The sequence below is a fragment of the Pseudoalteromonas sp. GABNS16E genome (assembly GCF_028598715.1).
Classification (GTDB): domain Bacteria; phylum Pseudomonadota; class Gammaproteobacteria; order Enterobacterales; family Alteromonadaceae; genus Pseudoalteromonas; species Pseudoalteromonas atlantica.
In genome coordinates this window covers 1-115,343 of the sequence record NZ_JAQREZ010000004.1, presented here as the reverse complement: position 1 = coordinate 115,343, position 115,343 = coordinate 1, and the positions used below count along the sequence as shown (strand labels likewise).

Sequence of the window (115,343 nt, the reverse complement as noted above, 5' to 3'; positions counted from 1 at the left end):
TTTACTTTCCAACGCAATAAAATATAACAAAGTGCGAGGTAAAATAGATATACGCTGCGAGATTGCTGATTCAAGCCGCTGTAATATTGATATTGAAGATACAGGGTGCGGTTTTTCAGAAGATGATATTTTAAGGCTTTTTAAGCCCTTTGATAGACTAGGGGCAGAGACCAGTAAAACACATGGTACGGGCATAGGTTTAGTTATTACTAAAGAGCTTGTAGAGCGTATGCAAGGGCAGCTACAAGTAAATAGTCAAATAAATAAAGGCGCGTGTTTTACCATTAGCTTTAATAGTTTTAAAGAAAGCGCTTTAACCACTATACAAGCTGATGAGCCGATAAGTCACCCCAGCAGTGAGTCCGCAGGCTCTGCCACAGGTAAGCTCCCAGTATTAAATGTGCTGGTGGCAGAAGATCAACTGACTAATCAGCAGGTTTTAAAGCAGCAACTGACCATGCTTGGCGTTAACTCAACGTTTGCAAATAATGGCGAACAGGCCTGGCAAATGCTCCAAGATAAGTCCTTCGATATGCTACTTACCGATATTCAAATGCCGTTGCTAAATGGCCTTGAATTGGCTAAAAAAATCCGAAAAAACACACAATTCAATGAGCTAATAATTATTGCTGTTACAGCCAATATAATGGAAAAAACATACAGGATTGTTACAGCGCTGGGATGAACGGTTTTTTAACTAAACCGATAGAGCTTGAAAGCCTAAAAGCACTGTTAATGAAACACTCGCAAGGCATTGTTCCTTCGCATACACAGCCGCTGCAAATTACAGCGCAAGCAAGCTCTATGTACAGTCAATTAGATATGCCTTTATTGTTTTCGATGTTAGGAAAAGATACGCATGTACATTGTTTAGTCTTTCAGGCGTTTTTACAGACCGCTTATGAGCAAGTTAAATTAATTGAAGCATATACACATAGTTTAAATTATGCCGATTTATCTTTTCAGGCGCATGGTTTAAAGTCATCTGCTAAATCGGTTGCAGCGTTAAAGTTAAGTGACATTTGCCAGCAAATAGAAAGCTTAGCCGCGCAAAATAAGGTCGATGAAGCGTTATTATTTGCACTACAAACAGGGTTTAATGAAGTGGTTACACAGTTAAAAGTGTACTGTAATAAACATGAGGCATCTTCTTAATGCCTCATGTAATGGCCCTTTTAATTAATATTTAGCGGCCTGCCCTTTAGCGGGTAGGGAGCTTAAAATGAAGTCGCGTAAGTCGTTATTAGAAAGCTTAAGATCTTCATGTCTTAGGTACATCATATGGCCGCTGCGGTACCCTTTAAAGCTTAACCTGTCTTTCATTTTTCCACTAGGGTCAAGCTGCCATAACGTGTATTTAGCATCAAAGTAATTTGTTGCGCCATCGTAGTAACCCGCTTGAATCATGACGTTTAAATACGGGTTTTGCGCCATCGCTAAACGTAAGTTTTCGCCGGTATTATTTTTACTGCGATCCCATGGGTGAACATTGCCAAATAAGTTGTATTTTACATCCGTTTTATAGTTGAGCTCTTCACGCAGGTAATAGTTAATTGCAGGCGTAAATGAGTGCAGCCAAGAGGTAAGCTCAGCCCAGTAATCAGGTGATTCGCCAGCATCGCGTTTATCAATACCTAAATAGCGCGAATCTAGACGTCCGACAGTTTGTCCGCGCTTACGTAAAAGTTCTTTCCAAAAAAATCGAGTGGGAATATCTAAGTTGTTTTGCGCTACAAACAGCTCTGAAAGGCCTGCATATTCGGCCATTTTCTTTATTATTTGGCGTTTTTTATCGGCATCGATAAAGCCACCTTTAGCGAGGGCAGGAATAAGCTCATTAATAGTGAACTGTTCTACTTCGGGTAAAAGTTCATTGAGATCTTTTTCTTGCAAGTTTTTATTCAGTGCTTTGTGATACCACGCAGTTGCAGCAAAATAAGGTAAGCGATTAGCCGCTTTTATAGGGCCGTCGCGTTTTATACCAATATCAGTCGGCGATACTAATACCACCCCATTGATGTACATCCATTGACTGTTTTGTAGTTCATGGGCAAGGCCTGATACACGAGTAGTGCCGTAGCTTTCTCCAATTAAAAACTTAGGTGAGCGCCAGCGCTCGTTTCGGTTAACAAAGGTATTTAGCCATTCAGCTAAGTATTTTATGTCGGCATTCACACCAAAAAAGTGCTCTTTTTGTTGCTCTTTCGAAAGCATTTCACCTTTGGCGTTTTCTACTACGCGTGAATAACCTGTATTTACCGGATTTACATAAACAATATCTGCTACATCTAACACAGAGTAGGGGTTATCTTTTACGCCATAAGGCTGAATGGGGTAGCCTTCGTCATCAATTTTTAATACGCGTGGGCCAGTATAAGCTAAGTGCATCCATACAGATGCAGAGCCTGGGCCGCCATTAAACGATATCAGTAATGGGCGAGCTGCGGTGTCATCGACTTTATCTCGTGTGTAATAGGTATATTGTAAAGTGGCAATGGCATCGCCATTATCATTCCACACCGGCTGAGTGCCTGTTTTAACTGTGTAGCTAAAGCGTTCACCATTAATTTTTGCTTTATGTTTAGTGACTACGTGGCTATCAATGTCTATTTTTCGTTGGTTTTCTGCTGTTGCAGTACTGCTAAGTAATACGATGGCAAGCGCTAAGGTGTAACGAGTTAATTGGACAAGCTTCATTGTCGTTCCTTATTTTTGTTTAGATGCTATTTAAAATAAAAAACACACAAATAACAAAAGTATTGAGATTAATGGTCGATAATACTGGTTAAGTCTAAACTTATACACGGCGTGTTTGTTTATTTAGGGTTAATTTATCCTAGCGTGTTTAGCTTAGCTAAAAAATCAAGTATATTTGGTCGACTTTGTATTTAAATTAAATACAAGCCTTGCGCTTACATTAATGGGCCTAGCCTACTTACTGGCTATATAAACAGCACTTTACTGGATGTTTTTCATAGATTGTCGCTTCAGTGCAAGTTTAAGTACGTAAAATAACAAGATTAAAGAGAAGTTTATGCAAAGAGTATTAGTGGTTGAAGACAGTAAAGTAGTGCAGCAGGTGCTACGCCACTTAACGGCTCAATATTTAGATGTCGCTGTCGATTTCGCATGGTCATTAAATGAATGCCAAGACTATATTGAGAAACATAAATACTCGCTGGCTTTAGTTGATTTAACTTTGCCTGATGCACCTAATGGCGAGGTCGCTAAATTTACACTTTCACACGCCATTCCTACTGTGGTACTTACCTCAAAAATTGATGAATATAAGCGCCAACAAATGCTAGAGCTTGGTGTTATTGATTACGTAATTAAAGACAATCGCGATTCATACCATTACGCTATCAAGTTAGTGGCTCAGCTTCTGAGAAATCAAGGCTGTAAGGCGTTGGTTGCTGATGATTCGGTGTTAAGCCGCTCTTTAATGAAGCAAATGCTAGAAAAGCAATTATTTGATGTAACCGATGCGCAAGATGGTCAGCAAGCACTCGAAATAATAAAAAGTAATCCTAATATAAAATTGCTCATGACCGATTATGCGATGCCATTAATGGATGGCTTTGAACTGGTTAAAGCGGTGCGTAATTTTAGAGGGCGCGATGATTTGGCTATCATTGGACTTTCGGGTGCCGGTAAGCATGGGTTATCGGCTCGGTTTATTAAATACGGTGCCAACGACTTTTTAACAAAGCCATTTATGAATGAAGAGTTTCATTGTCGTGTTATGCAAACAATGGAGCAGTTGTCACTGATTGCGGATATTAAAGAAAGTGCTTACAGAGACTATTTAACGGGTATGTATAACCGCCGTTATTTTTACCAATATGCAGAGCAACTATTAAAAAAACAACAGCAAAATACGCTTGCATTACTCGATATAGATTTTTTCAAAAATATTAATGACACCTTAGGCCACGAAGCGGGCGATCAGGCACTAAAGCAGGTAGCCACGTTAATTAAAACTACGTTTTCTAAGTTTACCGTTGCGCGGGTGGGCGGCGAAGAGTTTGCCATTATATTAGATGATATAGACACGGCGCGTGGGCGAGAGTACTTAGAAGGCTTTAGAAAAAAACTCGCTAAACATGAGTTTTTAATCGATGAAAAACCGTTTTCTATCACCATCAGTATTGGTATTGCTGATTTTCAAAACACTGATTTAACTCAGGCCATGCGCATCGCTGATGCAGCCCTTTACGAAGCCAAAAACAATGGCCGAAACTGTGTTGTGTAAAAATAAAAAATAACACTAATTACAAGCTAGTAGGGCGTCACTTTTGATGATGCACCAATGTAGCTAAGTTGTTAAAAAAGCGCACCTTGATGGTGCGTTTTTTTTGTTTTAAATTTACTATTCATGCTTATCTTATTGATATTAAGTGTTTTTTAATAGTGGCACAAAGGTTGGATTATGTAAGCCAACAGGATAACAATAAAGCGTCCGAGGGGGCCACTATGAAAATGATTAGTGCAATCATAAAACCATTTAAATTAGATGATGTGCGTGAAGCGCTCGCTGATTTAGGTATTGAAGGGATGACCGTAGTTGATGTTAAAGGTTTTGGACGTCAACGAGGCCATACAGAGCTGTATCGTGGAGCAGAGTATCAGGTAGATTTTATTCCTAAGATCAAACTTGAAATTGCTACTCGTACTGAAAATTGCCAACGCGTAGTTGAAGCAATTACCAAAATTGCATCAACAGGCAAAATTGGTGACGGTAAAATTTTCGTGTACGACTTAGATCAAATTGTGCGTATTCGTACGGGCGAACTTGATGAAGAAGCAATTTAAGGGGGCTGATTAATGGAAAACACAATTGTAGAACTCAAATTTTCACTCGACACCTTTTATTTTCTGGTGTCGGGTATATTAGTAATGTGGATGGCAGCAGGTTTTGCCATGTTAGAAGCGGGTTTAGTGCGGTCTAAAAACACCACTGAAATTTTAACTAAAAACGTGGCGCTGTACTCTATCGCATGTACCATGTTTTTATTAGTTGGCTACAACATTATGTATGTAGACAACGCTGAAGGCGGCATCATCCCTTCAATTGGCGCATTAATTGGCACGCAAGCGGCCGATGCTGACCACTCTTTAGAATCTGACTTTTTCTTCCAAGTAGTATTTGTTGCAACGGCTATGTCGATTGTATCGGGTGCGGTTGCTGAACGAATGAAGTTATTTGCTTTCTTAGCATTTGCAGTTGTTTTAACTGGTTTTATTTACCCAATGGAAGGTTATTGGACATGGGGCGGCGGTTTCTTATCAGAAATGGGCTTTGTTGATTTTGCAGGCTCTGCAATTGTTCATGGTGCCGGTGCTGCAGCTGCTTTAGCGGGTGTAATTCTGTTAGGTGCTCGTAAAGGTAAATACGGTAAAAACGGTGAAATTTACCCAATTCCAGGTTCTAACCTACCACTTGCTACATTAGGTACGTTCATTTTATGGATGGGTTGGTTTGGTTTTAACGGTGGTTCGCAATTACTTCTTTCAGACAAAGAAAATGCAACAGCTGTAGGTCAAATTTTACTTAACACCAATGCCGCAGCGGCAATGGGTGCAATTGCTGCACTGTTTGTATGTAAAGTGTTGTGGGGTAAAGCTGATTTAACTATGGTACTAAACGGCGCATTAGCAGGTTTAGTTGTTATTACAGCAGACCCACTTTCACCATCTCCATTAATGGCCTGTTTACTAGGTATTTTAGGTGGCTCACTGGTTGTATTTAGCATTGTAGCTCTAGATAAAGCGAAGATTGATGACCCAGTAGGTGCTATCTCTGTTCACGGTGTATGTGGCGCGCTAGGTATTATGTTAGTGCCTGTATCTAACGGCGATGCAAACTTTGTAACACAGCTTATTGGTTTAGTGATTATTTTAGCCTTTGTTTTTGTAGCTTCATTTATTGTGTGGGCTATTTTAAAGCAAACTATGGGTATTCGCGTAACCGAAGAAGAAGAGCTAAGCGGTATGGACCAACACGATTGTGGTGTTGATGCTTACCCTGAGTTTGTATCTGTTCGCAGTAACTAATATTAAATAGATTAATCATTGTGTTCACAAAGCCCTACCTTGGTAGGGCTTTTTTTCGTTTCAGGGAAGGTTAACTTTTCAGGTGTTAGGCTATAGCCAATATGCTAAGCTCACACTCGTGAATAAACCTTGGAATAAATTACACTTAAATGGCTGACAACAAAAAAACACCCAGTAGTAAAACCACTCCTAAGCGTGCACCTAAAGCTACCAGCTCGCCACGTAAAGCTAAATCAAAAACGACTAAAAAAACGTCAAGCACTGTTGTTAAACGCACATTTATGCGAAAAACATGGTCTGTTTTTTGGAAATTGAGCTTAGCTGTTTTTATTGCTATGGCCATGTATCTTATTTATTTAGATTCAAAAACAACACGTATATTTGAAGGTAATAAATGGCAGTTACCTGCCCAAGTATACGCACGTTCAATGGAGTTTTACCCAGGGCAGTTTTTATCTAGTCAAGAGGTTGTGTGGGAGCTTGAGCGCCTAAATTATTCATCAGTTAATAGGCTAAGCCGCACGGGGCAGTTTGTAAAAACAGCCGATAGCATAAAAATTTACCGACGCGACTTTGAGTTTTATGATGGCCTTGAAGAATCGCACATTATTGAGCTACGTTTTGCGGGGCAAAAGGTAGCAACCATTAAAGATAAATTTGGCAGGCGCCTAAACAGCGCTCGCCTAGAGCCTGTGCAAATAGCCCGTATTGGAAATGATTCAAAGCAAGATAGAGAGTTTGTACCGCTTGATAAGTTTCCGCCTATGTTGAAAGACACGTTATTAGTAGTAGAAGATCGGGATTTTTATCAGCACCATGGTGTGTCGGTATTTTCTATTTTGCGTGCGCTTTATTCAAACATTAAAGCAGGGCGTACCGTTCAAGGTGGTAGCACCTTAACGCAGCAGCTTGCAAAAAATATATACCTAACGCGTGAGCGTTCTTTAGTGCGTAAAATAAATGAGGCATTTATTGCGCTTATTCTAGATTACCGTTATTCAAAAGATCAGATTTTAGAAGCCTATTTAAATGAAGTTTACCTAGGTCAATCTTATAACCAAGGCGTGCATGGCATGGGCTTGGCCTCTGAGTTTTATTTTTCAAAGCCTGTTGATGAGCTGGAATATGACCAAATAGCGCTGCTGGTGGCTATGGTCAAAGGGCCTTCGTATTACAATCCTCGTCGCTATAAAGAACGCACTATGGAGCGTCGCGACCTAGTACTGCGCTTAATGGTTGAAAACAAGCTACTAACTACAAAAGAATACCGTGCATCACTTAAACGCCCAATTGATATAGCGCCCATGAAAGCAAGTTTACAAAAGTCATACCCTGGCTTTTTAGAACTTGTAAACCGTGAGCTTAAGCAGTTATTACCTGATCAAAAAACACTAGATGCCGGTGTGCGTGTATTTACTTACTTTGATTTGCAAAAACAAACGGCGATGGAAGAGTCCATTCAAAAAAGTTTACCGTATTTAGAAAAACGTCCTAACACCGATAAACTCGAAGCAGCCATGATCTCAGTTAATGTAGAAAAAGGCGGTGTGTCGGCATTAGTGTCGGGGCGCGATGTTCGCTACTCAGGTTTTAACCGAGTGCTCGATACTAAACGAAATATTGGCTCTTTAGTTAAACCCGCGGTGTACTTAACAGCCCTGCAGTTACCACATTATAACTTAGCCACATTACTTGATGACTCCCCTGTGCAGGTAACAAATGAGCAAGGTAAAGTGTGGCAACCTGAGAACTTTGATCACCAATACCGAGGTGCATTGCCACTTTATAAAGCCTTTAGTAACAGTATTAATATTCCTGCAGTAAATTTAGGCCTAGATGTAGGTGTTGATAAGGTAGCAAATACGCTCAAAGGGTTAGGAGCAAAAGGTAATATAGATGAATACCCCTCGCTGCTACTTGGTGCTGTAGAAATGTCGAGCTTTGAGGTTGCCCAGCTTTATACCACTATCGCAGCAGATGGCGAGTATAGAGAGCTTACCTCTGTATCTGCCCTAACAGACTCGGTAGGTAACGTTTTGTATAAGCATAAAGTTAAGTCTGAGCCGCGCTTTGCAAAAGACGCTGTATATATGACTAAATATGCCATGAAGCGAGTAACAAAGGACGGCACCGCTAAGCGTTTAAATTTACACTTTCCATCAATTCAGCTTGCCGGTAAAACAGGCACTAGTAATGATTTACGTGATAGTTGGTTTGCAGGGTTTGATCAAAACACAGTGACCGTTGCATGGCTTGGTAGAGACGATAATAGAAGCACCGGTTTAACAGGGAGTGTGGGCGCGTTAGAAGCTTATATTCGTTACTTAAAACCGCTCAACCCTGAAGCAATAGCAGATACACGCCCGCCATCAATAAGATGGGCTTTCGTCAATGAAAGAACGGGTTTACAAGCACCGCCCGGATGCGGAAAAGTCATTCAGTTACCACTAAGAGCCAGTGAGTTTGAACCTAGGCCGCAGTGTATACGCTAATAAAATAAAACCTTAATAATAAAACCGCTAACTCAGCGGTTTTATTATATTTAGCTTACCTATCAAGATTTAAAAAACTGCATTGATTTAGTTAAGTCATCAGAGAGCTGACTAAGTTGCTGTGCGTCTTGCAGTGTAGATTGTGCAGAGAGAAGAGTTTGATCTGCTAAGTTACTGACTTCTTGTGCATCACTTAATGCTTGGGTGGTTGCGTTAGATTGCTCTTTAACCCGCAGTGCTATCTCTTCGCCTTGGTGTTTTATATCGCCCATGCTTTGCTCTGCACTTTGTAAAATATCGTTTGTTTCGGTGGCGGCGTTTACCGATTGTTCCATCTTTTCTACACTGGTGCGCATTTTTTGTTGTGTATCGTCAGAAGCTTGTTGGAGTGAGCTAATTATTTGGTGAATTTCTTGCGTTTGAGTTTGTGTACGCTGGGCAAGGGTTCTTACTTCATCAGCTACCACGGCAAAACCACGGCCATGTTCTCCGGCTCGTGCGGCTTCTATTGCTGCGTTTAGGGCTAATAAATTAGTTTGATCGGCTATTTCGCTAATGCCTTTGCTTACTTTACTAATTTCTTGGCTATCTTGGGCTAAGCGATTGAGGGCTTGTTGGCTTTCGGTAAATTCAACTTGAAGGTCTTGCATGTATTTGGCAAGTTCCATGGTGTTGTTAGAGCCTTGCTTTACATGCTGCGCGGCATCTTGTGCTGTTAACATCGCTTGATTAGCAGACTCTTCTACACTCACTGCACTTTGCTCCATATTACTTAGTGCATCATGAATAGCGTTTACCCGTATTTGCTGTTTTTCAACATCGTTACTCGTTTGGCTGCTTGCCTGTGAAAGCGATTTAGTGGCGCCACACAGCTCCACAGTGCTTGCTTTTACATTCTCTAAAAGTTTTGAAAAGGCATTAAGAAGTGCGTTATATCGCGCTGCAATAATATCCATTTCATCATTAGTACTTGAGTTGATAACCGCATTTAAGTCGCCACTTGCTGCTCTTTGTGCTGCTTCGGCAAAGCGATTAATGGTATCAACTACCGCAAAATAAAAACCAACCATTAAGTAAAATGCAATCAATAAACTAATTAATGATGCAGCTAATACAGTGTTTCTTGTCAAGCGTTGCGTGGTCAGTTTTTCATTTATTAGCGATTCAAGGGTAGGGATGCTTTTATCAATTAGTTGGCTAATACGACTTAGCACTTGGCTGGTAAGCCCTGCAAATTCGTTTTGTGTAAGCTGTATATCATCTGGTTCAAGCAGCTTTTTATCAATGGCTGTTTTAAAAGAGGCTATGGCGTTATGTAAATTAGTGAGAGAGGGCGTCAGTGCTTTATTTACAGATGCATCGGCCGAAGTGGCAATTGTAAGTATTTTATCGAGTTGCTGCTGGTACAAAGGTAGCGACTTACTTAAGTTTGAAAGCGCAATAAAAGTCTCTGGTGTAAAACGCTGGTTAGTAAGAACAGTATTAGCGCTTTGCGCTGTCGCATTTATCTGCATGATAAGCGCAGGTATAGGCGTAACTAATGCGCGATTAACATAAGCACTCGCAAGTTGGTTATCTAAGGCTAAATTAGACTGTATTGAAACCAGCTCAAGTACGTCATTTATTTGCTCATCTTTTACATTAAAACCACGTGCTTTAGCTACTTTTACATTTTTATAGGTTTCACCTTGCATTTGATTTGCAAGAATGTCTCTGTAGCTCAGTAAACCTTGTTTTTGCATTTGAGAGACGCTGATACTCTCGCTTAATAAAGAGACTAAAAAAAACAAACTAAGCGCAAGAGGTAATAATAAAATACCAAAAACTAAACCAATTTTAGTTTTATACTTTAAGTTGCCCATTAATGATATAGCAGGTGCTGCTAAGTGCCTTAAGCTCGTCATACGTTTCTCTTGTGGGGTAAAAGTGAGTCTAAAAAGTGAGACCGTATAAAGGCTAAAAACCATTCAATTATCAATACGCACAAATAAAAAAAGCCCGTAAGGGCTTTTTTTAACTACAGAGTTAATAACGCACATTATTAACACATGTATTAGATGCTTATAGCTTAGCGAAGGCGCGCTCAGCAGCTTCTATAGTCGCTTGTACTTCTTGCTCTGTATGCGCTGCACACACAAAGCCTGCTTCAAATGCAGAAGGTGCTAGGTATACGCCTTCTTCAAGCATTAAGTGGAAAAAGCATTTAAAGCGTTCTAAATCACATTCTGTAGCTTGTTTATAAGTGGTTACTTTTTCTGCTTCAGTGAAGAAAAAGCCATACATACCGCCTGCGTAGTTAGTGGTTAAAGGTATGCCTGCTTTTTTAGCGCCTGCTTCAAAGCCTTTACAAATAGCTTTAGAAATAGCTTCTAACTTATCGTGCAAACCTGGCTCACTTAATAGCTCAAGCGATTTTAAACCCGCAGCCATTGCAATAGGGTTACCAGAAAGAGTACCAGCTTGGTAAACCGGACCTACTGGCGCAATGTAATCCATAATTTCGGTTTTGCCGCCAAAGGCACCAACAGGCATGCCGCCGCCAATGACTTTACCTAAACATGTTAAGTCAGGTTTTATGTTGTAATACGCCTGAGCGCCACCTAAAGCAACACGAAAGCCGGTCATTACTTCGTCAAAAATAAGCACTGATTTGTACTCATCACATACTGCACGCAAGCCTTCTAAAAAGCCTTCTACAGGAGGAATACAGTTCATGTTACCCGCTACTGGCTCAACGATGATACAGGCAATGTCGTCTGCGTATTTTTCAAATACAGCTTTTACTTCATCAAGGTTATTAAACGATACGGTAAGTGTGTGCTTTGCAAAATCCTCAGGGATACCAGGTGAATTTGGCACACCCATGGTTAATGCGCCAGAACCTGCTTTTACTAATAATGAGTCGGCATGGCCGTGGTAACAACCTTCAAACTTAAGGATTTTATCACGCCCTGTATAGCCACGAGCTAAGCGAATGGCACTCATTGTTGCTTCGGTACCAGAGCTTACCATGCGTACTTTTTCGATTGATGGGACAAGCGCTTTTACTTTTTCGGCCATTAAAATTTCGGCTTCAGTGGGCGCCCCATAACTTAAACCGTTTTCTACCGCTTCGTGAACAGCTTGCTTTATAGCTGGGTGGTTATGGCCCATGATCATCGGACCCCACGAACCTACGTAATCAATATAACGGTTGCCATCGGCATCAAAGGTAAATGCACCCTCGGCTTTGGTAATAAATAGTGGCGTGCCACCTACACCGTTAAATGCACGTACAGGTGAATTTACGCCACCAGGAATTGAAGTTTGTGCACGATTAAATAAATCTTGGCTAATTGTCATGAAAAATCCTATTAGTTGTCGCTTGGTAAAAGTGTTTAGCTGTCGCGTTTGCGGCTAAACCAAGGTACGTCTACTTCATATTGCTCGACTTTGTTTTCTACGCCGAGGGTTAAAGCAAACAGTGCCATACGAATTAACACGCCATTTTGTACTTGGCGGAATATAGCTAAATTGTCGTTACTGTTTAAGTCGTTATCAAGCTCATTAGCTTCTAAACGGCTATCACGTGGGAGCGGGTGCATAAGCACGGAGTTTGGCTTACAGTGCGCGTTATAAATTGATTGGCTAATTCTAAAGCCGCCACGGTATTTATTAGCTTCTTCTTGTGAAGGGAAGCGCTCTTCTTGAATACGTGTCTGGTACACAATATCGGCTGCTAAGTTCCCTTCCATTTTGTTGACTAATTGTATTTTATGGCCTGCATTTTCTACCGCATCTAAAATACTCGTTGGCATTTGCAGGCCATCGGGCGCCACCATCGAAAATTTTACGTTTTTGTAATGGCACAATAATTTAGATAATGAATGTACTGTGCGGCCATATTTTAAATCGCCAACTAAGGCGATATGCATGCCATCAATGTTTTGATCAAATCGGTTGAGTTCACGCTCAATAGTTAGCAAGTCAAGTAATGCTTGAGTAGGGTGCTCGTTTGGGCCATCACCACCGTTAATTACCGGTACGGTACAACCGTCTGCAAATTCGCTTACCGAGCCTGCATCAGGGTGGCGCATAGCGACGGCATCAGCGTAAGCCGAAATAACACGCGCAGTGTCGTAAAGCGATTCGCCTTTAGCAAGGGCAGAGCTTTGCATGCCGGTTGTTTCGCGCACGCCACCGCCTAGTAAATTAAAGGCAGTACCAAAGCTTACACGCGTACGCGTGCTTGGTTCAAAAAACAAATTAGCTAAAATAGCGCCTTCTAGCACTGTTGTTTGCTTTTGTTTTTTAGCATAAGGCTCCATTTTTTTCGCTATTGCAAAAATACGCTCAATGCAGTCTCTGTCGAGTTGATTTACCGACAGTATATGTTCACCTTGGAAACTTAACATGGGGTTATTCCTAATCAATCAAAGGGGCGCGATAATCCATTAAAATGGGGCACGCAATCGCGCGTGTTATAGCAAGTATTGTAAATTGCAGCGCAGTTTAACATGCGCTACACAGCTTATAAATTAGGTTTTATTACCGCAAGCGCAACAATAATTAGCAGCGCAATAACCGGGAGCTCGTTAAAAATACGATAAAAGCGGTCCGTTTTGGTATTTCTGTCGTGTTTAAAGTCGCTCAGTAATTTAAAGCAGTAGCCGTGGTATAGATATAAAATAATGACCAGTACCAGTTTGTAGTGCAGCCACATGCTATATCTAAACCACTCACGGCCATATTCTACAATAGTGAGTACACCAAAAACGGCCGTTAAAATAGCAAACGGGGTAACAAAAAAGAGTAGCCGGCGTTCCATCACTTTAAGCATAGAGTTACAGGCTTTTTCTTCGCTCATTGCGTGGTATACAAATAACCGTGGTAAATAAAAAATACCGGCAAACCAAGCTATCATAAAAAAAATGTGCAGTGTTTTATAAATTAGTAAAGCGCTCATAAGAATCCTAAAGTAGGCTGTTACGAATAGTTAAAATATTATTTATTTGATCCCAGCGTAATAGCCCCATTATTTGCTGATCATCTAGCAAGTTGTATACATACAGGGCGCCGCTGCGTTTATCTTTTAAAATATCAAAGGCATCTGCTAAGGTCGACTGGCTGCTAATGCCTTGTAAACTAATGTAGTTTATATTTATGTTTTCGCCCGACATCAGGGTAAGGTCGTACTCTGCTAGGCGATAGCCGTTTTCTTCATCGTAAACTATTAAAGGGGTTTGGCTGTCCATGGCGTCTAAGGTGTTTTTAATTTGCTCTTTATCGTCTGAATAAAGCAGTTTAAAGTCCTCATCCATATCATCCATTATGCCCACTTTTTGTAGCGCCTCCGTTGCGGGCGATACATGATAGGGTAGCCCCTGAAAATCGAGCTGTTGCAAAAATATAGACCGATTGCCAAATACTTGCAGCGCCGTTACATAGGCGGTTGTTATCACTAACATGGCCGGTACAATAATCTCTGGCGAGGACGTAAGCTCCATCACAGTTGTTAATGCTGCTAACGGCGCATGTAATGTAGCTGCGAGTAATCCTGCCATTCCTAATACGCCGTATGTGCCTGCAATGTCAGCACCTGGGCTTATAAATTGGGCAAAAAAGGCCATTAAAGTACCTGTTAATACACCTAGCCCAATAACGGGACCTATTAAGCCGCCCGGTATTCCTAGGCCAATGGCAAAAAGGGTCGCCAGCAGTTTAGCTATTAAAATAGTGGTAAGTAGTTGCGCGTTTTCAGGCGATTCAACCGCAATAGTAATCGCGCTCATACCCGAACCCATTGCTTGTGGCACTGCATAGGCAATAATACTCGCAATACAACCTGCAATGAGTAAACGAGGAAACATGCTTAAAGGTTTAAATGTTTTTATGATCAGCATTAAATTTTGATTAAAGCTATAGGCAATTGCCCCTAGGGCCATGCCACATAAAATTAAATATGGGTAATGCCAACCACTCAATGGCGTAATGCTAATAAGTGCAAGCTCTGAGCCTTCACCAAACACAAATTGGGTTGCTAATGCACCAGTTAGTGCGGCAAGCATAATTGGTACAAAAATATGCACTTTGTACTCACGTAGCACCACTTCCATTACAAAAATAACCGCAGCCAGTGGGGTATTAAACGAGGCCGCAATACCCGCGGCGACACCACAGCCACTTAATGTACGCATGGCGTTATGCGGTAAATGAAGCTTATCGGCTAATATACTTGCGCCAGTGGCGCCCATATGAACAGATGGCCCTTCGCGGCCCACCGAAAAACCACTAATAAGTGCCAGTGCACCACCAACAAATTGGTTTACGGTGTTGTAAAGCGGCATTTGCCCGTAGTGGCGTTTAATGCGATGAATAACAAAAGGAATGCCTAACCGGTAGTGCTTAAAGCCAGTAAATGCAGCAAATGTAGCAATCAGTAGCGCAGCAATCAACGGCATTAAAACTCGTTCAAGAGTGGGGATAGTAGTAAAATTATCGGGAGTGTCTAAAAATAAGCTTTGAAAAAACAGAATCGTTAAGCGAAATAAAATAATAAAAAATGCAGCAATTAAACCAGCACTTACGCCTAATAAGCATAATTGCACAGAGGTTTTTGGTTTTGCTAATCGACGCCTGAGTTGCTCAAGCCACATGCTGTATTCTCCACCACATTTTTTCAGCGAGCAGTTTAACAAAAGTGTGCAGGTAAGTCCTTGTGATTTTGCAATTTTAAACACTTATATTAACAAATATTACAGCAATCACTGAAAACACATTTTGCTATCGTATCGGCTAAAGCAATAGTTAAAAGCCTAAGATAGCACAAGAGATGTTTGACTATACTTGATTAAAACACTCGGGTATTAGATAATCACGCCATTGCGATATTGAGGGTTTTAAAATGTCTGAAGAATTACCAATAAAGTTCAGCGATGCAGCTGCTGTTCGTGTTAAACAGTTAATCGACGAAGAAGAAAATCCAGATTTAAAACTGCGTGTTTACGTAACAGGTGGTGGTTGTTCTGGTTTTCAATATGGTTTTACTTTTGATGAAAAAGCAAATCCTGGCGATTTAGAAATAGTTAAAAATGGTGTAACCCTGGTTATTGACCCAATGAGTATTCAGTACTTAGTTGATGGCGAAGTGGATTACACAGAAGGGTTAGAAGGTGCACGCTTTTTTGTATCTAATCCTAATGCAACGACTACCTGTGGGTGTGGTGCAAGTTTTAGCGTTTAAGCAATTTACGCTTAGCTATTAAAGCCGCGTTAGCGGCTTTTTTAATGCCTAAAATTCAATTGGGCTGTAATGGGTAAGCTGCATTATTAATACAAAAAAGCCTAATACAAAAGCAGAAAAGGCAAGTATGTATAAAAAGCCTTTTTTACCTTGTTTAATGGGTACTCCGTAGTGACGTAAAAACAAAAACCATAAAAAGCATAGTAAAATAGGCAACAAAAATAAGACTCTAAACATACTTCCTCTTTAGTCCCTTACTTAGGGAAAAACGTTATTTATGGGAACTTTTTTACCCTTACTGTTGTTTAAACATCAATACAGCAAGGATATTCGCACGTTAATTTGTAACAAAGTGCTTTTATCTTACAATTAATTTTTTAGGAAAAAACCTAATATTTTTGGTACGTTAACTTAAATATTCAGCATAAGTAAAGGTTAGTGGTTGGGTAAGTTTATGCAAACTATGTAATTAATTATTTAACCGAACTGTTAATAGTATATAATGTATCCAAGAGTGAGACGGGCAAAATTTCACTCTTAATAAAAATAAACCTATATCCTATTTTTGCGGGTTAGCACTGAATAGATTGGTAGGTTGAATAAGTAGCAATACCTTTGCTTATTTAAGCAATAGCTTGCTATTGAATAATGTAGTGGGTATCTGCTTATATGCCTCCAATCATTGTGTGACTACTGCTTTGACGGGTATGTCATATCATCTAGTAGGAGATGTAAAATGATGGGCAAGACTGTTTCTTCTGAAGAAAACGAAAAGCTAACTAAATGGCTTAAAACAAAACGCCATGAAAAGGGTCATACAATGCGTAGCCTGGCACAAGTGCTAGGAACACCTCACTCATTTATCGGTAAGATTGAAAATCAAGAACGCCGCTTAGATGTTATTGAGTTTGTACGCTACTGTAATGCACTTGAAGTTGATCCGCATGAAGCGCTAGGCTTAATTAAAGCGGATTAATATTGTTTTGCTTAGGGTGTTATAAGGGGCACTTGAACGGCCTAAGCAAATCACGTTAATGCAGGGATGCATTACATATTTTTATGGTAATTTTGCTCTAACTGATAGAGCTTATGCCTAATCAAATATAAAAACACCAGCGAAGGTATTACCATTAGTGCCGTTAACACAAAAAATAATGCCCAATTTCCCATTAGCCAATCATCAATAACCACACCACTGTAACTTGAAAGCAATGTACGCCCTAAATTCCCAAGCGAAGCCAGTAATGCATAATGTGTTGCACTAAATGCTCGGTCACATAACATCGATATAAATGCCACCATAGCCACTAACGACCAAGCCTGAGTAAAGCCGTCAATTACAATAGCAAAAGCGTATAAGCCCAAATTAGGGCCAACCAGCGCAATAGCCGAAAATGCTAAATTAGACACCGCCATAGCAACACCACTTATAAATAGCCCTTTTACAATGCCGTACTTTTGATTGAACAAGCTGCCCACAAAGGTAAAAGCAATGGTGAGTACTGCAGTGCCTACTTTTGAAAAAGTAGCTATGTCGCTGTTGCTAAAGCCTATTTCTTTATAAAAAACAATCGACATACGCCCTAAAAAAGCTTCGCCTATTTTAAATAAGAAAATAAATGCTAATAAGGCAAGGGCTGTTTTAACCCCATTTTTAGCAAAAAAGGTTTTAAAGGGATCAACCACTGTAACGCCAAGCCAAGCAATCACTTTAGTAAAGGGCGTTTTCTTAATGCTGGCTAGTTTTTCAAGGTATACGCGCTCAAGCTCTGCGTGAACAGCTTCTCGGTTTGATTTAGGCTCTTTGGCAAACAACACGCCGCTCATTAGTATCAACATAACAGCGGCTAAAAAGTAATACACTTGTGGCCAATCTAAAGAGGGGATATCGGCCATGTAAAAAGGAATAGCGCCCAGTAATGCGTAACCTGTCCACCAACCCGATGTGGCCATAGCAGCAGCTGCAGTGGCTTTATGAGATTCGTTTTCGCTTAACGTGTCTATTCTAAAAGCATCAATTGCTATGTCTTGTGTGGCAGAGGCGACTGCGATGAGTAAACATAAGCCGGCGGCAATCGCTAAGTTTGCTTTTAAATCAAGCCCCGCTAAAAGCAGGGTGCCAATAAACATAAAGCTTTGGCAAAATAAAATCCAGCTGCGACGTTGCCCAAACCATTTGTACAATAACGGCAGTTTGGTTCTATCAATAAGCGGCGACCACATAAAGTTAATGCTATATGCGCCAAATACAATACCAAATAAGCCAATCATACTGCGGCTTAGGCCTTCGTCTTTTAGCCAAGCCGACATCACAGAGCCAATCAGTACCCATGGAAAACCACTGCTCATACCAAATATAAAAATATTGATTAAACGTTTATCTTTAAAATACGAGAAATATTCGCTTACTGAGAGGGTTTTGCTCATAGGGCCTTCATTGGCGTTGGGTGCAACTTAGTTGCACCTCAGTGATTTATAATGGGGTTTGCTCAAGTACTTTAATATTTAAAATAACAACGGGCGTTTTTGGTACAAAGTCGTAGCCAATTTTTTCATTAAAGCCGGTTTCTACAGCCATAATTTTATCTAGAGTGTCGTAACCGTCCATTACATTGCCAAACACGGCGAAGCCCCAATCTCTACCTGGGTTTAAATGATCGTTATCATCCATATTAAAAAAGAACTGGCGAGTTCCTGAATGCGGTTCACGGTCTTGATACGCCATAGCGATGCTGTACATATCATTTTTTAAACCATTGCCACTTTCGTTAAATATAGGGTCGTTTTCGTGTAAGCCATCAAGGTCTTTATCGTAGCCACCACCTTGTATTACAAAGTCACGGTCGTTTTCAACATCACGTTCTACACGGTGGAATATACTGCCTTGGTAACTTTTATCCATTACGTAGGTTAAAAAGTTATTTACCGTAATAGGGGCTTTTGAGCGGTCTAGCTCAACCACAATGCTACCCAATGACGTGACTATTTCTACACGCGGAAAAATATTGTCTTTTTGAACAAAACGGCCTTCTTGCGCGGCAAAGGTGCTTACACTAAATAGTAGGCTTAAGCAGATTAAAAATCGTTTCATTGTTAACCTTCTAAAAATTCAATTAATTCTGGGTCCGATACAATGCGGGTTATAATTTGTTCCGTCAACTTATTGAGTTGACCTTCAATTTTGGCGCGATCATGGCTCAGCGGCCCTTCTAAATTAGCACTGCCACGATACACTTTACTAAAATTGCTGGTAGAGCGAATGACCCGTACGCCTAGCTCAATGTGCGCTTCGCTGGTATGGCTCATGAGCTTTTCAGTCACCTGTGCTTGCAAGGCATGAATGTCTAGTTCAAAGCGGGTTGTTGCTAGGTTAGAAATACTTGCTCCGTTACGGTTTAGCGCGCTATCTAATACGCTTTTAACAGAGGTTACAATATCTTGGCTGGCAAAGGTTTTGGTTTTGTCCGACTCAACAAGCTTAAGGGTTGCGCTATCACCACGTAAATCAATAACGCTGGTACTTAAACTGGCTGAAATAACGCTAATTTGGCCACTTTTATAAACCGGGTTTAATATCACTTGGTTTGGCTGGTTACTGCATGCGCTAAACACCAGCATGGAGCAACAGGCTAAAATAAATTTAGTTAATTTCATTTTATAGCATCCCACTATTTTTAGTTGCGCTGAGCACTACAAACTTTTTGTTTGAACCTAATAGCTTACAGTTACCAAACATACGATTTAATTTATCGTGATAATCTAAATGACGATTACCAATAATACGCAGCTCGCCACCTTCTTTTAATGTATCTTTTGCTTGTTTAAACATTTGCCACGCAATGTGGTCGGTAACAGCTTGGGCTTGGTGAAATGGAGGGTTACACAACACCATATCCACACTGTCTCTTGTAAAGCCGGTTAAGCAATCATTTTCTATAAATTGGCAATCATCAAATTTATTTGCTTGGTTAAGTTCTACATTTAAACGTGCAGATTCGACCGCCATGTACGACTCATCAACAAAGGTTACCGACGCATTTGGACAGCGTGATAACGTCATTAAACCCACCACGCCATTACCACAACCTAAGTCGATAATACTTTTTGCTTTTGAGGTTTGCGGCAAGTAATTAAAAAAGAACCGTGCACCTATATCTAACGAATCGCGCGAAAACACATTGGCATGGTTCGTTATATTAAAATCAGTGCCTTCAAGCTGCCAACTTACCGGGAAGTTAGCTTCTTTATAACCGCCTTTAGCTGTACTTAATATTAAACGCGACTTTTTAACGGCCAAGCTTGTTTTGGTCTCGCCAATAAATTGCTCAAACGCTTTTATAGTTGAGTTATGAATTTCCTTTGTTTTACCCGCGGCAATAACCGGTGTGCCAGGGGCAAGTACTTCACTCAACTCGCTTAATTGAAACTGTAAAAACCCGACGTTACGCGGTATTTTTATAAGTACTAAATCAACCTCTTCAGGCAGCGCAGATAAGCTATCTAACTGTGTAAATTGGGCTGTTGATAGTTTATTTTCTTTTAAATTATAGGCTGCAGCTTGGTGGCTAATATAAGAATCGTTAACTGAACAAACCGTTAATTCACTAAAATAACAGGCAAGGGCACCAAACGCGTCGTTTAAAATTAGTAATGAGCGACAATCAGGGTGATGTTCGTTAACATAATTGATAAGGTACTCGTCGGCCGAATCCCACGCTTGTAAACTGCGGTTTTTTTGATCCAAAGGGAAACGTTCAAGAGTAAATGTTTTATCGCCTAGCTGGGCTTGCGTCGTCATAATGGTTTGTTGATCAGTAATCTAATGTAGGTAAATTCTAACATGCAACGGCAAAACGCCAACCCCCAACAGTTACCAAACGGCTTTTCTTATCAAAGTAAGGCGCTTAGTGCGCAAAAAAGCCTCGATTTATTTTATTATTTACAAAAAAATCTTAATTGGCAGCAGCCTAATGTCACTGTGTATGGCAGAACAGGGCCCATTCCACGTTTGCAATGTTTTATGAGCGACTTAAATATTGAATATGGTTACTCACACAGTAAACAAATAGTAGAGCCGTGGGATGAGGTGCTTTTAGCAATGCGAAAACGTTTAGAGCGACATTTAAATAAGCCGCTTAATTCGTTATTAGTTAATTATTACCGTGATGGTAACGACACCATGGGCTGGCACAGTGATGATGAAATAGAGCTAGGCCCTGAGCCTACCATTGTATGTATATCACTTGGTGCTGAGCGCGTACTCAAATTAAAACAAAAAGCCACTAATAAAGTCACCGACTTAAAATTACAAAGCGGTAGTTGCTTAGTGATGAGTGGGCATAGTCAGCGCGACTACCAGCACGCAATCCCCAAACAAACTACGCTTGCTCACCCACGGATCAGCTTGACGTACCGCTTTATTGAGCACATTAAACAAAAGCAATTTAGTTAGTTAAATTAACTTGTTATAGTAGCTGCACAAATCAGTGACTAAATATGGTGTTTTAATGTCAATGCAACAACAAATTCAAGACAAGCTTAGTAGCGCGATTGCCTGTAAGCATTTAAACGTAATTAACGAAAGCCATATGCACAGCGCCGGTACTGAGTCGCATTTTAAAGTAATTGTGGTAAGTGAAGAGTTTGCGGGTAAACGATTACTACAGCGCCACCGCCAAATTAACGAAGTACTAAAAGATGAGCTAGCAAATCACATTCATGCCTTAGCAATTCATACGTACACGCCAGATGAATTTTCAGAGCAGGGTGGCGAAGCACCTGACTCTCCAAATTGTATGGGCGGCTCAAAGCTAAATTAACCACAATTTACGTTAGCCAATATAATAGGGGTATTTGATCAGGTTTAACTGATCAGATCAGTGTTTTTAGTATTAGCCTTTAAACTAGCGCTAATTTTTATTGTAAAAGATATAGGATGATCAATGGTCATTAAGCCTAAAATTCGTGGATTTATTTGTACTAACGCACACCCTGTAGGATGTGCAGAGCATGTTCAAGAGCAAATTAACTATGTAAAACAACAAGGCGAATTAAAAGATGCGCCTAAAAATGTACTCGTAATTGGGGCATCTACTGGTTACGGCTTAGCGTCTCGTATTACGGCGGCATTTGGCGGTGGGGCTAAAACACTGGGTATTTTCTTTGAAAAAGAAGGTACAGAGCGTAAAACAGGTTCTGCTGGTTGGTACAATACAGCAGCATTTCAAGACGCTGCAGATGAAGCTGGGCTTTGGTCAAAAAATATTAATGGCGATGCGTTTTCTAACGAAATTAAGCAAAAAGCAATCGAGACAATCAAAGCAGATTTAGGCAAAGTAGACTGTATTATTTACAGCTTAGCATCGCCTCGTCGTACCGATCCAAATACAGGTGAGGTGTATTCATCTACACTTAAACCTATTGGCAGTGCTGTAACTACAAAAAACTTAAATACGTCAAAGCGCGAAATTGACGAAGTAACAGTAGAAGCCGCAAGCCAAGATGACATCGACAACACCATTAAAGTGATGGGCGGTGAAGATTGGGAAATGTGGATTGATGCATTAAAAGAAGCAGACGTACTAGCCGATAACTTTAAAACCACGGCTTATACTTATATAGGTAAAGAGTTAACGTGGCCAATCTACGGGCACGCAACTATAGGTAAAGCAAAAGAAGATTTAGACCGAGCAACTGCTGCAATTAAAGAATCGACAAAAGATTTAAATGGTCAAGCCTATGTGTCGTCGTTAAATGCTGTTGTTACTCAGGCAAGCTCTGCCATTCCTATTATGCCGCTATATATCTCTGCTTTATTTAAAGTAATGAAAGCCGATGGCACTTATGAAGGCACCATTGAGCAAATTCATGCTTTATTTAGCGAAAACCTATACGGTGAAAACCCACGCTTTGACGAGGGCGGCCACTTATTCCAAAACTACAAAGAGCTAGAAGACGATGTACAAGCACGTGTGCAAGCTGTTTGGGATAAAGTAGATACGAGCTCAATTGATGAGCTAACCGATTATGTAGGCTACCATAACGAATTTTTACGTTTATTTGGTTTTGGCATTGACGCTGTTGACTATGAGCAAGATGTAGATGCAGTGAAGCCAATTGCAAACATGATTGACTAATCATACTTTGTAATTATAAAAAGTCGCTTATTGCGGCTTTTTTGCTTTTAGTGTTTTAGATATTTTGTGGCAGTTAGGTGCTTAGGCTACCACTTTGGTCTACCTTGATTTTTATTTAAAACACTTAACAAAACTAAATAAGTGTTTCTGTCGTATAATTTTCATAAATACACTCGCATAGTCGTACATAATGATGTTAAAATCGAAGCAATATGTGAGGAGTTTTACTGCGTTGCTTGTTTGATATTCCTAGCAAGTTGTTCTTTTGTACCTTGATATATCTTGGATAACTCAAGTGGCGACGTGGTTGATACGATTTTTCAGTTTCTTTCCGTTAATTAATGCAAGTGCGTATGATCAACATAAAAAAAGGTCTGGATTTACCCATAGAGGGCGCGCCTCAGCAAGTTATTCATGATGGTTCTGCCATCAAACGTGTAGCTGTGCTAGGTGAAGAGTTTATCGGTATGCGTCCAACCATGCATGTTCGTGTGGATGACCAAGTCAAAAAAGGCCAGGTACTTTTTGAAGACAAAAAGAACCCAGGCGTCCTATTTACTGCACCAGCTTCTGGTACAGTAAAAGAAATTAATCGTGGTGCTAAACGTGTGCTGCAATCTGTTGTTATTGAAGTAAACGGCAGTGAGCAAATCACCTTTGACTCTTTCAATGCAGATGAGCTTGCAAGCTTATCGCGTGAAAAAGCCAAAGAAGTACTTGTTCAGTCAGGTCAATGGACAGCACTTCGTGCTCGCCCATTTAGCAAAATAGCTGCGTTGGATGCAAATCCTAGCTCTATATTTGTAACCGCTATCGACACAAACCCTCTTGCTGCAGATCCTGCAGTAATTATTGCCGAAAATGCAGCTGCATTTGAAGCGGGTCTTGCTGTTGTTTCGCGTTTGACCGATGGCAAAGTATTTGTATGTAAGCAAGCTGGCAGTCAAGTTCCTAGCTCGTCTATCGCTCAAGTAGAAGTACATGAGTTCGGTGGCGTGCATCCAGCAGGCTTAGTTGGTACTCATATTCATCACCTTGATGCAGTATCTGTTAATAAACAAGTTTGGCATATTGGTTACCAAGACGTTATCGCGTATGGTCACTTATTCCTTACTGGTGAAATCAACACAGACCGTGTTATTTCGCTTGCAGGTCCTCGCGTTAAAAACCCTCGTTTAGTGAAAACACAACTAGGTGCTTCATTAGATGATTTAGTGGCAGGCGAATTAGAAGACGGTGATAACCGTGTTATTTCTGGTTCTGTTTTATCTGGCGCTATTTCTTCAGGTCCTCATGCATTCTTAGGCCGCTACCACGTTCAAGTATCTGTTTTACTTGAAGGTCGCGAAAAAGAGCTGTTTGGTTGGATTGCACCAGGTAGTGATAAATTCTCTGTAACGCGTACATTCCTTTCTCACCTTGCACCGAGTCGTTTATTTAAAATGACAACGTCTACAGGTGGTTCAAAACGTGCCATGGTACCAATTGGTAGCTACGAGCGCGTAATGCCGCTAGATATTTTGCCAACCCTATTATTACGTGACTTAATTTCACGTGACTTAGACAGTGCAATTTCATTAGGTGCGCTTGAACTTGATGAAGAAGATTTAGCGTTATGTACCTTCGTTTGTCCGGGCAAATACGAGTATGGTTCTATCCTACGCGATTGCTTAACAACGATCGAGAAGGAAGGCTAAGAGATGGGTTTAAAGAAATTTTTAGAAGACATTGAGCCGCATTTTGAACCAGGTGGTAAACACGAAAAATGGTACGCCCTGTATGAAGCAGCCGCGACTATTTTTTACACGCCAGGTTATGTAAATAAAGGCGCAACTCACGTTCGCGATAATATCGACCTAAAACGCATGATGATTTTAGTGTGGATGGCGACGTTCCCAGCTATGTTTTTTGGTATGTTCAACATCGGTCATCAGGCCGCAGGTGCTTTAGCACAAGGTTTTGAACTAGCAAACTCTTGGCAGGTTGGCTTGTTCCAGTTATTTGGTGGTGAATTAACCGCTGAGTCGGGCTGGGGCGCTAAAATGTTCTACGGGGCATGTTTCTTCTTACCAATATACGCCGTTACTTTTGCAGTAGGTGGTTTTTGGGAAGTACTATTTGCTTCTGTGCGTAAGCATGAAGTTAACGAAGGTTTCTTCGTAACCTCTGTATTATTTGCACTTATTTTGCCTGCGACTATTCCTTTATGGCAAGTGGCGTTAGGTATTACGTTTGGTGTTGTTATTGCTAAAGAAATCTTTGGTGGTACAGGCCGTAACTTCTTAAACCCTGCATTAGCGGGCCGTGCGTTCTTATTCTTCGCATACCCTGCACAAATTTCAGGTGACACAGTATGGACTGCAGTAGACTCGTTCTCTGGTGCAACTATGCTAGGTCAAGCGTTTGTAGGCACTCTTGATTACAGCAACATGGAGCTATGGTGGAATGCGTTTTACGGTTTCATTCAAGGTTCTGTAGGTGAGACATCTACGCTTGCTGTGCTTATTGGTGGCTTATTCTTAATTTACGTTCGCATCGCTTCTTGGCGCATTGTACTAGGTGTATTCCTAGGTATGGTGGCAACTGCATTCTTATTAAATGCGGTTGGCTCTGAGAGCAACCCTGTATTTGCAATGCCTTGGCATTGGCATTTAGTACTGGGTGGTTTTGCGTTTGGTATGTTCTTTATGGCTACTGACCCTGTATCAGCTGCATTTACCGATAAAGGTAAGTTCGCATACGGCGCGCTTATTGGCTTTATGGTTGTTATGATCCGTGTAGTAAACCCTGCTTTCCCAGAAGGCATGATGCTAGCAATCTTATTTGCTAACTTATTTGCTCCACTGTTCGATCACTTTGTAGTGCAAGCTAATATCAAGCGGAGGTTGGCACGTAATGTCTAGTAATAACGAATCAATCGGCAAAACGTTAACGGTTGTTGTAGCACTATGTTTAGTGTGTGCAATTATTGTATCGTTTGCTTCTGTACAGCTTCGTCCTTTACAGCAAGCTAATAAAACTCAAGATATTCAACGTAATATCTTAGCAGCAGCTGATATTGAAATCGCAAACTCTGTATCTGACACATTCGATGGCAAAATCGAAGCACGTGTTGTTGATATGGACACTGGCGAATTTGTTGAAGATGCTGATCCAAACTCATTTGATTTCGAAAAATCGAAATTCGACCAACAAAGAAGTTTTGCACTTAAAGCAGAAGGGATTAAGGACATCGCTGGTATTCAGCGTATGACTAAAAACTCACCTGTTTACATCTCTAAAAAAGAAGATGGCTCTACAGATGCAATCATTTTACCTATCCAAGGTTACGGCCTTTGGGGTGTAATGTATGGTTTCTTAGCGCTTGAAAGCGATGGCGAAACAGTTAAAAACATCAACTTTTACAAGCATAGCGAAACACCAGGCCTGGGTGGCGAAATTCAAAACCCACAATGGACAGCTAAATGGCAAGGTAAAGAGTTACCTATTAACATTATGAAAAGCGGTGCTAGCAACGAACATCAAATTGATGGTTTATCAGGTGCTACACTAACTTCTAATGGTGTTGATCACACAGTTGACTTTTGGACTGGTGAAAACGGCTTTGGTCCTTTCCTTGCGAAGGTACGTGAAGGAGCGTTGAAATAATGGCTGATACTAAAGAAATGAAGTCGGTCCTATTTGGTCCGGTTTTAGCTAACAACCCAATCGCATTACAAGTACTTGGTATTTGTTCTGCTCTGGCGGTAACGTCTAGCTTAAAAAATGCCTTAATCATGTCAATTGCTTTGACATTAGTAACGGCGTTTTCTAGCTTGTTCATTTCAAGCATTCGTAACCACATACCTTCATCAGTACGTATTATCGTACAGATGACGATCATTGCTTCACTAGTAATTGTTGTAGACCAAGTATTACAAGCATTCTCTTACGCTACGGCGAAAGAGCTTTCTGTATTCGTTGGCCTAATCATTACTAACTGTATTGTAATGGGTCGTGCTGAAGCGTACGCAATGAAGTCGCCGCCACTTATGTCATTTTTAGATGGTATTGGTAATGGCTTAGGCTACTCAGTGGTATTACTTACTGTTGGTTTCATTCGTGAGCTATTTGGTAAGGGAACACTATTCGGTGTTGATATTATCCCATTAGTACAAGATGGTGGTTGGTATCAACCTATGGGTCTATTGATTTTACCACCGAGTGCATTCTTCATCATTGGTTTATTCATATGGGTACTTCGTACTTATAAGAAAGACCAAGTAGAAGCTAAAGCGTAAGGGGCAAGCAGTGGAACATTATATTAGTTTATTTGTAAAAGCGGTTTTTATTGAAAACTTAGCTTTAGCTTTCTTCCTAGGTATGTGTACTTTCTTAGCAGTATCTAAAAAAGTAACTACATCAATTGGCCTAGGTGTAGCCGTTATTGTGGTACTGGGTATTTCTGTACCAGTAAATAACTTGGTTTACCATGCCGTACTTGCACCGGGTGCATTAGAGTGGCTTGGTTACCCTGAAGCAGACCTTAGCTTTTTACGTTTCTTAACGTTCATTGGTGTTATTGCAGCACTCGTGCAAATTTTGGAAATGGCATTAGATAAGTTTTTCCCTGCACTTTACAACGCATTAGGTATCTTCTTACCACTAATCACAGTTAACTGTGCGATTTTTGGTGCGGTATCATTCATGGTTGAGCGTAACTATAACTTCGGCGAGTCTGTTGTTTATGGTGTTGGCGCTGGTGTTGGTTGGGCGCTTGCAATTACATTACTTGCAGGTATCCGTGAGAAAATGAAATATTCAGACGTGCCAGATGGCCTACGTGGTTTAGGTATTACCTTCATCACTGTTGGTTTAATGGGTCTTGGCTTTATGTCATTCTCTGGTATTTCACTGTAAAGGTAGCGAGGATAAATCATGAGTTATGAGATTTTCTTAGGCGTTGGTGTTTTCATCGCTATCGTTGTACTACTAGTTTTAGTTATCATTGGTGCTAAATCTAAGTTAGTTGCAAGCGGTGACATAATCATCGGTATTAATGGCGATCCAGACAAAGCCATTAAAACATCAGCAGGTAGCAAGCTTTTAGGCGCGCTATCTGAGTCAGGTATTTTCGTATCATCTGCGTGTGGTGGCGGTGGCTCTTGTGGTCAGTGTCGTGTACACATTAAAGAAGGTGGTGGCGATATCTTACCAACAGAACTTGATCACATTTCTAAAGGTGAAGCCCGTGAAGGCTGTCGTTTAGCGTGTCAGGTAAATGTTAAAAACGACATGGAAATTGAACTTGAAGAGTCAATTTTCGGTGTTAAAAAATGGGATTGTGAAGTTATCTCTAACGATAACAAAGCAACGTTCATTAAAGAGCTTAAGCTACAAATTCCAGATGGCGAATCAGTGCCTTTCCGTGCGGGTGGTTACATCCAAATCGAAGCGCCTGCTCACCATGTTAAATACGCAGATTTCGATATTCCTGAAGAGTATCGTGGCGACTGGAATCACTTTGGTTTCTTCGACCTGGAGTCAAAAGTAGACGACGAAACAATTCGTGCATACTCAATGGCTAACTACCCAGAAGAAGAAGGCATTATCATGCTTAACGTGCGTATTGCTACGCCGCCGCCAAGAAACCTGAGCCTACCATGTGGTAAAATGTCATCGTACATTTGGTCACTTAAAGCAGGCGACAAGGTAACTATTTCAGGTCCATTTGGTGAGTTCTTCGCTAAAGACACCGACGCTGAAATGGTATTCGTAGGTGGTGGTGCAGGTATGGCACCAATGCGTTCACATATCTTTGACCAACTTAAGCGTTTAAACTCTAAGCGTAAGATTAGTTTCTGGTATGGTGCACGTTCTGAGCGTGAAATGTTCTATGTTGAAGATTTCGATGGCTTAGCAGCTGAAAACGATAACTTTGTATGGCATACCGCATTGTCTGACCCACAACCAGAAGATAACTGGGAAGGTTACACAGGCTTTATCCATAACGTACTTTATGAAAACTACTTGAAAGATCATGAAGCGCCAGAAGATTGTGAGTTCTACATGTGTGGTCCTCCAATGATGAACGCGGCTGTTATCGGCATGCTTAAAGACCTAGGTGTAGAAGACGAAAACATCTTACTAGATGACTTCGGTGGCTAACACCCATATCAAAACAGCTTAGTTTTGGTTAAAATACGGGCCTCGTCGCACTTTGTGCTACGGGGCTTTTTTTATTTTATTTTACATGGGCTAATTTAATGAACAGAGTAAGCAGTTCTCAAGGCGCTATCAGTATTTTTTTATTAACTATAATGCTATTTATCTCTGGCTGTGGGGCTGATAAAACACCTCAGGAGGTATTTTTAGAAGGCAAAACGATGGGCACCACCTATCATATTAAATACTTTGCCGACGATAAAAGCGTTGATGCCACTAAATTACAGCAGCAAATAGATACGCAATTGAAAGCGGTTAATCAGTCTATGTCTACGTATATCCCCGATTCCGAAATTAACACATTTAATAAATTACCCGCCAACCAAGTTATGCCAATTAGTGAAGACTTTAGGGCTGTGGTGAGTGAATCGATTCGTTTAGGTAAGTCGACCAAAACGCTCGATGTTACGATGGGCCCGTTAATAGATTTATGGGGCTTTGGACCTGATAAAAAACCAACTAAGCGCCCAAGTGATGAAGCACTTGCTGCAATGATTGAAAAAATTGGTGTAGATAAACTTAATCTTACTGAGCAGGGCCTTGCTAAAACAGTTGATGGTTTAGAGCTGTCGTTTTCGGCCACAGCGAAAGGGTATGGCATTGATAAAGTAGCGCAATTACTTGAAAGCCAAAATATTAGTAACTACATGGTAGAAATAGGTGGGGAGCTGCGCATTGGCGGTGAAAAGCCAAATAACCAAGATTGGAAAATCGCGATAGAGCAGCCAGATGCGCCACCAGGCGAGCGAAAAGTTCACCGTGTATTAGCGCCCGGTACGAATGGCATTGCAACATCAGGTGACTACCGTATTTTTTATAAAATGGATGGCGAAACTTACACTCATTTAATTGACCCAGTAACAGGCATGCCAATCAAACATGACTTAGTGTCGGTTACTGTATTACATCCTAGTGCAATGACCGCAGATGGCTTAGCAACCGCATTAACGGTTATGGGAATGGACGATGCTAAAGCATACGCTGAAAAGCACGATTTACCTGTGTACTTAATGGCTAAATCAGACAAAGGCATTGTGACTTACGCGAGCACTGCTTTTAAACCTTATTTGTAATATAATGGCGTTTAGCTAAAGCTTTATTCGTGCTAAACGCATATTACAACCGATTTTTTGAAATAGACTTCTCTCGCATCTATGTGGGTTTTGGGTGTATAATTTAGCGGTCGCTCAACAGTGTTTGAGCATAATTTATTGCTGATCAATAGGGGCTAAGCAATGTCACTTTTTCTTCTTACATTTGGTTTATTAATTTTAATCGTGATAGCTATGGCTGTTGGTATGATCGTGCAAAGAAAATCTATGGCAAGTAGTTGCGGTGGATTAGGCTCGGTAGGTATTGATAAAGCCTGTGATTGTGACGATCCATGTGATAAGCGTAAAAAGCGTATGGCTAAAGAGCAAGCTTGGAAAGAAAACCAAATTATTTAAGCAGTAGCTTAATGACAAAAAGCGCCATATGGCGCTTTTTTTGTACCTGTATATTTAGTGCTCATATCTTCTTTTAATTAAACACAACCTTAATGTATTAGACCAAGGTCTATAGTTTAGTTTTTTTCACCTATTAGGTTTATTTTTCTCGTTTGTCAAATTGGAGCTAACACTCTAAAGTTTAACCATAGACACAGAGCAAGGCTCCAGTCATAAGTTTGAGGCATAAAGTTAGCCTCGCTTAAAAGAATCTTTATATTGTGTGTGAAGATGTTGTCAGTGTGAAAGGCAACTCAAGGTCGGTGGTGACCGGTTTTGAGTTGTTTTTATTCTCTACAATTGCCACGCAGTGTAAACCAAGAATCTTTATATTGTGTGTGAAGATGTTGTCAGTGTGAAAGGCAACTCAAGGTCGGTGGTGACTGGTTTTGAGTTGTTTTTATTCTCTACAATTGCCGCGCAGTGTAAACCAAGAATCTTTATATTGTGTGTGAAGATGTTGTCAGTGTGAAAGGCAACTCAAGTTCGGTGGTGACTTAGCTTGAGTTGTTTTTATTCCCTACAATTGCCACGCAGTGTAAACCAAGAATCTTTATATTGTGTGTGAAGATGTTGTCAGTGTGAAAGGCAACTCAAGGTCGGTGGTGACCGGTTTTGAGTTGTTTTTATTCCCTATAATTGCCACGCAGTGTAAACCAAGAATCTTTATATGTGTGTGAAGATGTTGTCAGTGTGAAAGGCGGCTCAAGTTCGGTGGTGACTGAATTTGGGCTGTTTTTGTTTGTGCGGCTTTATTTTTAACTTCATTAATCCCCCTTATCTCTACTCCTCAACCTACCTAAATATAAAATATTTATAAACTAAGTCTTTATTTTTATTATGTTATTTTTTATTAACAAAATAGCTGCGAAAGCTTAACGCAAAACTTTATATTTTTTGTTGAACCGAAAACTGTCTTTGTTATACTCAGCATCGAACTTTCAGTAAGTTTTGAAAGTTTGTTTGATACGGATCAATTCTCACTAGGTAAATGTGTGCTAGCCGGTTTGATTGTATTTAGCACCTCGTTTTAGGGCTTACAGCAGCAATGTTTTTTAATTTTTCCATTGCGCGCTTTATTACTCTAATTTTGTTATTAGTCATTTAGTAGGTTAATGTCTTTGAACACACTTTCTTTGCATCATACAAATACGGCTTTTGCTTCTAGCAAACCGCACACGTGTGAGCGCTTGAATAAAGCGGGCAAGGGCGTGTGTGTCGCTATAACATTATTAGTGTTTAATACGGTAATGCTGCTAAGTGGTGCATTAGAGGATGCCTTTCAGCTTGAAGCGTTGTTTAGCAATGGCTCTATTGTTGAGCCTGTTTTGCTGCACATTACGCAATTTTTAGCTCATCCGATCATATCTAGTCAGTTACTCATTGGCCTTTGCTGGTTATTGTTCCATATTTTTCCGGCGCGTCGTGCTGGAATTATCCTTCGTAAAGCCGCTTTCGCTTTTCGCGAGGCAAAAGTACACCAACCTGTGTCCGCTGCACATGGTTGTCGTGCTCCACCTAGCTTTACAGGTTGTCTGTAAGGCTTCACTTGTTGCTGGTTTTAATTATTTTTTCTTGCTGTAAATAATTAAAGTTTGCATTAGCAATGTAGCCGCGTGTTTTAATCACGTCAGCCAACCAACACTCACCCAAGTTAACTTTTATTACGTTATATAAATGCGTTTAGAAGCTGGGTTTGTTGCTAGGTATTTTTTGCATCCACTTGCAGCGGGTTCAGTCCCCTTTATTTTTATAATTTAGTTCTAGTTAACTTGGGTTTTTATTGAAAAATCGTTGCTTAATTTTTATTTAAAGCAGCAAATTAAAACTCTAGGTTTGTAGGATACTCCCTTGTTAATTCGTAACCTTTGTAATATTGCTTTAGCTAGTACGGTGCTGGCGTTGTCAGGCTGTAAAGGCGGGATACTCGATCCAAAAGGTCAAATAGGTATTGATGAGAAAAACTTAATCATCATTGCTACTGTCCTTATGCTGCTCGTAGTAATCCCCGTTATTGTGATGACTTTGTATTTCGCATGGAAATACCGAGACACACAAGATCATGAAATTTATGCACCAAAATGGGCTCATTCAAATAAGATTGAAGCCGTTGTTTGGGCTGTTCCTATTGTTATCGTTATTATTTTAGGTGTTATTACCTGGCAGTCTACCCAAGACTTAGACCCCTATAAACCTATTGAAGGTAAAGGCGAGCACCTCACTGTAGAGGTGGTTTCATTAAACTGGAAGTGGCTATTTATTTACCCAGAGCAAGGTATTGCAACGGTAAATGAATTGGTATTTCCGGCAAATGTGCCGGTGGAATACAAAATCACTTCAGAAAGCACAATGAACTCGTTTTTTATTCCTCAGCTAGGTAGTCAAATTTATTCTATGGCAGGCATGGAAACCAAGCTTCATTTAATCGCAAACGAGCCGGGCACATTTAAAGGCTTTTCTGCTAATTACAGTGGCGCAGGTTTTACCGGTATGAAGTTCAATGCCATTGCCACCCCAACACAAGCTGATTTTGACACGTGGGTAACAAGCGTTAAAGCCAATGCTAATAACCTCACGCATGCCAATTATGTTGAACTTGCAAAAGCCAGTGAAAACAATCCTGTTGCCTATTATGGCAAGGTCGACGACGGCCTATTTCATACCATTGTTATGAAGTATATGCAGGCACATGGCGATATGAACAAAAAACATCAAGCAATGAGCGAACATGGGCAAATGAGCAAAAAGCACCATGAAATGAATGAACACGCAATGCCTTCATCTCACAGCCAGGGCGAGGAATAATAATGTCGTTTTTAGGTAAACTTTCACTCGACGCAATTCCGTTTCATGAGCCAATTATAATGGTTACCATGACGGTGATAGCGATTGCCGGGCTTATTATTGCCGGGCTTATTACTAAATATAAAAAGTGGGGCGTGCTTTGGCACGACTGGATCACCTCTGTTGATCATAAACGCTTAGGCGTAATGTACATCTTTTTAGCATTAATAATGCTGTTTCGTGGTTTTTCTGATGCCATTATGATGCGTGCGCAGTTAGCACTTGCTACTAGCGGTGCACCAGGTTATTTGCCTCCTGAGCATTACGACCAAATATTTACAGCGCACGGCGTTATCATGATCATATTTATGGCTATGCCATTTATGATTGGCCTAATGAACATTGTATTGCCACTACAAATTGGCGCACGCGATGTCGCTTTTCCATTTTTAAATAACCTAAGTTTTTGGTTTACTGCCAGCGGTGCCATTTTAATTAACTTGTCGCTTGTATTTGGTGAGTTTGCAAAAACAGGTTGGGTGGCGTATCCGCCGCTTTCGGAGCTGACTTTTAGCCCTGGGGTGGGGGTCGATTATTATATATGGGCCTTGCAAATTTCTGGGCTCGGTACGCTTTTAACTGCAGTAAACTTTTTAGCGACTGTGTTTAAAATGCGTGCCCCAGGTATGACCCTAATGAAAATGCCAATTTTTACATGGGCATGTACATGGGCAAATATTTTAATTGCAGCATCTTTCCCTATTTTAACTGCTGTGCTGGGCATGCTAACGCTTGACCGTTACCTTGATTTTCACTTTTTTACCAATGCAGCGGGCGGCAACGCCATGATGTACATCAACCTGTTTTGGGCGTGGGGTCACCCTGAGGTTTATATTTTAGTACTGCCTGCTTTTGGTATTTTTTCTGAAATTATCTCAACCTTTGCCGGTAAACGTTTATTTGGTTACAAATCGATGGTGTATGCCAGCGGTGCAATCTCTATTTTAGGTTTTATTGTTTGGCTACACCACTTTTTCACCATGGGGTCGAGCGCCAACGTTAATGCGTTCTTTGGGGTAATGACCATGGTTATTGCCGTCCCAACTGGCGTTAAGCTATTCAACTGGTTGTTTACCATTTACCGCGGCCGTTTACGTATTAGCGTTCCTGTACTTTGGACATTAGGCTTTATGGTTACCTTTACAGTAGGCGGTATGACCGGCGTATTACTGGCTATTCCGGGTGCCGATTACGTGTTGCATAACAGTTTATTCTTAATTGCGCATTTCCATAACACAATCATTGGTGGCGCTGTATTTGGCTACCTTGCAGGTTTTGTATTTTGGTTCCCTAAAGCAATGGGCTTTAAGCTTAGCGAAAAATGGGGTAAAGCGTCTTTCTGGTGTTGGATAGTTGGTTTCTTCGTGGCGTTTATGCCGTTGTATGTACTTGGTTTTTTAGGTATGACACGTCGCTTAAACCACACTAATAACCCAGATTGGAACATGTGGTTATACATTGCAGCAGGCGGTGCTGTCATTATTATGTTTGGTATTATTTTCCAAGTCGTGCAGCTCTTTGTTAGCTTTAGAGACCGCGAAGCACTTGACGATACAACCGGCGACCCGTGGAACGGCCATACACTAGAATGGGCAACTAGCTCACCTCCACAAGTGTATAACTTTGCAACTATTCCTCACGTTGATGACATTGATGCCTGGACCGAAGCGAAAGAAAAAGGCCAAGCGTATCAAACAAAAGCAAGCTACAGCCCAATTCATATGCCTAAAAACACAGCATCTGGGGTGTTAATTGCAGCAAGCTTAACTGTATTTAGCTTTGCCATGATCTGGCATATCTGGTGGTTAGCTGCCGTTGGTTTTGTTGGCGCAATTGCCTTATTTATCAAGCGTTGTTACACCAGCGATGTTGATTACTATATACAACCTGATGAAATTGCACGTATTGAAGCTGCGTATAATTCTAGTGGAAATAAGGAGCTAAGCGCGTGAGTACACTATCTGCGAATGTAGAAACTGCCCATTTAGACTCAGTTTCGCACGATGCTCATGCACATGAGCATCACGATACCTCTGGCGATACAATCTTTGGCTTTTGGTTATACCTAATGACCGATTGCCTATTATTTGCCTCGTTTTTTGCCACTTACGCCGTGCTGTTTATGAACACAGCCGGTGGTGTATCAGGTAAAGACATTTTTGAACTCGACTTTGTTGCAGTAGAAACCGCTGCGTTACTCATTAGTAGTATTACTTTTGGCTTTGCCATGATTGCCGCACAAGGGCAAAAAAAGGCACTAACACTCACCTGGTTGTTTATTACCTTTTGTTTAGGTGCTGTGTTTATAGGCATGGAAATTTACGAATTTCACCACCTAATTGTGCATGGTAATGGTCCACAACAAAGTGCCTTTTTAACCTCATTCTTCTCGTTAGTAGGCTTACATGGTTTACACGTAACTGCGGGTCTAATTTGGATGAGTATTATGATGATAGAAGTAGCTAAACGTGGCTTAGGTAAACAAACAGTAACACGCTTAAGCTGCCTAAGCCTATTTTGGCACTTCTTAGACATTGTTTGGATTTGTGTATTTACCGTTGTTTATTTAATGGGAGCAATGTAATGAGCCACAGCGAAGCGCACGCATTAAAGCAAATGCAAAACGAGCACCATGATGAGTCTCATGGCAGTGTTAAAACGTACTTAATTGGCTTTGTGCTATCAATAATTTTAACCGCGATACCGTTTTACATGGTAATGGAAGGCGACTTTTCAAAAGTAACTACGCTTTGGAGCATTGTTACTTTAGCTATTGTACAAATTTGGGTGCACTTAAAATACTTTTTACACCTTAATTTTACGACAGAAGATGGCCGTGCAAGTACCTTCTCATTTTTATTCAGTGCCCTAATTATCGTCATGGTTGTTGGGTTATCGGTTTGGATAATTTACGAATCTAACGCAATGATGATGTACTAGGAGTTGAAGATGTTTCGTCGTTATTTATCAGTGACTAAGCCAGGCATTATTATGGGCAACCTTATCAGCGTTGCAGGCGGTTTTTTACTTGCCTCGCGCGGGGATATAGACCCATGGCTAATGGTTGTTACGCTTATTGGCTTGTCACTTGTGGTTGCATCGGGCTGTGCTATCAACAATGTAATTGATAGAGACATAGATGTAGCCATGGCACGTACTCGTACGCGGGTAACAGTAACAGGCGAAATGTCGGCCTTTGCTGCACTGAGTCACGGGGTTTTATTGGGGGTTGTAGGGTTTGGTTTACTCATTGCTTACACCACACAAGCCGCGGTATTTTTTGCAGCGTTTGGCTATGTCATTTATGTTGGGGTTTATAGCCTTTACATGAAGCGCAACTCAGTTTATGGCACGTTTGTAGGTAGCCTTTCTGGCGCAGTGCCTCCTGTTGTTGGTTACTGCGCTGTAACCGGGCAGTTCGATATAGGTGCATTAATATTATTAGTTATGTTTAGTCTGTGGCAAATGCCGCATTCATATGCTATTGCTATTTTTCGCTTTAAAGATTACCAAGCCGCAGGTATTCCCGTATTACCCGTAGCGCAAGGTATTGATAAAGCGAAGCGCCATATTGTACTTTATATTGCTGTGTACGCTTTAGTTGTAATGCTATTACCAATAAGTGGCTACACTGGCGCAGCCTTTATGGCTGTGGCGTGTATTACCAGTTTTTGGTGGTTACTTATGGCACTGCGTGGCTATCGCCGTAATGTTAATTTAACGAGCTGGGCACGCCAAGTGTTTGCTTTTTCTATTATAAATATTACAGCACTCAGTATTGCCATGGCCGTTGACTACCACAGCGCAGCGCCACAACTGCTTACACTGATATAATTTTTAAAACTTTATATTTCCAAAGTTAATCCAAAGGCTCGAAAGGGCCTTTTTTCATGTTTGAAACTATTTTTTTAAACTTTCTGCTTCGTAAAATAAAGGTTTTAGGGTGCCGCAGTTTATAAATTTATACGTTAACTCATTCTGGCTAGGAAGGAGGGTTGAGGTTCTAAATTTTTGCATACAGGCATTTACTAAATCTACAAAAATTAAGTGGCTGAAACTAGGTGCTTGGCTAATTTTATGTATGTAAATTCGCTCTGTGCTACCTAGGTCTATCATGTCGTATTCTTGCCACTGGCTAGGTTTAGCTAAATCTTTTAATTGGCGAGCATATAGCTGTTTACTCATTTCTATTGTTCTGTTTGTGTAAATTAGGCTGCCTGCTTTTTTGTAATTGCCTTCGTACACATCTGCGGTAATGGTTATTTCTTCACCGCGCATTAAGCGTTGAATATTAAAAGGTTTGGGCTTTAGCGTTATAAGCTCTGCGTTGCGCACAATATCTAAAAAAGCCACATCGGGGTTTTTAATCCTATACACCACTTGTACATCGTGAGGTAATTTATAGCCGGGTAAGTTAAACGCATAAATTCCTGAACCTTTATTCACCAGTGCTATTGCATGCTCTGCATTGTATTTGGGGTTGAGTGGTGGCAATTCTGCTGCCTCTTCCTCAGCAAAAGCGTATCCGCTTATAGTAATGAGCAACAATGTAAGAAGTAAACGCATAATAATCTCAATTAATTTATGAGCTTAAAGTGTAGTATATAGCTTTAATAACTCTAAATTTAATAGGTTTATTTTAAATACACATAGTAAAAAGGCTCGTAAGAGCCTTATTGCGTTTAAATATGGTAGGTTTTTACTTAATCGCTTTTTTAACTTCACGCCAGTCAATAATTTTAAAATTTTGTGGTTGTAGTGGCATACGGTTGTAGCCGTCTTGCACTATAAGCATGCCTTCAGGATAGCCTGGTAAAGGTTTTGCTGTAACGGTTAAGCCGTCTGTTTCACCTGCGCCATCAATGCCTTTATCTAGATTAGCAATCACATTAAATTTACCTGCAAAGCTTAGGCTAGGCTGCGTATTATCTGATATTTTATAAAGCACATAGCTATTATCGCCTTGGCTTGATACTACTAAATAGCGCTTATCATCAGCATGATAGATTTCCATGCCTTCAACATCTGCCACAAGTTGCTCATTTATACCTTGTAGCATGACCGCTTTGTTGCCAGAAGTTGGCTCAGCACCGATATACCAAATGCCTGCATCTTCTTCACCTGCAAATAATTGGCCGCGCTTATCATCAGCGCTACAGCCTTCAGGTTGGCTTGGTAGGGTAAACTCTCTAACCAGTTCACCACTTAAATTACTTTGCTCACCGATGAGTTTATATTGCTGGAATAAACCTGATTTATCATTAACAAACACGTATTGACCAGATTCAGACGAATACATACACATACCGTAAATCTCAGGTAGGTTAGTGGCTATTTCTGTCACATGGTTTACTTGGTTATCACTATCGACAGTAAATACGCTAATGCTATTAAGAGTACGGTTACTGGCAGTGATCCACGTATGGGTCTGGTTGTTTATGTCTTGATGTTGGCGCACATCAACATTATTTAAACGCCCAACATTAAGCGATTGTACTTTGCTGCCAGCAAGGTCATAAACCATCAAACCACGGCGTTTATCTGTGCCTAAAATTAAGCTGTTTTTAGCATCTTGCTTATTTATCCAAATAGCCGGATCATCTGCTGCATCACCAAACGCAGCAACCGGTGTAGTTTGTGCGCTGGCATGAAGGTGAGTCATCGCGACATTGTTTTGTGAAGTCGCTGTTTGCGCTGTGTAGTTAACGTTTGCTTGAATGTAAGCGCCTGTTTCATCATCAATTAATACCAGCTGGGCTTGATTGTCATTAATAAAGCTTGCTGCAACAGACTCAATAGTGTGCTCACCTGCCAGCGACCATTGGCTTAGCTTGTCTGTTTGAGCTTGGTAAGCATAAACCTTATTACCATCAGTGGCACTCAGCCATAATGTACCGTCTTGTGATACCGATAGAGCCCCGATTTCACTGTTTAATTCGCCGTATGGCTGTACTAAAGCCACAGGTTGCTTATTGGCAGCTGATTCCGCATCAGCATTAATGGCCCACACTCCGAGCTCTGCCTCACTCACATACAGGGTTTTTGTGTCGTCATTTACTGCACAACCTGAAGCCTCTGTGACTGCAGAGAACTCACGTACTGCGATATTTTTAGCTTGGTTAGTGGCTAAATCATAAATAATGGTTTCGCTGATCAAGCCGCGAACATCTGGCACAAATGCTGATACAGTTTCGTTATTGCTATTTTTAAATAAACACACGGCATCAGGCTGAGCTTGAGGCGGGGTAATACGAGAGAGTTCATTTATCTGCCAAGTTTGACCATTTTTTATAAGCTTAAAAATGGCTACGTTGTCTTGGTTGTTATCTAGAGTTGCCAATAAAAATTGCTGCGCTGATAATTGTTTTAGTGAAATTGACTCAAAGTTACCGGCTAACAGCACACTGCTTTTCTCGTTATCGGCAAGTAATAAGCCCTGGCTTTCGCTCGCCATTAGCGATTGATTATTACCTAGCGCTGCTGCTTGTGAGCCTTGCATGTTTTGTTGTGGGCCAAATAACTTAGCCTCAACAGCCGGCTTTGCTATTTCTGTCGTGTTTTGCGTATCGTCATTACTTGTACAACCGCTAAGCGCAGTTACAAGCACAGCACTTGATAGCACTGCTGAAATTGTATTTAGTTTAAAGTTCATTATTTTATCCTTTACTTATCTATGTGCTTTTCAGTGCTAAAACGTACTTCACCAAGGTGATTAATCGCGCTTACACTGAGAGTTTCGCCATTGATAGAGATACTTAAAAAACCAGGTGTTGCTTCTGCGTAGCGGGTAAATTCACGTTGTTTTACAAACCGTGCTTCACTGCCACCACCAGAGACAAAGTGAGCCACCTTGCTATTTTTTGGTTGGTTGTATTGCAAGTCGTGCTCGTGCCCTGCGATATAAGCGTGCACATTATGACGCTCCAAAATAGGTTCTAAAATGTCGCGAAGCCCTTGGTTGCGGCCAAAGCGTTTACCACTTGAATAAAGCGGGTGATGGCCTACCACAATTTTCCATTTTGCGTTACTGCCAGCAAGTTGGGTTTCAAGCCAATCCAATTGTATTTGATAACTTTGCCCTTGAGTTGAGCGGTATTTTTCACGGGTTTTATATTCAGGTTGAATCGGGTTGGTATCTAAAAACACCATTAACACTTGCTCGTTGTTTTCAAGCGCAAATGTTTTACTGTAGTACCTTGCAGGTAACTGCCAGCGCTGACTTTTTGCGGTGTAGTCAATTTGTGCTTGGGCATTACCCAAGTAATCGTGATTACCTAAAACAACATACCAATCTTCAAATGTGTGCGGGCCATGGTATATGTTCTCAAAGGCTGATTGCCAAAGAGGATCGTTCACACTTGCCACGCCATTTGGGTAAAAGTTATCGCCGGTCGAGACAATAAAATCGGCATCGGTTTGATACATAGCAATTTCTAGCTGATGAGCCACTTCTTTTTGGTAAAAGTGGCCGTTGTGTCCCCAGTCGCCAATTACCATAAAGTTAAGGCTATTAGGCAACGTAGTTAACTTGGCAATTTTTTGTTGCTGATAAAGCGCATCTTTATAAATAATGGGCTCGCCAGCACTGAGCGCTGATGAGCACAGTAGCGCGGCCATTATGAAAGACAATTTAAACATGTTTTAACTCCAAAAAAGCACGCGATGGTTTGCCATTACGTGCTTAAAATGACAATACGTGTGATTAGAATGCGTAACGCAGCATTACTTGAATCACAGGGCCTGCTTCTTCCGATTCAAGCTCGTACTCATCAAATTCACGATTGTTTTGATCATCAAGTGAGTCAAATTTGTTAAAAACTTCATCTTTACTGGCATCCAGTAAGTTTGAACCAACTAGGCGAAGGGTGATGTCATCCCAGCGCTTTTCAACGAATAACTCTAAATCAGCTCCGTAAGAGGTTGTTACTTCTTCACCCACAAAGCGTCCGTATGCATCACCTTGATTACGGTACGTTGCACCGAATGATGCGCGTAGTGTTGGTAAATCTTGGATAAAGCCAACGTTATAAACATAATCTGATTGGTCATTAAATTTACGCTTACCAAAGCTGTCTTCAACTTCACTGTCGAGCCAAGAGTAATTTAAGAAGATACCAGTGTTAGGCATGTTTAAGGCGCTCAGTGGGGTTGATAAATCAAACTCAATACCTTGAACTGTGCCATCACCAGTATTTTGTGGTTGCAGTACAAATGTGCCTTCGCCTTCTGAGCCTTCAACACCTGTACTGGCAATTTCAATAAGGTCGCTAACGTCACGGTAAAATACGTTTACACCTACAACGCCACTTTTACCTAAACGGTATTCGTAACCTAAATCGATACCCCAAGATGATTCTGGTTTAAGGCTTGGGTTGCCTAAAAAGTCATTATCAGCGAGCTCTTCTTCAAGTAGGGCGGGTGTCATGTAGTCAAAGTCAGGGCGACGTAAGCTGCGAGCAACAGAGGCGCTGACTCGTCCGTTATCACTGACGCTGTAACGAAAGTGAGCCGATGGTAAGAAAAAGTCATAATCATTTTCGGCAGTAACGCCTTCATTGGTATCGGTAATACTTGAGTCAGTTGACTCCCAGCGCACCCCCATCTCCCATGAGAACACATCCGCTTCATGCTTGATTAGCGCAAATAAATCAAAACGGTCTTCTTCAAGTTTATTAACACCGCCGTCTACTGGTTCAAATTCGTTGTTAAATTGTGCTAATGACATTGGCGTCTCGCTAAATTGAGCCCATCCAGTCAGTGTTTGCTCACTTTCATCTTCAGCGACAAAAATAGCTGTGTCGCGTTCTTTGCCTTGCACAAAAGCACCAAACTGAACTTCTTTCGAGTCACCTACCAGTAAGCTGTGCTGCCATTGTAATGACCATTCTTTATCATCGATATCAACGGTTTCTTCTGCTTCTTCAAACACCATTGGGAGCTCTGAGGTATCAAGCTCAACTTCTTGTTCGTAAACAGACTCTTCAAAGCTGGCATAGCCTACTTTAAATTTGCTGGTACCGCCCAGTAGGGGCAATTCATAGCCAGAATTAATGTTGTAGTTGGTTTGATCAATAAACGAAACGTTTGCGTTATCTGAGATTAAATTACCACCCTCAACGACAGAGCCTGAGGTTGCAGATGCGTCGTCGTATTCAAAAGAGCGCTCATCTTCAGTACGGTCGGTATCAACCCACATGGCGCTAATATCAAATTTGCCACCGTTATCAAACACCTTTTCAAAGCTGGCATTTAATGATGTGTCATCGCCATCACGAGTATCAGATTGATCTTCACGGTTATCAAAATCGTCTGTTGCATAATTAGGGTTATTTTCAGGGCTATCGCCATAACGTCTGCTTGATTTTTGTTTTGGGTTATAACGACCTTGAAAATTAGCCCCTAGTAGTAAACGTCCACCTGCAAACTCAGTACCGTAAACGCCCGCAAAGCTTTCTTTTAGTTCACCATCATCATAGCGTAAGCCTCCTGCGCGAATGTAACCGCCATCTAAGCTGTAGCCATCGCGAAGTACAATGTTAAGGGTGCCCGCAATTGCATCGGCAGAGCGGTTGGCACTTGATGAACGAATTATTTCTACACGCTCGATTAATTCTGCTGGAATACGGTCAACAAAAAATGAGCGATCAGCGCCAGCGCCTGGAACTTCTTCGCCATTGATTAGTACTTTTGTGTAAGCAGGGCTCAAACCGCGCATACGTGCGCCGTCAGATTCAAGCACATCTGATAAAAACGTCACACTCGGTACACGCTTTAGTGCATCACCTGCGGTGAGTGGTTCAAAACGCTGAAAGTACTCTTGTGAATACTCAAGTGTTGGCGCAAGTTCTTGTGAGCGGTTGCGATAGCCTATTTCGCCATAAACTACTAACTCTTCAGATACTTTTACATCAGTTGTGTGTTCTTCTTGTGCTGCATGTACTGCTAAATTGCAAAGTGATAGCGCTGTTACCAGTGCTTTAAGTTTAAAGTGTGCCATGTAATTTGCTCCTGTTGCTGCTTGGTTTGAAAGCAAACTAATTAAATTAAATGACGCAAATGTGACAACACCCTATTTAGATCAGCAGGTTATTAAGGTTTTAAACGTTTTACCTAGGCGTGTGAGCTAATCGCACTCCCAAGCAATATAGCGTTAATGGGCCATGTGCAGCTTATAAGTAAGTGCATATCATTTAGCTGTCACATCATTGAGCTAATATGACCCTGCTACAAAAAATGCACTTCGGGTAGCATAAATACATACGCAATTTAAATAAGACAAACTATGCGATTTAATCCCTTTATTAGCCATCGGCTTTTAACAAACAGTATTATAGCTATGGCGTTATTAGCCATCTTTTTATGTGCCTATTTAGGGGAACTCAAAGAGCTGCAACACATACAATGGCTCGATATTATTGGTGAGGGCGGCATAGTGATTATGACCCTAACTTGGATTGTTGCCTTACTTATTTCGCGCCCGCCGGGCAAAGTTACTCGTTATTTGGTGCTTGGGCTTGGTTTATTTATGTTCTCGGCCACGCTCGATTTGCTCGATGAATGGTTAATGCAACCTGCGCAGCAGTGGCTAAGCTGGATAGAGTCACTGCCAGCCCCCGTTGGGATGCTGCTAACCAGTTTAGGTTTATACCATTGGCACCAAGAACAATATGTTTTAAATAAACAGCTAAGACGTCGTGAAGCACATTTACGTGAGCACGATAAAGTATGCCCTGTTACCGGTGTTTATACAGCCGAATACTTACAAAGCGTTTTAAACACGCAGCTTAAGGCGCCGCAGCCAGTTTTATTAGCCGCTATTGATATACGCGACTTCGCTAGTTTTAATAATGAGTTTGGTTTTAGCGAAGGGGATCGACTGCTACGCGAAATAAGCGAGCTTATACTAATGAACTGTCGGTTAAGCGATGTGGTATGTCGTTATGCGGGAGACTGTTTTATGGTACTAATGCCAGCCACATCAAAGCAGCAAGGCCAAGAGCTTCTTAGGCAAATAACAGCCGCATTAAAACATTGTGCTTTTAAAGTAGAAGGCTCTGGGCTTGCTAAGTTTCAGTGCGTGACTACCCACATCATACAAGCGCAAAAAAGTGATACAGCTCACATGCTAATGCAACAATTGCACAGCGGCCTACAACTACAAAAACAACAAAGAGCCACCAGCAGTGAACAGTTATGTTAGCTTAAGTGACAAGTATTTAACTGCACAGGGGCTTATAACTGCCGTTGTAGAGCTTGCGCAAAGTAGGGGGGTTGCCCTACATAAGTTGTTACGCGGCACCGGGATTTTTGAGCAAGATTTACTCAGCGTTGAGCATTGCTTTAGTTTGGAGCAGCAAGTTAAATTACTAAGTCAATTTAAACGCCTAATGAACACCCCCGACAGCGGTTTTTTACTAGGGAGTCAATTAGTTAACGATTCAAGTAGCGCAGCACAAAGTGTATTGTACAGCGCTAAACTAGGAGCGGCACTGTTACAAATACAGCGAGCGCGTTTACAGCTTTGCCCTTTGTTTTTTAGTCAGCACTATGTAAGTAATCAGCAATTTTATATTTTTTTAAATGCTGCTACAGGGCTTGATGACGACCTGCATAACTACATTTTAGAAATTTACAGTGCTGCGTTTTATAGTTTATTAAAGCGTTTAAGCCCGCACTATCCGCAATGTGAGTTCGACTTTAGCTTTAAGCGACCGCGTCATATTCATCAGTACGAGCAACATTTAGGTTTAAAGCTGCGTTTTGAGCAGCCAACAACTCGTTGGGTAATTAGCAAAACATTACTTCGCCAAGCTAACCCGTACGCCAGCGAATTACGCTTTATGCAAGCACGCGCTCAATTGGCTGTAAAATCACACGAAAAATACACCTTTATAGAGGCTGTTTGGCGCTATTTACACACTTATAACGAGGCAAGTTTAGAGCAAACCGCCCAGTATTTTGCCATGAGCCCAGCCACGTTTAAACGAAAACTAAAATGCCATAATATGCGCTTTTCGAGCTTAGTTGATGAGCAAAATAAACATAAAGCCATTTATTTACTTACCTTGCGCGCTAAGTGCAATGAGCATGTTGCTGAGCGTTTGGCATTTTACGATATTCCTAACTTTAGGCGGGCATTTAAACGTTGGACAGGGCTAACCCCAAGCCAGTTAAAAGTATAAAGCGCACAGGTTAATACTTCTTTTAAAAACCCGCAGCCTGCTCAATCACTATTGCATGGCGCTGCGCTAAACGCGTATGGTCTCTGTCGTAGCCGCCACCAATAACACTGGCAATAGCGGTGTTATGTTCAAGGCAGCGCTTAAACACTAAATGGTCACGCTGTTTAATGCCGTCCCAGCTTATATCTAGTTTGCCTAAGCCATCCTCTTGCCAAATATCTACACCGGCATCGTATAGGACTAAATCGGGGTTGAGTTCTTTTAGTAAAAACTGCAGCGTATCATCCACAACGCCTAAGTATTCTGCGTCTTGCATATTGTTAGCAAGGCCTATGTCTAAATCGCTGGGGGATTTTCTAAACGGGAAGTTTTTTTCGCAGTGTATAGAGCATGTATACGCATACGGTTGATGCGCAAGCATTGCAGCTGTGCCATCGCCTTGGTGTACGTCTAAATCAAAAATGAGCACGTTGGTCACTTCACCGCTTTGTATTAATGTTTGCGCGGTAAAGGCTAAGTCGTTCACCATACAAAAACCTGAGCCAAAATCAGTATGTGCATGGTGTGTACCGCCTGCTAAATGACAGGCTAAGCCATGCTTTAATGCTAAGCGTGCAGTGTGTAACGTGCCTTGTGGGGCGGTGAATGTGCGGTCCATTAGCGGTTGCGACCAAGGTAAGCCAATGCGGCGCATGGCTTTTTCGTCTAGACGGTTATGCCATAAATCGTGAATGTAGTTTTCGCAGTGTACCAGTTCAAGTGGTTCAGGGGAGCCCAAAATAGGCTCTACTAAATTATTACCTGCAATGCCTAAACCTTTAACCTGCTCATATAAATGAGCAAATTTACTCATTACAAATCGGTGCTTAGGGTCAAAGCTAAACGAATAATTACTGTGATAGACCAAAGGTAAGTGAGGGTTTAGGCGCATAACCGTATCAATAATAAAGTTTGCGCTATGGTAATAAACTTAACTAAGGGAGTCTATTGCCGCTATTCAATCAATGAGGCAAGCTCGCGATGAAGTAATTGTTCATCGGCTAAATTAAGTTCAACTAACCGTTTTAAATAGGTAATGCTGTTTATATCTATATGGTGGCAATTAAGGCCGATGTGTTTATCTTCTATGTGGCAAATAAACACCTCCATTTTTATTTCTATATCGCTTTGTGGCAAGGTAAAGCGCAAGGTGGCTTCGCTATTTTTTGTGCCACTAAACGCCGCGCATTTAGTAATGAGTGCGCCATGTAAAGATACATCGAGTAATTTGCATGGGTAGCTCTCTCCTGCAAATTCTAATTGAGCCGCGGTTGAAAAAAGAATACGCGAGAACTGACGTCGATTTTCCATAAAACGAGTGCCTTTATTGTAATATTTAAATCAAGCATAGCGGGAAATAGCCCATAGCGATAAAAAATGGCATAAAAAAAACCCGCATAAATGCAGGGTTTGTTATATCAGTTAACAATTAACCAATTTTTTTATACTTAATACGCTTAGGTTGTGCAGCTTCTGCGCCTAAGGTCTTTTTAAGCCACTCTTCGTATTCAGTGTAGTTACCATCAAAGAAGTTAATTTGGCCTTCGTCGCGGTAATCTAAAATGTGTGTTGCAATACGGTCAAGGAACCAACGGTCATGCGATATACACATTACACAGCCTGGGAACTCTAAAATAGCGTTCTCAAGGGCGCGTAGTGTTTCAACATCAAGGTCATTGGTTGGCTCATCCAGTAGTACTACGTTACCACCCGCTTTTAAAAGCTTAGCAAGGTGTAAACGGTTACGCTCACCACCTGATAAGTCTTTTACAAACTTTTGCTGATCGTTACCTTTAAAGTTAAAGCGGCTAACGTATGCACGGCTTGGGAACTCAAAGTTACCAATTTTTAGCACGTCTTGCCCGTCAGATATTTCTTGGAATACAGTTTTGCTTTCGTCCATATTGCCACGGAACTGATCAACCGTTGCAAGCTCTACAGTTTCACCTACGCTAATGCTGCCGCTATCAGGTTGCTCTTCGCCGCTTAGCATTTTAAATAGGGTTGATTTACCCGCGCCATTGGCACCGATAATGCCCACTATCGCGCCTTTTGGCATACTAAAGCTTAAATCGTCGATTAATACGCGATCGCCAAAACTCTTACGTAAGTTATTAACTTCAAGCACTTGGTCGCCTAAACGCGGACCAGGTGGAATAAATAGCTCGTTAGTTTCGTTACGCTTTTGGTAATCAGACTGCTGTAGCTCACTAAACTGCGCCATACGCGCTTTAGACTTAGCTTGGCGACCTTTAGGGTTTGAACGAACCCACTCAAGCTCTTGAGCAATTGATTTTTGACGTGCTTTTTCAGATTTTTGCTCTTGTTGTAAGCGCGCATCTTTTTGCTCAAGCCAAGAAGAGTAGTTACCTTCCCACGGAATACCTTCACCACGGTCAAGCTCTAGTATCCAGCCAGCTACATTATCAAGGAAGTAACGGTCATGCGTTACCGCCACAACAGTGCCTTCGTAATCATGTAAGAAGCGCTCAAGCCAAGCAACCGACTCAGCATCTAAGTGGTTAGTAGGCTCATCGAGAATAAGCATATCTGGCTTTTCGAGTAATAAACGACAAATAGCAACACGGCGGCGCTCACCACCTGAAAGGTGCTCAATTTTAGCATCCCATTCAGGTAAACGAAGTGCATCGGCAGCGCGCTCTAAAACGTTATCGATGTTGTGGCCATCGTGCGCTTGAATGATTGCTTCAAGCTTACCTTGCTCTTTTGCTAGGGCGTCAAAGTCAGCGTCTTCCATCGCGTACTCGTTGTACACTTCGTCAAGGCGATTAAGGGCATGTTTTACTTCGCCAACAGCTTCTTCAACTATTTCGCGTACTGTTTTGCTTTCATCCAGTACTGGCTCTTGCGGTAAGTAACCAATTTTAGTACCAGGTTGAGGGCGGGCTTCACCTTCAAAGTCTTGGTCAACACCGGCCATAATGCGAAGTAATGTAGATTTACCAGCACCATTTAAACCTAGCACACCAATTTTAGCGCCAGGGAAAAAGTGCAACGAAATATCTTTTAAAATTGTGCGCTTAGGTGGCACAACTTTAGATACTCGACTCATCGAGAATATAAACTTATCAGGTAAAACCATGGAGGAAAGCCTTCAAATAATAATAAAAATTTCAATGTTGTATTGTAGTGGCTCACAGGTGAAACAGTCAACGAATGGCGGGTTTTAAAGCGCTAATGGCTGCAGGTTGATAAAGTATAAAATCATGAATAAATTTCATTTAGACATCTATACATCTAGAGGTTGATATTTTTAGCATACTGTTCATAATGAGAGCGTATAAATTCTCGGTTTTTATGAGTAGGAGTAAAAAATATGCCAATTACAGTGAAAGACGAGCTACCGGCTATTGCCCGTTTACGTGAAGAAAACGTGTTTGTAATGCCAAAAAGTCGCGCAAAAACGCAAGAAATTCGTCCTATGCGTTTGGCTATTTTAAATTTAATGCCTAATAAAGTAGAAACCGAAGTGCAGTTTATTCGTTTGCTTGCCAATTCTCCTTTGCAAGTAAATGTAGAGCTATTACGCCTAGATACGCATCGCAGCAGTAGCAACTCAGAAGAGCACCTAGATACCTTTTATCGTTATTTTTCAGAAGTGAAAGACAATAACTACGATGCGTTAATTGTTACCGGCGCGCCACTAGCACACCTTGAATACGACGATGTTGCGTACTGGGATGAGCTAAAAGTGATTATTGATTGGGCAGAGCAGCACGTTACCTCTACGCTGTTTTCGTGCTGGGCGGCGCATGCCGCGTTGTATCATCGTTACAATTTAAAACGCGATTTAAAAGAAGATAAACTTTGTGGTGTGTTTACTCACCAGTGTTACTTTGATCACGGGGCACTTACTCGTGGCTTTGACGACACCTTTTTAGTGCCGCACTCACGTTATGGCCACATAGATATAAATAAAATAAATGCCTGCGACGATATAGTCGTGCTGGCAGGCTCTGAAAAAGTAGGCGCTTACTTAATGAAAAATAAGTCGGGCAGCCAAGTGTTTATAACCGGCCACCCAGAATATGATGCCGACACACTAAAAGCAGAGTACGAACGCGATTTACAAAAAAGCCCTGATGCGCCAAAACCCGAAAACTATTTTCCAGATAACGATGCAAACAAAAAGCCGTCAAAAACGTGGCAAAGCCATGCCTTTTTGCTGTTTTCGAACTGGTTAAATTACTACGTGTACCAAACGACCCCTTATGATATTAATTTAGTTAGCCAAGATGTGAGGACTAACAACTATGCCGAATAACGTGCAAAACAATAATAAACACAGCGAATTAAGCGCTGCATTAAAAGAGCGTATTTTAATTTTAGATGGCGCCATGGGTACCATGATCCAAACTCACAAGCTTGAAGAAGAAGACTACCGAGGCGAGCGCTTTAAAGACTGGCACGTCCTAATTAAAGGCAATAACGATTTATTAAGCCTTACAAAACCTGAGTTAATAACCGATATACACCGCAGCTTTTTAGCCGCCGGTGCAGACATTATTGAAACCAATACCTTTAACTCAACCACCATTTCGATGGAAGATTACGACATGGCAAGCATAAGCCGTGAGGTAAACTTAGAGTCGGCCAAACTCGCACGCGCAATATGTGACGAGTTCACCGCTAAAAACCCAGAAAAACCACGCTATGTAGCCGGTGTGTTAGGGCCAACCTCTAAAACCTGCTCAATTTCGCCAGATGTAAACGACCCAGGTTACCGTAACGTAACGTTTGATAAGCTGGTTACTGCCTATGTTGAGTCTACCCTTGCATTAATGGAAGGCGGCGCTGATTTAATACTTATCGAAACCATTTTCGACACCCTAAATGCAAAAGCGGCCTCATTCGCAGTAGAAGAAGCGTTTGAGCAAGCAGGGCGTACATTACCTGTAATGATCTCAGGCACAATTACCGATGCCTCTGGGCGTACGCTTTCGGGGCAAACCACCGAAGCATTTTATAACTCTATTCGCCATATCAAGCCGCTTTCTATAGGCCTTAACTGCGCCTTAGGGCCAGATTTACTACGCCAATACGTAGAGGAGCTTTCGCGCGTATGCGAAACATTTACCTCAGTACACCCAAATGCAGGTTTACCTAACGAATTTGGTGAGTACGACCTAGAAGCAGAGGACATGGCGAAAGAGATTATAGACTGGGGCAAATCGGGCTTCATAAATATTGTTGGTGGTTGCTGCGGCACCACGCCTGCGCATATTCGTGCGTTTGCCAAAGGGCTTGAAGGGGTAAAACCTCGCGTATTACCAGAGCTTGATGTTCGCATGCGTTTATCAGGCCTTGAAGCCTGTAACTTAAACTAGGAGCCAACATGACCCAGCAAATTGCAGTATTTACCAATGTTGGCGAGCGTACCAACGTAACCGGCTCTGCCATGTTTAAACGCTTAATCATGGAAGAAGACTATGAAGCAGCGCTTACCGTAGCCCGCGAGCAAGTAGAAAACGGCGCCCAAGTTATTGATATAAACATGGACGAAGCCATGTTGGACTCAAAAGCGGCCATGGTTAAGTTTTTAAACTTAATTGCCTCAGAGCCCGATATTTCTAAAGTGCCTATTATGGTCGACTCCTCTAAATGGGAAGTAATAGAAGCAGGCCTTAAATGTATTCAAGGCAAGGCTATTGTTAACTCAATATCGCTTAAAGAAGGGGAGGAGCCGTTTAAACGCCAGGCTAAAATTATTAAACGTTTTGGCGCAGCCGCTGTTGTAATGGCGTTTGATACCGACGGCCAAGCCGACACCGCAGACCGCAAATACGAAATATGTGAACGCAGCTACAAAATATTAGTCGAAGAGATAGGTTTTCCGCCGGAAGATATAATATTCGACCCCAATATATTTGCCGTAGCCACCGGTATAGAAGAGCACGACAATTACGCAGTAGAATTTATTGAAGGTACACGCCGCATTAAACAAAACTTACCACACTGTAAAGTGTCGGGCGGGGTGTCTAATGTCTCGTTTTCGTTTAGGGGCAATAACCCCGTGCGTGAAGCCATTCACTCAGTGTTTTTATACCACGCAATAAAAGCGGGTATGGATATGGGTATTGTAAACGCAGGGCAACTTGCGGTTTACGACGACATCCCCGAGGAACTTCGCAAAGCCGTAGAAGATGTAATCCTTAACACCGACCCCGGTGCAGGTGAGCGCCTTGTAGAAATAGCGCCTAAGTTTTCAGGTATGGCACAAGCCGAACGCGTAGAAGATTTAGAGTGGCGCACATGGCCTGTTGAAAAACGTCTAGAGCACGCTCTTGTAAAAGGCATTACCACCTTTATAGATGAAGATACCGAAGAGTGCCGCGCAGCTGCCGATAAACCTATTCACGTAATTGAAGGGCCATTAATGGATGGCATGAACGTGGTAGGGGATTTATTTGGCGCAGGTAAAATGTTTTTACCGCAAGTTGTTAAATCGGCCCGCGTGATGAAACGAGCCGTGGCCTACCTAGACCCATACATAGAAGCCGAAAAAGAAGAAGGTGCCACTAACGGTAAAGTGGTTATGGCCACCGTAAAAGGCGACGTGCACGACATAGGTAAAAACATTGTAGGCGTAGTACTGCAATGTAATAACTACGAAGTAATCGACTTAGGTGTAATGGTACCTGCCGAAAAAATACTGCAAACCGCGATTGACGAAAAAGCCGACATAATCGGTCTTTCGGGTTTAATTACCCCATCGCTTGATGAAATGGTACACGTAGCCAAAGAAATGACCCGCCGAGGCTTTGAATTACCACTAATGATTGGCGGCGCAACTACCTCTAAAGCGCATACTGCCGTTAAAATTGAACCGCAGTACGACAAAGGCGTAGTGTATGTAAATAACGCCAGTCGTGCAGTGGGCGTGGTATCAAGCTTATTATCTAAAGAGCTAAAACCGGCCTTTTTAGAAAAAACTAAAGCCGAATACGAAAAAGTACGCGAGCAACAAGCGCGCAAAAAGCCACGTTCAAAACCAGTTACCATACAGCGCGCCCGCGATAACGCAGCCAAGCTTGATTGGGATAACTACACGCCACCGGTGCCTAAAAAGCTGGGCGTGACCGAATTTAAAAATGTATCAATTGCGACTTTACGTAAATACATAGATTGGACCCCATATTTTATGACGTGGTCAATCGCTGGTAAATACCCACGCATAATGGACGATGAAGTCGTTGGCGAGCAAGCACGTAGCTTGTTTAAAGACGCTAACGACATGCTCGACGACCTTGAAAAGTCAGGTGCTTTGCAACCTTTAGGTGTCATTGGTTTATTCCCTGCAAACCGCGTGGGTGATGACATAGAAATTTACACCGACGAAACCCGCAAAGAGCTGTTAACTACCTCATGCCATTTACGCCAGCAAACCGAAAAAACCGACTTTGCTAACTATTGTTTAGCCGACTACATTGCGCCAAAAGGCACACCTGATTACTTTGGCGCGTTTGCAGTAACGGGCGGTTTAGAAGAAGACGACCTAGCCGACGCGTTTGACGCACAGCAAGACGACTACAATAAAATAATGGTAAAAGCGGTTGCCGACAGGCTTGCCGAGGCGTTTGCAGAATACTTGCACGAACAAGTGCGTAAAGAATATTGGGGTTACGCAGCCGATGAAAATTTAAGTAACGATGAGCTAATTCGCGAAAACTACCAAGGTATTCGCCCAGCACCGGGTTACCCAGCGTGCCCAGAGCACACCGAGAAAAAGAAAATTTGGCAGTTACTCGATACCGAAAAACGCATTGGCATGCAGCTCACCAGCTCATACGCCATGTGGCCAGGGGCTGCGGTTTCGGGCTGGTATTTCTCACACCCAGAGGCAAAATACTACGCCGTAGCCGCTGTGCAAAAAGATCAGGTGGAAGACTACGCCAAGCGAACTAATATGACGCTCGCAGAGGCTGAAAGATGGCTGTCGCCTAACTTGGGGTATGAGCCAGAGTAAAAGAGCAGCGTTCAGTTTTTAGCTGTCAGCTATCAGTAAAAACAAAACGAGCCAAATTTGGCTCGTTTTTTTATATTAAAGAAAAGAAGTAAAAATTGGTTCATATGTATTCAGTGTTTATTTAGTATAAGTAGTAATAAAAAGCTGAATAACTTGATTTTTACTCAGGAAAATATTCTTTTCTAAAAATAATAGGATTATAGATTAAATGAAGCTTTATCATTACATGGATGAGGTGTTTGGCTTAAAAAATTTATCAAATAGGAGGATTAAGGCTTCAACTTTTGACAATTTGAATGACCCTTTTGAGTTATTAGGTATCGAAACTAGCACACCTTATATACGTGCAAGCTTAAATAGGATGAAACTAGGTGTTTCAAGAGAATTTGGAATATTGTGCTTTAGTAAAATTTGGTCTAACCCTGTTCAGTGGGCTCATTATGCTAATAACCACAAGGGCATATGTGTGGAACTTGAGCTATCTAATAAAGAGGATGCTCAAGAAGTAAAATATTATTCTGAAAGATTTAAAAGTAATTTAATAGATGATCAAAGCTTCCCACTAAAGTTATTACTTTCTAAATTCAAACATTGGGAATATGAAAAAGAATATAGAACAATTCGGGACCTTAATAACTTTGAAAAAGAAAATGGTCTTTATTTTCAGCCATTCAATGAGGACATGAAACTATCTAAAATAATTATTGGATGCCAATCGAAGTTAACTAGAAGCGAGCTAGAGAAGTCCCTCTGCATTCAGGATAGAGGTGTTGAAATTATATATGCTAGAGCTGCTTTCAAGTCATTTAAGATTGTTAAGTATCAGAATAAATAAAGGACTATTAATGAAGTATCTAAATTACATATTGCTTTGCCTATCCCTATTTTTCACATCGAACACATTTGCGCTTGAGCAGAAGTATCACGAGAGTGTTTTACCTGTTATTGCTGCTTTTAAAGCGCAGGATAAAACTGCGATTGCTGCGCATATTCGCTACCCTCTAAAAAGGCAATATCCATTGCCCGGCATTAAAAATGAAGCTGAGTTTATTAACCGCTTTGATGAAGTGTTCGACGATGAACTAGTTGCCGTTATTGGCAGCTCTAATATTAATACCGATTGGGATAGCATAGGTTGGCGTGGCATTATGCTAAATAACGGCGTGATGTGGGTTGATACTGACGGCAAAATTACCGGTATAAATAGCCACACAGCTAAAGAGCAGGCATTTGCTAAACGCTTAATTGAACAAGACAAGCAATCACTCCATCCAAGTATTAATACGTTTGAAGAGCCAGTGCTGGATTGGAAAACGGCTAGCTACCATATTCGCGTTGATGATTTAGGTGATAGAAATTACCGTTATGCAGTGTGGAGTAGTGATAAAAGGCCAAAGGACAAGCCTGATATGGTTTTATTTAACGGTGATATTACCTTTGAGGGTAGCGGCGGCAATCACCACTATACGTTTATAAACGGACGCTATAGTTACATATTACACGTTACTATTATTGGCTGCGATACATCGCCACCTGGTTGGCTTGAAGTATATAAAGATGATGAGCAGTTATTAAATGAGCCTGTTATAAGTGCTAAGTAGAATCAGTAAACCCCTCTTATCTCTATCCAATAAAGCTGCCACTTAATAACAGCTATAAGTTGGCGGTTCGCCGATAAAAATTTCAATAAACCAATCCTAAGTGGTAGGCTAAAAAAGTAGCAATTATTCAAACCGTTCTCGCGCAACAAGGAATCCCTTTAAAGCGCTTTGCCAAGGAGTTAAATATGATCACGCTTACCGTTAATGGTAATAAACATGAGTTTACAGGCGATCCGTCAACGCCGGTGCTTTGGTATCTTCGAGATGAATTAAATTTAACCGGGCCTAAGTTTGGCTGTGGTATGGCGCAATGTGGTGCGTGCACCATACACATTGATGGCGTAGCGCAGCGCTCGTGCATTTTACCGGTATCGGCTGTGGCAGGGCGTGCTATTACCTCTATTGAAGGGTTAAGCGAGCAAGGCGATCACCCCGTGCAAAAAGCCTGGGTTGAGCATAAAGTGCCGCAATGTGGGTTTTGTCAGTGCGGGCAAATAATGCAAGCGGCAAGCTTATTAGCCGCTAACCCCAACCCCACTGATGATGAAATAGTGAGTAATATGTCGGGCAATATTTGCCGTTGTGGTACGTATCCGCGTATTCATAAAGCGATTAAGTCGGCGGCTAAAACCATTGCGGGCGTTGAATATTTTGACCCAAATGAACAAGGGGAAGAAGTATGAAAAACGACAATACGTACTTTGACTTAAACCGTCGCCAATTTTTAAAAACCAGCGCAATAGGCGCATTAGTATTAGGCACTTATTTTGTAGGCAGTGCACCAAAAGCGTTTGCAGGCGTGTTAGAGCAACCCTCTGAGCAAGCAAACCGTGCTAACTTATTTATAGCGCTGCGCCCCGATGGCATGGTTGAAATAACCTGTCATCGCTCTGAAATGGGCCAGCAAATCCGTACAGCCATTGCTCAAATTGTGGCAGACGAAATGGAAGCAGCATGGGATAAAGTAGTGGTTATTCAAGGTAAGGGCGACCCTAAATATGGGGATCAAAATACCGATGGTTCGCGCAGTATTCGCTACAACATGCAACGCCTGCGTGAAATGGGCGCAAGTGTTCGCTACATGATGCAGCACGCAGCTGCTAAATATTGGAACGTTGAGCCGCAAACCTGTACAGCTAATCAGCACGTGGTTACTCACAGCTCGGGTAAAACGGTTGCCTATAAAGACTTAATTGATCTCGCGCTTGGTATTACCCCGCCAGAGCCAGACAAGTTAACACTTAAAACACGTAAAGAATGGCGCTATATAAATACCGGTATGGCGCACATAGATTTAACCGATTTAGTAACCGGTAAAGCCACATTTGCTGCTGATGTTCGCGAGCCAAAAGCGCTGGTGGCTATGATTGAGCGCCCGCGGGTAGTAGGTGGCGTGGTTAAATCGTTTGATGCCAGCGCCGCTAAAGCAATTAATGGCGTAGTTGATATTATTGAAATGCCTGTACCAAAAGGCGCGCCGCAATTTCAGCCAAAAGGCGGCATTGCTATTGTTGCTAAAAATACCTGGGCTGCATGGCAGGCGCGTAAAGCACTAAAGGTGGTGTGGGATGATGGTAAAAACGGCGATTATAATTCAAAAGAATTTAAAAAGTCGCTATTACAAACCGTTAATGAGCCGCAAGCTCATGTGCGCGACATAGGCGATGCAGCCAGCGTATTGGCTAAATCGAGCAATAAGTTAGTAGCCGATTATTACGCGCCGCATTTGGCCCAAGCACCAATGGAGCCACCTTGCGCCACGGCGATGTATCATAAAGACCGCGTTGATATATGGGCTGCAACGCAAAACCCGCAAGCCGATATGAAAACCGTAGCCGCACTACTTGATATGGACGAGAGTAAAATTAACGTGCATGTCACCATGTTAGGTGGCGGGTTTGGGCGTAAATCAAAACCTGACTTTTCGGCAGAAGCTGCTTACATTTCAATGAAAGTAGGACAACCCATACGCGTACAATGGACGCGAGAGGATGATATTCAGCACAGTTTTTATCATGCGGTATCGGCTCAACATATTGAAGCTTCACTAGATGAAAAAGGTAATATTGAGGCTTACTTACACCGTACGGCGTTTTCGCCAATTATGTCGACCTTTCAAGAAGGGGCAACGTCGCCTGCAGGTTTTGAGCTGCGCTTGGGCTTTACCGATAACCCCATAAACTCACCTAACTTAAAGTTAGAAAACGGCGAAGCACCCGCTAAAACAAGAGTAGGTTGGATGCGTTCGGTATCAAATATTTTTCATGCTTTTGCTATTCAGTCGTTTATTGCTGAAGCGGCGCACAAAGCAGGGCGCGACCAAAAAGACTATTTACTTGAAACCATAGGCCCTGATCGCATTTTAGATGTAACCGAGCAAAATGCCTCGTACGATAACTATGGCGCCGATAAAGACGTTTACCCATTAGATATTGGTAAATTACGCCATGTTATTGAAAAAGTAGCCGATATAAGCAAATGGGGCCGAAAGCTGCCAAAAGGTCGCGGGTTAGGTATTGCAGCGCACCGCAGCTTTTTAACCTATGTGGCTACTGTGGTTGAGGTAGAGGTATCCGACGCTGGTGATTTAAACGTGATTAAATCGTGGGTGGCTATTGATGCAGGTACGGTAGTAAACACCGATACCGTTAAAAATCAAACGCAAGGTGGCTCTATTTACGGTATTACCACTGCAATTAGCGACGGTATTACCTTTGATAAAGGCCGCGTGCAGCAAAGTAATTTTCACGATTACCGCGTACCGCGTATGAGCGACTCACCACTAGAGGTAGAAGTAGAAATAATACAAAGCGATGCACCACCAGCAGGTGTGGGCGAGCCCGCAACACCGGTTTATGCACCCGCATTGTGTAACGCTATTTTTGCTGCCTGTGGGAAACGCATTAGACAACTGCCTATAGGTAACCAATTAAAAGCGTAAATAACGTACTTTTATTTAAGCCGTAAAACAAAAAAACCGCCAAATGGCGGTTTTTTTTAGAAGTTAGCGATTAGTGAGTTTTTTCAAACTCGTCTACTTCGCGCTCTGCTTCTTCTTTAGATTTACCATACTGCTGCTGGATTTTACCCACTAGCTCTGTACGGCTACCTTCAATTTTGTCTAAATCGTCGTCAGTAAGATCGCCCCATTTTTGTTGCGCCTTACCTTTAAGTTCGTTCCAATTACCTTTCATACGATCGCTGTTCATAAGTTTCTCCTTACTTAGCTTTAATTAACGTTCAGCATAAAAGGAGCAAAGCGTGTACCAATCAGTTAAACTTTTTATTTTGTTTTTATAATCATTGATTTATATATTTAAGCGAGGCGTTACTTTTATTGCAACGCGTATGTTCTTAAAAAATGTACAGAGCGGTCTGTAATTATTTCTGATTATGGATACGCGTAAACTCATCTGCTTTTGCGGCGCGTTTATTTTTGGTTTTTGTTACAATGCGCACAAAGCAATTTTGGGTAAATAGCAGTGCTGCCGGTTCAAAACATATATCAACAACTTCTAACTACATTACAAAGTAACCCCATAACGTTATTACAAGCACCGCCTGGTGCAGGTAAGTCAACCTGGTTGCCGCTACAGCTTGTGCGCGACGGCCATTTTAAACGTATTGTAATGCTTGAGCCGCGCCGCTTAGCAGCACGTAATATTGCCAATTACTTAGCACAGTGCCAAAACGAAAAAGTGGGGCAGAGCGTTGGTTTGCGAGTACGTGGTGAAAGCAAAGTAGGTAGTAATACGCGCCTTGAAATAGTCACCGAGGGCATGCTTACCCGCATGCTACAAAACGACCCCGAATTAAGCGATATAGACTTACTGATATTTGATGAATTTCATGAACGCTCAATTGCGGCCGACACTTCACTGGCCTTTGCTTTAGAGACCCAAAGTGCGCTGCGCGACGATTTAACCATACTACTTATGTCGGCCACCCTTGATACCGAGCGCTATACGCAGTTTTTTGATTGTCCGGTTATAAAATCAAGCGGGCGTAGTTACCCCATTGACGAAGTATATATACCAATAAAAGATGAGAGCCGCTGGTTAGATGCTATTCCCTCTTTAATAAAACAAGCACTAAACGAGCAAAGCGGTAGTGCGTTGGTGTTTTTGCCTGGGCAGTTTGAAATAGTACGTGTGCAGCAGGCCCTTAATGATTTGCCAAGTAATTGCTTAGTTGCCACATTGTTTGGCGAGCAAGATAAAGCTAATCAGCAAGCGGCGATTGCCCCTGCGCCTAAGGGTATGCGCAAAATTGTGCTTACCACCAATGTAGCCGAAACCAGTTTAACCATTGAAGGCATTCGCATTGTTATTGATAGCGGCAAACGCCGCGCAGCGAGCTATAACTTAAAAACAGGCGTAACTGAGCTTACAACACAAAGTATATCGCGCTCCTCTGCTGTGCAGCGAGCGGGGCGTGCAGGGCGAATAGAGCCAGGGGTTGTTTACAGGCTTGGCTCTAAACAAACATTTGAGCGACGTAATAGCCACGATAGCCCAGAAATACTCACCTCAGACATAAGCCAACTTATGCTGGAGGCAAAACAGTGGGGCGCAAATATTAGCGAACTCACCTTGCTTGATACGCCAACAGCGCAGCAATGCACGCAAGCGGCAAACTTACTAACCATGCTTGAAGCCATCGACTCTAAAGGTAAGTTAACCAAATTGGGCAGCAACATGCTGGGTTTTGGGGCGGATATTCGCTTAGCGCATATGCTTTTAAAAGCGCAAGCGCTTGAGGCAGAACTCCCTGGTATTTATCGCTTAGCACTTTATTTAGTGGCACTGCTTGAGAGCCGAATAAACAGCGCCAACGAGCTAAGCTTGGCGCTACATAGCCAACAGCAAAGGCCACACCCAGTATTTAAACAGCAGTTAAAATACTGGCAAAGCCGTTTAAAAGTAACCGACAGTAACAGCGAGCTAAACACCGAGTATTTAGGTTTGCTGGTGGCATTAGCTTACCCCGACCGCATTGCAAAAAAACGCGGCAATGGCTATTTACTTGCCAATGGTGCGGGCGCTGATTTAAACACCGATTACTGGCATAACGATGACTACCTTGCTATTGCAAGCATGGGCGGCCATAAAGGCACGCGTATTTTTGCAGCCACCGCACTTAGTCCATTTGAGCTACAAGATTACTTACCGCACTTGTTTACTACGCTTACCCGCTGTGAGTTTGATGAAAAAACCGCGCGCTTTATCCATCAAGACGAAGTAAAGCTCGGCGCCATTACCCTTACAAGCCAACCAAGTAAGCAAAAGCTTGATAAAACCGAGCGCGCCAAAGCGTGGCTTAATTTATTTACCAAGCATGGTTTTGCATTATTTAATGAACAACCCGATGCGCAGCAATTATTAATACGCATGAGTTTAGTCAGTCAGTTTATGCCAGATACGTTCCCGGCAATAAGCGAGCAGCAACTTATCGAAACAGCTGATGATTGGTTAGGCGTATATTTACAGGATATAAAAACGCTGGAGCAGCTTAAAAAGTTTAACTACTTTGAAGCACTGCATAATTGTTTTGACTGGACACAGCAAACAGCCTTAAAAACACTGTTACCGCTTAGGTTAACGGTACCGAGTGGCTCAAATATAAAAATTAATTACCAGCTAGATGGCCCCGCAAAACTTAGCGTGCGCATGCAAGAAGTGTATGGCTTAACAAGTACGCCAATGCTTGCAAATGGCAAGCTGCCACTGCTTATGGAATTACTCTCGCCAGGTAAGCGCTCATTACAGCTTACGCAAGATCTTGCGCACTTTTGGGCTAGTAGTTATCGCGATGTACAAAAAGAAATGAAAGGACGTTATCCCAAGCATTTTTGGCCCGACGATCCAGCCAACAGCGTGGCAACCAATAGAGTAAAAAGCAAAATGTAGGTTTATTAACTTAAAAATATTTGTTTTATTTTTGAACATGTGAATATAGTGTACCTATAAATAAATCAATATTTTTAACTACAAGGAAGAAGTGATGAAACGACTATTTACATTAGCTTTGCTATTAGTGAGTACCTTTTCGGTTGATGCTGAAGAGGCACTGGACTTAAACAAATTTGCACAGCATTACTACAACACAATGACCGCCACGCAAGCGCCTAACGCAAGTGAAAAAGAGCTTGAAGCCTACCTTAATTTATTAACAGACGATGTAGGCAGCCAGCACATACCGTATCAAGTAGATGACTCTCGCACAGCAGAGGGTAAAAAACTAATGCGTAAGGGCATGCGTTTTTATTTAGGCGCGCACACCTTATACGAAAGCGAGCTGCTAAATACCTTTGTATTTAACGATAGCGGCTTTGCGATTCGTTATAAAAACCACGCTAAGGGCATTCATCCGCAAAGTAAGCAGCCAATCGAGTACACATCAGTAATGATGGAAGTAATAGAAGTTGAAAACGGTAAAGTGGCGATGATCCGTAAATATCACGAATAAAACGTAAAGTGATAAAACGCGCTAGCCATTAAAGCAAAGTTAATGGCTAATTGGGCTGTAATAGCTTTTTGTTGTTATGTGCTTAAACCTCTTTACCACCGTGTTGCTCTGCTAAATCATCTAGCTCGGCAGAGGTGTAATCAAATCCGCTTTCATCATACTTGTAAGTGACTTTTACACTGTCGCCGCCATTAAATAGGCGAGTTTTAACTTGGTTTACGGGCCAATCTTTTAGTACATGCACAAAGCGGTTAGCAACTTGCGAGGTTTCAAAGCGGTAGCGAATTTCTGTTTTCATAAAAAGGCTCTGTTATTGTATGGCTTAGCTAAAAGTGAGTAGTAAAATTACACTATTTAATGCATTACCACCTCTCATAATCTCTTGGGTGTGTTGATTTTTAATGGTTGAATTTTCAGCCGTATGTTTGGGTTTTAGGCAAGGCAGAGCCTATGAAACTTGGTTATTCCCCATAAATAGGCGATAACGCAGCATAAAAGCCAAACATGGGCTGCCCATTGGGTTCTTTCTAGGGCGATAAACTATTCTTAATTGGTTTTTACTTATTTTTACATGGATGTAAGTCATTAAAATAACGCAGAAGCCGTTATCGAGCCAACTAAGTTACAAACCACGCGCCGCGATTTAATCGCCCCTAGATTGAACAAATTTCTATCCGCCAAGGTCAACACGCCCTAGTATACCTTTAATCAATACGCCGATATAAGCCTCTAAAACAGTAAGTGAAGCAAAAAACCACACTTAAACGCTATAAGTGGTGCGTTTTTAAAATAAATAATAATTATTACAAATAGCTTTTATATCTAAAAAGTTAATGTGATTTTATTTTTACGTAATTAGTGCGTTAGTGTGTATTGCTTTGGCCGAAATTTATCAATGTTAGATATTTTGGGGGCTAATGTATTTGCCTTTAATGCTTTAGGCGCTAATTTACGCCACTCACATGTGTGGTGGAGCTTTGGTAAGAAAATAGAAAATTGGTTAATTAGCCCAGCTCAGCACCAAATTCATCACAGCGATAACCCAAAACATTTTGACCGTAACCTAGGCTCAGCGTTAGCCATTTGGGATAGAGCCTGTGGCACGCTGATAAAAGCGCATCAAGTAGGTAAAATTACCGTGGGGGTTGGCAATAACGACCGGGGGCACAACAGTGTAATGGATGCGTATTGGCGGCCAATTTACGAGAACCTACAAACGCCTTGGCAACGTGTGGCTAAAGCCGCTAATAAGGTGAATGTTTTTAATAAAAAAAAGCCCATTATTGAGGTTAATATTAACGACAAAACAATTAAATAGCGCTCGGTTACAAAAAATAAAAGGTTAAATTGTAAATTTTGTGTTTCAATAATCGTATCAAACTCGGTACATACACGCGTACCTTCTTTAATTTACGATGACGATTTAACATGCATTACAAATCAGTTTTATTAGCAAGTTGTGCTTTATTGCTAAGCGCCTGTGGTGGCTCAGGCGGCGATGACACGCCCACCGTCAATTCAAATAAAATTCCTACCTTGTCGGTTGCCGACATACCCAGCGAATTAACTAAAGGCCAAACCATTGAGCTAATTGCAACAGCAAGCGATGAAGACGGCACAATAAGCAGTGTGGTTTGGCAACAAACTGCGGGCACCACGTTATTGAATGAACCATTAGATGCGTTAAGTACCCGCCTTACTATACCCGCTGCGCAAAGTTATGAGCCTATAACGTATTCATTTAGCGTAACAGCCACCGATAATGAAGGGGCAACAAACACTCAAAACGTTACATTTGTAGCCAAAAACAGCATGGACATACACAGCGCCGCTAGGTTATTACACCAAGCTAGCATGGGGCCAACGCTTGCTGAAATAAACAGTGCTCAAGGTTTAAGTGAGCAACAATGGCTCGATAACCAAATAGCACTGCCAGTTAGCTACCATCGAAACTACTTGGTAAAACTTGAAGATGACGAAGACTTTAAATATATAAGCCGAATAGATGCATGGTGGAAAGCGGTGCTACAAAGTGACGATCAACTACGCCAACGCGTTGCATTTGCACTGAGTGAAATATTGGTTGTATCGGATGAAAATAGCGATTTGCGTGCACAACCAGAGGGCATGATCACTTACTACGATTTATTACTTAAACATGCGTTTGGCAATTTTAGAGAGTTACTCGAAGAGGTAACGCTTTCTCCAATTATGGGCACGTACCTAAGCCATTTAGGGAACGAAAAAGCTGATGAAGCACTTAATATTCGCCCAGATGAAAATTACGCCCGTGAGGTTATGCAATTATTTACCATTGGCCTAGATGAGTTAAACCTTGATGGCACCGCTAAACCAGATGCAGACGGTAATAGCATAGCAACTTACGGACAGGCTCAAATACAGGGGTTTGCGCGTGTATTTACAGGCTGGACATTTGCCGGCAGCGAAACCTTTAAACGCAAAAGCCGTGATTATATAAACCCTATGCAAGCTTACAGCGAATACCATTCGGATAAAGAAAAAGTTCTATTAAATAATGAGGTTATACCGCCTGGTTATGGCCCAGAGGAGTCGCTAAAAATAGCCCTCGATAATTTATTTAATCACGATAACGTAGCGCCGTTTATTTCTAAGCAGCTTATTCAGCGGTTAATTACCTCAAACCCTACTGCGCAATATGTAGAGCGCGTTGCGCGTGTATTTAACGATAATGGAAGCGGTGTACGAGGCGATTTAGCCGCAGTTGTTAAAGCTATTTATTTAGATGACGAAGCACGCCATTTTGGCAGTGTACTTAGCTATCAAGGTAAAATTAAAGAGCCACTTTTAAAAACCGTGCAGTTTTGGCGAAACCTTAATGCGAAGTCGCAGCAAGGTTATTATAAAACGTGGAACTTAGTCGATAGCTATGGGCAAGGCCCCATGCAGTCGGGCTCTGTATTTAACTTTTTTAGACCCGATTACCAAAGTGCGGCGTTACGCACCCAAGGTTTGGTAGCGCCTGAATTACAAATAGCCAACGATGCGACTTTAATAGGCACAATGAATGCCTTATTTGCAAGTTTGGTTTGGAGTACAGCCGAAGCGCATACCGAGTTAAACCCTGCAGGAATTTATGTTTATGTTCAACGCGATATGGATTACTTGGCGCAAAATGGCATTAGCGCACTGATAGAGCAATACAATACCCTGTATTTTGCCGGCAATATGAGCGCTGACACTACACAAGCTTTGCTTGATTTAGATGCCTATTTTGATGAGGATCAGTACCGCGTGAGGGTTTCGTACTTGTTATACATGATTGCTATTTCACCTGAATTTAACGTGCAGTATTAGGAGCGTATAATGAGCCTAAATAGAAGAGACTTTTTGTCATTATGTTTAAAAGGCGGGGTATCGGCAGCTGCTTTAACTAGCTTGCAGCTACAAGCGCTAACGGGGGCAACTAATGCAATAGAACTCGGTGATTATAAAGCCCTAGTGTGTGTATTTTTATACGGCGGAAACGACTCACTTAATATGTTGCTACCCCTTGAGGGAGAGCAGCGTAGTTTATACGAGCAAAGCCGGCAAAACCTCGCAGTAGACAATCCGCTAGCGTTAAGTGTTTCTCAGCAGTTTGCAGGTGGCGTGGGAATTCATCCCTCACTTGCGCCTTTACAGAGCGTGTTTGAGTCGGATGATTTAGCCTTTGTTGGTGGCGTAGGCACTTTACTTACTCCCACCACATTAACAGATTACAAAAATAACGCGGTGCCTTTACCTAAGCATTTATTTTCGCATAACGATCAGCAAGCGTCATGGATGTACGGCCGAGAAAAAGCCTCTTTAAACAGTGGGTGGGGCGCACGTATGCTAGAGCGATTAGCTGTAGAGGATCAGTTTGCGGCAAATATCTCTCTCGATGGCACTAATTTATGGCAAACAGGCACAAATACCAGTGCCTTTGCGCTTAACAAAAGTGGCATAAGCACAATTAACGCCTTTGGTGGTTATCAGCCCCGCACTGAGCACGTTACTAACATAATGAACCGCTTGCTAGGCAATGCAAGCCATGTACTAGGGCGTGAATATGCGAATGGCTTAAATAGCGCAATTACCAACACGCAAACGATGAACAGTGCGCTTGAACAAGCCCCAGCGCTTACTACCACCTTTAGCGATACTAGCTTGAGTGAGCAATTAGCCGCGGTGGCCAAAGCTATTAGTGTGCAGTCGTCGTTAAGTACACAGCGCCAAGTATTTTTTGTCTCTATGGGGGGATTTGACACCCACGATGATCAGCTTACTGCGCACCCTGCATTATTAAATACGCTAGCTCAAGGGCTCAGCGAGTTTAACAGTGCCATGAAAGAGCTAAACATGAATGATAAAGTCACCACGTTTACTATGTCGGACTTTGGCCGCACGCTCACCTCAAACGGCGATGGCACCGACCATGGCTGGGCGGGTAATCAAATAGTAATGGGCGGCGCGGTAAAAGGACGTTCTATTTATGGCCAGTTAGTTACTCAGCAATTAGAGGGCGAATACGATACCGGTGGCGGGCGGTTAATTCCGCAAGTGGCTAACGAGCAATACTTTGCAACGTTAGCGCAGTGGTTTGGCGTGCCTGTTTCGGAGCTGGTTGATATTTTTCCAAATTTAAGTAACTTTAACAGCGCGACCTTAGACTTTTTTGTGTAATGATACTGACACGCCAGCCTAGGTTCGTTAGTTTAAGGTTAAAGCGCCGCTGCTTGATAATAAAAATGCGTTATTTAGTTGTTTTAATTAGCTTATTTTAAGGTTTTTGAACAAAATTTATTATTTAAAGCACTTAAGTATCACTATACAGTGGCGTTGGCTGTTAATTGTAATCTAAACCCAGTGCTTGGCAGTATAATGTACTGGTTTCAAATACTTAAAATTAAAGATCACACATGATAAAGGAATCATAATAATGAAAATTTTAGTGAGCTTAGTAAGTTTAATTGCTTTTTTACTCGTTTTACTGCCAGGGCCTTTATATAAGTATGGGGTTGTTGAACTAAGTACTGCGTTTGCAGGGTTTAGATTTGGTGTGTATGTGGGTGGCGCTGCATTAGTGCTGCTTGTTATACAGGTTATTTTTATGCGTAAAACGCTTAGCATGGGCAGCACTTTAATGGCGTTGGTGTTTGCAGCCATCGCGATTGCAATGCCACTGAGCATGATGAGCAAGGCTAAAAGCGTACCCGCGATCCATGATATTTCGACCGATTTAATTAACCCGCCAAAATTTGTGGCAATTGTACCGCTGCGAGCGGATGCTAAAAACCCAGCTGAATACGCAGGAGAAGAAACAGCCGCGCAGCAACGCAAAGCTTACCCTGAGCTAAAAACACTAAATTATGCACAATCAAAAACAGACTTATTGGCTGCTACCGAGCAAGCGGTTAAAAATTTAGGGTTTGAGCTTGTTAATGTTAATGCGGCTACGGGCATTGTAGAAGCAACGGATACCACCACATGGTTTGGTTTTAAAGACGATGTAGTTGTGCGTATCAATGATGAAGGCAGCCAGCGCTTTGTCGATATACGCAGTAAGTCACGCGTGGGGCGCAGCGATTTAGGAAAAAATGCTGAACGTATACATTCACTCATTGATGAGATAAATACGTTACTGGATAAGTAACCAACATTTAAGTTAAAAAAGCCCAACCTTGTTGGGCTTTTTTGGTCAGGGTGCATTCACTGCGCCGGCGTTAGGGTGAACCACATCAAAGTGCATACCGGTATTATTTTTAGAGGCAGCCCTTATGGGATTGGTTTTAAAATAAAGCACTTAAATAAGCGAAAAGGTAGACGACTTAAATTTTTACAGACTATGGAGTTGTTATGAAAACAGTAGGATATGCAGCAAAAAGCGAAGGTGCGCAACTAGGTGAATATACTTTTGAGCGCCGCGATTTACGCGATAACGATGTCGAAATTGAAATTTTATATTGTGGCGTATGCCACTCTGATTTACATGCAGTGCGCAATGACTGGGGAGGCAGCCGTTACCCGTTAGTCCCTGGGCACGAAATTGTAGGTAAAGTAAAAGCCATTGGTAGCGCTGTTAAAAACTATGCAAAAGGTGACACGGTAGCGGTAGGCTGCATGGTTGATTCATGCCAAAGCTGCAAACAGTGTGATAACGGCGAAGAGCAATTTTGCCAAGAAGGCATGGTAGGCACATACGCAGGTAAAGACAGAGAAACCGGCGAGATGACCCAAGGTGGCTATTCTAAACATATTGTTGTTCGTGAAGAATTTGTACTATCAGTCCCTGAAAACCTAGAGCTTTCGCGCGTTGCCCCTTTATTATGTGCAGGTATCACTACTTACTCTCCATTACATAAGTGGGGCGTTACAAAAGGCAGCCGTGTTGCCGTTGTAGGGCTTGGTGGCTTAGGTCACATGGCTGTTAAAAATGCCGTAGCCATGGGCGCGAGTGTAACAGTGGTTGGGCGAAGTGAGTCTAAAAAAGATGACGCAGTAAAACTTGGCGCGCAGCATTATTTAGTGTCGACTGACGAAGATGCAATGAAAGCGTCGCAGTCGGCTTTTGATATTATTATTGACACCGTACCTGTTAAGCACGATTTGTCTATTTACACACCCTTATTAGACATAGATGGGACGCTAGTTATTGTTGGGCAGGTTGGCCCCGTAGAAGAGCTAAACACAGTGCCTCTTTTAATGAGTCGCCGCCGCATCGCAGGATCACTAATTGGTGGGATAGAAGAAACCCAGCAGATGCTAGATTTCTGCGGCAAAAATAACGTATTGCCAGAGTGCGAAATGATTAATATTGACCAAATAAACACCGCGTATGAGCGAATGGAAAAATCAGACGTACGCTATCGTTTTGTTATTGATATGGCGTCGTTAGAGGCCCAGTAAGGTGGGTGATTAAATACCCTTATTAAAGTAAAAGAGCGGCTAATTGTATTAGTCGCTCTTTTTATATGCTTAACACGTTTGTGCTGCGGGCTGTTGTTTATTAAGTTGCAAGTAGCTTAAAAACCACATTACTAAGCCGCCTAAAAACAACGCCGCTGCGACATAACCTGTTTGGTTAGGCGCTGCACCTTGTGCAATAACAGCCCCGCCAACCCAAGGGCCGATAGCATTTGCGGTGTTAAATGCGCATTGTACTAATGCACCAATCATTGCATGGCCCTCTGGGGCTACATCCATTAATAAAGATTGAATAAGCGTTGCCAAACCCACACTGCAACCAATAAAAAATATAACCGCATACAGCATCCAAATATTGTAACTTGCGCTAACGTAGGCAATTGCAAATACGATGGTGCACACCAGTGCAAGGCCTGTGGTTTTAATGGCAGATTTATCGGCCGCTTTACCTAATATGTAATTACCTAAGGTACAACCAATACCAAACATCACCATAGCGATAGAAATAGTGTAAGGGGCTGTTTTAGTTACATCTAAAATTGTATCGGCAATGTAAGTGTAAATACAAAACACGCCGCCAAAGCCAATAATAACAATACCTAAAATAGACCACACCAGTTTATTTTTAAGTACGCCAAACTCGTTAAGTAAGTTAGATGGCTTAGCGTTATCAATATTTGGCACTACTTTGTATACAAATATAAACGCAATAAACGCTAAAACCGCAGCGCCACCTAAGCAATAACGCCAGCTTAGATTTTGCCCCACCAAGGTAACAATAGGCACGCCAACGATGGTCGCAATGGTTAAGCCCATAAATACTTTTGACATAAAGCTTGCGCGTTTACCCGAAGGGGCAATATCGGAGGCAAGCAAAATAGCGGCACCAAAGTAAGCGCCATGAGGTAAGCCACTTAAAAAGCGAAAAATAACGAGCTGCTCTAATGAGGTTGCTAATGCACTCAAACCATTAGAAATACACATTAGGCTTAAAAAGATCAGTAAAGCTTTGCGTTTTCGCATATTGGCCGTTGTAAGCATTAATACCGGCGCGCCTACCACAACACCAATAGCATAGGCGCTAATTGCATAGCCACTTTGCGAAGGGGTTGAGCCAAACGTTTCACTGATCAGCGGCAGCATAGGCATCATTGAAAATTCTGATAATCCTAAAATAAACGTACCTAGTGCTAACACTAATAAAATAGCAGCTTTATTTAACTGATTAGATGCCGACGCAACATCTGCACTCATAGAAGATCCTTTAACTTTGATTTTAAAAATAGTGAATAGCCACACATTAATTGCGTGGAGAGTAAACATATATTAGGTGTGGAGTGTGTCAGTGAGATGGCTATTTTAAGTTAAAAAGTGTACTGCGTCATGTATAAAAAATAGTATTTTTGGCTTGTTTTACTTTTGTTAATTGCTATAAAGTGTGACTTATTGGGTTAATTTATAAAAAGTTTTTAAAAAGCAGTTCACTAGCTAGTGTTTAATTGCTCGCAGAAAAACTAAAAAACACCTATATTTACAAAGTTATTACATTTATTGCTAGCTTACATATTATTTTTATATTTGTTTGTTATTGTCATCCTATTATTATTCCCTAAAGGTTTAACACATGTTTGGTCTACGAAAAGATAACGCCAAAGTTGAAGAATTGGAACGTCAACTCAATGAAAGTAAATCAGTACTATCCGCTATTTATAACCATGTAGCGTATATTGAATTTACACCCGAGGGAAAAATTTTAGACGCTAATGATCTTTTTTTAGATACCGTAGGCTACAAAAGAGAAGAGATAATAGGCAAGCACCACCGGATTTTTTGCGATTCAGACTACGCTAAGTCGAGTGAGTACAGCCAATTTTGGCAAGCGCTGCAAGGGGCAAACTCAACAAGCGGTACCTTTATGCGCTTTAACGCTAATGGCGAAAAGCTATGGCTAGAGGCTACTTATTTTCCTGTTGAAGTAAACGGGGTGGTTACTAAGGTTATTAAAATAGCGTCGGATATTACAAAAAATTATGTACAGCGAAAATCTCAAGAAGCGCTCACCGAAGCGCTTGATAAGGCGCTGGCTACAATAGAATTTAACCCCGATGGCACCATAATTAAAGCAAATCAAAACTTTTTATCTACGGTGGGTTATTCACTTGCAGAAATTGTTGGCAAACATCACAAAATGTTTTGTACCGACTCTTTTTATCAAAATAACCCTCGGTTTTGGGAAGAGCTAAGCGATGGGCAGTTTAAGTCGGGTAAGTTTAAACGAATAACTTCTGATGGCTCGCAAATATGGCTAGAGGCAACTTATAACCCAATTTTAGATAATAAAGGCAAAGTGACAAAAATAGTGAAGTTTGCCTCTAATATTACCGATCGCATAAAAGACAACGAAGCCGTTAGTGAGGCCGCACAAATTGCGTATGAATCGGCGGTGTCGAGTGCGCAAACGGCTAAAAGGGGCTCAGATATATTACATGATGCAATTGCAAACTCAGATGCAATTGTAAGCCAAGTACTTAAATCGGTTGATTTAATTAAAAACCTGAATGAGCAGTCAGCAGTTATCGGCTCTATTGTGTCGACCATAAGCAGTATTGCCGATCAAACTAATTTATTGGCGTTAAATGCAGCCATTGAAGCCGCCCGAGCGGGCGAGTACGGGCGAGGCTTTGCCGTGGTAGCCGATGAAGTTAGGCAGCTTGCAGCAAGCACCAGCAGTTCAACCAACGAAATTGCAACCGTAGTTAAAAACAACCAAGAGCTGACTAACGATATTTCAAAGCAAATCACCTCCGTCTCTGATTCGTCAGAGCAAGGCCGAGAGCTAATAGCGAAAGTCTCAGAAGTAATTCAAGAAATAGAACGCGGCGCAGATGCTGTTTCTGCTACAGTGTCTAAGCTTAACGCGAGTTAAGTGGCAGTAAGTTCTCAAAGTGCGACATTTTGTCGCGCTCTAAACTTGTAACTACATTATATAATTTATGCCATATATAACAGTGGCATAAATTATAAATGGCTCATATTCAACATATCCAACACACTTATTTATTCTCTCCTTTAGCACTTTTATTAACTGGCCTTTTATCTCCTGCAGTATTTGCAGATAATAACACTTTAGAAATTATTGAAGTGCATGGACAGGTACACAACAAGCACTTATCGCTTGGTTCGTCAGAGGCAATGCTTAGCAATTTAGGTGTTGATTTTTCGGCTGCGGGCGGGGTGTCTAACTTACCTATTTTAAATGGTTTAATGGGCGATAGAGTAAAAGTACTGATTGATGGCGCAGAGGTTACTGCAGCGTGCGCTAATCAGATGAACCCGCCTCTTTCTCACGTATCAACTAATCAAGTAACGGCTTACAAAGTAGTTGCTGGTGTCTCGCCTGTAAGCGCTGGTGGCGATAACATTGCAGGTGTAATAAGCGTTAACTCAATTTCACCACAATATAGCGAAAGTAGTGAGCTTGCATGGCATTCAGGCTATGTCTCGGCTAAGTACAGCAGTGTTGATAACGGCCAAAAACTAGGTGTTGGAGCACGTTTAGCAAGCGATACTGTGAGCCTTAATTACCAAGGGTCGTTTAGTGATGCCAACAGCTACAAAGATGGAAAGGGGAATGTGGTACTTGATACATTATATCGGGCTCAAAACCACAGCCTAACTGGCGCGATACGTGACGATAAACAACAAGTTGTGATAAAGCTTACGCATCAAAAAATACCGTATCAGGGTTTTGCTAATCAGTACATGGATATGACTGATAACACCAGTTATGGCGCTATTGCCCAATATAAGCGCAGTTTTGAAAACAGCGAGCTACAAGGACAAGTTAATTGGCACAGCGTTAAACACGAAATGGGTTTTTTTAGTAAAGAAAAAACCGGCATGATGCCCATGAAAACAGATGCAAAAGATATAAGCACACAGCTTAAATGGCGCCTTACAATTGATCAAAATAGCTCATTACTACTTGGACAAGAATATTATAATTACCGCATTGATGATTGGTGGCCGGCGATTGAAGGCTCAACCATGATGGGGCCAAATGATTATATAAATATTAATAGCGGTAAGCGTGAGCGTATTGCCTTATTTGCAGAATATGCAAGCCAAATCAATAACAAGCTCTGGTTAAATACGGGTATAAGGGTTGAGCGTGTTAATACACAGGTTGATGAAGTACAAGCCTATAACGATGGCATGATGAATACGGGCAGTATGAGCGCAATGACAACTGCCAATAATGCGCTAGCTGCCAATAACTTCAACAATGCAGATAGAGACAAAACCGACACCTTAGTTGATGTAAATGTATTAGCTAATTATCAAATTACACTTTATGACGAGCTGCAATTAGGCCTAGCCCGCAAAAACAGAGCCCCTAATTTATATGAACGTTACAGTTGGGGTGTAAGTAATATGGCAAGCACTATGATTGGCTGGTACGGCGACGCTAATGGTTATATTGGTAATCCAGAGCTTGATGTAGAAACCGCAAATACCATTAGTGCAACGTATTCAAAAACAGCAAAAAATGATGCGTGGCGGGTAAGTGCTAATGTGTGGTACACCGATGTAATGGACTACATTGACGCAAATATTGTACGTAGTTTTAATAGTTATGGGTTAGCAAATACAACACGTAATATTTTGCAGTTTAGTAATGTTGACGCCACACTTTATGGCGCAAAGCTTGATATAAGTAAGTCACTTTATCAATCAACACAGTTTGGCGAATGGCAATTAAAAGCAAACATAACGAGCACTCGTGGTAAGCGCCGCGACACTAACCAACCGCTTTATCAAATTAAGCCGTTACATACAGCGCTCTCATTAAGCCAGCAAATAGGGATATTTGAAAATGCACTGTCGTGGGAGTGGGTGGATACAAAATCACGCGTTGATGTTAACCGCTTAGAAAACCAAACCGTTAGTTACAGCTTAGTTAATATAAGCTCTAAAGCTTCTTTTGATGCGCTTACGCTGGGTATTGAGGTGGTAAACTTATTTGATACGTTTTATCAATTACCCCTAGGCGGGGTAAGTATTGCAGCGCTTAAGCAAGGTAGCAGCACGGGGTTTACTCAATTAGCTGGGCAAGGGCGCTCATTTAATATAAGTGCCAGTTACGCATTTTAAACCCATATAAAGCGTTGAGAATAGGTTGCTTGGCGCTTTAGTTTAATCTGATGTTGGCGTAACTTGCTCCGCGTTGGTTGTTTGCTGCGCCTCTAAAGCTAGTTTTTCACGCTCTGCTTTTGATACATACGCCGGTTTATTACTTTTATGCAATTTAGCATTAGCACGTTTATCTTTTTTCTGAAATTTGGTGACAATTTTTTTGCGGCGGTTCATTAGTACTAATACTCTGATTAATTAAGGTCGCGCATTATACAACCAATGCAATGTAAGCCGCTATCTAAATTTAAAGCGCGATTGTTGTAACCCTGCCGCAAAGGTCTATTTAATACTATTGCTTGGCGGTATAATTTAGCTTTAATACCAATTTAACTATTTAAGCGATTTATTATTGCGCATTGGTAGTAATGATTCATACAAAAGGATACGTTTTGAAAAAGTTAGCTTTGCTTTGCAGTGCTTTATTTGCTTTTAGCGCACATGCACAATTACATACAAATATTGATAGTGTTGCCGATTACGCTGTGGATACTTATCAACAATCACAAATTCACACGTTAACTAATTTAGTGGCTTTTCCTACGGTAAATAAAGAGTCGATACCCGCGCCACAAAATCCTGACTTTATTAATTTCAAATCTGTATTAAAAATGAAAGCGGCAGAGCTTGGGTTTGATTACCAAGACCTAGGCTACACCGTGCTTATAGGCATGGGAGATCAAAGCGAAAAGGTTACCGTTGTAACCCACGGAGACGTACAACCGGCCAATGCTAGTAAGTGGAAACAAAGCCCATTTATTATTGATACCTCAGAGCCTGGCAAATTAGTCGGGCGAGGCACAGAAGACGACAAAGGCGCAATAGCCACCGCACTATACGCCATGAAAGCGATTAAAGATAAAGGCATAGAGCTTAATAACCGCATAGAGCTGATGATTTACCTAGCTGAGGAATCTGACTGGGGCCCGCTTACAGAATTTATGAAAACTTACGAGCAGCCAAAATACGCCGTAACCATTGATGCATCATACCCAGTCGTAGTAGCCGAGAAAGGCTGGAGCTTAATTGCTCCTACTTTTAATGCTACCTCAAAACAAACTGCTATGTATGTGAGTGATTTAGCGGGTGGCGCGTTTAAAAGCCAAATACCAGAAGATGCAAGCTTAGTGCTGCATAACGCAAGCGCTGTAGTTATTAACTCATTAAAAGCTAAAGCTAAAACACTTAGTGACGTTGAGTTTAATTTTGAAGAGCAAGCTGAAGGCTTAAAAATAACTGTAAAAGGGGTGTCTGCGCACTCATCAGAGCCAGAGTCGGGCGTTAATGCTATTGCACACCTGAGCGAGCTATTTAAAAACGTCGCACTTGAAAATAATAGCGATGGCCAGCTTATAAAATTTGTAAATCAATTAATTGGCTTAGATATTCATGGTAAGCAATTTGGTAATATTGCCTACGAGCATGAATTCATGGGCCCAATGAGCGTAGCCCCAACCGTAATTGAACGCGATGGTAGTGCACTAACGTTAGCCATTAACGCGCGCCGCCCAGTTGGTAAAGATGAAAACCTACTTAAAGCGCAAATAAACAGCGCGATTAAGGAATGGGAAACTGCCAATAACGTAACGCTTACTAATGTCGAGACCATTATTGGTACACCTATGCTGTTAGATAACGCACCGCACGCACAAAAACTGCTCGATATTTTTAAACATTTTACAGGTGACGAACAAGCTGACTTTGTATCAATAGGTGGCGGCACTAACGCAAAGCTATTTGATAATGCCGTATCGTTTGGCCCTTCAATGCCAGGCAAACGTTATACCGGCCACTCAGAGCATGAATTTATTACGCTTGAGCAATTAGCGCTTAATTTACGTATGTATACCGCAATGATGATAGAGCTAGGTAATATGTAAGCTATAGCTGTTTTAATATAAAAGCCGCCTTATTTAGCTGAAGTGACTCCAGCAAGGCGGCTTTTTTGTATTTACTAAAACTGAGATTGTATATATCGTAGTCATCGTTATCGGTGTAATTAGCTGTAAAATAGTAGTTATCGTTAATAAAGTATTTACCTTCAACAACTAAATCTGAGTCGTATAAACCAACGCCAACTGCAACATGCTTATTAAAGTAATAATTTGCCAACACATTAAAAATTGAATCATCGCCAGCATCGAGATAGTCAGCATTTATAGTAAAGTAGCGTTCATCGTAAAGGTGAGCAAAGTAACGTGATGATAAGTCCCACGACTCTATTTCATCATCCGTCTCAACAGTAAAACCAATGTAGTCGGTGTCATTAATTTGGTGATTATATTGCGCTTTAAATAAATAAACTGTATCGCCATATTCGTAATCTACCATACGTGCAGATACTTTTAGCGAATCAGCAAATAAGTAACCTATGCCAAGTGAATAGGTATCAGTATCGCCAATATTAGGTAGCTCTATGGTTGCAAAAGCATTACCGTAAAAGCCTTCTCCAAAAATCCCTTTTCTACTAAAACCATCTGAATTAAAGTAATTTAAGCCTATATTACTATCTGTATCTAGGTAGCCATAATCATCCCACACTCCCGAGCTTTGTTGCTCTTCAAAGTAATAATGCGTAGATAATCCGTACACATTATCGCTGTAATAGCGTGAATCTATTTTTGCGTAGTTGATTGTATTAAACCATTGCTTTGATGCTGATTGTTCAGCGTTTACTGATGCTGTACAGCTAAGTGCAAGCAAAGAGAGTGGTATTAAGCAGCGCATAAGTATCCTTTCTTATAATTAAATAGGTGTATCTAGAAAAGGTATTATATTAAATTCTTTTTAAAATACATTTAAATAATTGTAAGTAACTGTATGTTTGTATAAGTATTTGTAGAGATGCGCTTGAAGGGGCTGCTATAAATTGATGACTAATGTCATATTAACTAATGACAAATAACACCTCCAAAGCTTAAAAGTTAAGGCAATAATAACCTTACATTTTAAGAGGAGAGCAAACATGAATACACCAGCATTTTTTGATATTTTAAAACGTTACTTTGTGGCTTTGGTATTTTTGACCGCGATAAACTTAATTACATCGCCAAATTATTTATGGGTAGTGTGGCCTGCCTTAGGGATGGGCATTGCATTGCTAAATGAGTTATTAAACTCAAATAACTCAAAAAGGGTTAGGGATGAGTGTTAAGCCAAGTAACAGGTTACCTGGCTTAACGCGTAAAACCGTAAGGTTTAAAAATTACGTTTTATGCGGTTGAGTCGAGCGTTGCGTTTAGGGAGATTTCGGTATTAAGTAGCTTTGAAATAGGGCAGTTTTTTTTAGTTTGCTCACACAATGCCTGAAATTGCTCGTTAGCAATATCTTTAATACGTGCGTTTACTTCAAGCGCTATATGGGTGACTGCAAAGCCGTCATCAACCTCATCAAGGCTTACGGTGGCTTTAGTATCAATTTTATCGGCTTTAAAACCGGCATCGCCAAGAGCAAGCGAAAGCGCCATACTAAAGCAGGCACTGTGCGCAGCTCCCACTAATTCTTCTGGGTTAGAACCAGGCTCGTCTTCAAAGCGAGTATTAAAACCAAATGGTTGTTTATCAAGTGCGCCGCTTTGTGTAGAAATACTGCCTTTACCTGTTTTAATATCGCCTGACCAGGTTGAGTTTGCCGTTTTTTTAATCGTCATCATCTTCTCCTTGCGTTGCATGTAAGCTTTTCAGGCTGAGTAAGTGCTATTTACATAAAACACCTAAATACAGCCTTAAAAGCCGAGTTATTCATACCATTGCAAAATAGACGCCAGCTCACGTATAGCATAAAGGATTAATACCTTTTAATTTTTATTACGTTTACAGCGCTCTGAGCAGTAAATAACGTTATCCCAATCGCGCTGCCACTTTTTACGCCATGCAAAAGGCTTGTTGCAAACAGGGCACATTTTTTGTGGTAAATGGCTTTTTTTATTTGCCATATTAATTACTTTTTGCGGTGTTTTTGTGTGTGCGAGTAAGCCCTACATGCTTTTTTAATATGTTAGGAATTGCACGTTTAACATCGGCGCGCTCGCGGTATTGCCATAAACGTTCGCGCGCTTGTTTGGATTTGGAGGCTTGAGTTAAATCAAGCATGGGCTCGGGGTAGTCTTCACCAAGTTTAAAGTCGTTAAACAGCGCTTCCATTGGTGTTTGTTGCCAAGGCTCGTGTAAATATTCTATCGGCAGCTTTTCAAGTTCGGGGCACCATTTTTTAATAAAGGCGCCGGTTGGGTCTTGATCTTCAGATTGCTTTATTGGGTTGTAATGCCTAATGGTGTTAATACCCGTAACTGAGGCCTGCATTTGTATTTGTGGGTAATGAATGCCAGGTTCAAAGTCTAAAAAGTAATTTGCCAAAGGTAAGCTTGCCTGCTGCCAGCTTATATTTAAATGATGCGTTACAAAGCTAACCAACATAGCGCGCATTCTAAAATTAATATAGCCCGTGGTTTTTAAACAGCGCATACAGGCATCAATAATGGGTATACCCGTTTGGCCTTGTGCCCAGCGCTCAATATCGTGTTGTACGTTGTCATCGTTTCTATATGGGAACTGATGATACCCCGCATTGAGCGCTTTAAACTCCATCGTACTCTCACTTTCAAATTTTTGCATAAAATGGCAGTGCCAATGCAAACGCGATACAAATGCAGCAAGCGGACGCTTCCAGCCTTTTTTGCTTGGGTGTTTTGCATGGTATGCATCAATAGCCATTTGGTACACCTGTTTAAGGCTAATATTACCCCACGCTAAATAAGGCGAAAGCCTAGAGCAATGAATACGGCTTAAGCTGGGGCTAGATATGCCTTTTTGATATCCCTTACCGCGCTCAGCAAAAAAGCTTTGCAATATTGTGTGCGCAGTTAAAGGCCCACCTACTTGAAAGTTGTCGTCATTTTGCGTGTAGCTGTCGGGCAATTTAGGTGTTTGGTAGTTATTAAGTGTAATGGTTTTTATGTTTTTCCAATTAGGAATAGCAATAGGAGCCTGCATTGTTTGTTGCCAGCGTGCGTTCCAATTTTTACGGTTTTTTTTGCCACGAATAACGCCGCCCGTTTGTGATTCAAGCCAGTTAACTTTGTTAGCTTTACACCATATAGCAACGGCTTTATCGCGTTCAAAGGTATTGTTTAAGCCAATTTCTTGATGGCTAAATATGTTTGCTATTTGGTATGTTTGATTAAGCGTGTTTAACAGTGTCAGCATGTTTTGGTTAAAAATATACAGCGCTGCTTTATAGCGAGTTAGCTGCTGATTTATTTCGCCTATTGATTGATAAACAAAACGCCAATGGCGCGCATTATAATGTGCATCCTCAAGCATTAGTGGCTCAAAGTTGTATAGCAGTAATGTGCGTAAATCATCATTAAATGCATTTTTAAGTGGTTGATGGTCGCTAAGGCGTAAATCGCGTTTAAACCACACTATGTTTATTTTTTCGCGCATATTTAAAAAAGTGGCTGCAGTTATGAAATACTGTACGCATTACAGCGCTTTTACGATTTGCAGTACGACGTATAAAGGAAAATTATGTTTTTAGATTTAACGCAAAGCACGCAGCACAATGTTTACTCGTATTTAGTTGGGGGTATTAGCCCACGGCCTATTGCTTGGGTAAGCACACTTAGTAAGGAGGGGATTGCTAATATTGCCCCGTACTCTTTTTTTACAGTGGCCAGCTGTAACCCGCCAGTGCTGAGCGTGACCCAAGTAAACCCACGCGACAAAGCCAATAAAGACACGCTTTTAAACCTTCAAGCCACTAACAACTGCGTGGTTAATATTGTAAGTGAAGAGCTAGTAAAAAAAATGAATCAAAGCTGCGCTAATTATCCACATAATGTGAGTGAATTTGAGGCAGCAAATATTGAAACAATCGCCAGTACACACGTAACATCCCCAGGCGCCGCAGCGGCTAAAGTAAGATACGAGTGCACCTTAAGAGACGTTATTCAGATAAGCGACGAACCCGGTGGCGGCAAAGTTATGCTACTCAACGTGGTGGGAATTTATATTGACGATAACGTGTTAGTAAATGGCTATATAGATCCCACGCGTTTAAACAGCATAGGTAAAATGGGTGGAGACTACTTTAGCTCTACTAAAGATAAATTTGTACTAAAGCGGCCACAATTGTAAAATAACAGATTAACTTTATACACTTACTGTTAACTCATTAAGCGTTACTTATAAAAACAAATGGATATTGAATGTCTAAACTTTACCTCACTTTAGTATTTGCCCTACTTAGTTTTAGCTGCCTATCAGCCTCTGATAAAAAGCTACCCATAGAAGCGTTTGCAGGCTTAAAAAGCATAAGCCAAGTTAAGCTCTCACCAGATGGAAATAACATTGCGTATGTTAGAAACCTTGATGGCGATTTAGTTTTAATGGTGCAAAGCCTTACAACAGGCAAGGGCAAGCCGATTATTAAATCGGATAACCACACTGTATTTTTTGACTGGTTTAGTTGGGCAAATAATGATGTTTTGTTATTGGGCGCACGATACATTAAATATCAATTTGGTGGGGTTAAGTATGCGTCTACATTAATGTATTCGTATAATCTAAGTGATGATAAAGGAATAAAACTGGCGTTTAGAGCAAACAACACGCGTGATGAAAAGCAGCCTCAGTTTTCTGACCGAATTATTAGCTTTTTACCGGAGCAAGAAAATAAAATACTCGTGCAGGGCGACTTTAAAATAGCCAATACCCCTGCTGTGTATGAACTTGACCTAACTACCTTACGCAAAAAACAAATACAACGTGCTCGTGCAGATGTAACCAGTTGGTTTGCTGATAGACAAGGCAAGGTTCGTATTGCTAAAAAAATGGATGAAACACAATTTACTTACGAGCTGTACAACGAGCAAAATGAGTCGTGGCAAACACTATTTAGCTACGAAGTATTTAGTGAGCAAAGCATTTCGATACTTGGCTTTGATAAAGACCCTAACTTTTTATACATCACTGCGTTACATGAAGGGCGTGATGCATTATTTAAGCTTAATCTAACAACTAACAAACGTGAGCTCATTTTTAGCGACGACAAGTACGATGTCGATGGCGATATTTTTTACTCCCGTAAAACTGGCGAAGTGGCAGGCTTTACGCATTCGCATTTAGAAGATGGTATTGCGTATTGGGATGAAGACTTAGACAAGCTACATCGCTCTTTACGAGCATCACTACCTAAAGATTCATTTGAAATGGATATTGTTAGCACCAGCGACGATCAGCAAAAATATGTACTTTATGTCAGCTCAGATAAAACATCAGGCGCCTACATGTTAGGTGACAGAAAGCGAGGTGATTTAACATTTTTTGCAGACGTTTACCCACACATTAACGAAAGCGTATACGCCGGTAAAGAGCACATTAGCTATAAAGCGCGTGACGGGCTTATTATAGAAGGCTACTTAACGCTGCCTGTTGGCTATGAGAAAGGCGATAAGTTACCCACTATTATATTTCCACATGGTGGGCCTATGGCGCGAGACTATGCAGGCTTTGACTATTGGACTGCGCTACTGGCATATAATGGTTACGCCGTGTTACAGCCTAACTTTCGTGGCTCAAGTGGTTATGGTTATGACTTTTTAATGCAGTCGATCCAAGGTTTTGGTTTAGCCATGCAAGATGACTTACAAGATGGAGCTAACTGGTTAATAGACCAAGGGATTGCTCAGCCAGATAAAATTTGTATTGGTGGCGCAAGCTACGGTGGATACGCCGCCTTAATGGCTGTTATTAAACACCCTGAAACATTTAAATGTGCGGCAAGTTTTGCAGGGGTGACTGACCTTGAGCATATTGTGAGTAAAGCCCGACACTTTACAAACAAAGACATAGTACGAAAACAGTTTGGAACAAATAGCGATAAGTTAGAGGCCAATTCGCCGGTCAATTTTGCTAAATCAATCAACAAACCTGTTTTACTTGTGCATGGTAGCGACGACAGTGTTGTCCCTATTTACCATAGTAGAGAAATGGAAGATGAACTAGATGACGAAGATAAAGATGTTACTTACATTGAGCTAGAAGATGGCGATCATTACTTGTCCTATCAGCCGCATAGAATTAAAACGTTACAAGCGTTCTTAGACTTTTTTGATAAGCATTTAAAAAACGATTAATAACAAAGGCGACTTAGGTCGCCTTTTTTGAGCTTAATTTTTTATATAATGCACATTGTTTGCACTTTTACTTGTTAACGTTATACGTTGTTATTAAAGGCGCTATTTATAAGTCGCTATAATAGAACACGCAATTAATACAATTGTTATTACAGGCTATTCTTAAAAGTGCTTAGAGCTTTTAAAAATATGTTTTAGCAGTAAAAAATACGCAATAAATAACAGCTCAAATGCTTTTAGAGTCAGGTTTATAAAAAATAAATGAAAATTCATAACAAACTTTTTTTAATATTATTTAGCTTCACCTTTAGCATTATTGCGGGGCTAGTTGTGCTTATTCAGTACAGTATTGGCCAAGGTATTATTGATTTTGTAAACGCTAAAGAAGTAAAAGCATTAGAGCCATTAGCAGTACAACTGGCTAATAAATACGCGCAAACTCCTTCGTGGGATAAAATTATAGGTAACGATCAGCGCTTTTTAAGGTTGGTTGAATCGCAATTGCAATCAAGCCAGTTTTTACCTAGTTTACGCGATATGCCACAGCGCCCAGAAATTCGCGGTGAACGCAGACCCAGACCCCCACAGCATATGGCGCAACGAGATCGTCGCCCACCGCCCGAGCATGCCGCGCACTATGCACTACTTGATGAAAACCAGCAGCGTATTTTTGGTAAATTATTTGAGGATTTAAAGTACATTAAAACGCCCATAGAGCTTGAAGGTAAAACAATTGCTTACCTTGCTGTTTCAAAAAGGAAAAGCCTAGCAGATGGGTACGAGCTGGATTTTTTAAAGCAACAAACTAACTATTTATGGCTTATTGCGTTAACCGCAGGGCTACTTACCTTACTGTTGTCTTTTTTACTGGCAAGGCATTTAGTTGGCCCTGTAAAGCAAATTGCCAGTGGTATGCATAAGCTAACCAAAGGGCAGTACAGCACCAAACTTTTATTAGATAGAAAAGACGAGCTGGGCCAGCTTAGTGAAGATTTTAACACTTTGGCCTTTACGCTCGCTAAAGATGAGCAAGTACGTAAACGCTGGTTAGCTAATATTTCTCATGAACTAAGAACGCCCATGAGCATTTTACTCGGTGAGCTCGAAGCTATGTTGCTTGGGATACGTGAACCAAATAATAAAAATATTAGTTCTGCTAACGATGAAGCGCTACATTTAAAGCGCTTGATTGACGACCTACACATGTTAAACAGCGCCGAGCTAGGCGGCATGCATTACACCATGCAACCTACCGACGTAGGCTTTTTACTTAACTCCATAGAGCAAAAGTATCACGTTATTTTTGAGCAGCACGCTATTAATTTTTACCTTCTTAATAGTGCTAACAACACCACAGTAAACGCAGATAAAACACGTATACTGCAATTGCTAGATAATATATTAATGAATGCGGTGCATTACGCCCAGTGCTCAACTATTTCTTTAAGTGCCAATAACGTAAATATTAAAGGCCAAGCCTATTTAGAGCTTATAATAGAGGACAACGGGATAGGCGTTGAGCAAACGCATTTATCGCACTTGTTTGAATATTTATACCGTGTAGACAGCTCTCGCAATCGCCAAGAGGGGGGCTCTGGTTTAGGTTTGTCTATTTGTCAGCATATTGTTAAAGGTCATAATGGCGAAATATCAGCCGAAAAAGCCAGTATTGGCGGGCTTGGCATTGTTATTAAATTACCCTTATTAGTTCAGTAGAGGATAAATATGAGTGAGCAAATACTCATTGTTGAAGATGAAATAAAACTTGCCAATTTAATGAGCGACTTTTTAACAAGTCATCATTATCAAACGCACCTTATTCATCATGGTGATGAAGTACTTAGCTGGCTTGAAAGTAATAAGCCAAGTGTTATTTTATTAGATATTATGTTGCCAGGGCAAAGCGGTATAGAGCTGTGCAAAGCGATAAGAAAGTTCTCTAATGTGCCCATTATTATGGTTTCGGCAAAGGTGGAGGAGATTGACCGGTTACTCGGACTTGAACTGGGCGCCGATGACTATATTTGTAAACCGTTTAGTTATGCTGAGCTGGTGGCGCGAGTAAAAGCAATTTTAAGGCGTGTTAATACCACAAAAGAACCGGTAAATAATGCCATGACACTGGATGAAAGTACTTACAGTGTAAACTATAAAAATAGCAGTATAGAACTAACTAATTTTGAATTTCAGCTATTTAAGCCCTTGTATTCTAACCCTAACAGAATCTATTCACGCGATAGCTTAATGGACACCATGTACGCAGACCAACGCATAGTTAGCCACCGTACTATAGACAGCCACATAAAAAAGTTACGTAAAAAGCTTGATGAAGTAACGCAAACCGACAGCGTTATTCAGTCGGTTTACGGTGTGGGCTATCGGTTTGTTCACCCTCAATAGCTAAACGTGAGCGCAGTTTTACTCATCGTCAGCGTTTTTAATACGCTCTAAACGGTCGAACTCTTCGTATTCGGCCGCTTGTATTTCATCGAGTACCGCATCTACGTCTGCAGATTCGTTACTGTCTTCAAATTCTCCGCTGAGCACAGTGTTTGGCGTTAAGCTGGCCTCTTCAAACAGTGCCCACATTTCTTTAGCGTAATGAGTGTTTAATAGGCTAGGTGCAAACTGCGCATAATAACGACGTATGTTGTTTACATCGCGCGTAAACATTGCTTGCGCACTGTTATTGGCTGCGGCGTTTACAGCTTGTGGAAGGTCAATAATTACAGGCCCTTTACTATCAACAAGTACGTTAAATTCTGATAAGTCACCGTGGATAATACCAGCGCACAGCATTAATTTAATATAATGAATCATCATACTGTACTGCTCAATAGCGTGTTGCTGCGTAAGGGTCACATGCCCTAACTGTGGAGAAACATCACCGTCTTCATCGCACACAAGCTCCATTAACAACACGCCATCAATACAGTAATAAGTGTCGGGAACTCTGACGCCAGCACGTGATAAACGTGAAAGCGCGTCTACTTCTGCATTTTGCCAAATTTCTTCTTCTAGTTGTCGCCCATAACTAGAGCGTTTACCCATGGCGCGGGCTTGGCGTCCGCCTCTTACTTTTCGGCCTTCTTGATACTGAGCTGCCTTTTTAAAGCTGCGTTTAACGGCATCTTTGTAGACTTTAGCACAGCGAATTTCGCCACCGCTGCGCACCACAAATACATCCGCTTCTTTACCGCTCATTAAGCGGCTTATCACTTCATCAATTAGGCCATCATCAACGAGTGGCTGGAGGCGTTTAGGTATTTTCACTGCGATACAACTAGAAAAATTGGAAGATTAAACATGTATGTTAATAAGTCCTTGGTATGTTAGCTCTCAAAACAGGTGTTGAAAGTGGTTTTAAGTAATTAGTTATCACAATAACCGAAATACCGAATAAGGTAAAAATAACATGATAAAAATCGGATTTATTTTTATTTCCTTATTGTTTGCACAATGTTTGCATTTTTTAAGCGTACTTTATATTCATACCCTTTATTAATATTTAACCCAAGGTGACCACGATGAAGCATTTTCCTACTTTTGCCGTTGCTGCATTATTATCAATGGCTTTTTCAGCCAATGTTGCAGCCAGAGGCGGTGATAACCCACCACCTAAACCTGACTTTTCAAGCATAGATGCAGATGGTGACGGTGTGATTAGCCTCGCAGAATTTAGCGAAAGTGCGCCACCGCAAGGCGATGCGCAAACTATTTTTGACGAAATAGATGCCGATGGGAATGGCGAAATTAGCGAACAAGAATTAAGTGAACACAAGCCACCACGCCGCGCACGTTAAGGGAGAAAAATATGATCAACAGTATTGGTAGCTCAGCGAGTTTTATGACTCAACAATCTAGCCAAGTAAGCGCTTTAACTTCAGAGCAAACTGAGTTTGTTAAAGAAACACTTGCAGAATTTGATGCACAAAACCTAAGCACGGAAGATGCGCAAAGCATTCAAGCCGCATTTGAAGAGCAGGGGATCTCGCCGACAAAAGAGTTGGCTGATTTAATGAGCGAACTTGATTTTGACGCTAAAAGTATTGGCGATGCAGGACGCCCTGAAGGGCAACGCCCGCCGCCACCGCCACAAAACTCATTAGAGTCTGTTGATACTGACGAAGTGGTTAGCTACTTAGATGAGTTATTAACTGAGTATTCAAGCCAGCTATCTGATGAAGATAAAGAATCAATTCTTTCATCGGTACAAGAAAAATTTGGCTTAAGTGAAGGTGATTCACTGCTAAATGTAACTGCTTAGGTGATATAACTTGAGGTAAAGCTGACTGTTTATCCTTAGGTCTTAAGTCCAAAGCCCGGCAATTATTTTGTTGGGCTTTTTTATTATACCAATTCGCTTAATTGATCACGTATTATTGCGCATTGGTATTACTCTGCTTGAGGCAAAAAAATCGCGCTAATAGCACCTAACAAACCGAGCAGGCTATACAACAGAATAAGCTGTGCGGTTGATAAAAATGCTTCTAAAAGCCCTATACTCCCTAACATTAAAAGCAAAATGCCAATTACAGTATTACTAACCGACACGTAATCAGTGCGTTTATTGCCTTGTGCCATATCCACTAAATAGGTTTTACGCCCGAGCCGTACGCCTTGATGAGCTATGCAAAGCAAAAAATAAAAACCAGGTATTACCCAAGCATATTCAAACAGCTGGCTATACCATGTGGCTATTACAAACACACTCACGCCGTTTATGGTGACAAGCAACGCACTTAATACAAGCACCTTTTGGCTAGAAAAATCGCTGAGTCTTCCCCATATTGGCCCAGAAATTAAACTTGCTAAGCCAGACACGGCTAAAAATACTGCCAATAATGAAAATTCAAACTGCTGAGAGCTTGCTAAAATAATATAAAAAGGCGCGCTTAGGGCTGAGCAAAGTAAAAAGGCGCGGGTAATTACAAAGTGTGCAAATTGTTTATCTTGATAAAGCAGCTTTAATTTACTTAGCGCATTTAAAAAGCCATTTTTACCGCCTTGTGTCGCGCCTTTGTATTCGTTTATGCGGCTATAAAAAAGTGCAGCAATAACCCACAAAACGGCGCCTAAACACAGCGCAATTAATACCGTATTTTGCTCTTTTTGCCCCGAAAAAAACCACATCATTAAACCAAAAGTGAGTGTTGCAAAGCCAGCTATACTTGCCGCCAGGCCACTAATATTGCCCCGCTTTTTTTTAGGAATAACTTTACCTAATACATCTTTAGCGGCAATAGAATTAAACCCGCGGGCGAGGCTAAAGAGCACCAGCAGAGCTAAAATTGCATAGCCAGCCTGAGCGCCTTCTAGCACAAATGAAACACCAACCATAGCGCCAATACATACCGCTTGGGCAAATGCACCGCAAACCCATACCCACTTTCTTACAGAGAGTTTACGGATAATATTGGCTATCGCTAATTGTGGTAATAAAGAGCCAGATTCTCTTATAGGCACGAGCCACGCTATAAACGCGCTTGGCACGTTTAAGCTTTGCATTAACCAAGGCAGAGTGACTTTAGGGTTGAGGAGGGCATCGGCAAACTTACTAAAAAGCTGGCTTGTTAATAAAAGAATAAAGTTACCGGCCACTTCTTTGCAGTCATCTTCGTTTATGTCTTTACAAGCGCGTGCGTCTTCATCGTTGTTAAGGCGTTTATAGACTTGCTCTTTAGTGAGTTTTTTCATACTGCTAGCTACACAATTTATTTTGCTCTTTGAGGTACGAATCTACAAAGTGTTGTTCCATAGGTTTAGAAAAGTAATAACCTTGTAGGTGAGACACGCCAATTTCTTTTAGCATGTTGGCTTGCTCTAGGGTTTCTACACCTTCGGCAACTACTATAAAATCAAGTGTTGAGGCCATTTGCACAATCGCATGAATTATACTTAACCCTCGCTTATCCATATTTTGAATGAAACTTTTATCTATTTTTACTATGTCTACACCAATATCTAACATGCTCGACAAGGAAGAGTACCCAGTACCGAAGTCGTCAATAGAAATACAAAATCCTTGTTTTTGAAGCTCTTTTACTGCTGCTAAAAAGGTGAGCTTATCTTCAGCAAACACAGATTCAGTGATTTCAAGGTGTAGGTTTTCTGGCTTTACACCGTATTGATCAACGATATTTACAACCTTAGTGACAAAATCAGGGTCTTGAAGTTGTATTACAGATACATTAACGCTCACAGCAATAGGGGGTTGTACGTTTTTAAACGTGCAAGCTTGCACACACGCTTGCTCAATCACCCATAAGCCAAGTTCGGTTATGAGGTTGTATTGCTCGGCAATGGCAATAAATTCATCAGGAAATATCGCTTCGTCATTTAATTGCCAGCGTAAAAGTGACTCAAAGGAGGTCACCTTCGCTGTTTGGCTATCCACAATAGGCTGAAACACTAACCGCAAGCCGTTGTCTTTTATTGCACTTGCCAAGCGCTTGCTGAGCAATTGTTCGCGTTCTTGTTGGCGCTTTAAGTCATTGTTGTAAATATTTACGCAGCCTTTGGCAATACGTTTTTGATGGTACATGGCTAAATCTGCTGAACGAATTAACGCGCTTAAATCACCCTCATGCTCAGGAAATAACGCTATGCCAATAGTGGCAGATACCCAGCTTTGGTATTTATATCGTTCATGCTCGGCACGAATGCTTTTAATAACCTTTTTGGCAAAATCAAATAAGTCTTGTTCATCCTCATAGGTTGTTAAAATTAAAAATTCATCTCCGCCCCAGCGGCATTTGTATAAGTGGCGGGTGCAAACGTTAGTGAGTCGCTCGGCTATTTCTTTAAGTACTTGGTCGCCAACTTTATGACCCATAGAGTCATTAATTTGCTTAAAGCCATCTAGGTCTACAAAAAGTAAAGCGAGTTTCTCCTCGGGGTGATCTGCCAGTTGTTTATTTGCCACTTTTAAAAAAGCGGTGCGGTTTAACAAGCTTGTTAGCGGGTCAGTATTTGATAAACGGTAAATTTCTTCTGTGCGTGTTTCTACTTTGCTTTCCATTTCGTTAAGTAGTTCGCGGTTTTGATTTCGTAATTTTATGGCCGTTTGGGTAAATGTGGCCGACTTATAAGAAGAGGCGACCATAATTGCCGAAAAAGTAATGCCTAAAAAACCTAATACATAGTGGTAATAGTCATCAGATAAGGTTAGTACTATAGAGTAAGGCATTAATAAAATAATGCTGTAACACACCGAGGTAAAGCGACTACCCGAGAGCAAATTGGCTGAGCCTCCAGCAAATGCCGACAAAATAGCTATTGTGGTGGTAATTTCAACGGTGGATGAGCTTTTATGAAACCACAATGCGTAACATGACCACGAAATCGCGGTTGCTATACACCCCACCGAAAAGCGTTTTAAAAAGCTATTTGCATTAAAAGGCTGGTTAACTTCTTTGGTGTAGTTAAAGTAAATAACATCCATTAGCCTTGCTGCTAAAACAACCAGCATGAAAAAAAGCCAAATTATTTTTTCTTGATTTGTTCTCTCATCCGTTAGGTCAAATGCAAATACAAGTACAAAGCTAACTAACGCCGAAACACCAATGCCAGATAAAGCATTAGAATATAAAAGTTTTACGGCTTCTCTGCGTTCATCACTATTTAAATTTTTATATTGCACTCATTAAAGCCTTATGAAAAGTAATGCGGGTAAAGCAGGTTACATTTTATAAAAACACAATAATAAATATAGTTTAATGACAGGGAAAATGCAGATTTTAAATAAAAAAATGCCCATAACACAATGTCTTGTTATGGGCTGTTAGATTAAAAGTCGCTGGCGTTATGTCGTTCGCTAAGTTGCTCTTCTTCAGGGCCCCAAGTGCGATTAACACGTTGACCACGTTTAACAGCGGGACGCTTTGCTATTTGCTCTGCCCAGCGCATTACATGAGTGTAAGAGGCAACATCTAAAAACTCAGCGGCGTCGTATAATTTTCCAAGCACCAACGAGCCATACCAAGGCCAAATGGCAATGTCGGCAATAGAGTATTCACTACCCGCCATGTATTCGTTTTCACTTAAGTGGCGATTTAATACATCGAGCTGGCGTTTAGTTTCCATAGTAAAACGGTCTATTGGGTATCGCATTTTTGTTGGTGCGTAGCTATAAAAATGACCAAATCCGCCACCTAAATAAGGCGCTGAACCCATTTGCCAAAATAGCCAATTACGGCACTCGGTCTTGGCTTTAAAATCTTTTGGGATTAGCACATCAAATTTTTCTGCCAAGTATTGTAAAATTGAACCTGACTCAAAAATGCGTGTTGGTGGCGTGGTAGAGTGATCCATTAGCGCAGGAATTTTAGAGTTTGGATTAATATCAACAAAGTCTGAGCCAAATTGGTCGCCTTCGCCAATGTTAATTAAATAGGCATCGTAGTCGGCATCGGTTAGGCCAAGCTCTAATAACTCTTCAAACATAATGGTCGCTTTTTGGCCATTAGGCGTGGCTAATGAATAAAGTTGAAACGCATGCTTGCCAATTTCTAAGGTTTTGTCATGAGTGGCGCCGGCAATAGGGCGGTTAATATTAGCAAATTTACCACCACTTTCGCTGTCCCACGTCCAAACTTTAGGCGGCGTGTATTCGTGTTCATTACTCATAAATAACCTCAATTTAAAAATGTAATTAATTTATATACTCATAGATAACAAGCTGGGGGCGTAAAAAATTAATTAAAGGCAATGAAAAAATTATCGTGCTTTTAATTTATCTGCTTTGGCAAGTTTATACCCTAAAAAGAACCCACTTAACGCACCAAAAAGGTGACTTTCGAACGAGACATGAAAGCGTTGTGGTAACACGCCCCAAATAAATCCGCTGTAAAGCACTGCCACTACTAGGGCAATAACAATAGACTTAAACGAGCGCATAACCACGCCATAGCACAGTATAAATCCCCATAAACCATAAATAACGCCGCTTAATCCAACATGAAAACTACTTCGACCAAAGGCCCACACTAATAGCCCGCCAATTAACGCAGTAAATATAAACACGGTATAAAAGCGTTTTACACTGTATTGGCAAATTAGCCAGCTTAGTACAGCAAAAGGCAACATGTTGCTAGCAAAGTGCCACCAGCTGCCATGTAAAAATGGGGCGCATAAAATACCGATTAACCCTTGAACGCTGCGAGGGTAAATACCTAAACCATTAAGCGTAATGCCAGGTAAACTATTGATCACCTGTAGTATTAGGCATATAAAAACTACGCTAAATATTGCAAATCGCGTACTGGTTATCAGTGAAGATGATGATGGGGTAGTTGGCATATAAACGCCTTAGTAGGATTATTTTGTACCAGTATAGGAGTATGTTTTCGCTATTAAAAGCGATTTAATAAGCGCGGCGGTATGCGCCGCGCACAGGGGGTATTTTAACCTAATTTAGTTAATAGTTTTTTTGCAGCAAGCTCTGAACTTGCTGGATTTTGGCCTGTAATCACTAAACCATCTTCGAGCGCTAATACGCCCCAGTCGTCGGTTTTTTGATAATCGCCGCCTTTTTTAATGAGTTCATCTTCAACTAAAAATGGCACTACGTCTGTTAATTGCACGGCAGCTTCTTCTGAGTTAGTAAAGCCTGTTACTTTTTTACCTGCAACTAAGGCATTGCCGTCTGCATCTTTAACATTTAAAAAGGCTGCACTTGCGTGGCAAACAGCCGCTACTGGCTTTTGCTCTTTTACAAACTTTTCAATAAGTGAGATTGAATCGCTGTTATCTACTAAATCCCATAGTGGGCCGTGGCCGCCTGGGTAAAATACCGCGTCAAAGTCGCTGGCGTTTACTTCACTTAACTTTTTGGTGTTTGCCATAAGTGTTTGTGCTGCGCTGTCGTTGTCATAGCGCTTTGTTGCATCGGTTTCAAAGTCAGAAAGCGTGCTAGTTGGGTCAATCGGCGGTTGGCCACCCGCAGGGGATGCAAGTGTTACCTCTGCACCAGCATCAACAAATGCGTAGTAAGGTGCTGCAAATTCTTCTACCCAAAAACCTGTTTTTTCGCCTGTGTTGCCAAGCTCTGAATGTGAGGTAAGTACCATAAGTATTTTTTTAGCCATAACAATATTCCTTCGATTAGTGAGTAAATTAAAGCTTGGTGTTAACCAAGGTGCTGTAATAACTATATGCACTTAAAAGGATTTAAACAACGATGATAAATTTAACTTTATTGGTTTAATTATTGATACAATTATTGGGTTGAATAATCATTGGTGAGTTTGTGATGAAAGTGTCGTTTGAGCAACTTAAAAGCATGGTGGTATTTGCGCAAATTGTCGAGCAGGGCAGTTTAACCGCGGCTGCAAAGCAGTTGGGGTTAACGCGTGCGGTGGTAAGTTATCACCTTAAAAAATTAGAAACGCAATTAGAAGTTACGCTGCTAAATCGCTCAACCCGCACTATGGCGCTAACTGAGGCTGGCATTGCGTATTATGAGCGCTGTAGAGTGATCACAGAACAAGCAAACGCAGCTAATCAGCAAATAGAAAACATTAAAAGTGAGCCACAAGGAGTATTAAAAATTAGCTGCCCCGTTAATGTAGGCATGCAACTAATTGTGCCTGCAATTAATACGTTTAAACGCCAATACCCCAAAATTGAAATAGACCTGCAACTAACCGATGATGTGGTTGATATAATAAAAAACGGCTTTGATATTGCTATTCGTGGGGTCGCTTTAAGTGACTCAAACTTACAAGCCACCAAACTAACCACCATGAGTACCTGTATTTGTGGCTCAGCTGAGTATTTTGAACACTTTGGCAAACCTAAAACGCCAGCTGAATTAGCCTTGCATAAATGGGTGGTGTACCAACTTAGCAGTAAAACATTAACCCTTAGCAAAGAGGGCAAAAAATACGATGTAATACTACAAGGCGGCATAAGCACCAATAATGCCGCCGCGCGTACCGCGTTTGTAGAGGCCGGGCACGGGCTTGGGCGCATTCCGTTGTATGATGCGTGGCCTAAAGTGCAAGCAGGGCTGTTAGAAATAATACTCGATGATTATAAAACAAAAGATATTGAGCTTTATGGCGTGTTTCCACCTGGGGCGGCAGGCTCCAAAAAGCTCAGGTTGTTTATTGATTATTTAAAAGCATATTTTGTTAAACAGCATACTGCACTGGGCATGCTAAAAAGCACGTAAAACCGCACTTAATTACAAAGTACGATTAAATAATGCAACCGCTTGCTGGTACATAGTAATTGCAAGCGCGGCATCGTAACGCTCGCCCTCATCACGCATAAACGCATGCTGTGCGTTTACTTCTTGCCAGTGGTAATTAATACCCGTGGCTACACATTGCTGGTAAATTTTACTTCGGCCTTGTTGCGGTACATGTGGGTCTTGCTTACCCCAAATAAAGTGTATTTCACCTTGAATATCAGCCATGCGTTCAAACGAATTGTTACCTGCATTAGCAGTTAAGGTATCACTATGAATATCGGTGGCGTATAAACAAAATGCAGCTTTTATGTGTGGGTTTAATGCGGCTCTGTAAGCTAAATGCCCACCAATGCACACACCCATGGCGCCCACTGTGCCAGTGCAGTAATCTTGATTTTGTACAAAGTCGATGAGTGCTTGTGTGTCGCTGTCGTGGTGCTCAAGTGGCTTTTGCCATTTATCGGCATTGCCTTTATCTTTACCCGCGTCATCGTACGCAAGTACAGTACCAATCGGGTTTAGCTCATGAAATACCTCAGGCACTAATACAACAAAGCCGTGGCTTGCTAAAATAGCAGCGCTGCGCGCAATAGGCGCGGTTTGCTGAAAAATCTCCGAGTAAAAAATAATACTTGGATATTGGCCAGCTGCTTGTGGGCGGTAAACGGTAGTACGCATTAAGCCTGTAGGGGTGGCTAGGTCGGTATTATGGTGTTGGGTTATCATAAAAGCGCTCAGTTAAATAATTAATAAGGTTATGGTAACTGAGCGCAAAAAAATAAACGACCACTGATACTGGTTTTTTAAATGCTTGCAGGCATTTTATTACAACTTGCGTAGTAGCTTACGGTCGCAGGCCAATCCGAAAATATACCCATAACCCCGACATCCTGCGCGAGTACATCAACCACCGTCATCATGTCGCCATCGTTATCGATAACATCGGCGATTGATTGGTAGTAGTAGCCACCGCCCTCGTTAAGAGGCCCCGAGCGCTCAAGGCTCCATGCTATCAGTTCAAGCCCTGCAGCTTTTGCGTCAATGGCGTATTGTGAGGGGACAATATTACTTTCGTTGTCTATGGTGAGCATCATCCAAATAGGGGGCGCTAATATTTTAACGCCATCGGCTACTAGCTCTTCCATACTTGGTTGCCACGTTGCAGGGTTACTTGGATCAAAGCCCGCTTCGCTGTCACGGCCATCTAAATATACGCTTTGATTTGCAAAGTCGGGGTTGTTATTTATCCAATATTTCACATCATCGAGATTAAACGATTGCGGGTACACATCACTGCTTGGTACGTCCAATTGCGTGTACTCATCAAGCATTTTTTGCGCGTATTGCTGTTGTGTCATTCCCTCAAAAGGCATGCTCACTTGCGGCGATTTTAGCTCTGGGGTCATTTTTACACCCAAGCTTTTAAATAACTCAATACTTTGTTTATGGGTTACTAATGTTCCACTTGTGGCGTATAAATCGGTGCGCCAGCTGGGTGTGCCCTGCATATATTCACCAACAGTAGTGGCTTGGGTGTTGGCGCCATCCATTTTACCTTCAAGCGTTAAAAATTCGCTCAGGCTGATATCGCTTGTGCAGCATTTAGCGGTGGCAGGCGTGCCACTTGCTGCGTTAGCTGGAGTAAAAGGCACACTGCATTTAGCAGCAAGTTCAGGAATGGCTAATATATTGGTGGTGGTGTGCAAATCGCACTGAGAGTGGCGACACACGAGCTCTTTGTCGCTGGTAAAGGTTACATCGCACTCGACAATACCTGCACCCATACGCGCCGCAGCTATATAAGACTCCTTTGTATGCTCAGGGTATTGCATTGGCGCACCACGATGCCCAATAGAAAAATCTGTACGGTAAAATGGCCCATCTGTACACGATTCTAATTTTGTTTTTAAATCGCTCTGTGCCATATCGTTAATAAGGTAGTCGGCACGAGTACCTAATTGAATATCAGGCGCCTCGCCTTTTGCAACTTCAACAATTACAGGCGTCGGTACTTCAACAACCTCAACGGTGGTATTTGTAACGACTACGTCTTTTTCTACAACTTCGACATCGTCGTCGCAGCCGCTCAGTAGTGCAAGTATTACTGAGCTTGTTATTAGGGTGAGATGTTTCATGTTTGTTCCTTAACGTTATTTTATTCAACCCTAATCGCATTCAATGACAAATTAGCTACAAGGATGTGACGTTCTGTTTATTTGTCCCTATTTGATTAATTACCAGTGCCGCTAACATAATTGCACCCCCCATACTTAAGCGCACAATGTCGGCATTTTTATTCCATATAAGCACGTTAACAATAATACCGGCAGGAATAAGCACGTTGTTCATAACGGCTAATGCTCCCACATTTACTTTTGTTGCCCCTTTGTTCCATAAAAAGTAACCAAGGCCCGAGGCTACAATACCTAAATATATTAAAATACCCCACTGGGTAGGTGTACTCGGTAATTTGCTTGTATTGCCAAATAAAGCGTAGCAAGCACTCGCCACCACTAAGGCGCCAATAAAAAACCAACCAAATACGGTTTTGTCATCCAGCTGATTAGTGGCCATTAAACGTTTATAAGTTACTTGTCCGGTGGCAAAACTAATATTGGCACCCTGAACCAGTAATAAACCGATGATGAAATGACTATTGAGGCTTTCCCAGCGAATAGCTACCGCGCCCAGTACGGCAATAAGCGCAACCGAAAAAAAGCGAGGATTAAAATGCTTATTAAGTGCATCGTTTAAAAGCGTTATATAAAGCGGCGTCATAACGGTAAAGAGCAACACTTCGGGTACGCTTAAAAATAAAAAGGAGTGATAGTAAAAGCTGTACATAACACCCAGTTGCACAGCGCCTATCAGCATTAGCTTAAGTGCGAGTGGTTTTGAGGTAAGTTTAGGTTTTAAAAAGGGTAAAAAAACCAATGTGGCTAATGCAACTCGTATTAATACGCTAAACCACGCATCAACTTGGCCTGCTAGGTACACACCAATTAAACTAAATGAAAAAGCCCAAAGTAGGGTAACTGCAAATAAATAGCCCATAATTGTCGTTTTTTATAATTTATAGTGTGGTTAGTTTATCTGTTATAAACAATAAAAGCCCGCAAGCGGGCTTTTATAAGGTTAAAATTAATAAACGAGGTTATTAATCAACTAAACCACGGCGCTTAAGAAGTGCGTCTGTTGTTGGTTTTTGGCCTCTAAACTCAATGTAGCTTTGCATTAAGTCGCGGCTGTTACCTTTTGATAGGATTTCTTCACGGAACTTGTCACCGTTTTCACGGGTTAGGCCACCGTTATTTTCCATATGGGCAAACGCATCGGCTGCAAATACTTCAGTCCATAGGTAGGCGTAGTAACCTGCTGAGTAACCACCGGCAAAAGTATGGCTAAAGTAGTTTGATTTATAACGCGGTGGCACTGGGTAGTAATCAATACCGTGTGCTTTTAGCGCATCGCTTTCAAACTTTTGAACATCACTGATTTTTTTATCAGAACCAAATGAGTGCCATTCCATATCTAGTAAAGCAGCTGCTAAGTATTCAGTAGTACCAAAGCCTTGGTTGAATTTTTGCGATGCTAGTACTTTATCAAGTAATGCTTGTGGAATTGGCTCACCTGTTTTGTAATGCTTAGCGTAGTTAGCAAGTACGGTAGGTTCAATCATCCAGTCTTCGTGTGCCTGTGAAGGAAATTCAACAAAGTCACGTGCTGTAGCAGTACCCGCTAGGCTTGGGTATTTAACATTTGAGAATAAACCGTGCGCAGCATGACCAAATTCATGGAACATAGTCGATACTTCGTCGAAGGTCATTAGCGTTGGCTCACCTTCCGCTGGTTTTGGAATGTTTTGTGCGTTGTAAATAACCGGTTTAGTGCCTTTTAAGCCGCTTTGGCTTACGTATGCACTCATCCATGCACCGCCACGCTTACCTTCGCGTGCGTATGGGTCCATGTAAAATAAACCAATAGCGCTGCCATCTGCGTTAAATACTTCGTACGCTGTTACATCTTCGTGGTAAACAGGTAAGTCTTTACGCTCTTTAAAGGTGATACCGTAAAGCTTGTTCATTGCGAAGAATAACCCATCATGGATCACAGAGTTCATTTCAAAGTAAGGCTTAACTAGCGCAGGATCTAGGTCGTACTTTTCAGCACGTACTTTTTCTGCGTAAAAGGCCCAATCCCATGGCTTAAGCTCAAAGCTTTCGCCAGAATCGTTAATTACTTTTTGGATAGCGGCCGCTTCTGCTTTGGCTTTTTCAACAGCTTTTGGTGCAAGGTCATCTAAAATACCGTACACGTTATCGGTTGTTTGTGCCATACGCGAAGTCATTACATACGATGCCCAATCTTTAAAGCCTAACAGCTCTGCTTTTTGTGCACGCAGGTTAGTTTCTTCAATAATGATAGAGCCGTTAGTTTTAGCAGCACGGTTTGTAGAGGCTTTAAAAATTTGCTCGCGTAGCTCACGGTTTTCAAGGCTTGATAAGATAGGCTGCTGAGTAGTATTAACCAGGGTGATCATGTAGCCGTCTTTGCCTGCTTTTTTAGCTGCGGCTGCAAGGCCTGCAATTTCACCTTCAGATAGGCCAGCAAGTTTAGATTTGTCTGTAACAACAATAACGTCTTCTTTAAACGATTTTAAAATGTTTTGAGAGAACGCAGTAGATAGCTCTGCAAGCTGAGCGTTTATTTCACGCATTTTTGCTTTTTCAGCATCGCTTAACTTAGCACCGGCTTTTACAAATTGCTTGTAGTAGAAATCAACTAAGCGTTGATCTTCAGCGTTAAGCGCATCTTTATTGTCGTAAATAGTTTGTACACGCTTAAATAACGCACCATTTAGGTAAATGTCATCAGAGTGAGCAGATAATACCGGCGCCATTTTTTTGCTTATACGTTGGTATTCGTCATCTGAAATTAAACCCGATAGGTTGTAAAAAGCAGCAGATACGCGATTTAACAACTCACCAGACTTTTCCATCTCAACAAGTGTGTTTTCAAATGTTGCTGGTTCTGGGTTGTTTGCAATAGCTTGAACTTGCGCAGTGTGCTGAGCAATACCTGCATCAAAGCCTGCTTCGTAGTCTTTTGTACCAAACTTATCAAACTCTGGTGCCATGTATTGTAATGGGCTTGGTTTGAATAATACATTGTTTGCGTTCATATCTTGCACTTGTGCTGCGCTCTCTTTAGCTGTGTTCTGAGTTTCGTTAGATGAACAAGCAGATAGGATTAGGGCACTAGCAATAGTAGTGGCGATCAGTGTTTTACGCATAATAACTCCATAAAAAGATGAGCCGAAATAGGCTTTTCGAGTCGAAAACCCAGTTAACTTATCAAATTTTGGCGTTTATACAATAAAGTTTATCGGTATTAAGCGGGATTTAAACGCAAATTAGCTACTAAAAATGCGATTTGGAGGTAAAAGTAGCCTTAAAAATAAACGTAAGGCTACTTAAATATCGTATTGTGTGTGTTTTTTAAAGGCTAGTTATAGCCAAGAACAAAGCGTTTTTCAGAACCAAAGCTATTAGATTGCTGGCCAAATTCTTTATTAATAGTAGCAAGTGTTTGTTCTTGCTCAGCAAGAAGGCACAAAATTTTATTGCGGTAATCTAGGCTGCTTTCAAACAAATTTAAATCTACCTGCGGCTGCAAAGTAGCGAGTCTTTGATTTAGAGTAAGTTGTGACATATGTAATCTCCAGTGCTTGTACACTATTTATATAGCACTCGGTGCAATAAAGAGTTAATAAATTGTTTAAACAAAAACGTTAAACCTATTAACTTAGCGTTTTAACACTATTATGCCGTGCTAAGCTTAGCGAAGACTGAACCACACTCATTTTTACTGAACAAATAACAAACAATAAATAATACTTTGGAAAATACATGACGCTCGAACACATTCAACATTATCTCAGCTTGGTTATTTTTACCTATAACGATGTACACATCACTGTGGCTAAGGTTATACAAGTTCCTTTAATTTTATTTGCTATGTGGTTTGTAGTAACGCGCATTGGCAAACTTATTAAAAAAACACTGTTGGCAAAAAAAATCAGCCAAGACGCGGTTCATCTATTTACGCGTATTTATTTTATTTTGAGTATCGCAATATTAATTTTTACCTCGTTAGAGGTTTTAAGTATTCCACTTACGGCCTTTGCATTTGTATCAGGGGCAATAGCCATTGGAGTCGGGTTTGGTGCGCAAAACATTATTAATAACTTTATTAGTGGCTGGATTTTAATGTGGGAGCGGCCAATTCGTATTGGGGACTTTTTAGAAGTAGGTAATGCAAAGGGCGTAGTAGAAACTATTAATACGCGCTCTACCCGCATTCGCCGTAACGATGGTGTGCATATGTTAATCCCTAATTCGCAACTTTTAGAAAACACAGTGACTAACTGGACCTTAATAGACGGTAATGCCCGCTCTTCGGTTAGCGTAGGTGTTGCTTATGGCAGCGATGTATTGTTAGTTAAAACGTTAATTCAACAAGTACTTGATGATCATGATGCGATACTAACAAATCCAAAAGCCTCTGTTTTATTTGACGACTTTGCTGATAGCTCACTGGTGTTTAATGCAATTTTTTGGGTTTGTGCAGAGTCAGAAACCATGCTCAGAAAAGTACGTAGTGATATCCGTTTTAGTATTTATGCTGTTTTTGAAAAACACGATGTGGTGATTGCGTTTCCACAGCGCGATATTCACATTGATGGAGAAATTGCGTTAAAGCGTACTCAATGAATTTAGCCTTAAAAATTTAGCAAGCATTAACGGGTTTTAACTGGGCGTTTCTAGTTTGGGTTTATTTGTAAAAATATGCAGTTTGCTACTTTAAAGTGGGTTTTGAAGGAAAGGACATATGTCCGCATTATTGGTCTTTTGCATCTAAAAGCGGGTAAAAAAGCTATAAAATGAGGTTAAATGTTGCAAAAAAGTTTACTTTTTTGTACATATTTATGCAGTAAATTTGTAATACGATGGTATAATCTTCATCGTTCGTTCAGCCTCATTACTCCGTTTTTGTACTCTCGGTGATGAGGTCCGCGCGCCATAAAGCTAGACGCGAAAAATTGTACGAGCCCGCAATGAATACATTGCGCAACACAAAAAACCGTTGAACAAGAGTGCATACAAAAGGTTTATACCCGACATGAAAGCAATCAAAAAAACTGCAATAGCGACCATAATTAATGCTGCTTTATTATCTGCAGCTGGTACCTCTGTTTCTACTCTTGCTGCTGAAGAAGAAACTGCAAAAAAAAATAACCAATTAGAAGTTATTCAAGTTACTGCTCGTAAACGTGTAGAAAATGCACAAGAAGTGCCTGTTGCTGTATCTGCATTACAAGGTGATAACCTTGATGCTTATAGTTCTGCTGGTATGGATATTCGCTTTATGAGTGCGAAAATCCCAAGTCTTTCAATCGAATCATCGTTTGGACGTTCTTTCCCTCGTTTTTATGTTCGTGGTTTGGGTAATACCGATTTCGATCTTAATGCTTCACAACCTGTTTCATTAGTTGTTGATGAAGTGGTTCAAGAAAATGCCATTTTAAAAGGCTTTCCAGTATTTGATGTTGAGCGTGTAGAAGTACTACGTGGTCCACAAGGTACTTTGTTTGGCCGTAATACGCCGGCTGGCCTAGTTAAATTTGATACTGTTAAACCAAGCCAAGAATTTGAAGGTTACGGTGCTGTTTCTTACGGTAGCCGTGGCGCTGTAGATACAGAAGGCGCTGTAGGTGGTGCATTAACTGACCGTTTATCTGCACGTGTTTCTTTGCTATGGCAAGATAAAGATGATTACATCGACAACCAAGCGCCTGGCTTTGAAGCGAAAGACGAGCAGGGCGGCTACACAGAAAAAGCAGCGCGTATTCAGTTTTTATACGAAGGCGATGACTTTACTGCTCTTCTAAACTACCACACGCGTGACCTAGACGGCTCACCAATTGCGTTTCGTGCAAACGTTATTGAATCAGGCTCAAACGATTTAGTAGACAACTACGAGCATGATGTTGTTTATCAAGATGCCGCTGTACGCAATACCCAGCAAGTTGAATCTGAAGGCGCAAGCTTAAAGCTTGAGTGGGATATTAGCGATGAATACACGCTAACCTCTATTTCAGGTTGGGAAAGTGCAGAAATATACTCACGTGCAGATATTGACGGCGGTTACGGTGCTTCTTATATCCCTGATTACATGGGTCCAGGTTTTATTCCGTTTTCTTCAGAAAGTGCGGATGGCATTCCAGAGCAAGATCAGTTAACGCAAGAGCTTCGCCTTGCTAGTAACTTCAGCGGTGACTTAAACTACCAAGTTGGTCTTTTTTACTTTGATGAAGAGCTTACAATCGAAAACTTTAGTTACGATACGTTCTCTTCACCTGCTGGCGCTTTAAACGGTTATGTTCAGCAACAACAAGACACAACAGCATGGGCTATTTTCGGCTCAGTAGATTACATCTTCTCAGATAAGTTAAAAGTAACAGCGGGTCTTCGTTACTCTGATGACGAAAAAGATTTTGTTGCAGACCGTACAATTAGCCCAATTGGCGGTGGTGCTTTATACGTAGAGCGTAGTGTAAGTGACAGCCACGTAAGCTGGGATTTATCTGCAAACTACAAAGTTAATGACGATGTAAACTGGTACAGCCGTGTAGCAAACACGTTCCGCGCGCCTAGCTTACAAGGTCGTATTTTATTTGGTGATGACGTAACAACGGCTGAGTCAGAAACCGTTACTTCATTCGAAACCGGTATTAAATCAGACGTTCTTGACGGCCAAGGCCGTGTTAATGCAACGGTATTTTACTACACAATGGACGACCAACAGCTTACTGCTGTAGGTGGTGGTGCTAACTTTAACCGCCTAGTTAACGCTGATAAAACAACAGGCTACGGTTTTGAGCTAGATACAGAATGGGTATTAAGCGATGAGTTTAATGCAACATTTAACTTAAGCTACAACAAGACTGAAATTAAAGATGATGAGTTAGCTGTAGCGGTATGTGCTCAATGTATCGTGAATGACCCTATTAACGATGCAGGTTTAGCCGTACTAGATGGCAACAGCTTACCGCATGCGCCAGAGTGGATCTCTAACTTTACGCTTCGTTATACGAAAGAGCTTGAAGATGGTAACTTCTTCGCATTAGGTGATATTTCTTACCGTAGCGAAATTAACATGTTCCTATACGATTCAGTAGAATTTGAAGGTAAAGCATTAACAGAAGTAGGTTTACGTGCAGGCTACGAGTGGGCTGAAGGTGACTACGAGTACCAAGTATCTGCATTTGTTCGTAACTTATTTGATGAGCAACAAGCAATTGGTGCGGTAGACTTCAATAACAATACGGGTATTGTTAATGAAGAGCGCTACATTGGTGCTGAATTTAAAGTTAACTTCTTCTAAAGATAACCTTAAATTTTATTAATTTTTAAAAGCCTGCCTTGTGCAGGCTTTTATGTTTTTATAAAGCTGGTAAAGTAGCGTTAATTAACTTTGATGAGATAGAAAAATGGCTGGATTTTGGAACTACCGTGTAATTTTTTGTGAAGCAACGAAAGATGAAGCAGCGCAATACCAAATACACGAAGTAGAATATAACTTAAATGGCAAAGTAACTAATTGGTCAGAAACAGGCGCAGCACCTTTTGGTACAACGCTAGATGAGTTAGCAGCTGATGCCGATCGTTTAAAAACGGCGCTAGAAAAACCAGTACTTAAGGTTGTGCGCAAAGCCCGAGGCTACGAATTGGTTGATGTTGAAACCGGTGAAGAAGCATTTGCTGAGCCACCTGCTGGCTTAACAGCATAATATTATAAAGGCGCCAAGGCGCCTTTTTTTAACGTTAAAATTTAAGGAATGAGGATGAGCTTAAACGCAGTATTGTTTGATATGGATGGCACACTAGTTGACTCTGAAAGCATGCACTTTGAGTGTTGGAGCCAGCTGCTTGCACCCTACAATGTAAGTTATAACGAAGTGGAGTTTTGTCAGCGCTTTTCAGGGCGCCCAACGTTAGAAGCAGCAATTGATATTAAAAATGAGCATAATTTAGCCGTCAGTGCACAATTTTTAGCAGATGAAAAATATAGATTATTTGGTGAATACGTGAAAACTAATTTACCGCCTGTTATGCCTTTTACTGAGCAAACCTTACACGCTGTTAAAAACAGTGGGCTAAAAATGGCGTTAGTTACCGGCAGTGCTCGCAGCGAAGCTATGCCTATTTTAAAAGGGCTAGGTTTTTATGAGTTATTTGATACTGTAGTGACAAAAGACGATGTAACAAATCCAAAGCCAGCAGGCGATCCTTATCTTTTAGCGCTTGAACACATACATGTAGCCCCAGAGCATGCAATTGCTGTTGAAGACACCTTTACGGGCGTTTGTGCTGCAACTAATGCACAGGTTAGAGTCGTTGCGATTGCAAATCATCATACAGTTGACCATGACTTTAGTAAGGCGACCTACAAAATGGCTGACCTAGGTGAGTTTTGGCAGTGGGTTGAATCTCAACTATAGTTAAAGCCTTATTTTATTTGCAGGGATGCAGTAATGGCTCAGCTAAAGTACTTACTTTTCATTGTCATCTTTATTGGCTCATCGCTTGTTTTTGCGGCGCAGCCTCAGGTGTTATTGGCAAAAGTATATGATGAATCTAAACATGGCAATATTAGTGAATACCTCGTTAGTGAAAAATTTGATGGTGTAAGAGCAATATGGACGGGCGATAAATTTATTACCCGTAAAGGAAATGCGATTAACGCCCCGAGCTGGTTTACGGCGCCATTACCAAATGTTTGGTTAGATGGGGAGCTGTGGATAGCGCGCACTCAATTTTCTTTGGTCAGTGGGATTGTAAGAACTAAACGCCCCAGTAATTCAGATTGGCACGCTATACGCTATCAAATATTTGATATGCCAGACTCAACCCTTCCTTTTAGTGCGCGTTATAAAAACTACCAAGCCTTGGTAAAACAAATCAATAAGCAGCATATAACTGCAGTTAAGCAACACCGCTTTACTAGCACAGCCCAATTAACAGCGTACTTTGAAGATTTAACTAAGCAAGGGGCTGAAGGGGTGATGCTGCATTTAGCCAATGCTAAACATAAAAGCGGGCGCAGTAATACATTATTAAAGTTAAAGCCCTACCTTGATGCTGAAGCGGTTGTTATTGCACATTTACCGGGTAAAGGACAATACACCGGTATGTTAGGTGCATTAAAAGTAAAAACACCTCATGGGCAAATATTTAAAATAGGCACGGGCTTTAGTAACAAACAGCGCCAAACACCTCCGGCTATAGGTAGCACGGTAACGTATCGGTACCATGGGTTAACAAAGCATGGCTTACCACGTTTTGCGAGCTTTTTAAGGGTGAGGGAGGGTCATTAGCGTTTATAATTTTGGCAAAGTATGCTAAATTGCGCGGCCTTTTTCTAATGTATGGTGAAGTATGTTTGTAGGTTTTGATTACGGTAGTTCTAATTGTGCCATGGGTGTTATGGAGCAAGAGGAAGTACAGTTAGTGCCACTTGAGCAAGGAAAGCATTATTTACCTTCTACTCTTTATACACACCATAGCGCATTAGTTGTCGACTTTGTGGCAAAGCATGTAAAAGGCACTGCACACGAGCATGACTTTTTAACGCAGCGCCAAGCTTTATTAAATACACTCCCACGTATTAAGTCAGATCTTGATTTACAACCTACAGATGAAACGCTTTTTATTGGCCGTGAAGCTATTAGTGAATATGTGCAGTTTCCTGAAGAAGGCTACTTTGTAAAATCACCTAAATCGTTTTTTGGTGCCACAGGCTTAAAGCAAGGGCAAATCAATTTTTTTGAAGATATTGCTACCGCAATGATTTTAAAAATAAAGCAACGCGCAGAGCTTTCACTTAAAACCCCACTTACGCAAACGGTTATTGGTCGTCCAGTTAACTTTCAGGCCGTTGGCGGTGAGCAGTCAAATCAGCAAGCTGTAGGTATTTTAGAGCGCGCAGCTAAGCGTGCGGGCTTTAAAGACGTGGAGTTTCTATACGAACCGCTTGCAGCAGGGATTGATTACGAAAGTAGTTTAGTGGAAGACCAAAAAGTGCTGGTTATTGATATTGGCGGTGGTACCAGCGATTGCTCGTTTGTACAAATGGGGCCAAGCTTTAGAGGTAACAGTGAGCGCGATAATGACTTTTTAGCCCACAGCGGTAAGCGAGTTGGCGGGAATGACTTAGATATAGCGCTTAGTTTTCATGGTTTAATGCCATTGCTTGGTTTAGGCAGTACCTTTAAATCGGGCCTACCTTTACCAAACCAACCTTTTTGGCAAGCCTGTAAAATTAATGATGTAAATTTACAAAGTCAGTTTTATAGTGAAAGCCACTACCGAGAACTCACTGCCCAATTACGCGATGTAAGTGCACCTGCGCTTTTCAAACGCTTAATTCATTTACAGCAAAATAAACAGGGCCATCAGTTAGTACAGCAAGGTGAGGCGGCTAAAATAGCGCTTTCATCGGCAGATGCTTTTGATTGCGATCTTCGCTTTTTAGATAATGACCTTAGTAAAAACCTATCGGTAAGCGATTTGGCGGTTGCAGTAGAAAGTAGCATTAGCCAAATAGTAACGTTAGCAAAACAAGCAATTACCGATGCAGGAACCACCCCAGACGTTATTTATTTAACAGGGGGGAGTGCGCAGTCACCACTTATTAAAGCCGCGTTAAGTGAGCATTTAGGTGATATTAAAATGCTAAATGGCGATCACTTTGGTAGTGTAACGGCTGGCCTAACAAAATGGGCCAGCATGCTTTATAAGTAGCTTAAAAGGTTTTAAAGACTGATTTGTCGGGTTGCGAGGTATTTTTCGTAATCTGGCAAAGTACGTTCAAGCTCAGTGTCCATTAAAGGCGAGCTTAATAACATGTCGGCGCTGACTTCATTACAGGCCACGGGAATATTCCAAACAGCAGCTAAACGCAGTAGTGCTTTAACATCAGGGTCGTGTGGTTGCGATGCCAACGGATCCCAAAAAAACACCAATACATGAATTTCGTGCTCGGCAATTTTAGCTCCTAATTGTTGATCGCCCCCCATAGGACCACTTAATAGCTGAATAACCTCTAGCCCGGTGGTTTTTTCGATTAAATGGCCTGTGGTGCCAGTACCGTATAAGGTGTGTCTGCTTAAGGCTTCTTTGTGTTTTTCGCACCATAATTTAAGCGCGGCTTTTTTACCATCATGCGCAACTAAGGCAATATTTTTATTAGCGGGTAGCGATTGTTTTTTTTGTTCCATGCTGCATCTTATTTTGTTGAGTAACCAAGGCTTTGGTTAAGTAATACCAATTTAGTGTAATTAGTATAATAAATTAATGGCCAGTGCAATAAATACCATGCCGGTCACTCGGTCTATCCAAAGTTGGCTATGTGGGTATTTTTTGAAAAATTGCGCTATTTTGTCGCCAAAGTAAATATACGTACAGTCAATTGGGAAAGCAAAAATAGGGTAGAGCAGACCAAAAAAAGCTAATTGAAATGTTGCCGATGATAAGCTTGGGTCTACAAACTGCGGGATAAAAGCAATAAAAAATAACGCTACTTTAGGGTTTAATACCTCGGTCATCATGGCTTGAAACATGACATTTGGCTTTTTACTGGTGCTTACATGAGGCTTATCATCACTAGCGTAATCCGTGGTATTTGGCTGCGAAAAAGTGCTTTTAATCATCACAAACCCTAAATAGCACAAATAAGCCGCGCCTAAGTACTGTACTGCACTATAAGCGGTGGGCGAGGCTTTTAATACCGCGCTTAATCCAATAACAGCAAAAAATGTGTGTATTACTCCACCTAAAGCAAAGCCAAATGCGCTTTGCATACCTGCCGCTCTGCCATTGGCAAATGTTTGCGCCATTAAAAATGCGTTTGATGGCCCTGGGGCCACCGCCATTAAAAAGCTCGCTAGTAAAAATGATGCTAAAAAATCAGGGTTGATCATGTATTAACCGGGTGCAATGTATGGGCTTTTTTACTCATTAAAATTAGCCAAAGTGGTGCCAGTAACAATAAATGAAAAGCAATTAGCCAAGGTGTGCTAAGGCCTAAATATTGCGTTAAAAACACAAGCACACTAGCGCCACTCATTTGCATAGCACCAATTAAGGCAGAGGCTGTACCAGCTTGTTTTGGAAAACGCGATAACGCCATTCCAGCCGCAGAGCCTAAGCTCAGGGCAAAACCAAGTGCTGCAATTAAAATAGGTAGCATAAGCGCAATGGCCGATTCTATATGGCTAAGCGCAATCATTAATATGCCAGAGGCCACCAATACTGTAACCCCAACGCGCAGGGCTTTTTGGCTATTACGTTTAATATAAATGGGGGTAATAAAGCTGGCTACAATACTTAATACTGCATTGAGCGTAAACCAAAAAGTAAAGTCGGCAACGGTGCCCCCTAAGTGTGTAATGATCCACCCAGGAGCCAAGGTGACATAAACAAGAATCGCCGACATGGCGACCATACACAGTAAGCTATTAAATAAAAATATCGGTGTTTTTAATATTGGCACAAACCGGCGTAAGTCCAATATATGCCCTTGGTAGTGACTATCAGCAGGGCGGGTTTCTCTAAATAAGGTGAGCGTAATGACCAGGCCCGCTAACGCAAACAAGGTTAAAAACATAAAGTTCATGCGCCAGCCAAATTGCACGGTAAGCCAAGCACCTAATATAGGCGCAAGCGCAGGAATAAAACACACAATTCCATTTAAATAGGTAATCATTTGCCCGCTGCGTTCGCTGCCGTATTTATCACGTACAATAGCAAAAGCAACAACAAACGTAGCACATGCGCCTAACCCTTGCAGAGCGCGTGCAAACATTAATACAGCAAAAGAGGGTGCCATGTAGGCAAGTAAGGCAGAGCCTGCATACAAGCTAACACCTACAACCGCTACCGGCTTTCGGCCAAACTTATCAGCAAGCGGCCCTGCAATTAATTGCCCTAAACCCACAGTCAGCATAAAAATAGCTACTGTTTGCTGAACCTGTTGTTCGGTAACGTTAAATTGCGTGGCAATAGTTGGAAAAGCGGGAAGATAAATATCAATTGCCATAGGGCAAAATATTACGAGTAACGCTAAGATGAGTAATAAAATTAAGTTAGGTTTAGCGGGCTGTGTTTGCATTAGGTCTCCTTTTGCTGGCTATTTTAGGTGCCCGCATATAAAAAAGAAAGGGCTTATGAGTGAGCCACGCTTTATTGTGATAAATATTTCATGACATTAGGATTAACAGCGCGGTGAATTGCGCTTTTTTTAACTGGTCTGATGTGTTAATTTGAATTTATAAACACTAAATGGGAAATAACAATGAGTAATAAATCAGCCCTTTTAAAAACCTGGCTTAAATTTAAACGCTTACCTTTTGGCAATTGGTTGTTTAGCAAAGCGGTATGCATAAAAGCCCCGTATTTTGGCTCAATGAAACCTTACGTGCTCGATTTAAGAGAAGGGCACTGTAGCGCTGTCGTAAAAAACCGCCGTAGTGTGCATAACCATATTGGGACTATTCATGCTATTGCACAATGTAACTTAGCTGAGCTGTGTGCTGGTGTAATGGTAGATGCCACCGTGCCTTATAAAACGCATCGCTGGATCCCAAAAGGAATGACGGTACACTATTTAGCAAAGGTTGATACCGATGTAACTGCTATTGCAGAAATCGACTTGCCTCGCCAATGGGTAGATAAAGAAGATTTAGTGGTGCCAGTTAAGCTTTACAATACCCGCAATGAACTGGTGTTCACTGCAGATATTACGATGTACATAACCGAGAAAAAGTAATGAGCGCTTAATTAGATTTGGCTTTATCAGCGGCTTGCTTATTAACAAACGACAAGTCGCTATCAGCATCATCAAGCAAAGTTTTTACTTCTTTAGCCGGCTTTAAATCTTCGCTAATAAATTCCGGTTCTTCTTTTTCAAAGCGCTGTTTTAAGCTGCCTTCAATAATGGCTCCAGCATCAATACTTAGTGTATCGTGAAAAACATCGCCATGAACGTGAGCGCTGCTTTGAATATTCACTTCACTTGCGTTTAGTGAGCCAATAATTTTACCTTTTACAATGACACTTTTAGCTTCAACCACACCTTCAACAATGCCGGTAGAGCCAATTACTAAGTGCTCTGCCTTTATATCGCCATCAATTCGGCCATCTAGCTGCACTTCGCCCTGGCTTGTAAGTGTGCCAGTTAAGCGCACATCTTCAGAAATAATAGAAGGGGTATGATTTACTCTTTTTAATGTAGTTTGACTACTTGGTTGCTTTTTTTTACCGAACACGAGAAAGCGCCTTTGTTATTTTTAGAGGATTGACATGTTTGCCATCGAGTAACACTTCATAGTGTAAGTGGGTGCTGGTACTTCTGCCAGTACTGCCCATTAATCCAATTACCTCATTTTTAGCAATTGTTTGGCCTTTTTTCACTTTAATTTTATTTAAGTGGCCAAAACGGGTGACCAAGCCATTTTTGTGCTCTAGCTCGATAAAGTTACCATAGCCGCCATTTTTACCAGCGCGCAATACACGTGCATCAGCAGGGGCAAAAATTTCGGTTTTATGCCAGCCGGCTAAATCAACACCTTTGTGAAAAGCGCGGCGGTTGTTCATCGGATCTTTACGTAACCCAAAGTTGCTCGAAATATAGTATTTAGCTGCAGGCAAGGGCAGTGAGTTAGGCAGCTCTGTTAAAAAGTTTTCAAGGTTGTTAAGTAATAATAGCTTATCAACAATGGCTAAAAACTGCCCTGGTATTTTAGTTTCATCAAATACATCTAACGGGCCACCTTGCGCAGTGGTTTGTGCGCCCAGTGCTAAATGTTGTTCAAGGGCTGATTCTAAGCCTGCGCCTTTTAACATCGCTAAAATTGCATCATGGCGTTTATTAATTTGCGCATCAATAAGCGCAAAATTGTGCTCGTAGTATTTATTTAAGCGCTCGTAACGTGCGGCAAAAGTGATTGGCGTTAGAAGGCTGGCATGTTTGTCTCTCGGCTCTTCATCTACAAGTGGTTCATGAAACTCGCCTTTGTCTTGATTAACAGGCGATTCAAGTTGTTCTTCTAGTTTTATTGTCTCTTTACTAATAGATGCGGGGAGGGATTCAATCATACCTTGCAAAAGTGCCTGCTTTTGCTCTAGTACTGCAAGTTGTTCTAATTGCTTAGCGTGCAGTGCTTTTTGTTCTTTCACCTGCTTTTGCCACGCTTGTTGTTTGTCAATTTGGCTTTGTTCTATGTCGGTAATTTTATTTGTTTGGCTATAAACACGAAAACTAGAAATACCGACCCAAGTAATAGTGCCTAAAATAAGCAGTACTGTAAAAAGCTGAAACCAAGGCGCCAAAACAACATGCTTAACTTCGCCATTTTGACGAATAAGCAACTGACGGGCTGGGAAAAATTTTTGGTAAAAAGACTTAATAAATACTGACATGGCACATAAACACTCGCTATTAACCGGATTAATGTATCAATTTCAGTCTAAAAAGCCAGAAAAAATTTGTAACTGTTCAAAAATTAATAAAAAAGGGCTGCTATTTAGTAGCAGCCCTTTATTTAAAATAGTCACAAATTAGCTAGCTTGTTGCTCGTCGTTATCTTTTATTGATGCTATGTTGTCGGCTTTTTTAGCTTTAGCTGTACTTTTTGTAGTGGGCTCTTTTGCGCCTTTTAACACAGCCATAAAGTCATCTTTACTCTTTGCAATTTCAAGCGCAAGCGATTCAACCTGTTGCTCGCTCAATGGTACATCTACTTTTTCCAGCATCACCTCAAGCGATTCTGCTATATCGAGCATTTTGTCATAGGCATCCGCTTCTTTTTTAGTAGTAAACGTCATTCGCTCAACTCCGTTTCGTTCTACAACATATTTAACAACAACAGCCATGATCTCTCCTGCTTGATTGCGTGGTAATGTGGTTACTGACCCGCAGGTCACTGTTTTTATATACAGTAAATGTTTGTGTGTAAAATTGCAAGTATTCGGTGCATTTTTAGCTTGTCATCAATTTGACAAAAAAGCGTAACTTTACTTTAGTTAAGCAATCACTTGTTGTACCAGCTGCATTTTAGGTTTTCGGATTTAGGTGATTATGCACTGGAAATAATGTAAGTGATGCGCGTTGCTCCTTATTTAACATTATTTCCTCAAATAAAAATTAAGCACATGTTTAAAGCCAAATTAGCCGTTTAACTATAACGCTTTGGTATAAACAAAAATAAGGAATGACAAATGAAAAATCTATTAACGCTACTTATTATTAGCTTTTTAAGCTTTAGCGCGTTTACCCACGCTAACCCTGTTGAAGATAAGCCTATGGTTGAAATGCCGCAAGCGCCGGTTATTAATATTAATAGTGCCGATTCAGAAATGCTGGCCAAGTTGCCTGGTATTGGTAAGAAAAAAGCGCAGGCTATTGTTGATTACAGGGTTGAAAATGGCGAATTTGCCCAACTGAGCGATTTAGCTAACGTAAAAGGAATAGGTAAAAAGCTTGTAGCTAAACTAGAAGGAAAAGTGTCTTTATAATAGGCAGGGCGCTAAGCGCCCTGTGAATACTGCTCAAGTGCTTTGGCTAAATATTTTTTAGCGAAGTTTATTTCAATCGGGGTTGTTAAAAGCGGGTAACATAGGCCACCTAAAATTAAAAAGGGAATGAGTTCCCACCCTTTAAAAACAGTAAATAATAAAAACAATGGGCTGAGCAATATCAGCTTTACTATTCTTAATAACACTCTATCGGTGGCAGGTAGCATGCTTAGCGCAATAGCAACAACGGCTTGTCGCTGCCTCACTTTAAGGTGCTTTAGTTCAGGCAGCTGACTGGTAAAAAACGTAAACATATTAAATAGTCTTTTTAGTAAGTAAGCGAGTGGTAACAATTACAAAAAGCGTGATAGTAAATAACGCAAATAGTATTTCCATCCATGCTGGCATACTTAATCCCGCAAATTGCCAATCGATATTACCGCAATCCCCTGTGGCTTGAAAAAAGGTTGGGATCCATTCATGCAATGGCATAAATGAAGGAAAGTTTGGCTCAAACTCACAGCTAAACGCAAAGGGATCGGTGGTTGTTTGCATTTCAATGTGCTCACGTGCAATAAAGTAACCCCACACACTTGATACACCCCACACTAAATAAGCGATAGCGCGTACTAATTTACTTTGTGGTTTAGTTGCGCCAATAATGCCTGCCCCTAATAAGCCTAATACCGCAGTTCGCTGGTAAATACACATAATGCATGGAGCAAGTCCCATCTGGTATTGAAAAAACAGTGCGGTGACTTCTAATAAAAATACAATGCCTGTAAATAGTAGCCATGGAGTACGTTGAGTAGGGAGTTGTGCTAGCCAGTTCATAAAAAATCCGCATTGAAATAAGACGTTGAATTATGTACTAGGATAAAGTAACGAGCAACAAAAAGGGTAAAAAAGCTACCGAAGTCGCTTTTTTTAAGATGAAATTAATAAGCGGTTTTGGCCAATCCTATTTAGGGAAAGGTTAAGATTAATTTGCTAAGTGAACATGTAATATAAGATTGGTTCGCTAAAAAGGCTTGTTTAAACGTTACAGTTAACATGCTCTGCTGTATGCGACTTTTGAATGTGCTTGTTGCCGCACACGGGAATTATTGTAGTAATGTAATGGTTAAGCAAAAACAGCAATAGCATTAATGTACCTACTATGAGTAGGGTTAATTTATTTAGCTAATTAGGCCTAATTTAAGCATGTTGAATTTTATTATTTACTATTGCGAAATTTTCAGCGGCTGGTTGGCACTTATATCAAACGAGTTTACTTGTTAGTTATATTTCATCTGGTACAATCTGTCAGTTATTCGTATAAAACGATGAGTTGTGATTAATTCGAGTGGGAATTGAATGAGAATTTTTAAAGCTAAAAGCCCAGCAGGATTTGCTGAAGAGTATATAGTTGAATCTATCTGGAACGGCGATTTCCCTCCAGGTTCAATTCTACCTGCAGAGCGTGAGCTTTCTGAGTTAATTGGTGTAACCAGAACAACCTTACGTGAAGTACTGCAACGTTTAGCACGCGATGGCTGGCTAACTATTCAGCACGGCAAACCAACCAGAGTGAATAACTTTTGGGAAACATCGGGTTTAAACATACTCGAAACGCTGGCGCGCTTAGATGAAGACAAAATGCCAGAGCTGACCGATCAGTTATTATCTGCACGTACTAATATTAGTGCTATTTATACCCGTGCAGCGATAAAGCTTAACCCTGAGCGTGTTATTGAGATTTTATCAAAAAGCGATGAACTTGAAGACACTGCGCAAGCTTTTGCAGATTACGATTACAAAGTACACCACGAATTAGCTGTCGCTGGTAATAACCGCATTTACGTACTTATACTTAACGGTTTTAGAGGGTTTTACTTTAAAATTGGTTGTCATTATTTCTCAGACGCAGGCACTCGCCAGTTAGCACGTCAATTTTATAAAGACCTAACAGTATTGGCTGAAAACCGTGAGCATGATGGCGCGATTTCAATGATGCGTAAGTTTGGCCATCAAACCGGTGAAATCTGGCAAAATATTAAAGGCGATATGCCTGCCGATATCATGGATTAGCCCATTTTTAAAACCTGCAAATGCAGGTTTTTTTATAGGCGTAATAAAGTTTTAATATCTGTTCGGTATTTTCGATTGTGCACATCGCTAAATACGATTGTTCTTTTTTCCTTATTAAATTTAAAATGCCACGTAATTATGTGTTGGCGCTATTGTTTTTTAATTTTTAGCGCCCATATAAGTATCAGCATTGCGTATGCAATCGACAACAAACTCAAAATATTTGGAGAATAAAATGGGTGTATTAGTAGGCCGCCAGGCACCAGACTTTACCGCTGCAGCTGTACTAGGTAATGGTGAAATTGTAGATAGCTATAACCTTCATGAAACAATTAAAGGTAAAAAAGCAGTAATCTTCTTTTACCCACTAGATTTCACGTTTGTATGTCCTTCAGAACTTATCGCATTTGATAAGCGTTACGAAGAATTCCAAAAGCGTGGCGTAGAAGTAATTGGTGTTTCTATCGATTCACAATTCTCACACAACGCATGGCGTAACACTGCTGTAGCAGACGGCGGTATTGGTAAAGTTCAATACGCACTAGTTGCAGATGTTAAGCACGAAATTTGTAAAGCATACGACGTTGAGCACCCTGAAGCGGGCGTTGCATTTCGTGGCTCTTTCCTAATCGATGAAGAAGGTAACGTACGTCACCAAGTAGTGAACGACTTACCACTTGGTCGTAACATCGACGAAATGATCCGCATGGTTGACGCGCTAGCATTTCACAGCGAAAACGGCGAAGTATGTCCTGCTGGTTGGGAAGAAGGTAAAAAAGGTATGGACGCAAGCCCTGAAGGTGTTGCTAAGTTCCTATCTGAAAACGAAGGTGAGCTATAATTTAGCCCCTACGTTTTAATAAAAAAACCGCCATATGGCTAATGCCAGTCAGTTAAGCTGACTGGTATTTTTCTTTTTGGTGGGGTATTTACTTGGTTTGGGTTTGACCCTTCGAGGGTAAAATCTATCTTCCCGCCTCGTCGGAAGTGCGTAATAAGTTAGCTGAGTGATGAGATTTTCATACAGCACGGGGAGCTTTCCTGGGCTTGTAAGTCCTGTTGTAAGTAAGAATGCTACAACCGCGCTTGAGCACCCACTGAAGCTTAGCTGATTTGGCCAGATACCTTTACGTGTAGCCGCTTCGGTCATAGCCACTCTTATCAAGTTGTAAGCAAGCAGTAATCCCCACAATTCTTGCTCAACCATGTCTGGGCGTTTGCTTCTAAGCGTGTATTCACTGTTCAGTAGCGTTTGTTTCATTTCACGATACCCTAACTCAATTTCCCAGCGGTGACTGTATAAGTCTACAATTTCGTCACTGGGGTAACGCATGACATCGGTAAGCGATGTAAGAATTCGGCACTCTTTTCCTTTCACTTTTTTCGTAATTAGCCGCGCCTCAATCTCCTCCGGCAGCTCGGGGAACTTTTTTCTCGCTTGTGGTGTGGCTCTCAGCCTTA

Annotated in this window: 107 protein-coding genes and 2 pseudogenes (1 of these 109 running past the window's edge); 63 read left to right on the top strand and 46 right to left on the bottom strand. The window is 41.3% G+C overall.

Annotation, left to right across the window (positions count from 1 at the left end):
- Both PSI06_RS03345 and PSI06_RS03340 read left to right on the top strand, forming a co-directional pair.
- On the top strand, positions 1–685 hold the 3' portion of the coding sequence (locus tag PSI06_RS03345) for an ATP-binding protein (protein ID WP_273602859.1). 1,091 nt of this gene lie to the left of the window's left edge; 685 of the gene's 1,776 nt are visible here — the last part of the coding sequence; its start codon lies off the left edge, out of view; it ends in the stop codon at positions 683–685.
- Positions 682–1,155: an Hpt domain-containing protein gene (locus PSI06_RS03340; RefSeq protein WP_273602860.1), complete on the top strand. Its 474-nt coding sequence runs from the start codon at positions 682–684 to the stop codon at positions 1,153–1,155. The genes PSI06_RS03345 and PSI06_RS03340 overlap by 4 nt, the downstream gene beginning before the upstream one ends.
- Before the next feature lie 24 nt (positions 1,156–1,179).
- Here the strand turns inward: PSI06_RS03340 and PSI06_RS03335 are convergent, their stop codons facing one another.
- Positions 1,180–2,697 carry a S10 family peptidase gene (locus PSI06_RS03335; RefSeq protein WP_273602861.1) on the bottom strand — a complete coding sequence of 506 codons (1,518 nt, stop codon included), beginning with the start codon at positions 2,695–2,697 and terminating at the stop codon, positions 1,180–1,182.
- Positions 2,698–3,034: 337 nt separating this feature from the next.
- Between PSI06_RS03335 and PSI06_RS03330 the strand changes: the two genes are divergently transcribed.
- The 4 genes from PSI06_RS03330 to mrcB all read left to right on the top strand — a co-directional run bounded on the left by PSI06_RS03330 (position 3,035) and on the right by mrcB (position 8,549).
- The gene (locus tag PSI06_RS03330) at positions 3,035–4,255 is read left to right on the top strand and encodes a GGDEF domain-containing response regulator (protein ID WP_273602862.1); all 1,221 of its coding nucleotides are present in this window, start codon (positions 3,035–3,037) and stop codon (positions 4,253–4,255) included.
- 221 nt (positions 4,256–4,476) lie between these two features.
- Positions 4,477–4,815 carry a P-II family nitrogen regulator gene (locus PSI06_RS03325; RefSeq protein WP_004587162.1) on the top strand — a complete coding sequence of 113 codons (339 nt, stop codon included), beginning with the start codon at positions 4,477–4,479 and terminating at the stop codon, positions 4,813–4,815.
- A gap of 12 nt (positions 4,816–4,827) precedes the next feature.
- A complete protein-coding gene (locus tag PSI06_RS03320; RefSeq protein WP_273602863.1) occupies positions 4,828–6,057 on the top strand; it encodes an ammonium transporter in 1,230 nt (409 codons plus the stop codon).
- A 149-nt stretch (positions 6,058–6,206) separates the two neighbouring features.
- Complete coding sequence (mrcB, locus tag PSI06_RS03315; RefSeq protein ID WP_096042118.1) at positions 6,207–8,549, top strand: penicillin-binding protein 1B; 2,343 nt, start codon at positions 6,207–6,209, stop codon at positions 8,547–8,549.
- A gap of 62 nt (positions 8,550–8,611) precedes the next feature.
- Here mrcB and PSI06_RS03310 read toward each other — a convergent pair whose 3' ends face one another.
- From PSI06_RS03310 to PSI06_RS03290, 5 genes are all read right to left on the bottom strand, one after another.
- On the bottom strand, positions 8,612–10,453 hold the full coding sequence (locus PSI06_RS03310; RefSeq protein WP_273602864.1) for a methyl-accepting chemotaxis protein: 1,842 nt from the start codon (positions 10,451–10,453) through the stop codon (positions 8,612–8,614).
- Positions 10,454–10,610: 157 nt separating this feature from the next.
- Positions 10,611–11,891, bottom strand: a complete 1,281-nt coding sequence (gene hemL / locus PSI06_RS03305; protein WP_273602865.1) for a glutamate-1-semialdehyde 2,1-aminomutase — start codon at positions 11,889–11,891, stop codon at positions 10,611–10,613.
- A 35-nt stretch (positions 11,892–11,926) separates the two neighbouring features.
- The gene (locus tag PSI06_RS03300) at positions 11,927–12,943 is read right to left on the bottom strand and encodes an aspartate carbamoyltransferase (RefSeq protein WP_273602866.1); all 1,017 of its coding nucleotides are present in this window, start codon (positions 12,941–12,943) and stop codon (positions 11,927–11,929) included.
- A 116-nt stretch (positions 12,944–13,059) separates the two neighbouring features.
- Positions 13,060–13,494 carry a CopD family protein gene (locus PSI06_RS03295; RefSeq protein WP_024034304.1) on the bottom strand — a complete coding sequence of 145 codons (435 nt, stop codon included), beginning with the start codon at positions 13,492–13,494 and terminating at the stop codon, positions 13,060–13,062.
- 7 nt (positions 13,495–13,501) lie between these two features.
- Positions 13,502–15,184: a chloride channel protein gene (locus tag PSI06_RS03290; RefSeq protein ID WP_055252948.1), complete on the bottom strand. Its 1,683-nt coding sequence runs from the start codon at positions 15,182–15,184 to the stop codon at positions 13,502–13,504.
- Positions 15,185–15,432: 248 nt separating this feature from the next.
- Between PSI06_RS03290 and erpA the strand changes: the two genes are divergently transcribed.
- Positions 15,433–15,771, top strand: coding sequence for an iron-sulfur cluster insertion protein ErpA (gene erpA / locus PSI06_RS03285; protein WP_002958911.1), 339 nt, complete (start codon positions 15,433–15,435; stop codon positions 15,769–15,771).
- A gap of 48 nt (positions 15,772–15,819) precedes the next feature.
- Here erpA and PSI06_RS03280 read toward each other — a convergent pair whose 3' ends face one another.
- Positions 15,820–16,008, bottom strand: coding sequence for a hypothetical protein (locus PSI06_RS03280; protein ID WP_273602867.1), 189 nt, complete (start codon positions 16,006–16,008; stop codon positions 15,820–15,822).
- A gap of 499 nt (positions 16,009–16,507) precedes the next feature.
- Here PSI06_RS03280 and PSI06_RS03275 point away from each other — a divergent pair, with 499 nt between their 5' ends.
- On the top strand, positions 16,508–16,747 hold the full coding sequence (locus tag PSI06_RS03275) for a helix-turn-helix domain-containing protein (RefSeq protein ID WP_004587151.1): 240 nt from the start codon (positions 16,508–16,510) through the stop codon (positions 16,745–16,747).
- A 71-nt stretch (positions 16,748–16,818) separates the two neighbouring features.
- Here the strand turns inward: PSI06_RS03275 and PSI06_RS03270 are convergent, their stop codons facing one another.
- The 4 genes from PSI06_RS03270 to PSI06_RS03255 are packed head-to-tail and all read right to left on the bottom strand — an operon-like array spanning position 16,819 to position 20,569.
- Positions 16,819–18,198 carry an AmpG family muropeptide MFS transporter gene (locus tag PSI06_RS03270; RefSeq protein ID WP_273602868.1) on the bottom strand — a complete coding sequence of 460 codons (1,380 nt, stop codon included), beginning with the start codon at positions 18,196–18,198 and terminating at the stop codon, positions 16,819–16,821.
- A gap of 46 nt (positions 18,199–18,244) precedes the next feature.
- Positions 18,245–18,862 carry a peptidylprolyl isomerase gene (locus PSI06_RS03265; protein WP_004587149.1) on the bottom strand — a complete coding sequence of 206 codons (618 nt, stop codon included), beginning with the start codon at positions 18,860–18,862 and terminating at the stop codon, positions 18,245–18,247.
- Positions 18,863–18,864: 2 nt separating this feature from the next.
- Positions 18,865–19,425 (bottom strand): YajG family lipoprotein, encoded by a 561-nt coding sequence (locus PSI06_RS03260; protein ID WP_096042114.1) that lies wholly within the window; start codon positions 19,423–19,425, stop codon positions 18,865–18,867.
- A 1-nt stretch (position 19,426) separates the two neighbouring features.
- Positions 19,427–20,569 (bottom strand): methyltransferase, encoded by a 1,143-nt coding sequence (locus PSI06_RS03255; RefSeq protein WP_273602869.1) that lies wholly within the window; start codon positions 20,567–20,569, stop codon positions 19,427–19,429.
- A 42-nt stretch (positions 20,570–20,611) separates the two neighbouring features.
- Between PSI06_RS03255 and PSI06_RS03250 the strand changes: the two genes are divergently transcribed.
- From PSI06_RS03250 to cyoE, 17 genes are all read left to right on the top strand, one after another.
- Positions 20,612–21,223, top strand: coding sequence for an alpha-ketoglutarate-dependent dioxygenase AlkB family protein (locus PSI06_RS03250; RefSeq protein WP_004587146.1), 612 nt, complete (start codon positions 20,612–20,614; stop codon positions 21,221–21,223).
- Positions 21,224–21,278: 55 nt separating this feature from the next.
- Entirely contained in the window at positions 21,279–21,590 is a 312-nt protein-coding gene (locus PSI06_RS03245) for a BolA family protein (RefSeq protein WP_004587145.1), read from the top strand.
- Positions 21,591–21,713: 123 nt separating this feature from the next.
- A complete protein-coding gene (gene fabV / locus PSI06_RS03240) occupies positions 21,714–22,907 on the top strand; it encodes an enoyl-ACP reductase FabV (protein ID WP_024034299.1) in 1,194 nt (397 codons plus the stop codon).
- A 353-nt stretch (positions 22,908–23,260) separates the two neighbouring features.
- Complete coding sequence (locus PSI06_RS03235; protein WP_004587143.1) at positions 23,261–24,604, top strand: Na(+)-translocating NADH-quinone reductase subunit A; 1,344 nt, start codon at positions 23,261–23,263, stop codon at positions 24,602–24,604.
- A gap of 3 nt (positions 24,605–24,607) precedes the next feature.
- Positions 24,608–25,810 (top strand): NADH:ubiquinone reductase (Na(+)-transporting) subunit B, encoded by a 1,203-nt coding sequence (locus PSI06_RS03230; RefSeq protein ID WP_004587142.1) that lies wholly within the window; start codon positions 24,608–24,610, stop codon positions 25,808–25,810.
- A complete protein-coding gene (locus PSI06_RS03225; protein WP_004587141.1) occupies positions 25,803–26,555 on the top strand; it encodes a Na(+)-translocating NADH-quinone reductase subunit C in 753 nt (250 codons plus the stop codon). The genes PSI06_RS03230 and PSI06_RS03225 overlap by 8 nt, the downstream gene beginning before the upstream one ends.
- The gene (locus PSI06_RS03220; protein WP_004587140.1) at positions 26,555–27,187 is read left to right on the top strand and encodes an NADH:ubiquinone reductase (Na(+)-transporting) subunit D; all 633 of its coding nucleotides are present in this window, start codon (positions 26,555–26,557) and stop codon (positions 27,185–27,187) included. Before PSI06_RS03225 ends, PSI06_RS03220 begins: the two co-directional genes overlap by 1 nt.
- 10 nt (positions 27,188–27,197) lie before the next feature.
- Positions 27,198–27,806, top strand: a complete 609-nt coding sequence (gene nqrE / locus PSI06_RS03215; RefSeq protein WP_004587139.1) for an NADH:ubiquinone reductase (Na(+)-transporting) subunit E — start codon at positions 27,198–27,200, stop codon at positions 27,804–27,806.
- A gap of 18 nt (positions 27,807–27,824) precedes the next feature.
- Positions 27,825–29,054, top strand: a complete 1,230-nt coding sequence (nqrF, locus tag PSI06_RS03210) for an NADH:ubiquinone reductase (Na(+)-transporting) subunit F (protein ID WP_004587138.1) — start codon at positions 27,825–27,827, stop codon at positions 29,052–29,054.
- Between the two features lie 98 nt (positions 29,055–29,152).
- The gene (locus PSI06_RS03205) at positions 29,153–30,184 is read left to right on the top strand and encodes an FAD:protein FMN transferase (protein WP_096042110.1); all 1,032 of its coding nucleotides are present in this window, start codon (positions 29,153–29,155) and stop codon (positions 30,182–30,184) included.
- A gap of 162 nt (positions 30,185–30,346) precedes the next feature.
- Positions 30,347–30,559: a (Na+)-NQR maturation NqrM gene (nqrM, locus tag PSI06_RS03200; RefSeq protein ID WP_004587136.1), complete on the top strand. Its 213-nt coding sequence runs from the start codon at positions 30,347–30,349 to the stop codon at positions 30,557–30,559.
- A gap of 1,160 nt (positions 30,560–31,719) precedes the next feature.
- Positions 31,720–32,139, top strand: a complete 420-nt coding sequence (locus PSI06_RS03195; RefSeq protein ID WP_004587448.1) for a hypothetical protein — start codon at positions 31,720–31,722, stop codon at positions 32,137–32,139.
- 310 nt (positions 32,140–32,449) lie between these two features.
- Entirely contained in the window at positions 32,450–33,403 is a 954-nt protein-coding gene (gene cyoA, locus PSI06_RS03190; protein WP_054983207.1) for a ubiquinol oxidase subunit II, read from the top strand.
- A gap of 2 nt (positions 33,404–33,405) precedes the next feature.
- Positions 33,406–35,394, top strand: coding sequence for a cytochrome o ubiquinol oxidase subunit I (cyoB, locus tag PSI06_RS03185; protein ID WP_004587446.1), 1,989 nt, complete (start codon positions 33,406–33,408; stop codon positions 35,392–35,394).
- Entirely contained in the window at positions 35,391–36,026 is a 636-nt protein-coding gene (gene cyoC / locus PSI06_RS03180) for a cytochrome o ubiquinol oxidase subunit III (protein ID WP_004587445.1), read from the top strand. The genes cyoB and cyoC overlap by 4 nt, the downstream gene beginning before the upstream one ends.
- The gene (gene cyoD, locus PSI06_RS03175; RefSeq protein ID WP_004587444.1) at positions 36,026–36,382 is read left to right on the top strand and encodes a cytochrome o ubiquinol oxidase subunit IV; all 357 of its coding nucleotides are present in this window, start codon (positions 36,026–36,028) and stop codon (positions 36,380–36,382) included. Before cyoC ends, cyoD begins: the two co-directional genes overlap by 1 nt.
- Positions 36,383–36,391: 9 nt before the next feature.
- A complete protein-coding gene (cyoE, locus tag PSI06_RS03170) occupies positions 36,392–37,276 on the top strand; it encodes a heme o synthase (protein WP_004587443.1) in 885 nt (294 codons plus the stop codon).
- Positions 37,277–37,342: 66 nt separating this feature from the next.
- On the opposite strand, the gene PSI06_RS03165 is transcribed toward cyoE, so the two are convergent.
- From PSI06_RS03165 to PSI06_RS03150, 4 genes are all read right to left on the bottom strand, one after another.
- The gene (locus PSI06_RS03165) at positions 37,343–38,008 is read right to left on the bottom strand and encodes a hypothetical protein (RefSeq protein WP_273602870.1); all 666 of its coding nucleotides are present in this window, start codon (positions 38,006–38,008) and stop codon (positions 37,343–37,345) included.
- Positions 38,009–38,141: 133 nt separating this feature from the next.
- On the bottom strand, positions 38,142–40,094 hold the full coding sequence (locus tag PSI06_RS03160; protein ID WP_273602871.1) for a phytase: 1,953 nt from the start codon (positions 40,092–40,094) through the stop codon (positions 38,142–38,144).
- Positions 40,095–40,105: 11 nt separating this feature from the next.
- Positions 40,106–41,080, bottom strand: a complete 975-nt coding sequence (locus PSI06_RS03155) for a metallophosphoesterase (RefSeq protein ID WP_273602872.1) — start codon at positions 41,078–41,080, stop codon at positions 40,106–40,108.
- A 64-nt stretch (positions 41,081–41,144) separates the two neighbouring features.
- Positions 41,145–43,439 (bottom strand): TonB-dependent receptor plug domain-containing protein, encoded by a 2,295-nt coding sequence (locus tag PSI06_RS03150; RefSeq protein WP_273602873.1) that lies wholly within the window; start codon positions 43,437–43,439, stop codon positions 41,145–41,147.
- A 285-nt stretch (positions 43,440–43,724) separates the two neighbouring features.
- Here PSI06_RS03150 and PSI06_RS03145 point away from each other — a divergent pair, with 285 nt between their 5' ends.
- Together PSI06_RS03145 and PSI06_RS03140 are read left to right on the top strand one after the other, a co-directional pair.
- A complete protein-coding gene (locus PSI06_RS03145; RefSeq protein ID WP_004587438.1) occupies positions 43,725–44,642 on the top strand; it encodes a GGDEF domain-containing protein in 918 nt (305 codons plus the stop codon).
- Complete coding sequence (locus PSI06_RS03140; protein ID WP_273602874.1) at positions 44,626–45,624, top strand: helix-turn-helix domain-containing protein; 999 nt, start codon at positions 44,626–44,628, stop codon at positions 45,622–45,624. Before PSI06_RS03145 ends, PSI06_RS03140 begins: the two co-directional genes overlap by 17 nt.
- A gap of 22 nt (positions 45,625–45,646) precedes the next feature.
- Here the strand turns inward: PSI06_RS03140 and PSI06_RS03135 are convergent, their stop codons facing one another.
- From PSI06_RS03135 to ettA, 3 genes are all read right to left on the bottom strand, one after another.
- The gene (locus tag PSI06_RS03135) at positions 45,647–46,555 is read right to left on the bottom strand and encodes a histone deacetylase family protein (RefSeq protein ID WP_273602875.1); all 909 of its coding nucleotides are present in this window, start codon (positions 46,553–46,555) and stop codon (positions 45,647–45,649) included.
- A 62-nt stretch (positions 46,556–46,617) separates the two neighbouring features.
- Positions 46,618–46,974: a PilZ domain-containing protein gene (locus tag PSI06_RS03130; protein WP_029773844.1), complete on the bottom strand. Its 357-nt coding sequence runs from the start codon at positions 46,972–46,974 to the stop codon at positions 46,618–46,620.
- Between the two features lie 118 nt (positions 46,975–47,092).
- Positions 47,093–48,766, bottom strand: a complete 1,674-nt coding sequence (gene ettA / locus PSI06_RS03125) for an energy-dependent translational throttle protein EttA (RefSeq protein ID WP_273602876.1) — start codon at positions 48,764–48,766, stop codon at positions 47,093–47,095.
- Between the two features lie 234 nt (positions 48,767–49,000).
- On the opposite strand from ettA, the gene metA reads away from it, so the two are divergent.
- From metA to PSI06_RS03090, 7 genes are all read left to right on the top strand, one after another.
- Positions 49,001–49,948, top strand: a complete 948-nt coding sequence (metA, locus tag PSI06_RS03120; protein WP_256850714.1) for a homoserine O-acetyltransferase MetA — start codon at positions 49,001–49,003, stop codon at positions 49,946–49,948.
- Entirely contained in the window at positions 49,938–51,011 is a 1,074-nt protein-coding gene (locus tag PSI06_RS03115; RefSeq protein WP_273602877.1) for a homocysteine S-methyltransferase family protein, read from the top strand. Before metA ends, PSI06_RS03115 begins: the two co-directional genes overlap by 11 nt.
- 8 nt (positions 51,012–51,019) lie before the next feature.
- A complete protein-coding gene (gene metH, locus PSI06_RS03110) occupies positions 51,020–53,650 on the top strand; it encodes a methionine synthase (RefSeq protein ID WP_273602878.1) in 2,631 nt (876 codons plus the stop codon).
- 208 nt (positions 53,651–53,858) lie between these two features.
- The gene (locus PSI06_RS03105) at positions 53,859–54,485 is read left to right on the top strand and encodes a DUF2971 domain-containing protein (protein ID WP_256845611.1); all 627 of its coding nucleotides are present in this window, start codon (positions 53,859–53,861) and stop codon (positions 54,483–54,485) included.
- 10 nt (positions 54,486–54,495) lie between these two features.
- A complete protein-coding gene (locus PSI06_RS03100; protein WP_273602879.1) occupies positions 54,496–55,251 on the top strand; it encodes a hypothetical protein in 756 nt (251 codons plus the stop codon).
- Positions 55,252–55,436: 185 nt separating this feature from the next.
- Positions 55,437–55,934: a (2Fe-2S)-binding protein gene (locus PSI06_RS03095; protein ID WP_024034278.1), complete on the top strand. Its 498-nt coding sequence runs from the start codon at positions 55,437–55,439 to the stop codon at positions 55,932–55,934.
- On the top strand, positions 55,931–58,192 hold the full coding sequence (locus tag PSI06_RS03090; RefSeq protein ID WP_273602880.1) for a xanthine dehydrogenase family protein molybdopterin-binding subunit: 2,262 nt from the start codon (positions 55,931–55,933) through the stop codon (positions 58,190–58,192). Before PSI06_RS03095 ends, PSI06_RS03090 begins: the two co-directional genes overlap by 4 nt.
- Before the next feature lie 70 nt (positions 58,193–58,262).
- Here PSI06_RS03090 and PSI06_RS03085 read toward each other — a convergent pair whose 3' ends face one another.
- The gene (locus PSI06_RS03085) at positions 58,263–58,460 is read right to left on the bottom strand and encodes a CsbD family protein (RefSeq protein WP_002958133.1); all 198 of its coding nucleotides are present in this window, start codon (positions 58,458–58,460) and stop codon (positions 58,263–58,265) included.
- A 273-nt stretch (positions 58,461–58,733) separates the two neighbouring features.
- On the opposite strand from PSI06_RS03085, the gene hrpB reads away from it, so the two are divergent.
- Both hrpB and PSI06_RS03075 read left to right on the top strand, forming a co-directional pair.
- Positions 58,734–61,160 (top strand): ATP-dependent helicase HrpB, encoded by a 2,427-nt coding sequence (gene hrpB, locus PSI06_RS03080; protein WP_273602881.1) that lies wholly within the window; start codon positions 58,734–58,736, stop codon positions 61,158–61,160.
- A gap of 94 nt (positions 61,161–61,254) precedes the next feature.
- Positions 61,255–61,719, top strand: a complete 465-nt coding sequence (locus tag PSI06_RS03075) for a nuclear transport factor 2 family protein (protein ID WP_273602882.1) — start codon at positions 61,255–61,257, stop codon at positions 61,717–61,719.
- 82 nt (positions 61,720–61,801) lie between these two features.
- On the opposite strand, the gene PSI06_RS03070 is transcribed toward PSI06_RS03075, so the two are convergent.
- Positions 61,802–62,017, bottom strand: a complete 216-nt coding sequence (locus PSI06_RS03070) for a hypothetical protein (protein ID WP_273602883.1) — start codon at positions 62,015–62,017, stop codon at positions 61,802–61,804.
- 564 nt (positions 62,018–62,581) lie between these two features.
- Between PSI06_RS03070 and PSI06_RS03065 the strand changes: the two are divergent.
- The 5 genes and pseudogenes from PSI06_RS03065 to PSI06_RS03045 form a co-directional block, all read left to right on the top strand.
- Positions 62,582–63,037, top strand: a pseudogene (locus PSI06_RS03065) (sterol desaturase family protein); the annotation flags it as partial.
- Positions 63,038–63,147: 110 nt separating this feature from the next.
- Positions 63,148–65,055, top strand: a complete 1,908-nt coding sequence (locus PSI06_RS03060) for a DUF1800 domain-containing protein (protein ID WP_273602884.1) — start codon at positions 63,148–63,150, stop codon at positions 65,053–65,055.
- Positions 65,056–65,064: 9 nt separating this feature from the next.
- The gene (locus PSI06_RS03055) at positions 65,065–66,405 is read left to right on the top strand and encodes a DUF1501 domain-containing protein (RefSeq protein ID WP_273602885.1); all 1,341 of its coding nucleotides are present in this window, start codon (positions 65,065–65,067) and stop codon (positions 66,403–66,405) included.
- Between the two features lie 256 nt (positions 66,406–66,661).
- Positions 66,662–67,375 carry a DUF1499 domain-containing protein gene (locus PSI06_RS03050; RefSeq protein WP_004587420.1) on the top strand — a complete coding sequence of 238 codons (714 nt, stop codon included), beginning with the start codon at positions 66,662–66,664 and terminating at the stop codon, positions 67,373–67,375.
- 203 nt (positions 67,376–67,578) lie between these two features.
- A complete protein-coding gene (locus tag PSI06_RS03045) occupies positions 67,579–68,628 on the top strand; it encodes an NAD(P)-dependent alcohol dehydrogenase (RefSeq protein ID WP_273602886.1) in 1,050 nt (349 codons plus the stop codon).
- 69 nt (positions 68,629–68,697) lie between these two features.
- Here PSI06_RS03045 and PSI06_RS03040 read toward each other — a convergent pair whose 3' ends face one another.
- The gene (locus tag PSI06_RS03040) at positions 68,698–69,900 is read right to left on the bottom strand and encodes an MFS transporter (protein ID WP_004587418.1); all 1,203 of its coding nucleotides are present in this window, start codon (positions 69,898–69,900) and stop codon (positions 68,698–68,700) included.
- A gap of 370 nt (positions 69,901–70,270) precedes the next feature.
- Here PSI06_RS03040 and PSI06_RS21640 point away from each other — a divergent pair.
- The 3 genes and pseudogenes from PSI06_RS21640 to PSI06_RS03030 all read left to right on the top strand — a co-directional run.
- A pseudogene (locus tag PSI06_RS21640) lies at positions 70,271–71,041 on the top strand (PAS domain-containing protein); the annotation flags it as partial.
- A gap of 48 nt (positions 71,042–71,089) precedes the next feature.
- Complete coding sequence (locus PSI06_RS21635) at positions 71,090–71,572, top strand: methyl-accepting chemotaxis protein (protein ID WP_232510987.1); 483 nt, start codon at positions 71,090–71,092, stop codon at positions 71,570–71,572.
- 98 nt (positions 71,573–71,670) lie between these two features.
- Positions 71,671–73,800 carry a TonB-dependent receptor plug domain-containing protein gene (locus PSI06_RS03030; RefSeq protein WP_273602888.1) on the top strand — a complete coding sequence of 710 codons (2,130 nt, stop codon included), beginning with the start codon at positions 71,671–71,673 and terminating at the stop codon, positions 73,798–73,800.
- A 42-nt stretch (positions 73,801–73,842) separates the two neighbouring features.
- Here the strand turns inward: PSI06_RS03030 and PSI06_RS03025 are convergent, their stop codons facing one another.
- On the bottom strand, positions 73,843–74,016 hold the full coding sequence (locus PSI06_RS03025) for a DUF2986 domain-containing protein (RefSeq protein WP_004587415.1): 174 nt from the start codon (positions 74,014–74,016) through the stop codon (positions 73,843–73,845).
- Between the two features lie 215 nt (positions 74,017–74,231).
- Here PSI06_RS03025 and PSI06_RS03020 point away from each other — a divergent pair, with 215 nt between their 5' ends.
- Entirely contained in the window at positions 74,232–75,719 is a 1,488-nt protein-coding gene (locus tag PSI06_RS03020; RefSeq protein WP_273602889.1) for a dipeptidase, read from the top strand.
- Position 75,720: 1 nt separating this feature from the next.
- Here PSI06_RS03020 and PSI06_RS03015 read toward each other — a convergent pair whose 3' ends face one another.
- Entirely contained in the window at positions 75,721–76,566 is an 846-nt protein-coding gene (locus tag PSI06_RS03015) for a putative porin (RefSeq protein ID WP_273602890.1), read from the bottom strand.
- Between the two features lie 238 nt (positions 76,567–76,804).
- Between PSI06_RS03015 and PSI06_RS03010 the strand changes: the two genes are divergently transcribed.
- The gene (locus PSI06_RS03010) at positions 76,805–76,993 is read left to right on the top strand and encodes a 2TM domain-containing protein (protein ID WP_273602891.1); all 189 of its coding nucleotides are present in this window, start codon (positions 76,805–76,807) and stop codon (positions 76,991–76,993) included.
- A gap of 58 nt (positions 76,994–77,051) precedes the next feature.
- Here PSI06_RS03010 and PSI06_RS03005 read toward each other — a convergent pair whose 3' ends face one another.
- From PSI06_RS03005 to PSI06_RS02995, 3 genes are all read right to left on the bottom strand, one after another.
- Entirely contained in the window at positions 77,052–77,489 is a 438-nt protein-coding gene (locus PSI06_RS03005) for an OsmC family protein (protein ID WP_004587411.1), read from the bottom strand.
- 147 nt (positions 77,490–77,636) lie between these two features.
- The gene (locus PSI06_RS03000) at positions 77,637–77,774 is read right to left on the bottom strand and encodes a DUF2256 domain-containing protein (protein ID WP_004587410.1); all 138 of its coding nucleotides are present in this window, start codon (positions 77,772–77,774) and stop codon (positions 77,637–77,639) included.
- A 1-nt stretch (position 77,775) separates the two neighbouring features.
- Positions 77,776–79,284 carry a cryptochrome/deoxyribodipyrimidine photo-lyase family protein gene (locus tag PSI06_RS02995; protein ID WP_273602892.1) on the bottom strand — a complete coding sequence of 503 codons (1,509 nt, stop codon included), beginning with the start codon at positions 79,282–79,284 and terminating at the stop codon, positions 77,776–77,778.
- 84 nt (positions 79,285–79,368) lie between these two features.
- Between PSI06_RS02995 and PSI06_RS02990 the strand changes: the two genes are divergently transcribed.
- The 4 genes from PSI06_RS02990 to PSI06_RS02975 all read left to right on the top strand — a co-directional run bounded on the left by PSI06_RS02990 (position 79,369) and on the right by PSI06_RS02975 (position 84,377).
- Positions 79,369–79,977 carry a flavin reductase family protein gene (locus PSI06_RS02990; RefSeq protein WP_273602893.1) on the top strand — a complete coding sequence of 203 codons (609 nt, stop codon included), beginning with the start codon at positions 79,369–79,371 and terminating at the stop codon, positions 79,975–79,977.
- A gap of 71 nt (positions 79,978–80,048) precedes the next feature.
- On the top strand, positions 80,049–81,977 hold the full coding sequence (locus tag PSI06_RS02985) for a S9 family peptidase (protein ID WP_004587407.1): 1,929 nt from the start codon (positions 80,049–80,051) through the stop codon (positions 81,975–81,977).
- Between the two features lie 261 nt (positions 81,978–82,238).
- Positions 82,239–83,693 carry an ATP-binding protein gene (locus PSI06_RS02980; protein ID WP_004587406.1) on the top strand — a complete coding sequence of 485 codons (1,455 nt, stop codon included), beginning with the start codon at positions 82,239–82,241 and terminating at the stop codon, positions 83,691–83,693.
- Positions 83,694–83,702: 9 nt separating this feature from the next.
- The gene (locus tag PSI06_RS02975) at positions 83,703–84,377 is read left to right on the top strand and encodes a response regulator (RefSeq protein WP_029773415.1); all 675 of its coding nucleotides are present in this window, start codon (positions 83,703–83,705) and stop codon (positions 84,375–84,377) included.
- Positions 84,378–84,395: 18 nt separating this feature from the next.
- Here the strand turns inward: PSI06_RS02975 and PSI06_RS02970 are convergent, their stop codons facing one another.
- Positions 84,396–85,250, bottom strand: a complete 855-nt coding sequence (locus PSI06_RS02970) for a PA4780 family RIO1-like protein kinase (protein WP_273602894.1) — start codon at positions 85,248–85,250, stop codon at positions 84,396–84,398.
- 254 nt (positions 85,251–85,504) lie between these two features.
- Between PSI06_RS02970 and PSI06_RS02965 the strand changes: the two genes are divergently transcribed.
- Together PSI06_RS02965 and PSI06_RS02960 are read left to right on the top strand one after the other, a co-directional pair.
- Entirely contained in the window at positions 85,505–85,780 is a 276-nt protein-coding gene (locus PSI06_RS02965; RefSeq protein ID WP_248451086.1) for an EF-hand domain-containing protein, read from the top strand.
- An 11-nt stretch (positions 85,781–85,791) separates the two neighbouring features.
- Positions 85,792–86,244: a hypothetical protein gene (locus PSI06_RS02960; protein ID WP_004587402.1), complete on the top strand. Its 453-nt coding sequence runs from the start codon at positions 85,792–85,794 to the stop codon at positions 86,242–86,244.
- Positions 86,245–86,372: 128 nt separating this feature from the next.
- Here PSI06_RS02960 and PSI06_RS02955 read toward each other — a convergent pair whose 3' ends face one another.
- The 5 genes from PSI06_RS02955 to PSI06_RS02935 form a co-directional block, all read right to left on the bottom strand.
- Positions 86,373–87,674: an MFS transporter gene (locus PSI06_RS02955; protein WP_273602895.1), complete on the bottom strand. Its 1,302-nt coding sequence runs from the start codon at positions 87,672–87,674 to the stop codon at positions 86,373–86,375.
- Positions 87,675–87,678: 4 nt separating this feature from the next.
- Positions 87,679–89,619, bottom strand: a complete 1,941-nt coding sequence (locus PSI06_RS02950; protein WP_029773418.1) for a putative bifunctional diguanylate cyclase/phosphodiesterase — start codon at positions 89,617–89,619, stop codon at positions 87,679–87,681.
- A gap of 146 nt (positions 89,620–89,765) precedes the next feature.
- The gene (yghU, locus tag PSI06_RS02945; protein ID WP_273602896.1) at positions 89,766–90,605 is read right to left on the bottom strand and encodes a glutathione-dependent disulfide-bond oxidoreductase; all 840 of its coding nucleotides are present in this window, start codon (positions 90,603–90,605) and stop codon (positions 89,766–89,768) included.
- A gap of 90 nt (positions 90,606–90,695) precedes the next feature.
- Positions 90,696–91,277: a rhomboid family intramembrane serine protease gene (locus PSI06_RS02940; RefSeq protein ID WP_273602897.1), complete on the bottom strand. Its 582-nt coding sequence runs from the start codon at positions 91,275–91,277 to the stop codon at positions 90,696–90,698.
- A 104-nt stretch (positions 91,278–91,381) separates the two neighbouring features.
- Positions 91,382–92,065: a type 1 glutamine amidotransferase domain-containing protein gene (locus PSI06_RS02935; protein ID WP_024034244.1), complete on the bottom strand. Its 684-nt coding sequence runs from the start codon at positions 92,063–92,065 to the stop codon at positions 91,382–91,384.
- 164 nt (positions 92,066–92,229) lie between these two features.
- Here PSI06_RS02935 and PSI06_RS02930 point away from each other — a divergent pair, with 164 nt between their 5' ends.
- Positions 92,230–93,153, top strand: coding sequence for a LysR family transcriptional regulator (locus tag PSI06_RS02930; RefSeq protein WP_024034243.1), 924 nt, complete (start codon positions 92,230–92,232; stop codon positions 93,151–93,153).
- A gap of 12 nt (positions 93,154–93,165) precedes the next feature.
- On the opposite strand, the gene PSI06_RS02925 is transcribed toward PSI06_RS02930, so the two are convergent.
- The 5 genes from PSI06_RS02925 to PSI06_RS02905 form a co-directional block, all read right to left on the bottom strand.
- Positions 93,166–93,900 (bottom strand): dienelactone hydrolase family protein, encoded by a 735-nt coding sequence (locus PSI06_RS02925; protein WP_273602898.1) that lies wholly within the window; start codon positions 93,898–93,900, stop codon positions 93,166–93,168.
- Positions 93,901–93,977: 77 nt separating this feature from the next.
- Entirely contained in the window at positions 93,978–95,309 is a 1,332-nt protein-coding gene (locus PSI06_RS02920; RefSeq protein ID WP_248462568.1) for a glycerophosphodiester phosphodiesterase family protein, read from the bottom strand.
- 55 nt (positions 95,310–95,364) lie between these two features.
- Positions 95,365–96,228 (bottom strand): carboxylate/amino acid/amine transporter, encoded by an 864-nt coding sequence (locus tag PSI06_RS02915; RefSeq protein ID WP_273602899.1) that lies wholly within the window; start codon positions 96,226–96,228, stop codon positions 95,365–95,367.
- 103 nt (positions 96,229–96,331) lie between these two features.
- The gene (locus PSI06_RS02910; RefSeq protein ID WP_273602900.1) at positions 96,332–98,467 is read right to left on the bottom strand and encodes a M3 family metallopeptidase; all 2,136 of its coding nucleotides are present in this window, start codon (positions 98,465–98,467) and stop codon (positions 96,332–96,334) included.
- Between the two features lie 212 nt (positions 98,468–98,679).
- Positions 98,680–98,886, bottom strand: a complete 207-nt coding sequence (locus PSI06_RS02905) for a hypothetical protein (RefSeq protein WP_004587392.1) — start codon at positions 98,884–98,886, stop codon at positions 98,680–98,682.
- A 197-nt stretch (positions 98,887–99,083) separates the two neighbouring features.
- Here PSI06_RS02905 and PSI06_RS02900 point away from each other — a divergent pair, with 197 nt between their 5' ends.
- The 6 genes from PSI06_RS02900 (at position 99,084) to yegD (ending at position 106,040) form a co-directional block, all read left to right on the top strand.
- Entirely contained in the window at positions 99,084–99,947 is an 864-nt protein-coding gene (locus PSI06_RS02900) for a mechanosensitive ion channel family protein (protein ID WP_024034237.1), read from the top strand.
- A 409-nt stretch (positions 99,948–100,356) separates the two neighbouring features.
- Positions 100,357–102,621, top strand: coding sequence for a TonB-dependent receptor (locus PSI06_RS02895; RefSeq protein ID WP_024034236.1), 2,265 nt, complete (start codon positions 100,357–100,359; stop codon positions 102,619–102,621).
- A 106-nt stretch (positions 102,622–102,727) separates the two neighbouring features.
- Positions 102,728–103,027 (top strand): hypothetical protein, encoded by a 300-nt coding sequence (locus PSI06_RS02890; RefSeq protein WP_004587389.1) that lies wholly within the window; start codon positions 102,728–102,730, stop codon positions 103,025–103,027.
- Between the two features lie 54 nt (positions 103,028–103,081).
- A complete protein-coding gene (locus tag PSI06_RS02885) occupies positions 103,082–103,738 on the top strand; it encodes an HAD family hydrolase (RefSeq protein ID WP_024034235.1) in 657 nt (218 codons plus the stop codon).
- 33 nt (positions 103,739–103,771) lie between these two features.
- Positions 103,772–104,614, top strand: a complete 843-nt coding sequence (locus PSI06_RS02880; protein ID WP_273602901.1) for a DNA ligase — start codon at positions 103,772–103,774, stop codon at positions 104,612–104,614.
- Between the two features lie 61 nt (positions 104,615–104,675).
- On the top strand, positions 104,676–106,040 hold the full coding sequence (gene yegD, locus PSI06_RS02875; RefSeq protein WP_256850688.1) for a molecular chaperone: 1,365 nt from the start codon (positions 104,676–104,678) through the stop codon (positions 106,038–106,040).
- An 11-nt stretch (positions 106,041–106,051) separates the two neighbouring features.
- On the opposite strand, the gene PSI06_RS02870 is transcribed toward yegD, so the two are convergent.
- The 3 genes from PSI06_RS02870 to PSI06_RS02860 are packed head-to-tail and all read right to left on the bottom strand — an operon-like array spanning position 106,052 to position 108,408.
- Complete coding sequence (locus PSI06_RS02870; RefSeq protein WP_004587385.1) at positions 106,052–106,516, bottom strand: methylglyoxal synthase; 465 nt, start codon at positions 106,514–106,516, stop codon at positions 106,052–106,054.
- Between the two features lie 60 nt (positions 106,517–106,576).
- Positions 106,577–107,218, bottom strand: coding sequence for a LysE family translocator (locus PSI06_RS02865; protein WP_273602902.1), 642 nt, complete (start codon positions 107,216–107,218; stop codon positions 106,577–106,579).
- Entirely contained in the window at positions 107,215–108,408 is a 1,194-nt protein-coding gene (locus tag PSI06_RS02860; RefSeq protein ID WP_055252998.1) for a multidrug effflux MFS transporter, read from the bottom strand. Before PSI06_RS02860 ends, PSI06_RS02865 begins: the two co-directional genes overlap by 4 nt.
- A gap of 183 nt (positions 108,409–108,591) precedes the next feature.
- Between PSI06_RS02860 and PSI06_RS02855 the strand changes: the two genes are divergently transcribed.
- The gene (locus tag PSI06_RS02855) at positions 108,592–109,065 is read left to right on the top strand and encodes a hotdog fold domain-containing protein (RefSeq protein ID WP_029773430.1); all 474 of its coding nucleotides are present in this window, start codon (positions 108,592–108,594) and stop codon (positions 109,063–109,065) included.
- A 7-nt stretch (positions 109,066–109,072) separates the two neighbouring features.
- On the opposite strand, the gene PSI06_RS02850 is transcribed toward PSI06_RS02855, so the two are convergent.
- The 3 genes from PSI06_RS02850 to PSI06_RS02840 form a co-directional block, all read right to left on the bottom strand.
- Positions 109,073–109,564, bottom strand: a complete 492-nt coding sequence (locus tag PSI06_RS02850; RefSeq protein WP_273602903.1) for a bactofilin family protein — start codon at positions 109,562–109,564, stop codon at positions 109,073–109,075.
- Positions 109,554–110,717, bottom strand: a complete 1,164-nt coding sequence (locus PSI06_RS02845) for a M23 family metallopeptidase (RefSeq protein ID WP_273602904.1) — start codon at positions 110,715–110,717, stop codon at positions 109,554–109,556. The genes PSI06_RS02850 and PSI06_RS02845 overlap by 11 nt, the downstream gene beginning before the upstream one ends.
- Positions 110,718–110,855: 138 nt before the next feature.
- On the bottom strand, positions 110,856–111,170 hold the full coding sequence (locus tag PSI06_RS02840) for a YebG family protein (protein WP_004587379.1): 315 nt from the start codon (positions 111,168–111,170) through the stop codon (positions 110,856–110,858).
- 345 nt (positions 111,171–111,515) lie between these two features.
- On the opposite strand from PSI06_RS02840, the gene PSI06_RS02835 reads away from it, so the two are divergent.
- Positions 111,516–111,812 carry a ComEA family DNA-binding protein gene (locus tag PSI06_RS02835; protein ID WP_004587378.1) on the top strand — a complete coding sequence of 99 codons (297 nt, stop codon included), beginning with the start codon at positions 111,516–111,518 and terminating at the stop codon, positions 111,810–111,812.
- Positions 111,813–111,823: 11 nt separating this feature from the next.
- On the opposite strand, the gene PSI06_RS02830 is transcribed toward PSI06_RS02835, so the two are convergent.
- Both PSI06_RS02830 and dsbB read right to left on the bottom strand, forming a co-directional pair.
- Positions 111,824–112,126 (bottom strand): DUF6170 family protein, encoded by a 303-nt coding sequence (locus PSI06_RS02830; RefSeq protein ID WP_004587377.1) that lies wholly within the window; start codon positions 112,124–112,126, stop codon positions 111,824–111,826.
- Between the two features lies 1 nt (position 112,127).
- On the bottom strand, positions 112,128–112,646 hold the full coding sequence (dsbB, locus tag PSI06_RS02825; RefSeq protein WP_273602905.1) for a disulfide bond formation protein DsbB: 519 nt from the start codon (positions 112,644–112,646) through the stop codon (positions 112,128–112,130).
- A gap of 522 nt (positions 112,647–113,168) precedes the next feature.
- Here dsbB and fadR point away from each other — a divergent pair.
- On the top strand, positions 113,169–113,882 hold the full coding sequence (gene fadR, locus PSI06_RS02820; RefSeq protein WP_273602906.1) for a fatty acid metabolism transcriptional regulator FadR: 714 nt from the start codon (positions 113,169–113,171) through the stop codon (positions 113,880–113,882).
- A 235-nt stretch (positions 113,883–114,117) separates the two neighbouring features.
- Entirely contained in the window at positions 114,118–114,723 is a 606-nt protein-coding gene (locus PSI06_RS02815) for a peroxiredoxin (RefSeq protein WP_004587374.1), read from the top strand.
- A gap of 48 nt (positions 114,724–114,771) precedes the next feature.
- Here the strand turns inward: PSI06_RS02815 and PSI06_RS02810 are convergent.
- Positions 114,772–115,343 (bottom strand): transposase (locus tag PSI06_RS02810; RefSeq protein ID WP_273604976.1); only part of this gene is annotated, 572 nt, incomplete at its 5' end.

Coding starts and splice junctions, on each gene's coding strand:
- PSI06_RS03340 (WP_273602860.1), top strand. CDS start 682: ATGAACGGTTTTTTAACTAAACCGATAGAGCTTGAAAGCCTAAAAGCA.
- PSI06_RS03335 (WP_273602861.1), bottom strand. CDS start 2,697: ATGAAGCTTGTCCAATTAACTCGTTACACCTTAGCGCTTGCCATCGTA.
- PSI06_RS03330 (WP_273602862.1), top strand. CDS start 3,035: ATGCAAAGAGTATTAGTGGTTGAAGACAGTAAAGTAGTGCAGCAGGTG.
- PSI06_RS03325 (WP_004587162.1), top strand. CDS start 4,477: ATGAAAATGATTAGTGCAATCATAAAACCATTTAAATTAGATGATGTG.
- PSI06_RS03320 (WP_273602863.1), top strand. CDS start 4,828: ATGGAAAACACAATTGTAGAACTCAAATTTTCACTCGACACCTTTTAT.
- mrcB (WP_096042118.1), top strand. CDS start 6,207: ATGGCTGACAACAAAAAAACACCCAGTAGTAAAACCACTCCTAAGCGT.
- PSI06_RS03310 (WP_273602864.1), bottom strand. CDS start 10,453: ATGACGAGCTTAAGGCACTTAGCAGCACCTGCTATATCATTAATGGGC.
- hemL (WP_273602865.1), bottom strand. CDS start 11,891: ATGACAATTAGCCAAGATTTATTTAATCGTGCACAAACTTCAATTCCT.
- PSI06_RS03300 (WP_273602866.1), bottom strand. CDS start 12,943: ATGTTAAGTTTCCAAGGTGAACATATACTGTCGGTAAATCAACTCGAC.
- PSI06_RS03295 (WP_024034304.1), bottom strand. CDS start 13,494: ATGAGCGCTTTACTAATTTATAAAACACTGCACATTTTTTTTATGATA.
- PSI06_RS03290 (WP_055252948.1), bottom strand. CDS start 15,184: ATGTGGCTTGAGCAACTCAGGCGTCGATTAGCAAAACCAAAAACCTCT.
- erpA (WP_002958911.1), top strand. CDS start 15,433: ATGTCTGAAGAATTACCAATAAAGTTCAGCGATGCAGCTGCTGTTCGT.
- PSI06_RS03280 (WP_273602867.1), bottom strand. CDS start 16,008: ATGTTTAGAGTCTTATTTTTGTTGCCTATTTTACTATGCTTTTTATGG.
- PSI06_RS03275 (WP_004587151.1), top strand. CDS start 16,508: ATGATGGGCAAGACTGTTTCTTCTGAAGAAAACGAAAAGCTAACTAAA.
- PSI06_RS03270 (WP_273602868.1), bottom strand. CDS start 18,198: ATGAGCAAAACCCTCTCAGTAAGCGAATATTTCTCGTATTTTAAAGAT.
- PSI06_RS03265 (WP_004587149.1), bottom strand. CDS start 18,862: ATGAAACGATTTTTAATCTGCTTAAGCCTACTATTTAGTGTAAGCACC.
- PSI06_RS03260 (WP_096042114.1), bottom strand. CDS start 19,425: ATGAAATTAACTAAATTTATTTTAGCCTGTTGCTCCATGCTGGTGTTT.
- PSI06_RS03255 (WP_273602869.1), bottom strand. CDS start 20,569: ATGACGACGCAAGCCCAGCTAGGCGATAAAACATTTACTCTTGAACGT.
- PSI06_RS03250 (WP_004587146.1), top strand. CDS start 20,612: ATGCAACGGCAAAACGCCAACCCCCAACAGTTACCAAACGGCTTTTCT.
- PSI06_RS03245 (WP_004587145.1), top strand. CDS start 21,279: ATGTCAATGCAACAACAAATTCAAGACAAGCTTAGTAGCGCGATTGCC.
- fabV (WP_024034299.1), top strand. CDS start 21,714: ATGGTCATTAAGCCTAAAATTCGTGGATTTATTTGTACTAACGCACAC.
- PSI06_RS03235 (WP_004587143.1), top strand. CDS start 23,261: ATGATCAACATAAAAAAAGGTCTGGATTTACCCATAGAGGGCGCGCCT.
- PSI06_RS03230 (WP_004587142.1), top strand. CDS start 24,608: ATGGGTTTAAAGAAATTTTTAGAAGACATTGAGCCGCATTTTGAACCA.
- PSI06_RS03225 (WP_004587141.1), top strand. CDS start 25,803: ATGTCTAGTAATAACGAATCAATCGGCAAAACGTTAACGGTTGTTGTA.
- PSI06_RS03220 (WP_004587140.1), top strand. CDS start 26,555: ATGGCTGATACTAAAGAAATGAAGTCGGTCCTATTTGGTCCGGTTTTA.
- nqrF (WP_004587138.1), top strand. CDS start 27,825: ATGAGTTATGAGATTTTCTTAGGCGTTGGTGTTTTCATCGCTATCGTT.
- PSI06_RS03205 (WP_096042110.1), top strand. CDS start 29,153: ATGAACAGAGTAAGCAGTTCTCAAGGCGCTATCAGTATTTTTTTATTA.
- nqrM (WP_004587136.1), top strand. CDS start 30,347: ATGTCACTTTTTCTTCTTACATTTGGTTTATTAATTTTAATCGTGATA.
- cyoB (WP_004587446.1), top strand. CDS start 33,406: ATGTCGTTTTTAGGTAAACTTTCACTCGACGCAATTCCGTTTCATGAG.
- cyoD (WP_004587444.1), top strand. CDS start 36,026: ATGAGCCACAGCGAAGCGCACGCATTAAAGCAAATGCAAAACGAGCAC.
- cyoE (WP_004587443.1), top strand. CDS start 36,392: ATGTTTCGTCGTTATTTATCAGTGACTAAGCCAGGCATTATTATGGGC.
- PSI06_RS03165 (WP_273602870.1), bottom strand. CDS start 38,008: ATGCGTTTACTTCTTACATTGTTGCTCATTACTATAAGCGGATACGCT.
- PSI06_RS03160 (WP_273602871.1), bottom strand. CDS start 40,094: ATGAACTTTAAACTAAATACAATTTCAGCAGTGCTATCAAGTGCTGTG.
- PSI06_RS03155 (WP_273602872.1), bottom strand. CDS start 41,080: ATGTTTAAATTGTCTTTCATAATGGCCGCGCTACTGTGCTCATCAGCG.
- PSI06_RS03150 (WP_273602873.1), bottom strand. CDS start 43,439: ATGGCACACTTTAAACTTAAAGCACTGGTAACAGCGCTATCACTTTGC.
- PSI06_RS03145 (WP_004587438.1), top strand. CDS start 43,725: ATGCGATTTAATCCCTTTATTAGCCATCGGCTTTTAACAAACAGTATT.
- PSI06_RS03135 (WP_273602875.1), bottom strand. CDS start 46,555: ATGCGCCTAAACCCTCACTTACCTTTGGTCTATCACAGTAATTATTCG.
- PSI06_RS03130 (WP_029773844.1), bottom strand. CDS start 46,974: ATGGAAAATCGACGTCAGTTCTCGCGTATTCTTTTTTCAACCGCGGCT.
- ettA (WP_273602876.1), bottom strand. CDS start 48,766: ATGGTTTTACCTGATAAGTTTATATTCTCGATGAGTCGAGTATCTAAA.
- metA (WP_256850714.1), top strand. CDS start 49,001: ATGCCAATTACAGTGAAAGACGAGCTACCGGCTATTGCCCGTTTACGT.
- PSI06_RS03115 (WP_273602877.1), top strand. CDS start 49,938: ATGCCGAATAACGTGCAAAACAATAATAAACACAGCGAATTAAGCGCT.
- metH (WP_273602878.1), top strand. CDS start 51,020: ATGACCCAGCAAATTGCAGTATTTACCAATGTTGGCGAGCGTACCAAC.
- PSI06_RS03105 (WP_256845611.1), top strand. CDS start 53,859: ATGAAGCTTTATCATTACATGGATGAGGTGTTTGGCTTAAAAAATTTA.
- PSI06_RS03100 (WP_273602879.1), top strand. CDS start 54,496: ATGAAGTATCTAAATTACATATTGCTTTGCCTATCCCTATTTTTCACA.
- PSI06_RS03095 (WP_024034278.1), top strand. CDS start 55,437: ATGATCACGCTTACCGTTAATGGTAATAAACATGAGTTTACAGGCGAT.
- PSI06_RS03090 (WP_273602880.1), top strand. CDS start 55,931: ATGAAAAACGACAATACGTACTTTGACTTAAACCGTCGCCAATTTTTA.
- PSI06_RS03085 (WP_002958133.1), bottom strand. CDS start 58,460: ATGAACAGCGATCGTATGAAAGGTAATTGGAACGAACTTAAAGGTAAG.
- PSI06_RS03075 (WP_273602882.1), top strand. CDS start 61,255: ATGAAACGACTATTTACATTAGCTTTGCTATTAGTGAGTACCTTTTCG.
- PSI06_RS03070 (WP_273602883.1), bottom strand. CDS start 62,017: ATGAAAACAGAAATTCGCTACCGCTTTGAAACCTCGCAAGTTGCTAAC.
- PSI06_RS03060 (WP_273602884.1), top strand. CDS start 63,148: ATGCATTACAAATCAGTTTTATTAGCAAGTTGTGCTTTATTGCTAAGC.
- PSI06_RS03055 (WP_273602885.1), top strand. CDS start 65,065: ATGAGCCTAAATAGAAGAGACTTTTTGTCATTATGTTTAAAAGGCGGG.
- PSI06_RS03050 (WP_004587420.1), top strand. CDS start 66,662: ATGAAAATTTTAGTGAGCTTAGTAAGTTTAATTGCTTTTTTACTCGTT.
- PSI06_RS03045 (WP_273602886.1), top strand. CDS start 67,579: ATGAAAACAGTAGGATATGCAGCAAAAAGCGAAGGTGCGCAACTAGGT.
- PSI06_RS03040 (WP_004587418.1), bottom strand. CDS start 69,900: ATGAGTGCAGATGTTGCGTCGGCATCTAATCAGTTAAATAAAGCTGCT.
- PSI06_RS03030 (WP_273602888.1), top strand. CDS start 71,671: ATGGCTCATATTCAACATATCCAACACACTTATTTATTCTCTCCTTTA.
- PSI06_RS03025 (WP_004587415.1), bottom strand. CDS start 74,016: ATGAACCGCCGCAAAAAAATTGTCACCAAATTTCAGAAAAAAGATAAA.
- PSI06_RS03015 (WP_273602890.1), bottom strand. CDS start 76,566: ATGCGCTGCTTAATACCACTCTCTTTGCTTGCACTTAGCTGTACAGCA.
- PSI06_RS03010 (WP_273602891.1), top strand. CDS start 76,805: ATGAATACACCAGCATTTTTTGATATTTTAAAACGTTACTTTGTGGCT.
- PSI06_RS03005 (WP_004587411.1), bottom strand. CDS start 77,489: ATGACGATTAAAAAAACGGCAAACTCAACCTGGTCAGGCGATATTAAA.
- PSI06_RS03000 (WP_004587410.1), bottom strand. CDS start 77,774: ATGGCAAATAAAAAAAGCCATTTACCACAAAAAATGTGCCCTGTTTGC.
- PSI06_RS02995 (WP_273602892.1), bottom strand. CDS start 79,284: ATGCGCGAAAAAATAAACATAGTGTGGTTTAAACGCGATTTACGCCTT.
- PSI06_RS02990 (WP_273602893.1), top strand. CDS start 79,369: ATGTTTTTAGATTTAACGCAAAGCACGCAGCACAATGTTTACTCGTAT.
- PSI06_RS02985 (WP_004587407.1), top strand. CDS start 80,049: ATGTCTAAACTTTACCTCACTTTAGTATTTGCCCTACTTAGTTTTAGC.
- PSI06_RS02980 (WP_004587406.1), top strand. CDS start 82,239: ATGAAAATTCATAACAAACTTTTTTTAATATTATTTAGCTTCACCTTT.
- PSI06_RS02975 (WP_029773415.1), top strand. CDS start 83,703: ATGAGTGAGCAAATACTCATTGTTGAAGATGAAATAAAACTTGCCAAT.
- PSI06_RS02965 (WP_248451086.1), top strand. CDS start 85,505: ATGAAGCATTTTCCTACTTTTGCCGTTGCTGCATTATTATCAATGGCT.
- PSI06_RS02960 (WP_004587402.1), top strand. CDS start 85,792: ATGATCAACAGTATTGGTAGCTCAGCGAGTTTTATGACTCAACAATCT.
- PSI06_RS02955 (WP_273602895.1), bottom strand. CDS start 87,674: ATGAAAAAACTCACTAAAGAGCAAGTCTATAAACGCCTTAACAACGAT.
- yghU (WP_273602896.1), bottom strand. CDS start 90,605: ATGAGTAATGAACACGAATACACGCCGCCTAAAGTTTGGACGTGGGAC.
- PSI06_RS02940 (WP_273602897.1), bottom strand. CDS start 91,277: ATGCCAACTACCCCATCATCATCTTCACTGATAACCAGTACGCGATTT.
- PSI06_RS02935 (WP_024034244.1), bottom strand. CDS start 92,065: ATGGCTAAAAAAATACTTATGGTACTTACCTCACATTCAGAGCTTGGC.
- PSI06_RS02930 (WP_024034243.1), top strand. CDS start 92,230: ATGAAAGTGTCGTTTGAGCAACTTAAAAGCATGGTGGTATTTGCGCAA.
- PSI06_RS02925 (WP_273602898.1), bottom strand. CDS start 93,900: ATGATAACCCAACACCATAATACCGACCTAGCCACCCCTACAGGCTTA.
- PSI06_RS02920 (WP_248462568.1), bottom strand. CDS start 95,309: ATGAAACATCTCACCCTAATAACAAGCTCAGTAATACTTGCACTACTG.
- PSI06_RS02915 (WP_273602899.1), bottom strand. CDS start 96,228: ATGGGCTATTTATTTGCAGTTACCCTACTTTGGGCTTTTTCATTTAGT.
- PSI06_RS02910 (WP_273602900.1), bottom strand. CDS start 98,467: ATGCGTAAAACACTGATCGCCACTACTATTGCTAGTGCCCTAATCCTA.
- PSI06_RS02905 (WP_004587392.1), bottom strand. CDS start 98,886: ATGTCACAACTTACTCTAAATCAAAGACTCGCTACTTTGCAGCCGCAG.
- PSI06_RS02900 (WP_024034237.1), top strand. CDS start 99,084: ATGACGCTCGAACACATTCAACATTATCTCAGCTTGGTTATTTTTACC.
- PSI06_RS02895 (WP_024034236.1), top strand. CDS start 100,357: ATGAAAGCAATCAAAAAAACTGCAATAGCGACCATAATTAATGCTGCT.
- PSI06_RS02890 (WP_004587389.1), top strand. CDS start 102,728: ATGGCTGGATTTTGGAACTACCGTGTAATTTTTTGTGAAGCAACGAAA.
- PSI06_RS02885 (WP_024034235.1), top strand. CDS start 103,082: ATGAGCTTAAACGCAGTATTGTTTGATATGGATGGCACACTAGTTGAC.
- PSI06_RS02880 (WP_273602901.1), top strand. CDS start 103,772: ATGGCTCAGCTAAAGTACTTACTTTTCATTGTCATCTTTATTGGCTCA.
- yegD (WP_256850688.1), top strand. CDS start 104,676: ATGTTTGTAGGTTTTGATTACGGTAGTTCTAATTGTGCCATGGGTGTT.
- PSI06_RS02870 (WP_004587385.1), bottom strand. CDS start 106,516: ATGGAACAAAAAAAACAATCGCTACCCGCTAATAAAAATATTGCCTTA.
- PSI06_RS02865 (WP_273602902.1), bottom strand. CDS start 107,218: ATGATCAACCCTGATTTTTTAGCATCATTTTTACTAGCGAGCTTTTTA.
- PSI06_RS02860 (WP_055252998.1), bottom strand. CDS start 108,408: ATGCAAACACAGCCCGCTAAACCTAACTTAATTTTATTACTCATCTTA.
- PSI06_RS02855 (WP_029773430.1), top strand. CDS start 108,592: ATGAGTAATAAATCAGCCCTTTTAAAAACCTGGCTTAAATTTAAACGC.
- PSI06_RS02845 (WP_273602904.1), bottom strand. CDS start 110,717: ATGTCAGTATTTATTAAGTCTTTTTACCAAAAATTTTTCCCAGCCCGT.
- PSI06_RS02840 (WP_004587379.1), bottom strand. CDS start 111,170: ATGGCTGTTGTTGTTAAATATGTTGTAGAACGAAACGGAGTTGAGCGA.
- PSI06_RS02835 (WP_004587378.1), top strand. CDS start 111,516: ATGAAAAATCTATTAACGCTACTTATTATTAGCTTTTTAAGCTTTAGC.
- PSI06_RS02830 (WP_004587377.1), bottom strand. CDS start 112,126: ATGTTTACGTTTTTTACCAGTCAGCTGCCTGAACTAAAGCACCTTAAA.
- dsbB (WP_273602905.1), bottom strand. CDS start 112,646: ATGAACTGGCTAGCACAACTCCCTACTCAACGTACTCCATGGCTACTA.
- fadR (WP_273602906.1), top strand. CDS start 113,169: ATGAGAATTTTTAAAGCTAAAAGCCCAGCAGGATTTGCTGAAGAGTAT.
- PSI06_RS02815 (WP_004587374.1), top strand. CDS start 114,118: ATGGGTGTATTAGTAGGCCGCCAGGCACCAGACTTTACCGCTGCAGCT.